This is a genomic window from Synechococcus sp. CBW1006, assembly GCF_015840525.1.
Lineage (GTDB): Bacteria > Cyanobacteriota > Cyanobacteriia > PCC-6307 > Cyanobiaceae > CBW1002.
Genome location: NZ_CP060396.1, coordinates 1,574,710 through 1,688,436, shown reverse-complemented (window position 1 = coordinate 1,688,436; position 113,727 = coordinate 1,574,710). Strand labels below are relative to the sequence as shown.

At 65.4% G+C, this 113,727-nt stretch carries 109 protein-coding genes, 3 tRNA genes, 3 rRNA genes and 2 pseudogenes (2 of these 117 cut by a window edge); 62 read left to right on the top strand and 55 right to left on the bottom strand.

Annotation, left to right across the window (positions count from 1 at the left end; translation table 11 throughout):
- From H8F26_RS08080 to H8F26_RS08060, 5 genes are all read right to left on the bottom strand, one after another.
- A protein-coding gene (locus H8F26_RS08080; RefSeq protein WP_197158684.1) for a SufS family cysteine desulfurase crosses the window boundary here: on the bottom strand, positions 1–199 show its 5' end (the start). The gene continues 1,169 nt to the left of window position 1, outside the view; the window shows 199 of its 1,368 coding nt (coding positions 1–199); it begins with the start codon at positions 197–199; the stop codon falls past the left edge of the window.
- 4 nt (positions 200–203) lie between these two features.
- Positions 204–1,466, bottom strand: a complete 1,263-nt coding sequence (gene sufD / locus H8F26_RS08075) for a Fe-S cluster assembly protein SufD (RefSeq protein ID WP_197158683.1) — start codon at positions 1,464–1,466, stop codon at positions 204–206.
- Positions 1,466–2,284 carry a Fe-S cluster assembly ATPase SufC gene (sufC, locus tag H8F26_RS08070; protein ID WP_197158682.1) on the bottom strand — a complete coding sequence of 273 codons (819 nt, stop codon included), beginning with the start codon at positions 2,282–2,284 and terminating at the stop codon, positions 1,466–1,468. The genes sufD and sufC overlap by 1 nt, the downstream gene beginning before the upstream one ends.
- Positions 2,285–2,355: 71 nt before the next feature.
- Positions 2,356–3,798 (bottom strand): Fe-S cluster assembly protein SufB, encoded by a 1,443-nt coding sequence (gene sufB, locus H8F26_RS08065; protein ID WP_197158681.1) that lies wholly within the window; start codon positions 3,796–3,798, stop codon positions 2,356–2,358.
- 33 nt (positions 3,799–3,831) lie between these two features.
- On the bottom strand, positions 3,832–4,185 hold the full coding sequence (locus H8F26_RS08060; protein ID WP_197158680.1) for a ferredoxin-thioredoxin reductase catalytic domain-containing protein: 354 nt from the start codon (positions 4,183–4,185) through the stop codon (positions 3,832–3,834).
- A 192-nt stretch (positions 4,186–4,377) separates the two neighbouring features.
- On the opposite strand from H8F26_RS08060, the gene sufR reads away from it, so the two are divergent.
- The 10 genes from sufR (at position 4,378) to H8F26_RS08010 (ending at position 12,116) form a co-directional block, all read left to right on the top strand.
- The gene (gene sufR, locus H8F26_RS08055; RefSeq protein WP_197158679.1) at positions 4,378–5,058 is read left to right on the top strand and encodes an iron-sulfur cluster biosynthesis transcriptional regulator SufR; all 681 of its coding nucleotides are present in this window, start codon (positions 4,378–4,380) and stop codon (positions 5,056–5,058) included.
- A 3-nt stretch (positions 5,059–5,061) separates the two neighbouring features.
- On the top strand, positions 5,062–5,487 hold the full coding sequence (locus H8F26_RS08050; RefSeq protein ID WP_231598203.1) for a hypothetical protein: 426 nt from the start codon (positions 5,062–5,064) through the stop codon (positions 5,485–5,487).
- Between the two features lie 37 nt (positions 5,488–5,524).
- A complete protein-coding gene (locus H8F26_RS08045) occupies positions 5,525–6,124 on the top strand; it encodes a phycobiliprotein lyase (RefSeq protein ID WP_197159071.1) in 600 nt (199 codons plus the stop codon).
- Between the two features lie 130 nt (positions 6,125–6,254).
- Positions 6,255–7,016 (top strand): phycobilisome rod-core linker polypeptide, encoded by a 762-nt coding sequence (locus H8F26_RS08040; RefSeq protein WP_197158678.1) that lies wholly within the window; start codon positions 6,255–6,257, stop codon positions 7,014–7,016.
- Between the two features lie 167 nt (positions 7,017–7,183).
- Positions 7,184–8,251, top strand: coding sequence for a DUF4912 domain-containing protein (locus tag H8F26_RS08035; protein WP_197158677.1), 1,068 nt, complete (start codon positions 7,184–7,186; stop codon positions 8,249–8,251).
- Positions 8,252–8,270: 19 nt separating this feature from the next.
- On the top strand, positions 8,271–8,468 hold the full coding sequence (locus tag H8F26_RS08030) for a hypothetical protein (protein ID WP_197158676.1): 198 nt from the start codon (positions 8,271–8,273) through the stop codon (positions 8,466–8,468).
- A gap of 130 nt (positions 8,469–8,598) precedes the next feature.
- Positions 8,599–9,984, top strand: coding sequence for a phosphatidylserine/phosphatidylglycerophosphate/cardiolipin synthase family protein (locus H8F26_RS08025; protein ID WP_370594680.1), 1,386 nt, complete (start codon positions 8,599–8,601; stop codon positions 9,982–9,984).
- On the top strand, positions 9,984–10,244 hold the full coding sequence (locus tag H8F26_RS08020) for a hypothetical protein (RefSeq protein WP_322758286.1): 261 nt from the start codon (positions 9,984–9,986) through the stop codon (positions 10,242–10,244). The genes H8F26_RS08025 and H8F26_RS08020 overlap by 1 nt, the downstream gene beginning before the upstream one ends.
- A gap of 34 nt (positions 10,245–10,278) precedes the next feature.
- Positions 10,279–11,556 (top strand): FAD-dependent monooxygenase, encoded by a 1,278-nt coding sequence (locus H8F26_RS08015; protein WP_197158674.1) that lies wholly within the window; start codon positions 10,279–10,281, stop codon positions 11,554–11,556.
- A gap of 185 nt (positions 11,557–11,741) precedes the next feature.
- Positions 11,742–12,116, top strand: coding sequence for a hypothetical protein (locus H8F26_RS08010; RefSeq protein WP_197158673.1), 375 nt, complete (start codon positions 11,742–11,744; stop codon positions 12,114–12,116).
- 34 nt (positions 12,117–12,150) lie between these two features.
- On the opposite strand, the gene H8F26_RS08005 is transcribed toward H8F26_RS08010, so the two are convergent.
- On the bottom strand, positions 12,151–12,525 hold the full coding sequence (locus H8F26_RS08005; protein WP_197158672.1) for a hypothetical protein: 375 nt from the start codon (positions 12,523–12,525) through the stop codon (positions 12,151–12,153).
- A gap of 125 nt (positions 12,526–12,650) precedes the next feature.
- Between H8F26_RS08005 and H8F26_RS08000 the strand changes: the two genes are divergently transcribed.
- The 3 genes from H8F26_RS08000 (at position 12,651) to H8F26_RS07990 (ending at position 16,526) form a co-directional block, all read left to right on the top strand.
- Entirely contained in the window at positions 12,651–14,291 is a 1,641-nt protein-coding gene (locus H8F26_RS08000) for an alpha-D-glucose phosphate-specific phosphoglucomutase (RefSeq protein WP_197158671.1), read from the top strand.
- A 212-nt stretch (positions 14,292–14,503) separates the two neighbouring features.
- The gene (locus tag H8F26_RS07995; RefSeq protein WP_197158670.1) at positions 14,504–14,755 is read left to right on the top strand and encodes a hypothetical protein; all 252 of its coding nucleotides are present in this window, start codon (positions 14,504–14,506) and stop codon (positions 14,753–14,755) included.
- Positions 14,756–14,795: 40 nt separating this feature from the next.
- Positions 14,796–16,526: a SulP family inorganic anion transporter gene (locus H8F26_RS07990; RefSeq protein ID WP_231605548.1), complete on the top strand. Its 1,731-nt coding sequence runs from the start codon at positions 14,796–14,798 to the stop codon at positions 16,524–16,526.
- A gap of 82 nt (positions 16,527–16,608) precedes the next feature.
- On the opposite strand, the gene H8F26_RS07985 is transcribed toward H8F26_RS07990, so the two are convergent.
- The 6 genes from H8F26_RS07985 to H8F26_RS07960 are packed head-to-tail and all read right to left on the bottom strand — an operon-like array spanning position 16,609 to position 26,284.
- On the bottom strand, positions 16,609–16,890 hold the full coding sequence (locus H8F26_RS07985) for a hypothetical protein (RefSeq protein ID WP_197158668.1): 282 nt from the start codon (positions 16,888–16,890) through the stop codon (positions 16,609–16,611).
- Between the two features lie 33 nt (positions 16,891–16,923).
- Entirely contained in the window at positions 16,924–20,262 is a 3,339-nt protein-coding gene (locus H8F26_RS07980; protein WP_197158667.1) for an efflux RND transporter permease subunit, read from the bottom strand.
- Positions 20,259–21,365, bottom strand: a complete 1,107-nt coding sequence (locus tag H8F26_RS07975; RefSeq protein WP_197158666.1) for an efflux RND transporter periplasmic adaptor subunit — start codon at positions 21,363–21,365, stop codon at positions 20,259–20,261. Before H8F26_RS07975 ends, H8F26_RS07980 begins: the two co-directional genes overlap by 4 nt.
- A 44-nt stretch (positions 21,366–21,409) precedes the next feature.
- Entirely contained in the window at positions 21,410–21,730 is a 321-nt protein-coding gene (locus H8F26_RS07970; RefSeq protein WP_197158665.1) for a hypothetical protein, read from the bottom strand.
- A 10-nt stretch (positions 21,731–21,740) separates the two neighbouring features.
- A complete protein-coding gene (locus tag H8F26_RS07965; protein ID WP_197158664.1) occupies positions 21,741–25,166 on the bottom strand; it encodes an efflux RND transporter permease subunit in 3,426 nt (1,141 codons plus the stop codon).
- Positions 25,167–25,219: 53 nt separating this feature from the next.
- Positions 25,220–26,284, bottom strand: coding sequence for an efflux RND transporter periplasmic adaptor subunit (locus tag H8F26_RS07960; protein WP_197158663.1), 1,065 nt, complete (start codon positions 26,282–26,284; stop codon positions 25,220–25,222).
- Positions 26,285–26,475: 191 nt separating this feature from the next.
- Here H8F26_RS07960 and H8F26_RS07955 point away from each other — a divergent pair, with 191 nt between their 5' ends.
- On the top strand, positions 26,476–28,716 hold the full coding sequence (locus H8F26_RS07955; protein ID WP_197158662.1) for an AAA family ATPase: 2,241 nt from the start codon (positions 26,476–26,478) through the stop codon (positions 28,714–28,716).
- Positions 28,717–28,799: 83 nt separating this feature from the next.
- Here H8F26_RS07955 and H8F26_RS07950 read toward each other — a convergent pair whose 3' ends face one another.
- Complete coding sequence (locus H8F26_RS07950; protein ID WP_197158661.1) at positions 28,800–29,465, bottom strand: alpha/beta hydrolase; 666 nt, start codon at positions 29,463–29,465, stop codon at positions 28,800–28,802.
- A gap of 435 nt (positions 29,466–29,900) precedes the next feature.
- On the bottom strand, positions 29,901–30,521 hold the full coding sequence (locus H8F26_RS07945) for a 4'-phosphopantetheinyl transferase superfamily protein (RefSeq protein WP_197158660.1): 621 nt from the start codon (positions 30,519–30,521) through the stop codon (positions 29,901–29,903).
- A 61-nt stretch (positions 30,522–30,582) separates the two neighbouring features.
- Here H8F26_RS07945 and bcp point away from each other — a divergent pair, with 61 nt between their 5' ends.
- The gene (gene bcp, locus H8F26_RS07940; RefSeq protein ID WP_197158659.1) at positions 30,583–31,050 is read left to right on the top strand and encodes a thioredoxin-dependent thiol peroxidase; all 468 of its coding nucleotides are present in this window, start codon (positions 30,583–30,585) and stop codon (positions 31,048–31,050) included.
- On the opposite strand, the gene H8F26_RS07935 is transcribed toward bcp, so the two are convergent.
- Positions 31,020–31,790: a type III pantothenate kinase gene (locus tag H8F26_RS07935; protein WP_197158658.1), complete on the bottom strand. Its 771-nt coding sequence runs from the start codon at positions 31,788–31,790 to the stop codon at positions 31,020–31,022. The genes bcp and H8F26_RS07935 overlap by 31 nt on opposite strands.
- Positions 31,777–32,538: a phosphoadenylyl-sulfate reductase gene (locus tag H8F26_RS07930; protein ID WP_197158657.1), complete on the bottom strand. Its 762-nt coding sequence runs from the start codon at positions 32,536–32,538 to the stop codon at positions 31,777–31,779. The genes H8F26_RS07935 and H8F26_RS07930 overlap by 14 nt, the downstream gene beginning before the upstream one ends.
- A gap of 178 nt (positions 32,539–32,716) precedes the next feature.
- Between H8F26_RS07930 and H8F26_RS07925 the strand changes: the two genes are divergently transcribed.
- From H8F26_RS07925 to H8F26_RS07890, 8 genes are all read left to right on the top strand, one after another.
- The gene (locus H8F26_RS07925; protein ID WP_231598200.1) at positions 32,717–33,937 is read left to right on the top strand and encodes an NAD(P)/FAD-dependent oxidoreductase; all 1,221 of its coding nucleotides are present in this window, start codon (positions 32,717–32,719) and stop codon (positions 33,935–33,937) included.
- A gap of 5 nt (positions 33,938–33,942) precedes the next feature.
- Positions 33,943–34,605, top strand: coding sequence for an HAD-IA family hydrolase (locus H8F26_RS07920; RefSeq protein WP_197158655.1), 663 nt, complete (start codon positions 33,943–33,945; stop codon positions 34,603–34,605).
- The gene (gene hflX, locus H8F26_RS07915) at positions 34,602–36,284 is read left to right on the top strand and encodes a GTPase HflX (RefSeq protein WP_197158654.1); all 1,683 of its coding nucleotides are present in this window, start codon (positions 34,602–34,604) and stop codon (positions 36,282–36,284) included. The genes H8F26_RS07920 and hflX overlap by 4 nt, the downstream gene beginning before the upstream one ends.
- Positions 36,281–38,092, top strand: coding sequence for an SLC13 family permease (locus H8F26_RS07910; protein WP_197158653.1), 1,812 nt, complete (start codon positions 36,281–36,283; stop codon positions 38,090–38,092). The genes hflX and H8F26_RS07910 overlap by 4 nt, the downstream gene beginning before the upstream one ends.
- Positions 38,093–38,160: 68 nt before the next feature.
- Positions 38,161–38,796 (top strand): peroxiredoxin, encoded by a 636-nt coding sequence (locus H8F26_RS07905; RefSeq protein WP_197158652.1) that lies wholly within the window; start codon positions 38,161–38,163, stop codon positions 38,794–38,796.
- A 34-nt stretch (positions 38,797–38,830) separates the two neighbouring features.
- Positions 38,831–40,240 carry a TrkH family potassium uptake protein gene (locus H8F26_RS07900; protein ID WP_197158651.1) on the top strand — a complete coding sequence of 470 codons (1,410 nt, stop codon included), beginning with the start codon at positions 38,831–38,833 and terminating at the stop codon, positions 40,238–40,240.
- 248 nt (positions 40,241–40,488) lie between these two features.
- The gene (locus tag H8F26_RS07895) at positions 40,489–41,193 is read left to right on the top strand and encodes a TrkA family potassium uptake protein (protein ID WP_197158650.1); all 705 of its coding nucleotides are present in this window, start codon (positions 40,489–40,491) and stop codon (positions 41,191–41,193) included.
- Positions 41,194–41,198: 5 nt separating this feature from the next.
- Positions 41,199–42,374, top strand: coding sequence for an anhydro-N-acetylmuramic acid kinase (locus H8F26_RS07890; RefSeq protein ID WP_197158649.1), 1,176 nt, complete (start codon positions 41,199–41,201; stop codon positions 42,372–42,374).
- A gap of 7 nt (positions 42,375–42,381) precedes the next feature.
- On the opposite strand, the gene H8F26_RS07885 is transcribed toward H8F26_RS07890, so the two are convergent.
- Positions 42,382–42,699: a hypothetical protein gene (locus tag H8F26_RS07885; protein WP_197158648.1), complete on the bottom strand. Its 318-nt coding sequence runs from the start codon at positions 42,697–42,699 to the stop codon at positions 42,382–42,384.
- Positions 42,700–42,839: 140 nt separating this feature from the next.
- Between H8F26_RS07885 and H8F26_RS07880 the strand changes: the two genes are divergently transcribed.
- Positions 42,840–43,085, top strand: coding sequence for a hypothetical protein (locus tag H8F26_RS07880; protein ID WP_231598199.1), 246 nt, complete (start codon positions 42,840–42,842; stop codon positions 43,083–43,085).
- Between the two features lie 92 nt (positions 43,086–43,177).
- On the top strand, positions 43,178–43,405 hold the full coding sequence (locus H8F26_RS07875; RefSeq protein ID WP_197158647.1) for a hypothetical protein: 228 nt from the start codon (positions 43,178–43,180) through the stop codon (positions 43,403–43,405).
- Here the strand turns inward: H8F26_RS07875 and H8F26_RS07870 are convergent.
- Complete coding sequence (locus H8F26_RS07870; RefSeq protein WP_197158646.1) at positions 43,383–43,607, bottom strand: hypothetical protein; 225 nt, start codon at positions 43,605–43,607, stop codon at positions 43,383–43,385. The genes H8F26_RS07875 and H8F26_RS07870 overlap by 23 nt on opposite strands.
- A 159-nt stretch (positions 43,608–43,766) precedes the next feature.
- Here H8F26_RS07870 and H8F26_RS07865 point away from each other — a divergent pair, with 159 nt between their 5' ends.
- From H8F26_RS07865 to H8F26_RS07855, 3 genes are all read left to right on the top strand, one after another.
- The gene (locus tag H8F26_RS07865; RefSeq protein WP_197158645.1) at positions 43,767–45,524 is read left to right on the top strand and encodes an ATP-binding cassette domain-containing protein; all 1,758 of its coding nucleotides are present in this window, start codon (positions 43,767–43,769) and stop codon (positions 45,522–45,524) included.
- 173 nt (positions 45,525–45,697) lie between these two features.
- Positions 45,698–45,919 carry a hypothetical protein gene (locus H8F26_RS07860; RefSeq protein WP_197159387.1) on the top strand — a complete coding sequence of 74 codons (222 nt, stop codon included), beginning with the start codon at positions 45,698–45,700 and terminating at the stop codon, positions 45,917–45,919.
- Positions 45,920–46,120: 201 nt separating this feature from the next.
- The gene (locus tag H8F26_RS07855; RefSeq protein ID WP_197158644.1) at positions 46,121–46,369 is read left to right on the top strand and encodes a hypothetical protein; all 249 of its coding nucleotides are present in this window, start codon (positions 46,121–46,123) and stop codon (positions 46,367–46,369) included.
- A 150-nt stretch (positions 46,370–46,519) separates the two neighbouring features.
- Here H8F26_RS07855 and H8F26_RS07850 read toward each other — a convergent pair whose 3' ends face one another.
- Positions 46,520–47,653, bottom strand: coding sequence for a trypsin-like peptidase domain-containing protein (locus H8F26_RS07850; protein ID WP_197158643.1), 1,134 nt, complete (start codon positions 47,651–47,653; stop codon positions 46,520–46,522).
- Between the two features lie 275 nt (positions 47,654–47,928).
- Between H8F26_RS07850 and H8F26_RS07845 the strand changes: the two genes are divergently transcribed.
- From H8F26_RS07845 to hrpB, 3 genes are read left to right on the top strand one after another with little or no spacing between them, the layout of a single operon-like run.
- Positions 47,929–48,201: a DUF2973 domain-containing protein gene (locus H8F26_RS07845; RefSeq protein WP_197158642.1), complete on the top strand. Its 273-nt coding sequence runs from the start codon at positions 47,929–47,931 to the stop codon at positions 48,199–48,201.
- A 43-nt stretch (positions 48,202–48,244) separates the two neighbouring features.
- Complete coding sequence (locus H8F26_RS07840; protein WP_197158641.1) at positions 48,245–48,628, top strand: hypothetical protein; 384 nt, start codon at positions 48,245–48,247, stop codon at positions 48,626–48,628.
- 4 nt (positions 48,629–48,632) lie between these two features.
- Entirely contained in the window at positions 48,633–51,212 is a 2,580-nt protein-coding gene (hrpB, locus tag H8F26_RS07835; RefSeq protein WP_197158640.1) for an ATP-dependent helicase HrpB, read from the top strand.
- A 64-nt stretch (positions 51,213–51,276) separates the two neighbouring features.
- On the opposite strand, the pseudogene H8F26_RS07830 reads toward hrpB, so the two are convergent.
- A pseudogene (locus tag H8F26_RS07830) lies at positions 51,277–51,969 on the bottom strand (HAD family hydrolase); the annotation flags it as partial.
- 277 nt (positions 51,970–52,246) lie between these two features.
- Positions 52,247–53,383 carry an IS5 family transposase gene (locus tag H8F26_RS07825; protein WP_197158639.1) on the bottom strand — a complete coding sequence of 379 codons (1,137 nt, stop codon included), beginning with the start codon at positions 53,381–53,383 and terminating at the stop codon, positions 52,247–52,249.
- 172 nt (positions 53,384–53,555) lie between these two features.
- Here H8F26_RS07825 and H8F26_RS07820 point away from each other — a divergent pair, with 172 nt between their 5' ends.
- The 5 genes from H8F26_RS07820 to H8F26_RS07800 all read left to right on the top strand — a co-directional run bounded on the left by H8F26_RS07820 (position 53,556) and on the right by H8F26_RS07800 (position 56,445).
- Positions 53,556–53,702, top strand: a complete 147-nt coding sequence (locus tag H8F26_RS07820) for a chlorophyll a/b-binding protein (RefSeq protein ID WP_197158638.1) — start codon at positions 53,556–53,558, stop codon at positions 53,700–53,702.
- Between the two features lie 128 nt (positions 53,703–53,830).
- On the top strand, positions 53,831–54,010 hold the full coding sequence (locus tag H8F26_RS07815) for a hypothetical protein (RefSeq protein WP_197158637.1): 180 nt from the start codon (positions 53,831–53,833) through the stop codon (positions 54,008–54,010).
- Between the two features lie 195 nt (positions 54,011–54,205).
- Positions 54,206–55,399 carry an exodeoxyribonuclease VII large subunit gene (gene xseA / locus H8F26_RS07810; protein WP_231605546.1) on the top strand — a complete coding sequence of 398 codons (1,194 nt, stop codon included), beginning with the start codon at positions 54,206–54,208 and terminating at the stop codon, positions 55,397–55,399.
- Positions 55,400–55,437: 38 nt separating this feature from the next.
- Positions 55,438–55,860: an exodeoxyribonuclease VII small subunit gene (gene xseB / locus H8F26_RS07805; protein WP_197158636.1), complete on the top strand. Its 423-nt coding sequence runs from the start codon at positions 55,438–55,440 to the stop codon at positions 55,858–55,860.
- Between the two features lie 210 nt (positions 55,861–56,070).
- The gene (locus H8F26_RS07800) at positions 56,071–56,445 is read left to right on the top strand and encodes a DUF2834 domain-containing protein (RefSeq protein WP_197158635.1); all 375 of its coding nucleotides are present in this window, start codon (positions 56,071–56,073) and stop codon (positions 56,443–56,445) included.
- Between the two features lie 18 nt (positions 56,446–56,463).
- Here the strand turns inward: H8F26_RS07800 and H8F26_RS07795 are convergent, their stop codons facing one another.
- The 12 genes from H8F26_RS07795 to H8F26_RS07740 form a co-directional block, all read right to left on the bottom strand.
- Positions 56,464–56,841 (bottom strand): hypothetical protein, encoded by a 378-nt coding sequence (locus H8F26_RS07795; protein ID WP_197158634.1) that lies wholly within the window; start codon positions 56,839–56,841, stop codon positions 56,464–56,466.
- Between the two features lie 68 nt (positions 56,842–56,909).
- Complete coding sequence (locus H8F26_RS07790) at positions 56,910–57,830, bottom strand: YihY/virulence factor BrkB family protein (protein ID WP_231598195.1); 921 nt, start codon at positions 57,828–57,830, stop codon at positions 56,910–56,912.
- A gap of 355 nt (positions 57,831–58,185) precedes the next feature.
- Positions 58,186–58,302: ribosomal RNA gene (gene rrf / locus H8F26_RS07785) — 5S ribosomal RNA — on the bottom strand.
- Positions 58,303–58,455: 153 nt separating this feature from the next.
- Positions 58,456–61,337: ribosomal RNA gene (locus H8F26_RS07780) — 23S ribosomal RNA — on the bottom strand.
- 467 nt (positions 61,338–61,804) lie between these two features.
- Positions 61,805–61,877, bottom strand: a tRNA-Ala gene (locus H8F26_RS07775).
- Positions 61,878–61,886: 9 nt separating this feature from the next.
- Positions 61,887–61,960 (bottom strand) — tRNA-Ile (locus H8F26_RS07770).
- 262 nt (positions 61,961–62,222) lie between these two features.
- Positions 62,223–63,708, bottom strand: a 16S ribosomal RNA gene (locus tag H8F26_RS07765).
- Together the 16S, 23S and 5S rRNA genes with 2 tRNA genes alongside form the textbook arrangement of a ribosomal RNA operon.
- Positions 63,709–64,578: 870 nt before the next feature.
- On the bottom strand, positions 64,579–65,382 hold the full coding sequence (locus tag H8F26_RS07760) for an inositol monophosphatase family protein (protein WP_197158633.1): 804 nt from the start codon (positions 65,380–65,382) through the stop codon (positions 64,579–64,581).
- Positions 65,379–66,773: a BCD family MFS transporter gene (locus H8F26_RS07755; RefSeq protein ID WP_197158632.1), complete on the bottom strand. Its 1,395-nt coding sequence runs from the start codon at positions 66,771–66,773 to the stop codon at positions 65,379–65,381. The genes H8F26_RS07760 and H8F26_RS07755 overlap by 4 nt, the downstream gene beginning before the upstream one ends.
- A 17-nt stretch (positions 66,774–66,790) precedes the next feature.
- Positions 66,791–68,365, bottom strand: coding sequence for a TolC family protein (locus tag H8F26_RS07750; RefSeq protein ID WP_231605544.1), 1,575 nt, complete (start codon positions 68,363–68,365; stop codon positions 66,791–66,793).
- A gap of 255 nt (positions 68,366–68,620) precedes the next feature.
- Positions 68,621–70,048 (bottom strand): TIGR03279 family radical SAM protein, encoded by a 1,428-nt coding sequence (locus H8F26_RS07745; RefSeq protein WP_370594679.1) that lies wholly within the window; start codon positions 70,046–70,048, stop codon positions 68,621–68,623.
- A 68-nt stretch (positions 70,049–70,116) separates the two neighbouring features.
- On the bottom strand, positions 70,117–70,995 hold the full coding sequence (locus H8F26_RS07740) for an undecaprenyl-diphosphate phosphatase (protein WP_197159065.1): 879 nt from the start codon (positions 70,993–70,995) through the stop codon (positions 70,117–70,119).
- 252 nt (positions 70,996–71,247) lie between these two features.
- On the opposite strand from H8F26_RS07740, the gene H8F26_RS07735 reads away from it, so the two are divergent.
- From H8F26_RS07735 to nadB, 3 genes are all read left to right on the top strand, one after another.
- The gene (locus H8F26_RS07735; protein ID WP_197159064.1) at positions 71,248–71,892 is read left to right on the top strand and encodes a DUF3120 domain-containing protein; all 645 of its coding nucleotides are present in this window, start codon (positions 71,248–71,250) and stop codon (positions 71,890–71,892) included.
- Positions 71,893–72,057: 165 nt separating this feature from the next.
- A complete protein-coding gene (psbU, locus tag H8F26_RS07730) occupies positions 72,058–72,435 on the top strand; it encodes a photosystem II complex extrinsic protein PsbU (RefSeq protein WP_197158631.1) in 378 nt (125 codons plus the stop codon).
- Positions 72,436–72,489: 54 nt separating this feature from the next.
- Positions 72,490–74,232: an L-aspartate oxidase gene (nadB, locus tag H8F26_RS07725; protein ID WP_197158630.1), complete on the top strand. Its 1,743-nt coding sequence runs from the start codon at positions 72,490–72,492 to the stop codon at positions 74,230–74,232.
- Positions 74,233–74,344: 112 nt separating this feature from the next.
- Here nadB and H8F26_RS07720 read toward each other — a convergent pair whose 3' ends face one another.
- Positions 74,345–75,259, bottom strand: a complete 915-nt coding sequence (locus H8F26_RS07720) for a vitamin K epoxide reductase family protein (protein WP_231605542.1) — start codon at positions 75,257–75,259, stop codon at positions 74,345–74,347.
- Positions 75,260–75,397: 138 nt separating this feature from the next.
- On the opposite strand from H8F26_RS07720, the gene rimO reads away from it, so the two are divergent.
- Together rimO and H8F26_RS07710 are read left to right on the top strand one after the other, a co-directional pair.
- Positions 75,398–76,792: a 30S ribosomal protein S12 methylthiotransferase RimO gene (rimO, locus tag H8F26_RS07715; protein ID WP_197158628.1), complete on the top strand. Its 1,395-nt coding sequence runs from the start codon at positions 75,398–75,400 to the stop codon at positions 76,790–76,792.
- Between the two features lie 101 nt (positions 76,793–76,893).
- On the top strand, positions 76,894–78,114 hold the full coding sequence (locus tag H8F26_RS07710; protein WP_197159063.1) for an MFS transporter: 1,221 nt from the start codon (positions 76,894–76,896) through the stop codon (positions 78,112–78,114).
- A gap of 37 nt (positions 78,115–78,151) precedes the next feature.
- Here H8F26_RS07710 and H8F26_RS07705 read toward each other — a convergent pair whose 3' ends face one another.
- A complete protein-coding gene (locus tag H8F26_RS07705; protein WP_197158627.1) occupies positions 78,152–78,244 on the bottom strand; it encodes a cytochrome B6 in 93 nt (30 codons plus the stop codon).
- 152 nt (positions 78,245–78,396) lie between these two features.
- Here H8F26_RS07705 and H8F26_RS07700 point away from each other — a divergent pair, with 152 nt between their 5' ends.
- Positions 78,397–80,004, top strand: a complete 1,608-nt coding sequence (locus H8F26_RS07700; protein WP_197158626.1) for a B12-binding domain-containing radical SAM protein — start codon at positions 78,397–78,399, stop codon at positions 80,002–80,004.
- A gap of 55 nt (positions 80,005–80,059) precedes the next feature.
- On the opposite strand, the gene H8F26_RS07695 is transcribed toward H8F26_RS07700, so the two are convergent.
- Complete coding sequence (locus H8F26_RS07695) at positions 80,060–80,458, bottom strand: DUF4346 domain-containing protein (protein ID WP_197158625.1); 399 nt, start codon at positions 80,456–80,458, stop codon at positions 80,060–80,062.
- 9 nt (positions 80,459–80,467) lie between these two features.
- Complete coding sequence (locus H8F26_RS07690) at positions 80,468–81,649, bottom strand: GNAT family N-acetyltransferase (protein WP_197158624.1); 1,182 nt, start codon at positions 81,647–81,649, stop codon at positions 80,468–80,470.
- A gap of 69 nt (positions 81,650–81,718) precedes the next feature.
- On the opposite strand from H8F26_RS07690, the gene H8F26_RS07685 reads away from it, so the two are divergent.
- Entirely contained in the window at positions 81,719–82,195 is a 477-nt protein-coding gene (locus H8F26_RS07685) for a hypothetical protein (RefSeq protein ID WP_231605540.1), read from the top strand.
- Positions 82,196–82,205: 10 nt separating this feature from the next.
- On the opposite strand, the gene H8F26_RS07680 is transcribed toward H8F26_RS07685, so the two are convergent.
- A complete protein-coding gene (locus H8F26_RS07680; protein ID WP_231605539.1) occupies positions 82,206–82,940 on the bottom strand; it encodes a dihydrofolate reductase family protein in 735 nt (244 codons plus the stop codon).
- Between the two features lie 11 nt (positions 82,941–82,951).
- Positions 82,952–83,824 (bottom strand): 6-carboxytetrahydropterin synthase, encoded by an 873-nt coding sequence (locus tag H8F26_RS07675; RefSeq protein ID WP_231605596.1) that lies wholly within the window; start codon positions 83,822–83,824, stop codon positions 82,952–82,954.
- A 196-nt stretch (positions 83,825–84,020) separates the two neighbouring features.
- On the opposite strand from H8F26_RS07675, the gene H8F26_RS07670 reads away from it, so the two are divergent.
- A complete protein-coding gene (locus tag H8F26_RS07670) occupies positions 84,021–84,725 on the top strand; it encodes a shikimate kinase (RefSeq protein ID WP_197158622.1) in 705 nt (234 codons plus the stop codon).
- A 22-nt stretch (positions 84,726–84,747) separates the two neighbouring features.
- Here the strand turns inward: H8F26_RS07670 and H8F26_RS07665 are convergent, their stop codons facing one another.
- On the bottom strand, positions 84,748–85,014 hold the full coding sequence (locus H8F26_RS07665) for a chlororespiratory reduction protein 7 (RefSeq protein ID WP_197158621.1): 267 nt from the start codon (positions 85,012–85,014) through the stop codon (positions 84,748–84,750).
- On the opposite strand from H8F26_RS07665, the gene H8F26_RS07660 reads away from it, so the two are divergent.
- Positions 85,013–85,714 carry a DUF6816 family protein gene (locus tag H8F26_RS07660; RefSeq protein ID WP_197158620.1) on the top strand — a complete coding sequence of 234 codons (702 nt, stop codon included), beginning with the start codon at positions 85,013–85,015 and terminating at the stop codon, positions 85,712–85,714. The two genes, H8F26_RS07665 and H8F26_RS07660, sit on opposite strands and share 2 nt — an antisense overlap.
- On the opposite strand, the gene H8F26_RS07655 is transcribed toward H8F26_RS07660, so the two are convergent.
- Positions 85,671–86,390, bottom strand: coding sequence for a glutathione S-transferase family protein (locus tag H8F26_RS07655; RefSeq protein ID WP_197159060.1), 720 nt, complete (start codon positions 86,388–86,390; stop codon positions 85,671–85,673). The two genes, H8F26_RS07660 and H8F26_RS07655, sit on opposite strands and share 44 nt — an antisense overlap.
- 127 nt (positions 86,391–86,517) lie before the next feature.
- Here H8F26_RS07655 and H8F26_RS07650 point away from each other — a divergent pair, with 127 nt between their 5' ends.
- From H8F26_RS07650 to H8F26_RS19320, 5 genes and pseudogenes are all read left to right on the top strand, one after another.
- Positions 86,518–86,724, top strand: coding sequence for a DUF751 family protein (locus tag H8F26_RS07650; RefSeq protein WP_197158619.1), 207 nt, complete (start codon positions 86,518–86,520; stop codon positions 86,722–86,724).
- A gap of 2 nt (positions 86,725–86,726) precedes the next feature.
- Positions 86,727–87,146, top strand: coding sequence for a 30S ribosome-binding factor RbfA (gene rbfA, locus H8F26_RS07645; protein ID WP_197158618.1), 420 nt, complete (start codon positions 86,727–86,729; stop codon positions 87,144–87,146).
- The gene (locus H8F26_RS07640; protein ID WP_197158617.1) at positions 87,143–88,819 is read left to right on the top strand and encodes a glycoside hydrolase family 3 N-terminal domain-containing protein; all 1,677 of its coding nucleotides are present in this window, start codon (positions 87,143–87,145) and stop codon (positions 88,817–88,819) included. Before rbfA ends, H8F26_RS07640 begins: the two co-directional genes overlap by 4 nt.
- A 61-nt stretch (positions 88,820–88,880) precedes the next feature.
- Positions 88,881–89,255, top strand: a pseudogene (locus H8F26_RS20115) (glycosyltransferase family 2 protein); the annotation flags it as partial.
- An 885-nt stretch (positions 89,256–90,140) separates the two neighbouring features.
- Complete coding sequence (locus H8F26_RS19320; RefSeq protein ID WP_370594695.1) at positions 90,141–90,911, top strand: uroporphyrinogen-III synthase; 771 nt, start codon at positions 90,141–90,143, stop codon at positions 90,909–90,911.
- 9 nt (positions 90,912–90,920) lie between these two features.
- On the opposite strand, the gene H8F26_RS07630 is transcribed toward H8F26_RS19320, so the two are convergent.
- The 3 genes from H8F26_RS07630 to zds are packed head-to-tail and all read right to left on the bottom strand — an operon-like array spanning position 90,921 to position 93,408.
- A complete protein-coding gene (locus tag H8F26_RS07630) occupies positions 90,921–91,487 on the bottom strand; it encodes a hypothetical protein (RefSeq protein ID WP_197158616.1) in 567 nt (188 codons plus the stop codon).
- Complete coding sequence (locus H8F26_RS07625) at positions 91,408–91,887, bottom strand: SRPBCC family protein (RefSeq protein WP_197158615.1); 480 nt, start codon at positions 91,885–91,887, stop codon at positions 91,408–91,410. Before H8F26_RS07625 ends, H8F26_RS07630 begins: the two co-directional genes overlap by 80 nt.
- 18 nt (positions 91,888–91,905) lie before the next feature.
- A complete protein-coding gene (gene zds, locus H8F26_RS07620; protein ID WP_197158614.1) occupies positions 91,906–93,408 on the bottom strand; it encodes a 9,9'-di-cis-zeta-carotene desaturase in 1,503 nt (500 codons plus the stop codon).
- Positions 93,409–93,771: 363 nt separating this feature from the next.
- On the opposite strand from zds, the gene H8F26_RS07615 reads away from it, so the two are divergent.
- From H8F26_RS07615 to H8F26_RS07600, 4 genes are read left to right on the top strand one after another with little or no spacing between them, the layout of a single operon-like run.
- Positions 93,772–94,182: a HesB/IscA family protein gene (locus H8F26_RS07615; RefSeq protein ID WP_370594694.1), complete on the top strand. Its 411-nt coding sequence runs from the start codon at positions 93,772–93,774 to the stop codon at positions 94,180–94,182.
- Between the two features lie 58 nt (positions 94,183–94,240).
- Positions 94,241–94,660, top strand: coding sequence for a tetratricopeptide repeat protein (locus H8F26_RS07610; protein ID WP_197158612.1), 420 nt, complete (start codon positions 94,241–94,243; stop codon positions 94,658–94,660).
- On the top strand, positions 94,657–95,961 hold the full coding sequence (locus H8F26_RS07605) for a lipid-A-disaccharide synthase-related protein (protein ID WP_197158611.1): 1,305 nt from the start codon (positions 94,657–94,659) through the stop codon (positions 95,959–95,961). Before H8F26_RS07610 ends, H8F26_RS07605 begins: the two co-directional genes overlap by 4 nt.
- On the top strand, positions 95,954–96,211 hold the full coding sequence (locus H8F26_RS07600; protein WP_197158610.1) for a hypothetical protein: 258 nt from the start codon (positions 95,954–95,956) through the stop codon (positions 96,209–96,211). The genes H8F26_RS07605 and H8F26_RS07600 overlap by 8 nt, the downstream gene beginning before the upstream one ends.
- On the opposite strand, the gene H8F26_RS07595 is transcribed toward H8F26_RS07600, so the two are convergent.
- The gene (locus tag H8F26_RS07595) at positions 96,168–97,103 is read right to left on the bottom strand and encodes a TIGR01777 family oxidoreductase (protein ID WP_197158609.1); all 936 of its coding nucleotides are present in this window, start codon (positions 97,101–97,103) and stop codon (positions 96,168–96,170) included. The two genes, H8F26_RS07600 and H8F26_RS07595, sit on opposite strands and share 44 nt — an antisense overlap.
- Before the next feature lie 33 nt (positions 97,104–97,136).
- Entirely contained in the window at positions 97,137–98,390 is a 1,254-nt protein-coding gene (locus H8F26_RS07590; RefSeq protein WP_197158608.1) for a cation:proton antiporter, read from the bottom strand.
- Between the two features lie 53 nt (positions 98,391–98,443).
- Between H8F26_RS07590 and H8F26_RS07585 the strand changes: the two genes are divergently transcribed.
- Positions 98,444–98,695, top strand: a complete 252-nt coding sequence (locus H8F26_RS07585; protein WP_197158607.1) for an NAD(P)H-quinone oxidoreductase subunit O — start codon at positions 98,444–98,446, stop codon at positions 98,693–98,695.
- A 46-nt stretch (positions 98,696–98,741) separates the two neighbouring features.
- Here H8F26_RS07585 and H8F26_RS07580 read toward each other — a convergent pair whose 3' ends face one another.
- The 3 genes from H8F26_RS07580 to H8F26_RS07570 form a co-directional block, all read right to left on the bottom strand.
- Positions 98,742–99,425, bottom strand: a complete 684-nt coding sequence (locus tag H8F26_RS07580) for a J domain-containing protein (protein WP_231605537.1) — start codon at positions 99,423–99,425, stop codon at positions 98,742–98,744.
- A 127-nt stretch (positions 99,426–99,552) separates the two neighbouring features.
- Complete coding sequence (locus H8F26_RS07575) at positions 99,553–101,139, bottom strand: iron uptake porin (RefSeq protein WP_197158605.1); 1,587 nt, start codon at positions 101,137–101,139, stop codon at positions 99,553–99,555.
- Between the two features lie 390 nt (positions 101,140–101,529).
- A complete protein-coding gene (locus H8F26_RS07570; protein WP_197158604.1) occupies positions 101,530–103,119 on the bottom strand; it encodes an iron uptake porin in 1,590 nt (529 codons plus the stop codon).
- 146 nt (positions 103,120–103,265) lie between these two features.
- On the opposite strand from H8F26_RS07570, the gene H8F26_RS07565 reads away from it, so the two are divergent.
- Genes H8F26_RS07565 through H8F26_RS07555 form a run of 3 tightly spaced genes read left to right on the top strand, consistent with a single transcriptional unit; the run spans position 103,266 to position 107,072 of the window.
- Positions 103,266–104,813 carry a glycosyltransferase family 39 protein gene (locus tag H8F26_RS07565; protein ID WP_231605535.1) on the top strand — a complete coding sequence of 516 codons (1,548 nt, stop codon included), beginning with the start codon at positions 103,266–103,268 and terminating at the stop codon, positions 104,811–104,813.
- 16 nt (positions 104,814–104,829) lie between these two features.
- The gene (locus tag H8F26_RS07560) at positions 104,830–106,473 is read left to right on the top strand and encodes a DUF2079 domain-containing protein (RefSeq protein WP_231605534.1); all 1,644 of its coding nucleotides are present in this window, start codon (positions 104,830–104,832) and stop codon (positions 106,471–106,473) included.
- A 35-nt stretch (positions 106,474–106,508) separates the two neighbouring features.
- Positions 106,509–107,072, top strand: a complete 564-nt coding sequence (locus tag H8F26_RS07555; RefSeq protein ID WP_197158603.1) for a hypothetical protein — start codon at positions 106,509–106,511, stop codon at positions 107,070–107,072.
- On the opposite strand, the gene H8F26_RS19865 is transcribed toward H8F26_RS07555, so the two are convergent.
- From H8F26_RS19865 to psbD, 4 genes are all read right to left on the bottom strand, one after another.
- The gene (locus tag H8F26_RS19865; RefSeq protein WP_255518229.1) at positions 107,044–107,553 is read right to left on the bottom strand and encodes an ISAs1 family transposase; all 510 of its coding nucleotides are present in this window, start codon (positions 107,551–107,553) and stop codon (positions 107,044–107,046) included. The two genes, H8F26_RS07555 and H8F26_RS19865, sit on opposite strands and share 29 nt — an antisense overlap.
- The gene (locus tag H8F26_RS19860; RefSeq protein WP_197158602.1) at positions 107,553–108,170 is read right to left on the bottom strand and encodes an ISAs1 family transposase; all 618 of its coding nucleotides are present in this window, start codon (positions 108,168–108,170) and stop codon (positions 107,553–107,555) included. Before H8F26_RS19860 ends, H8F26_RS19865 begins: the two co-directional genes overlap by 1 nt.
- Positions 108,125–108,679: a hypothetical protein gene (locus H8F26_RS07540; RefSeq protein WP_197158601.1), complete on the bottom strand. Its 555-nt coding sequence runs from the start codon at positions 108,677–108,679 to the stop codon at positions 108,125–108,127. Before H8F26_RS07540 ends, H8F26_RS19860 begins: the two co-directional genes overlap by 46 nt.
- 432 nt (positions 108,680–109,111) lie before the next feature.
- Entirely contained in the window at positions 109,112–110,167 is a 1,056-nt protein-coding gene (gene psbD / locus H8F26_RS07535; RefSeq protein ID WP_197158600.1) for a photosystem II D2 protein (photosystem q(a) protein), read from the bottom strand.
- Positions 110,168–110,321: 154 nt separating this feature from the next.
- On the opposite strand from psbD, the gene H8F26_RS07530 reads away from it, so the two are divergent.
- The 4 genes from H8F26_RS07530 (at position 110,322) to H8F26_RS07515 (ending at position 112,527) form a co-directional block, all read left to right on the top strand.
- Positions 110,322–110,585 (top strand): hypothetical protein, encoded by a 264-nt coding sequence (locus H8F26_RS07530; RefSeq protein WP_197158599.1) that lies wholly within the window; start codon positions 110,322–110,324, stop codon positions 110,583–110,585.
- Between the two features lie 32 nt (positions 110,586–110,617).
- Positions 110,618–111,331, top strand: coding sequence for an ABC transporter ATP-binding protein (locus H8F26_RS07525; protein ID WP_197158598.1), 714 nt, complete (start codon positions 110,618–110,620; stop codon positions 111,329–111,331).
- Positions 111,332–111,347: 16 nt separating this feature from the next.
- Positions 111,348–111,419 (top strand) — tRNA-Asn (locus H8F26_RS07520).
- 328 nt (positions 111,420–111,747) lie between these two features.
- The gene (locus H8F26_RS07515) at positions 111,748–112,527 is read left to right on the top strand and encodes a response regulator transcription factor (RefSeq protein WP_197158597.1); all 780 of its coding nucleotides are present in this window, start codon (positions 111,748–111,750) and stop codon (positions 112,525–112,527) included.
- On the opposite strand, the gene H8F26_RS07510 is transcribed toward H8F26_RS07515, so the two are convergent.
- Positions 112,481–113,518, bottom strand: coding sequence for a DNA polymerase III subunit delta' (locus tag H8F26_RS07510; RefSeq protein WP_197158596.1), 1,038 nt, complete (start codon positions 113,516–113,518; stop codon positions 112,481–112,483). The genes H8F26_RS07515 and H8F26_RS07510 overlap by 47 nt on opposite strands.
- Positions 113,511–113,727, bottom strand: the 3' portion of a protein-coding gene (gene tmk, locus H8F26_RS07505) for a dTMP kinase (RefSeq protein ID WP_197158595.1). It continues 425 nt past the right edge of the window; only the last 217 of its 642 coding nucleotides appear in the window; its start codon lies beyond the right edge, outside the window — the gene reads right to left on this strand; its stop codon occupies positions 113,511–113,513. The genes H8F26_RS07510 and tmk overlap by 8 nt, the downstream gene beginning before the upstream one ends.

Here is a 113,727-nt window from a genome sequence, read left to right as displayed (position 1 = left end):
TCAGGGGCTCGCCGAGGCAGGCCGTCTGGGCGAGCAGCGGGAAATCAGGACGGGTGAGGCTGGCCAGGTCTTCATAGGACTGTGGCGCCGCGGCGGAATCCTGAGGCTCCGGCGGTGTGGAGATGGATGGGGCGGTGTCACGCGCCGCCGGCGAGACGGCAGCGTCGGGCGTCAGCAGAGCATCAGCAGCTGGGGTCATCAGCTCAGGCCTCCCCCAGCAGACGATCGATCGGGCGCCAGGCGGCGGCGATGGCCGGCAGCTCCCGCAGCACCTCCTCACAGAAGGCCCGTTGCAGCAGACGGGCCGCCTGGTCGGCCGCGATGCCACGGCTCTGCAGATAGAACAGTTCGTCCTGCTGCAGGCGACTCACGGTGGCGCCATGGGCACAGCGCACGTCGTCCGCCACGATCTCGAGCTCGGGCTTGGTGTCGATGCGCGCCCGATCGGACAGCAGCAGATTGCGGCTGATCTGGGAGGCATTGGTGCGCTGCGCCTGGCGAGGCACCCGCACGGCTCCGTTGAACACGCTACGGGCCTGGCCATCGGCCACGGCTTTGTGGACCTGCTCAAGCTGGCCGTCGGGTCCTGAAAAGGTCACCTGGCTGTGGGTGTCTGCGATCTGGCGATCGATCACCCGTTGCAGGCCCCGCAGGCTGGTGTGGGCCGCACCATCGCGCTGGTTCACCCGCGGCTCGAGGCGCAGCAGGCCCCAACCGGCACAGCCGCTCACGACGCTGAGGTCACTGCCACTCTCCTGCACGTAGGCGCACTGAGCCACCAGCGACGCCTGGGCATGTCCCTGAGCCAGCAGCCCATGACGCAGACGGGCGCCACGACCCAGATGGGCTTCCAGCACCAGGCTGGTGGCGCTGGCACCACTGGCGGTATGCACCTGCAGCAGTTCCAGTTCGGCCCCGTCCTCCAGCAGCAGCAACACCCTCAGGGGCAGCAGCCCATCGCTGGCCCCAGCGGGAAGCAGCAGCTCCAGTGGCGATGCCACGACCCCGGAAACGCGGAGAGCCAGCACCTGCTGGGCTGCCGCCTGGTTGAGCTGGGTCAGCCAGTGGTGGGCGCAACCGGTCGCCTCAAGCACCGCGCCGAGGCGCTGATGCAGTTCTGCCCCGGCGATCGGTTCGAGCCCCGCGGGCAGCGCCACCCCATCCAGAGGGTCGGCGCTGCCATCCAAACGGAGGCACAGATGAGCCGACGCCGTGCCAGCAGCCTGCTCAGGCCGCAGCAATCGCGGTGAGGTGGCCGCCAACAGGGCCGGATCGGTGAAGCGCCAGTTTTCCTGGCGGCGATGGGGGGCAGGAAGCTCCGACAGGGCCGCACGGGCCTGCTCCTGCAACGGTGCCAGCGGACCGGTCGCAGGGGGCAGAGAGGCGATGAGATCACCCGTCCAGGCCTCGAGGGTCGAGGAGGAGCGCACGGCCGTGGATGGCATGGAAACAGGCAACGTCACCATCAGCCCACCTCCACCGGTGTACGCCCATGGGCTGCGGCCTCAAGGACCGCCAGCTCCTGATCGACCCAGTCGTATCCCCTCTCCTCAAGTTCAAGGGCAAGCTCCTTGCCACCGGTACGAAGGATGCGGCCCGCGGCCATGACGTGCACATAATCGGGAGTGATCACATCCAGCAAGCGCTGGTAATGGGTGATCAGCAGGGTGGCGTTCTCGGCCGTGGCGAGATGGTTCACACCACCAGCCACAATCCGCAGGGCGTCGATGTCGAGGCCGGAATCGGTTTCATCGAGGATCGCCACCAGTGGATCGAGCAGGGCCATCTGCAGGATCTCGTTGCGCTTCTTCTCGCCACCGCTGAAGCCCTCATTCACGGAACGCTCCAGAAAGGCTGGATCCATCTGGACCACGGCCAGCTTGTCGCGCACGACATCCTCAAAGGCGAAGGTATCCAGTTCCTCGTCGCCCATCTCAAGCCGGCGGGCATTGGTGGCCACCCGCAGGAACTCGAGGTTGCTCACTCCGGGAATCTCAATCGGGTACTGAAACCCGAGAAACAGACCGATTCTGGCCCGCTGCTCCGGAGGCAGATCCAGCAGATTCTCGCCCCTATAACGCACCGTGCCAGCGGTGACCTGATAGGCGGGATGGCCAGCCAGCACCTTGGACAGGGTGCTCTTGCCACTGCCATTGCGACCCATCACCGCATGGATCTCGCCGGCACGGATGGTGAGGTTCACGCCCTTGAGGATCGCCTTGTCCTCGACGCAGGCATGGAGATCACAGATCTCAAGCAGAATGGGGGCGTCGGAACGGATCACAGCAACAGGGAAGGCAGAGGAAAGACTGAAAGGAGAAAATGTTGTCTAGGGATGGCAGCAGCTGAAGGAGATCAACCCACCGATCCCTCGAGTTTCAGGGCGAGGAGTTTGTCGGCTTCCGCCGCGAACTCCATCGGCAGCTGGTTGAACACATCACGACAGAAGCCGCTCACCATCATCGACACCGCCTCTTCAAAACCGATCCCACGGCTCTGGAGGTAGAAAAGCTGGTCTTCCGAGATGCGGCAGGTGCTGGCCTCATGCTCAATCGCAGCGTCAGGTTGCTGCGATCGGATGTAGGGATAGGTGTTGGCGGCGGCCTGGTCGCCGATCAGCATCGAGTCGCACTGGCTGTAATTCTTGGCTCCCACAGCCTTGGGACCCACCTGCACAAGACCGCGATAACTGTTGGAGGAGCGCCCGGCACTGATGCCTTTGCTGACAATCGTGGAGCGGGTGCGGGGCCCAACATGAATCATCTTGGTGCCAGTGTCGGCCTGCTGACAGTTGTTGGTCAGGGCGACGGAATAAAACTCGCCCACTGAATCAGCACCCTGAAGCACACAACTGGGGTATTTCCAGGTGATCGCTGAGCCTGTTTCCACCTGGGTCCAGCTGATCTTGCTGCGCGCACCACGGCACTGGCCGCGCTTGGTGACGAAGTTATAGATCCCACCTTTGCCATTCTCATCACCGGCATACCAGTTCTGCACGGTGGAATACTTGATCGCAGCATCCTCCAATGTGACCAGCTCCACAACCGCGGCGTGCAGCTGATTGGTGTCAAACATCGGCGCCGTGCAGCCCTCGAGATAGCTCACCGAAGCCCCCTCTTCAGCCACGATCAAGGTGCGCTCGAACTGGCCGGTGTCGCCGGAATTGATGCGGAAATAGGTGGAGAGCTCCATTGGGCACTCCACCCCCTTGGGTATGAACACGAACGAGCCATCGCTGAACACTGCTGAGTTCAGGGCCGCGAAGTAGTTGTCGTTGCTGGGCACCACCGTGCCGAGGTACTGCTCGATCAGTTCGGGGAATTCCTTCACCGCCTCGCTGATCGAGCAGAAGATCACACCATGCTCGGCCAGCTTCTCGCGGTAGGTGGTGGCGATCGAGACACTGTCGAACACCGCATCGACGGCCACATTCGAAAGCCGTTTCTGCTCGATCAAGGGGATGCCAAGCTTGTCGAAGGTTTCGAGAAGCTTGGGATCCACCTCCTCCAGGCTGGCCTTTTTCTCCTGCTGCCGTGGTGCCGCGTAATAGATGATGTCCTGGTAGTCGATCGGCGAGAAACCCAGGGCTGCCCAGTCGGGAGAAGCCATCTCCAGCCACTGCCGGTAGGCGCGCAGACGAAACTGCAGCAGAAAGTCTGGCTCCTGTTTTTTGGCCGAAATCAGGCGCACCACATCTTCACTGAGCCCCTTGGGGATCTTGTCGGTCTCGATATCGGTGACGAAGCCGTACTTGTACGGCTGCGAAACCAGATCCCCAACGGTGGCGGTGCTGCTCATGGATGGATGCGGCGGACGGGAGTTCAGTAGTGATCAGCCGGTGGTATGACTGCGAATCTCTTCCATGCTGATCGTCTGGCTGTCGCCGCGGAAGGGGTTGTCCTCGGTGAGGAACAGCATGCAGTGGCACTCCTTGCGCTCGCGCATCGGCACGCAGGGGCAGTTCCAGAAAGCCTGGGAGACCTCCGCCTGCTTGTCCTCGTAGTGACGGCAAGGGCAGAGCGCACCGCCCAGATCATCCTTGTGGCGGGCCAGACCCTCCAGCACCACGGCCGTCACCCCCGGATCGCTGCAGAAATAGGTCCCCGTGCGCTGGGCATAGGTTTCCGCGAACTTGCGGATCACCTCAAGGCTCTCAGCGGAGGGGGCGGCAGCGGCGTCGGACATGAAGCAGGAGGTAGAGGGCACCCAGCCCAGGACGGATCACTCGGATACGAAACCATCTGGTTTCGTATCTGCCCGAGCCTAGGGCAGGGGTCCGAGCCTTGGGGTGAAGGTTCATTGTGACCCCACGACTGCCGCGGCGCGCCCCCCATCCACCTGTCGTGCGTGGCATGGTGTGATGATCAGTGGCGAGCCATGACCGCCCCAGCCCCGGTATCCAACCAGGCCAGCACCCGCGAGGCGGCGCTCACGCTGTTGCTGCGCCATGGCCATGCCACTGCCGCGACCCTGGCCCAGAAGCTGGCGGTCTCCGTTCAGGTGATGCGCCGCCATCTGCGCAGCCTGGAGGAGGAAGGCCTGGTCGTTTCCAGTCCCTCGCAGGATGGCCCTGGCCGTCCCTGCAATCACTGGAGCCTCACCGCCAGCGGCCATAACCAGTTCCCGAACGGCAGTGAGCAGTTCACCCTCAGCCTGCTGAGCTCGATGGCCAGCAGCCTGCCGCCCGACACCATCAAAGATCTGCTCAACCGCCAGGCGATCGACAAGGCCGGCGATTACCAGCTCCAGATCGGTGTTGGCAGCCTGCCGCAGCGCCTGGATCGCCTGGTGGAACTGAGGCGGCGTGAGGGCTACGTGGCCGAGTGCGTGGCGGACGACGACAGCTGGGTCTTCAGCGAATACCACTGTTCGGTGATGCGGATCGCCGAACAGTTCCCCTGCGTCTGTGATCAGGAGTTGCAGATGATCCGTCACACCTTTCCCGATTGCAGCGTCGAGCGGGTGCACTGGCGCCTGGCGGAGGGTCATTCCTGTGGCTTTCGCCTCACCCCCAGGCCTGATCCGATCGATGTGGCGGCCGCCTCAGCCAATCCCTGAGCCGTGAGCCCAACGGATCCCGCGCCCCGCGGCCCGCTCCTGATCGAGGAGCTCGAGGCGATCGAAACCACCCTGCTGCCGGCGCTCGACCGCCATCACCTCCGCCTGCTGGCCCACGGCCTGCGGACGTTCCAGTCCATTGCCGGCGCGCAGCACGGTCCCCTGCCGAGACCCGAACAGGTGCAGCTCTGGGTCTGGAGTCAGCCGCTGCTTGCCGCCGATGCTGACTTCGCCGAAGCGTTCCTGGACCAGTTGGGGCAACTGGGGCAGCAATTGGAGGACCTGGCCCGCCAGAGAGCCTGCACGCCGCTGGCGCTGACCCTGGAGGATCTGATCCGCTGGAGCTGCGAGCAGGCCACGGCTCGCCTGTCGACAGATGCGCCGCAGACTGACCCGCCGCAGACAGATGCGCGACCGCCTGCGGGCTGAGCGCCTTGCCATCATCGCTGCAGCAACCCGAGGTCCCGTGAGCGGATCGATCAGCGACGCCATCAGCTTCTTCCGCCTCAGCTGCGGCCGCTGGCGGTCACAGCGCAGCAGCCACCACCTGCTCCATCGCCGCGCCGAAGCGGGCGGCTCCTACATCGAGGTGGTGGAACTCTCCGCCACTGACCCCCTGCTGGTGGCGGTGGCGACCCTGCACGGCCAGGATCCGAACGGGCTGGCGGGCGGCTGTCGGGTGCGCTGGAGCGGGTCGATGGCCTGGGACAAGGCCGGGGAAGCCCATGAGGGCGAGAGTGTCTTCGGGCTGATTCCGACCGACGAGAAGGGCAGGACCGGCCTGCTGCTGCGCGATCGTGGCTATGCCGAAACGGCCCCGGTGGCCGGGCATTTCCAGATGGACGATCGCGACGGACTGCTGCTCAGCACGGACTACGAAACCATGAGCAGCCTGGAGCGGTTCAGCTTCGCGGGGCCCGATGTGCGGCTGCGCACCAGCACCGTCGAGGGACTCTCCAACACCGCGTCCTTCTGCGTGGAGACCCGGGTGCTTGAGGCGACCGCCGGGCCCACCCCAGCTGAAGCGCCGGAGGACGGACGCCTGCTCTCTCCACTGGGCTGGTGAAGTCTGGGCTGGTGAAGTCTGGGCTGGTGAACCCGGTGTCGAACGTTACGGACTGTGAGCCCTGCCAGGGGGCGATGAGTCGTGACGGGGCCGCACTTCTACGATCCCCGAGACGGATGCCTGAGCACGAGTGGCCCTTCCTCTCCTGAAGTACGCACCCACGACGCAGAACTCCCGCGTGGATGCCCTCCGGGTGGGTTCAGACGAGGATCCCAAGGCCGTGTCCATGGACAAGGCCATGGATCGCGAAGACCAGAACTTCGTGATTGAGGCCGCCTATCGGCAGATCTTCTTCCACGCTTTCAAGGTGGACCGCGACCGCACCCTTGAGTGCCAGTTGCGCGAAGGCCAGATCACGGTGCGTGATTTCATCCGCTCCCTGTGCCTGTCGGACACCTTCACCCGCAGCTTTTACAACCTCAACAGCAACTACCGCGTGGCTCGCCACCTGGTGGAAAAGCTGCTGGGTCGCCAGACCTACGGCAAATCCGAGGAAATCGCCTGGTCGGCCGTGCTGATGACCCGTGGGGTCCGGGGGATGGTGGATGACATCCTCGACAGCCAGGAATACCTGGACAACTTCGGCTACGACACGGTTCCTTACCACCGCAACCGCGTGGTTGGTTCGCGCAGCGTCGGCGAAACCCCCTTCAACATCACCTCACCCCGCTACGAGGCCTACCACCGCGGCATTCTGGGCTTCCCCCAGATCGTCTACACCGGTACCGTCAAGGCCTACCCCGAGCGTGCCCGCCAACGCCGTGGCGGTTTCCCCGAGGATTACCTCCCCTGGGTGCGGACGCTGCCTGCCATGCGCACCCGTGGCGCCGCCGCCGGCAACACCGGCATGGATTATCTCTCCAAGGTCCCCTATCGCAGCATCGGTCGCTGAGGTTTCACAGCTTCAGCGCCACTGGGTCATCCGGATCAGAAGGCGGTGCTTCGGCACCGCTTTTTTGTTGGTCCTGCCCCTGGTCAGTGGATCCTGACCCCTCAGGGCCAGTCCGGCAAATCGCGGAGAAAGTGCTTCAAACTGTTTCTCAAACGTACCCGGATGCTGTGAGCCAGTCTCTGACCACTTTGGCGCGACTGACCCTGAGACAGCTCCGTCAGGTGGCCAGCGATCTGGGGGTCAGCCTCTACAGCCGTAAATCAAAGGAGGAGCTGCTCAACGCGATCAGCTCGCGCCATGAAGAGGGCAGCCTGTCCTTGCAGGCGATTGAAGCCGAGATGAAACCGGCTCCACAGCCGGATGCAGAGACCCGCGTGGTCTTCCTGCCGCGTGATCCCCAATGGGCCTACGTGTTCTGGGAGATCTCGGAAGCCGACCTGGCTCACGCCCTTCAGGCCGGTGCCAGCCAGCTCTGTCTGCGGGTCGCGGATGTGACCGGCCTGGCTGGAGGCTCAGCCCATTCCCACACCCTGCAGGAAGTGGTGGTCGACAGCCATGCCACCGAGTGGTACCTACCGGTGCCGCTCAGTGATCGTGATTACCGGGTGGAGCTCGGGTACCGCAAAGGCAGCTCCGGCGGATGGATCTCTCTGGCCTTCTCCTCGGTGGCCCGGGTTCCCGCCTTGCATCCGAGCGAGCAGATCCTCGATCAGTTCGTTCCCTTCACCCTCGAAGCAGCTCCCACTTCGCTGCCGACACCCGTGGAGAGCAGCGATTCCGGCCTGCACGAGAGGCTTTATCAGACGGCTACAGCTCGTTGGCGCAAACTGGGCCGTGGCTCCGAAGCCTTCCATGAGCTCCAGGAGAGCGGCAGCGAACACCAGGGACAGCACGCCTCAGGCGCGGGCATCTGGGCCAGCGGACGCCAGTCCTCCGGCGCAGGCGGGGTAGCCCCCCGGCAGCGTTCGTTCTGGCTGGTCGCAGATGCTGAGCTGATCGTCTATGGCGCCACCGATCCAGCCGCCCGCCTCACCATCGGCGGCGAGGAAGTACCCCTCTCCGCCGATGGCACCTTCCGGGTGCAGGTGCCCTTCCGCGACGGCCAGCAGGTCTATCCGATCGAGGCCGTGGCCGCAGATGGGGAGCAGAAACGCAACATCACCCTCGACTTCCGCCGGTTGACCCCGGAAGACAACAGCAATCCGTCCCATCAGGCCGCCCCCGAGTGGTTCTGACACCCGCCGTGTCCCCCCGATGACCTCCTCTTCGTCCCGCCGCGGCCTGCGCATTTTCGTGGCCATCACGCCCGTGCTGGGTGCGGTCAGCTTCGCCTTGCTGATTCCCCTGCTGATCGTGCACGTGAGCCTTCAGGCAGCGGTTGGAGCCGCTGTGGCCATTGGCTGCCTCTGGTTCGCTCTGATGCTGCGCACCTCCGAAATGCCCGGGCACTGAGTCCCAAGCAGCACAGCAACCCTGCTGTTGACCGACCCGGGGAACGCTGAAGCCAGCGTCTTCCCTGTGCATGGCCCACCTGGTCCCACCGCCCTCCGTCCACCCTCAACCCAGGTGCGCCGGCCATCAGGTGAGGTCCCTTCTGTTGGTTGGGGGCCTGGGCCTGCTGCTGGCAAGCTGCAGCTCCAACGCCCGCCTGCAGGGCCAGCCTCCGCCCCGCCTGCCCCTGCCAGCTGGCATCGATGTGGGCTTCAACCACCGCACCGCCGGCCATTACCGCAGCCCCATCGACGGTCGCTGGCGACAGGGCGACGACCTCGAAGCGATGTTGCTGAGCACCATCGAGGAGGCCCACAGCGAGATCGCCGTGGCCGTCCAGGAGCTGTCCCTGCCGAAGGTGGCCGCGGCCCTGGCCCGCCAACACCAGAGGGGCGTGCGGGTCAGGCTGGTGCTGGAGAACACCTACAGCACCCCCTGGAGCGAGCAGCATCCTGTCGATCTGGTCCACCATCTGCGCCATCGGCAGGCCCAGCTGAAGGCGCTGGGATGGGGCGATGCCCTGCTGATCCTGCGGCGTGCCGGAGTCCCGATGCTGGACGACACCGCCGACGGCAGCGCCGGCAGCGGCCTGATGCACCACAAATTCCTGGTGGTCGATGGCCGGGTGGTGATGACCGGCTCGGCCAACTTCACCCCATCCGGCATCCACGGCGACCCGGACGATCGACGCACCCGCGGCAACGTCAACCATCTGCTGCGCTTCGAGAGCAGGGAGCTGGCGGCCGTGTTCCTGGCGGAATTCGAACGTCTGTGGGGGGACGGCCCCGGCGGCCAGGCCGACAGCCGATTCGGGATCGGCAAGGGGGGCGGTGCCCCACAGCGGGTGATCGTGCAGGGCACACCGGTGCAGGTGCTGTTTGCGCCCCATCGCCGCAGCGATCCCGACAACGGCCTGATCTGGCTGGGCCAGCTTCTCGCCCAGGCCCAGCGGCGCATCGATCTGGCCCTGTTCGTGTTTTCGGCCCAGAACCTCACGAACGTGCTGGCGCAGCAGCATCAGAACGGTGTGGCCATGCGGGTGCTGGCCGACCCCGGCTTCGCCAATCGCTCCTTCAGCGAGGTGCTCGATCTGCTGGGGGTGGCCCTGCCGGATCGGCGCTGCAAGATCGAGGCTGGCAATCGTCAGTGGGCGGAACCGCTGGCAGGCGTAGGCATCCCCCAGCTGGCCGGGGGCGACAAACTGCACCACAAGATCGCCGTGATCGATGGGAAACGGGTGATCAGCGGCAGCTTCAACTGGAGTCCATCCGCCGCTCACCAGAACGACGAAACCCTGCTGGTGATCGACTCGCCTGTCCTGGCCCGCCACTTCACCCAGGAGATCGATCGCCTCTGGAGCGGCGCCGAGCTGGGAATCACGGCCGGGCTGGAGCGACGGATCGAGCGGCTGCGGCGCACGTGCGGTCAAGGGCACGCGACTACGATCCCAGCAGACCGCGAAGAGCCGGAGCCGTAGTGGAGCAGCCAGCGACCTCCAACAGAAGCGCCACTGATCCCAACCCGTCAGCCACCATTGATGCGATCAATCTGATGCTGCGGGATCTCCACACCCGGCATGATGAGATCCGCCATAGAGCCGCCTTCCGCGGGTGTACCAAGGAACTGCTGGCCCTGCAGCAGGAGTTGGTCGACTATCTGCTGGCGCGAAAGACCGGTCTTAGCGGCGGCACCACGCACAAACCCCACGACGGTCTCAATTACAACTCCTTCACCTGAACCGCCCCCGTCCCCGTCCCCAGCCATCGACGGGGTGAGACGCGAGCCGGCGCGGGTTCTGATCGTGGGGGGCGGGCCCACCGGTGCCGCCCTCGCCCTTCTGCTGAGCCAGCAGGGCATCCCGCTCACCCTGATCGAAACCAGCCGGAATCTGGATCGGGTCTTCCGCGGCGAAGCCCTGATGCCCAGCGGTCTGGCCGCCCTTGAACAGATCGGCGGTGCCGACCTGCTGGACGGACTGCCCCAGCGGCCCCTGGCCGGCTGGCGTTTCGTGCTGGACGGCCGGGAGTTGTTTCGGGCCGCGGAACCCCTGGCCCCTGGCCCTGCCTGCACCCTGGTGAGCCAACCGGCCCTGCTGGAGCGCCTGTTGGAGCGGGCGGCGGGCTATCCAGGCTGTCAGGTTCTGCGAGGCACCGCTGCCACTGGGCTGGTGGAGCAGAACGGCCGTATCGCGGGGATCCGGCTGGCGGACGGCCAGGAGCTGCGGGCCGATCTGGTCCTGGCCTGCGATGGGCGCAGCTCATTGCTGCGACGCCTGGCCGGCCTGGAGCTGCAGGAGCAGAGCAGCCCCCTCGATCTGCTCTGGTTCCGGCTGCCAGTGGCCTCCACGACCTCTGCCGCTCCGCCACTGCCCCAGGGAGACTGGTTCACCACCGTGGTAGGCCCCGCCGGGATCTTCAGCCTGTTCAACGGGGCCACCGGCGTGGCGCAACTGGCCTGGGTTCGTCCCCGTCGCGCCGTGGCGACAGGCCCGGTTCAGACGACGCCAACGCCAGCGGAGAGCCCCTGGCCGGAGTGCTGGGCCCGCCAGAGCCCGCCGGAGCTGGCGGCCTGGATGCGCAACGGCAGTGTGCACGCGACGGCACCGGTGCCCCTGGCCGTCCGCGTGGGCCTGGCTCCCCGCTGGCATCGGCCTGGCCTGCTGATGCTGGGCGATGCCGCCCATCCGATGAGTCCGGTGCGGGCTCAGGGGATCAACATGGCCTTGCGCGATGCTCTGGCTGCCGCGAACCATCTGATTCCGCTTCTGGCGGAGGGTGCCCAGCCAGCGGCTTCCCAGCTTGATGCCGCCCTGGCCGCGATCGCAGCCGAACGTCTGCCGGAGATCCGGACCCTGCAGACCCTGCAACGCCAGGAGGCCGAACGGGGGATGCTGCTGCAGGGCCAGCCCTGGCTGAGGGCGTTGCTGCTGGCGGGGGCTCCGTGGCTGGCTCCGGCTCTGCGCCATCACTGGATCGACCAGCAACGACCACTGCGGCAGGGAGTGACCACCCTGAACCTGCTGGAGAGCCCGCGCCTGCTGGAATCGTGAGGGCCCGTCATGATGCAACAGCCTGTCCGAGCGGAGTGATGGCTGACAGCCCTGCCCCCAACTCTGGCCCTTCCAGTGCCAGGCCAGTGGAGCCGCAGCTGGATCTGCCCTGGGAAGCAACCACCCGCACCAGAGCACCACAGCCTGGGCAGTCTGCGATCCAGCGATCAGGGATTGGGCTGAGGTTGCTGCAGCTGAGTCCCTTGCTGCTCTGCCTGCCGTTGCCTGCGGCCCTGGGGAAAGATCTGCCCCCTTACCCCAGCAACGCCGAGTTCCGTCAACTGCAGCTGGCCGCCCAGGACTGTGGCCGTGAGAACAACGATGCCACCTGCACCCCGGCGCGGGACCAGGCCGACCGCCTGATCGATCACCCGCGCCTTTCGGCCTCCTGCAAAGACGTGCTCTGGGAGATTCGGGAGGGCTCCGAGGTCACGGCGCTCAACAGCTACGTCAGACGAGAAGCGCTCAACAGGGCGGCAGGCGACCTGATGGTGATCTGCCGCGCCCAGGCCAAACCGACTCCGACCAGCGGCAAACCTTCGTCACCGTTTCAGCAGTGAACCGTTCGTGAACCGAGTTCAGCGCCGAAACGGTTCAAGGGGCAGAGGGCACTGGAGCCTCTGCCGCATCCAGCAGAGCGCGGGATGTGCTCTCCATGAAGGGCACCGACCAGGGCGTCACCACGATGGCCCGGTCAGCCAGCTCGCAGGCTCCGCCCTGACGACCAGCGGCCGAGCAGCTGGCGCTGAGTTTGAGCAGGGCGTTGGTGAGCTTGCCCCGCAGGCAGCTTTCAGCGCCGGCATGGCTGAGCACAGCTTCTGCTGCCTTGCGGGTCTGCTGGATCGCAGCGGGATAGGAATCGACCGGGCCGAGCCCCATGGGTGCCGCCTGGCCAGGACGGGCCAGGGGCACGAGAATGGCCGCCAGCACCAGGGCCAGACCAGCAGGGCGGGACGAGGGAAGCAGCACGGGCGAGCTGGGGCAAAAGGAGCGGAGGCAGAGTGCGACCCGGCCATGAAAAAACGCTAGCGACGGTTGCGGGAGCCAGCCCGTTCTGGGGCCAGGCGTAGCTTGGGTCTGTTGCGGCTTACGTGATGACCAGCGGCGTGCGTCAAGTGGTGCTCGAGCGGCCCTTCGACGACCAGAAGCCCGGCACCTCCGGCCTGCGCAAGAGCAGCCGCCAGTTCGAGACACCGCACTACCTCGAAAGTTTCCTCGAGGCGATCCTGCGGGTGCTGCCGGGCGTCGATGGCGGCACCCTGGTGGTGGGCGGCGACGGCCGCTACGGCAACCGCCAGGCCATCCAGGTGATCGTCCGCATGGCAGCGGCCCACGGCGTGGGGCGGCTGATCACCACAACCGGCGGCATCCTCTCCACGCCAGCCGCCTCCCATCTAATCCGCCGCCATCAGGCCATCGGCGGCATCATCCTCTCGGCCAGCCACAACCCCGGCGGTCCGGAGGGGGATTTCGGGGTGAAGGTGAACGGCGCCAACGGCGGGCCGGCGCCGGAGTCGGTCACCGATGCGATCTATGCCTGCACCCTCGGGCTCGATGGCTACCGGATCCAGGACGCCGATCCGATCCCCCTCGACCAGCCGGGTCGCCACAGGGTCGGCAGCCTCGAGGTGGAGGTGATCGACGGGGTCGAAGACTACGTGGCGCTGATGCAGGGCCTGTTCGACTTCGATCGAATCGGAGCCCTGCTGCGCGGCAATTTCCCGATGGCGTTCGATGCCATGCACGCCGTGACCGGCCCTTACGCCAGCCGTCTGTTCGAGGGGCTGCTGGGGGCCCCGGCCGGAACGGTGCGGAACGGCATCCCGCTTGAGGATTTCGGCGGCGGCCACCCCGATCCGAACCTCACCTATGCCCACGAGCTGGCCGCCCTGCTCCTGGACGGCGATGCCTACCGCTTCGGGGCCGCCTGCGACGGCGACGGCGACCGCAACATGATCCTGGGGGCCGGTTGCTTCGTGAACCCGAGCGACAGCCTGGCCGTGCTCACCGCCAACGCCACACTGGCGCCGGGCTACGCCGACGGGCTCAGCGGCGTGGCCCGCTCCATGCCCACCAGTGCCGCGGCGGATGTGGTGGCCAGGGAGCTGGGTATCGCCTGCTTCGAAACGCCCACGGGATGGAAGTTCTTCGGCAACCTGCTGGATGCCGGCCGCATCACCCTCTGCGGGGAGGAGAGCTTCGGCACCGGCAGCAACCACATCCGCGAGAAGGATGGCCTCTGGGCGGTGCTGTTCTGGCTGCAGATCCTGGCCTGCCGCCAGTGTTCCGTGGCCGAAGTGATGACGGAGCACTGGGCCCGCTTCGGGCGCCATTACTACTCCCGCCACGACTATGAAGCGATCGCCTCCAGCGCCGCCGCAGAGCTCTACAGCCGGGTGAAAACCATGCTGCCCAGCCTGAAGGGTGAGCGCTTCGCGGGTCGGGCGATCGCCACCTGCGACGACTTCTCCTACACCGATCCTGTCGATGGTTCCACCAGTGCGGGGCAGGGTCTGCGCATCCTGCTGGACGACGGCAGCCGCGTGGTGCTGCGCCTCTCCGGCACAGGAACCCAGGGCGCCACGCTGCGGGTGTACCTGGAGAGCTACGTGCATCCCGGCGGTGCCCTCACCCTGGATCCCCAGAAGGCGCTGGGCGATCTGATCCAGGCCACCGACCAGCTGGCCGAGATCCGCCGGCGCACCGGCATGGCACGGCCCACCGTGATCACCTGATCATGGTCATCTGATCGGTGCTCACCTGATCCGTGATCTCCCGCTCACTCTGACCAGGCTCGTCCCTGCTCCTAGCCTCAGTAGTAATGGTCCAATTGCTCGGCATGACCTCACCCACTGTTCCCCCGTCTGCCGCGGCAGTTCGCCCGTCTGCCGCCACAAGCCGCCTGTCTCCCTCAGGCGAACGCTCCCGATGGCCACGCGTCCGAGTGATGGGGCTGGCCGTGCTGCTGATGGGGATCGGCCAGGCCGCACCTGCCGGAGCTGTTGATGGTAATCAGGTGAAGGCACTCTGCATGGCGGGCTTCAACGCCGCCATGGCCGCCGCCGGCAAGACACCACCCGCTGGCATGGGGGAGTTCACCTGCACCTGCTTCCTGGAGCAGGTTGAAGCCGGCAGCAACATCGACCAGGCCCGCACCACCTGCAGGGACAAGGCCGCGACAAGGTATCCGGTGAAATGAACGGCGCCAGCCCATGAGGCCCTCCTGGCCTCCGCCAGGGATGCAGCCGCTCCACCAGGGGAGGCCGGAGTGGTGGAAGGCCGATCTGGTGGCAGGCATCACCGTGGCGGCCTACCTGATTCCTCAGTGCATGGCCTACGCCGAGCTGGCGGGACTGCCCCCGATCAGCGGGCTTTGGGCCATCCTGCCGCCGCTGCTGCTCTATGCACTCCTGGGCTCCTCGCCCCAGCTGTCGGTGGGGCCGGAATCCACCACGGCCGTGATGACCGCCGCCGCCATCGGTCCGCTCGCTGCTGGCGATCCAGGCCACTACGCCGAGCTGGCCTCTCTGCTGGCCCTGGTGGTGGGTGGGCTCTGCTGCCTGGGAGCCTGGGGCCGGCTCGGATTCCTGGCCGATCTGCTCTCCAAGCCGATCCTGGTGGGCTACATGGCCGGGGTGGCGGTGATCATGATCACCAGTCAGCTGGGCAGGATCTGCGGGCTCACCCTGGCGGCCGATTCGATCGGTGGGCAGATCCAGGAGCTTGTGCAACGGCACGTGGAGGTGCACGGGCCCACCCTGGCGCTGGCGGCGGCGGTGCTGACCTTCCTGGTGGTGCTGCAACGGCGCTGGCCCAGCCTGCCGGCTCCCCTGTTGGCGGTGCTTCTGGCCACGGCGGTGGTGGCGGCTCTCCAGTTGGACCGTCAGGGCGTGGCGGTGATCGGCCCGATTCCGGCGGGGCTGCCCCAGTTGAGCCTGCCCCTGGGGGAGACGCTCCCCACACTCAGGTCCCTGCTGCCCACCGCGGCAGGCATCGCCCTGGTGGGCTACTCCGACAACGTGCTCACTGCTCGGGCCTTCGCAGCTCGCAACGGCTACCGGATCGATGCCAACCGGGAACTGTTGGCCCTGGGGGCTGTGAACCTGGGCAACGGGCTGCTGCAGGGCTTCCCGGTGAGCAGCAGCGGCAGCCGCACCGCCATCGGCGACACCGCCGGCAGCCGCAGCCAGGTGTTTTCCCTGGTGGCCTTCCTGGTGGTGATCCTGGTGCTGCTGGCCCTGCGGCCGGTGCTGGCGCTGTTCCCCAAGGCGGCCCTGGGGTCCATCGTGATCTACGCGGCGCTGCGGCTGATTGATCTGGGCGAATTTCGGCGGCTGCGCAGCTTTCGCAGCAGCGAATGGCAGCTGGCTCTGGCCACCCTGGCGGGGGTGCTGCTCACCGACCTGCTCACAGGTGTGGCCGTGGCGGTGGCGCTGTCGGTGATCGATCTGTTCAGCCGGCTGGTGCGGCCCAACGATGCGGTGCTGGGGGAGGTGCCCCAGCTGGCGGGTCTGCACGACATCCACGACTGGGCGGGAGCACGGACACTGCCCGGACTGGTGATCTACCGCTACGACGCGCCCCTCTGCTTCGCCAATGCCGACCATTTCCGCCGCAGAGCCCTGGCCGCGATCGAGGCCGAAACCACACCGGTGGCCTGGTTCGTGGTCAATGCCGAAGCGATCGTGGAGATCGACATCTCAGCGGCAGACATGCTGATCGAGCTGATCCAGGAACTCCGCCATCGGCAGATCGTGCTGGGCCTGGCGCGGGTGAAACAGGATCTTTACGGCCAGTTGGTGCGGGCGGGCTTGCTGGACGCGATCGGTGCCGATCACATCTTCCCCACCCTGAGCAGCGCCCAGCAGGAATTTCTGCGCTCCAGACCGCCCGCCTGCGCCTCGGTCGGAGTCAGAGATGACGTCCAGACATCCGGCACTGAACCAGCCGGTAGCAGCCGTCATGAGTGACCAACGAGCGAGCCACCAGCTGGCCGGAGAGTGAGCCCCGTGCCACCAGCACCTGGCTTCAGCCGCCAGGGCCATCGCCCACTCACCCCCCGAGATCTGAGTCCGGATCGTCCTTGGCCACCAGAGCCAGCTGTCGCATCGTTTCACCCCAGCTGCCGCAGGCGCCGGCCACGCTGACCACCACCGCCAACTTCACCAACGGGATCGGGGTGAGCAGGCTGCCAGGGGTGCGCATGGCGCGGTGGGCCAGCAGCGCCAGAACAGTGGCCGCCGAGGCCATCAGAGTGCCGGCCAGGGCGATGCGGCGGCGATCAACGCGCCGCTGACGGCCGCGGCGGTAGCCAGGAGGAGGGGGGAGAGGCATGGCACAGAGGCAGCGAACCTGGGAAAGAGCCGCTCAGGGCGACGGTTGAGGCGGAACCGGGGGCTGCACGGCGGGTACGGGATCGTCGGCCAGAGGATCGGAGGTGTCGGCGCTGGCGGGAAACCAGTCGCGCTCGAGGTTCTTCATCAGGACATAGAACGAGGGCACCACGAACAGGCTGAGCACAGTGGCCACCAGCAGGCCACCAAAGATCACCGATCCCAGGGAGCGTTGACTCAGAGCACCGGCTCCATCGGCGATCACCAGGGGGAAAAAGCCCGCCAGAGCCGCCATGGCCGTCATCAGGATCGGGCGAAGGCGGGATCGAGCCGCGCCGCTGGCCGCCGCCGGGATCGATTCGCCCCGCTCGAGGCGCTGGTTGGCCAGATCAACGATCAGGATGCCGTTCTTGGCAGCGAGGCCGATCAGGGTGACCAGCCCAACCTGGGCATAGACGTTGTTCACCTGCCCGCGCATCACCAGGAAGGCCAGGGCCCCCAGCATCGCCAGTGGCACGGTCATCAGGATGATCAGCGGATCGATGTAGCTGCCGTACTGGGCGGAGAGCACCAGATAGACCACCACAATGCCAAGGGCGAAGACCAGGATCGCCAGAGAACCGGCCTGCACCTCGGAGCGGGACAAGGCTGACCAATCCATACCGATGTTGCTGAAATCAAGCTGGCTGAATGCCTGCGACAGGCTGTCGATCGCCTGACCACTGCTCTTGCCGATCGCCTCGGCCCCTTGGATCAGCACGGTTCGATACAGGTTGAAGTGACTGACAATCGGCGGAGCGCTGTCCAGCCGGGCCTGAATCACATTGGAGAGAGGGATCTGCTGACCCTTGCCGTTGGTCACATAGAGATTGGCCAGATCCTCCACCACACTCCTGCTCTCTCCTTCGGCCTGCACATACACCTGCCGGTATTGGCCATCTTCATAGGTGGGATTGACGAAGCGGCCTCCCGCCAGGGCCCCCAGAGTGGCCATGGCATCGCCATAGTTGATATCGAGCGAGGCCATCCGATCGCGATCCACATCCAACCGCCAGACCGGTGCATCACTGACGAACTGAGTATAGATATTGAAGAAATCCCCCGTGGCCCGCGCCTTGACGATCAGCTGATCAGACAGCTTGGAGAGATCGGTGGGCGTATAGCCACCATTACTGAGGTCGTTGAACTGAAACGAGAATCCCCCCTGGGCGCTGAACCCAGGCACCGCGGCGGGAGACTGGGAGAGAACCACGGCGCCGGGAATCTCACGGAACTTCTGGTTGAAGCGACGGATGATCGCCTGCGCCGACTGCTGCGGAGAGGTGCGTTCCTCAATCGGCTTGAGACCGAAGAAGAAGATGGCCTGGTTAAAGGCTCCACCATTGAATCCGGTTCCACCAATCAACTCACCAGAGACAACTTCCGGTTCTTCGGCGATGATTTTTCTGGCCTTATCAGCAACTTCCATGGTGGCTTCGATCGAAGCCTGCGGCGGAAGCTGGATGATGCCGAGCCCGTAGCCCTGGTCTTCCGTCGGCACAAAACCGGTGGGAACGGCCGTGAAGGCAATGCCCGTGAGCACCACGCCACCGAGCAGAACAGCAACCACCAGACGCCGCAGGCGGATCACCTGGTCAAGCAACCGGGCATAGCCGGCAGCCAGGCGCTCAAAGAAGGCGTTGAAAGCCTTGAAGATCGGCTGCAGGAAGGTGCCGATCAAGGCACCCAGCAATCCGAAGAGCAGCATTGTGACCCAGCCATTCACCATGTAGCCGTAAAGGCCACCGATGGCGGCTCCAATCAGGGTCCACTTCAATCCTGTGGGATTGGTCTTGCCGCCTCCCAGCAGCAACGCCGACTGCAATGGCTTGCCAGTGATCGCATTGAAGGTGGACACCAGGATCGAAAACACGATCGTGAGGGCAAACTGGCGGTAGATCACGCCAGTCGCCCCAGGAAAGAAGGTGACCGGAATGAACACAGCCAGCAGCACCAGGGCGGTGGCCAGGATGGCTCCGGTGAGTTCCGTCATCGCATTCGATGCCGCCTTGAACGGCGGGTCGCCCGCCTCGATACGGGCCGAGACTGCTTCCACCACCACGATGGCGTCGTCCACCACCAGGCCGGTGGCGAGAATGATCCCCAGCAGGGTGAGTTCGTTGATCGAGAATCCGAACGCCTTGACGAAGACAAGGGCGCCGAGCAGGGCGATCGGCAGGGCCAGGGCAGGCACGGCCGTGGCCTTCCAGTCCTGAAGGAAAAGGAAGATGATCAACAGCACCAGCACAACGGCGTCGCGCAGGGCATCCAGCGCCGCTTCGATGGAGCCATTGATGAAGTCAGTCTGATCAAAGACCTTTTCAAGCCGCACACCTGGAGGCAGGGTACTTTCAAACTGCTTCAGAACAGTATCCACCGATTTGGCGGTTGAGATCGCATTGCTACCGGGCAGCTGAATCACGCCAAACCCAACACAGGGATAACCGGTCTTGGCGTTGATCGCTGACTGATAGAAGTTCTGAAACGCATATTCGGCACGGCCCACATCAGACAGGCGAATCAGGCCGCCATCCGATCCCTCAGCTGTCTGGCTCCCGCCCGGGCCTTTGGCCAGGATGAGATTCTCAAACTCCTGGACCGTTTCCAGGTTGCCGTTGACCAGCAACGGGTAGGTGAGGCGATTGGCCGGAACCGAAGGGGGGCCGCCGATGCTGCCGGCGATCACCACCTGGTTCTGTGAGCTGAGGGCATCAATCACATCATTGATGCTGAGATTGAAGCGAGCCAGCTTGAGGGGATCGACCCAGAGGCGAAAGGCAGGATCGCTGGCTCCAAAGACATTGACCTGGCCCACCCCGTCGGCACGGCTGAGGGGGTAGAGGAGGTTGAGCTGAAACAGACCGTTGAGATAGTTGCGGTCGAACTGGCCTTTGGTGGAGGTGAGGTTATAGACCAGCAGGTAACTGGACGCCGTCTGCTGCACCGTGATGCCCTGGGCATTGACCTGCTCAGGCAGCTGGGCCGTGGCCGTCTGCACCCGGTTGAGCACATTGACCTGATCAATATCGGCGTTTGTGTTCGGCTTGAAATAGACATTGATCTGGCTCACCCCCTGGCCGGTGCTGTTGGAGGTGATGTAATCCATCCCCGGCGCCCCGTTGATCTGCTCCTCCAGAGGTCCGGTCACGGCACTTTCCACCGTGAGGGCATCGGCACCCGGCAGGTTGGCTGTCACCGCAATGGTGGGCGGCGCGATGTTGGGCAGGTTCTCAATCGGCAGCAGCGGCAGGCTGATGATGCCAGCCATCAGAATCAGGATGCTGCACACGGTGCTGAGCACCGGGCGGCGGATAAAGGTGTCCGAGAGGCTCATGGACGTGCGGACCCCGCTGTAGTCGTGCGCACCACCGAGCCGGAACGCAGCTGGGCCAGGTTGCCGAGGATGAAACGATCACTGCTCTGCAATCCCTCCAGCAACGCAAAGCGTCCCTGCTGCAGAGTGCCCACCCGCACCGGCACCTGCACAGCCACCAGAGCGCCCGATGGGGGCTGGCTCGCCAGGGGACGGCCAAGTCGACGGCTGGCCTCGGCCGCCGGCAGTGCCAGGAACACAAACGTCTTGCCTGCCTGCAGCAGAACCGCACGTTCTGGAATCGAGAGCAGGGGCTCCTGGGCAAACACCAGCGTGGCGCTCACCCGCTGCCCGTTGCGCAGCAGGCCATCGCGGTTGTCGAACGTGGCCTTGGTCAGCAGGGTCTGGCTGGTCTTGTCCACCGAGGGGGCCACGAAGGTGAGAGAGCCCCGGGCCAGCTGCCCCTGTTGATCCGGTAGTTGCAGGATCACAGGCAGTCCTCGGCGCACCCGCCAGGCCTGGGAGGCCGGCACATCAAGACGCACCCAGAGAACGGAGTTATCGATCACCGTGGTCACCACGGTGCCGGCCCGCACGAAGTCACCCAGCTTGAAGGCGATGCTGCCGACCTGGCCGGCGATCGGTGCGACGACATCCTTGTAGGCCAGGGTGGCCTGCTGGCCGATCAGCTTGTCCCGGCTTGTGAGGGCCTGGGTGACGTAATAGTCACGCTGCAGGGTGGAGACAGCTCCCTGCTCGTTCAGGAAGATGAAGCGCTGGGCGTTCACCAGGTCCCTGCGGGCCTCCGAGGCCGCCGCATCCACCTCGGCTCGCTGCTGCACCTGATCCAGGCGGAAGAGGGGCTGGCCCTGGCTGACGCTCTGCCCCTCCCGCATCGGCATCGCCACGATCCGCCCATCAATCTCAGCCGCCAGCTTCAGATCCCGGATCGCCTCAAGGGTGCTCTGATAAGTGGCCTGATCGTTGAACGTGCGTGGTGTGGGCTGCTCGATCTGAACAAGGGGCGCCTGCGGTGGCGGTGGCTTCGGTGGGCTGCACGCCTGCAGGGGCAACGCCAGGACCACCAGCCCGGCTCCGAACCTGAGGGCAACGAGCGACTTCACAGAATCCGGGAGGCTGGGCGGAGGATAGGTGGGATCAGGTCCGATCACCATCTGCGCCGCAGACCCTGGCGATTCTGATGGTAAATCGGATCGGGATTGGCGGCCTGCAACTGCCGCATCGCTTCGATCGCCAGCCCGCTCAGGGCTCCGGCTGCCGCCAGCAGGCGCCGCAGCCAGACCAGATCGCCTGGGTCGATCGAGGTGGGGGAATGCTGCACGATCGATTCCATGAACAACCCCACGGCCCAGCCGATCACCATGCCGATCAGCAGGGCCACCACCACCCGCTTGCCCTGAAAGGAAGGGCGCTTGGCCGGCGCTGCGGCAGGCCTGCGATCGTTGTCAGGAGGAGAAGAGGACGCCATGGCCTGGGGATCAAGCGCCATCGGAACCGGGAAGGGTGGGCGCGGGTTGCGATGGGGTGGAGCCACCAGCCAGCAGCGTCTTCACCACCACATAAAATACGGGAACCACGAGCAGCGACAGCACCGTGGCCACCAGCAATCCACCGAACACCACCGTGCCGAGAGACGCCTGACTGCGGGCCCCGGCGCCACTGGCGAGCACCAGGGGCAGGAAGCCGAACAGCGATGAAATGGCGGTCATGATGATCGGCCGCAGACGCGACTGGGCCGCGTCGCGGGCGGCATCGAGGGCCGTGGCCCCCTCGGCCATGCGCTGATTGGCGAGATCGACGATCAGGATGCCGTTCTTGGCCGCCAGGCCGATCAACATCACCAGGCCGACCTGGGCATAGATGTTGAGCACTTCGCCGCGCAGGGCGAGGAAGGTGAGGGCACCCAGCATGGCGGTGGGCACCGTCATCAGGATGATCAGGGGATCGGTATAGCTCTCGTATTGGGCAGCAAGAACCATGTAGACCACCAGGATTCCCAGGGCAAAGATCACAACCGCCAGGGATCCGGCCTTCACCTCCTCACGGGAGATGCCGGTCCAGTCGAAATTCAGGCCCTGCAACGACTGCGCCTCGAACAACTGACGCATACCATTGATCGCCTGGCCTGAACTCTTGCCGGCAGCCGGGCTGCCCTCAATTTTGATCGAACGGTAGAGATTGAAGTGGGGAATCACACTGGGTCCCTGGGTGGACCTCACCGTGAAAAACTCCGACAGGGGAATCTGGTCGCCTGAAGCATTGCGCACATAGAGAGCCTTGAGCTTCTCCGGCGTGGCACGGTTATCTTCGTCGGCCTGCACGAAGACGCGCCGCACCTTGCCCTCCTGGAAGGTGTCGTTGACGTAGCTGCCACCGAAGTTGACACTGAACGATCGCATCGCATCGCCGAAGTCGACTCCCAGGGATGCCAGGCGATCCCGGTCCACATCAATGGCCAGCTGGGGAGCTTCCGGGGAGAACAGGGTGAAGACCCGCTGAAAGAGATCGCTGCCATTGGCCTCGCGGATCAAGGTGCCCGCCGCCTGGAAGAAGCTCTGGAGGTTAAGGGCGCCGCCGCTGCGGTCCAGAAGCTGGAATTCAAAGCCTCCAGAGGTGCCATACCCCGGAATCGCCGGTGGTTCGACCACAAACACCCGTGCCTCCTGAATCTGGGAGGCCATCTTCTGGTTGAGCCGTCCCACAATCGCACCCATCTCCTGCTCGCGGGTCTGGCGGTCATCCCAGTTCCGCGTGCCGAAGAAAAACAGACCCTTGTTCGGGGCATTGCCATCCAGACTGGCGCCACTGAACACAGAGGCGGCCGTGATGTCCTTCTCGGTTCGCAGGATCTCGGCCACCTTCCGGTTGATCCGATCCGTGACCTGCAGGGAGCCCCCATCGGGGGCCTGCACAAAGCCGATGGCATAGCCCTGGTCCTCGATCGGAACAAACCCTCCCGGGATGGCGCTGAAGGCCACACCGGTGAGGGTGATGCCCCCTGCCAGCACAGCCATCACCAGAATGCGCCGATTCAGAGCCCAGCCCAGCAGGCCCTTGTAGCGGTCTTCGAAGCCGGCATAAAGACCGTTGAAACGGCGAAAGATCACCGGGGTGAACCAACCGGTGGCCAGGCCCGCCGCCGCGAAGATCAACACCGTCAACGGGGTCTCCACCCCGCCGAAGACCAGGCCCACCGCCGCGGCCCCCACCGTGAAGGGCAACCGCAGGGGCAGACCTGTGAGAAGTTTGGCCACATAGCCAACGAACAGTCCCACCACCACAGCCGAGAGCACGGGCAAGACACCACTGCCTCCAGCCATCAGGCCATAGATGAATCCGATCGAGCCGCCGGCGATCGCATAGGTGCGCCGTCCCGGAGGCTCAGAATCCTGAGCGAGCAGGAGCGCCGAGAGCATCGGCGAAAAGGTGAGGGCATTGAAGGTGGAGATCGCCACCGAAAAGATGATCGTGGCGGCAAATTGCTTATAGATCGTACCGGTGGCTCCTGGGAAGAACAGCACCGGCAGAAACACCGCAAACAACACCAGAGAGGTGGCGATCACCGCGCTGAACAACTCATCCATCGTGGCCATGGCCGCCCTGGCCGCCGTCAGGCCCGAAGCCTTTTTGGTGGAGGTGTCTTCAATCACGGTGATGGCGTCATCCACCACCAGACCCGTGGCGAGCACCAGACCGAAGAGAGTGAGCTGATTCAGCGAGAAGCCGAAGGCATTCACCAGGGCAAACGTACCGATCAAGGCCACAGGGATGGCGATACCCGGCACCAGGGTGGCTTTCCAGTCCTGCAGGAACAGAAACAGGATCAGCACCACCAGAACCACGGCATCGCGGAGGGAATCAACAACCCCCTGAATCGAGGCATTGATGAACTCAGTGTTGTCGTAGATCTGCTCCATCTTCAGGCCCACAGGCATCACGGCCTGAAACTCGTCCAGTACAGCCTTCACACCCTCGGATGTCTTGAGGGCGTTGCTGCCACTCAGCTGGTAGACAGCCAGGCCCACGGAAGGAACGCCGCGGATATCGGTGGCCTGCAGGGCATAGTTCTCGCCGCCCAGACTGGCGCGACCCACGTCGCGCAGCCGCACGATTCCACCCTCAGGGGTGGTCTTGACGATCAGGGCCGAAAAATCTTCAACGCTGAGTAAGCGGCCCTGCAGCTGCACAGTGAACGTGAACTCCTGTCCCTTGGGCGCCGGTTCGCCGCCCACACTTCCGGAGGGCACCAGGCGGTTCTGACTGCTGAGGGCCGCGACCACGTCATTGGAGGTGAGGCTAAACGCGGTGAGCTTGGCGGGATCGAGCCAGAGGCGGAAGGCGAGTTTACGTTCGCCGAAATAGGTGAGATCTCCGACCCCAGGCACCCGCTTGATTGAATCGGTGAGATTCTGATCCAGCAGCCCGCTGATTGTCTCGACACTGTAGGTGATTTTGGCAGGATCTTCACTGACGAAGTTATAGACCAACAAAATGGAGTTGGAAGCCTTGTTTACCACCACTCCCGCCTGGCGCACCTCCTCGGGCAAGGAGGGATTGGCGAGAGAAACCCGGTTTTGAACGTTGACCTGATTGATATCGCCATCGGTGCCACTGGCAAACGACACCGTGATCTGGCTGCGACCATCGGCAGAGCTGTTGGAACTGATAAAGTCCATGTTCTCCACACCATTGATCTGCTGCTCCAGCACCGTGGTGACGCCCTGCTCCACCGTGATCGCATCGGCACCCGTATAACTCGCGTTCACGTTCACCGTGGGTGGTGCAATGTCAGGCAGGTTTTCGACCGGCAGCAACGGGATCGAGATCAATCCCGCAATCACGATCAGCAGGCTGCAGACCGTGGTGAGCACGGGGCGAACGATAAAACCGTTGGAAGGCGACACGGTGAACTCGAATCCGAAGACGACACTGATGCGTGGAGGCGAACGCGACCGCCTTAGTTGACCTTGATCGGCATGCCGTGGCGCAGGTTGAGCAGGTTGCTGGTGATCACCTGACGGCCGGAATCCAGGCCTTGAAGCACGGGATATCGATTGTTCTGCAGACCACCGAGCTGCACAGGCGTCTGCAGGGCGAAGCGGGCACTGGGCGGCAGAGCCTCCAACTGCTCGATCGGCACCTTGCCCGGCTGCAGTTTCAGTTCAGCCAGGGTGCCGACCCTGAAGACGAAGCTCTGACCAGACGACTGGGTGACAGCCGCGAAGGGCACGGAGGGCAGCTGACGCCGATCCAGCTCGACGGTGGCCCGCAGCCGCTGACCGTTGCGCAGGCCGCCGCCCGGATTGGCGAACGCCGCCTTGACCAGCAGGGCCTGGGAACCCGCCAGCACGTTGGGGTCGACCGAGTCGATCCGGCCCTCCACCAGCACCCGATCCGAGCCGGCCTGCTTGAGGGTCACCGGCAGACCGGGGCGGATTCGATCGGAAAAGATCGCCGGGACATCGATGCGGGCGAAGAGACGATCATTGCGAATCAGGCGGGTGAAGGGATCTCCGGCACTGATCACATCGCCCACCTTCACCTGAACGTCTGCCACCGTGCCGTCGATCGGCGAGCGCAGATCTCGGAACGCCAGATCGGCCCGCTTGGCCAGCACGGCCTCGCGAGACTCGATGTACTGAGCACGGAACTGATCGCGCTGGATTGCACTGGCAGCACCCTGACGTACCAGGTATTCGTAACGCTGGTAATTGAGTTTGTCCTTTTCCTCCCTCGCCAGCAGGGTGGCCAAGTCAGCCTGGAGCTGAACCTGATCGAGCACCAACAACAGCTGGCCGGCCTTGACCTTGTCGCCCTGGCCAATGCCGAGCTGCTGGATCCTGCCGCCGGCCTGGGCGGCCAGCTGTACCTCATCAATGGCCTCAAGGGTGCTGACCGTCTCCACCCGCTCGCTGAAGGGAGCGATCTGAACCGGAGCGGTGCTCACCACCAGGGGCTTGGCCGCTGGAGGCGCGGGCTTGTCACAGGCCGCCAGGAGCAGTGTGCTCAGGGCAACGGCCATGGAGGCGGTCTTCGAGGCCGTGGCGTTGAACCGGCCTGACGCCCTCAAAGTCCAACAAGGGGATCCCGTCGCGCGTCTCAAGCCCAACAAGGTCCATCCCTGATCTGTAGCCCATTCTGAAGGCTGTGGAAGCTCTCCGCCAGAGGGGGTGGCTGGCGCCAGGATCGTCCACAGCAGCAGGACCAGCCGGTGTGAGTGACCTCTTCAGCCATCACAGCGAGCAGCGGCGCGCGGCGGTTGCTCCCCTCGCCGATCGGCTGCGGCCGCGGCGCCTCGAGGAGTTCGTGGGCCAGCAGTCGATTCTGGGGCCCGGCCGGCTGCTGCACCGGGCCATCAGCGCCGACCGGGTGGGCAACCTGATCCTGCATGGCCCGCCGGGTACGGGCAAAACCACCCTGGCCCGGATCATCGCGGCCACCACCCGCGCCCACTTCACCAGCCTCAACGCCGTGCTGGCGGGGGTGAAGGACCTGCGGCTGGCGGTGGAGGAGGCCCGCGCCCGGCTGGAGCGGCACGGCCTGCGCACCCTCCTGTTCATCGATGAAGTGCACCGCTTCAACAGTGCCCAGCAGGACGCGTTGCTGCCCTGGGTGGAGAACGGCACCGTCACCCTGATCGGTGCCACAACCGAGAACCCCTACTTCGAGGTCAACAAGGCACTGGTGAGCCGCTCGCGGCTGTTCCGGCTGCAACCGCTGGAGAGCGGCGATCTGGAGGCGCTGCTGCAGCGGGCCCTCACGGACGTGGAGCGGGGCTATGGCGGCCGGGCGATCCGGCTGCTGCCCGAGGCCGCAGCGCACCTGGTCGACGTGGCCGGAGGGGATGCCCGCAGCCTGCTCAATGCCCTGGAGCTGGCGGTGGAGACGACGGAACCGGATCGGCACGGCACCGTCACCATCGATCTGGCGATCGCGGAGGAGTCGATCCAGCAACGGGCCGTGCTTTACGACAAGCAGGGTGATGCCCACTTCGACACGATCAGCGCCTTCATCAAATCCCTGCGCGGATCCGATCCCGATGCCGCCCTGTTCTGGCTGGCTCGGATGGTGGAGGCCGGGGAGAACCCCCGCTTCCTGTTCCGCCGCATGCTGATCTCGGCCGGAGAAGACGTGGGCCTGGCCGATCCGATGGCCATCGTGGTGGTGGAGGCCTGCGCCGCGGCCTTCGAACGGATCGGCCTGCCCGAGGGTCTCTACCCGCTGGCCCAGGCGGCCCTGTATCTGGCCGGCACCGAGAAAAGCAACAGCACCCTGGGCGTGTTCGATGCGATCAAGGTGGTGCGCACCGCCAACAGGCAACAGGTACCGGCCCATCTGCGCGATGCCAACCGCGATGGGCAGGCCTTTGGTGATGGGGTCGGCTACCGCTACCCGCATGCCTACGCCGAGCACTGGGTGGCCCAGCAGTACCTGCCAGTCGCCCTGCAGGGCGAGGTGTTCTGGCAGCCAGGGGCGGTGGGCTGGGAGGGGCAGCGGCGCCAGCGGCTGCAGGAGCGGCGGGCGGCCCAGCTGGGAGCGGCGGCGGAACTCACCGAGGAGGCCGGGGAGCTGCTCACCAGCAGCCCGGAGGATCCCCGCCTCGAGCGATGGCTGCAGCGCCAGGCCAGTGCCGAAGGCGCCAGGCTCGATCAACTGCGGCAACGATTCTGGAAAGACGCTTGCCTGAAGCGCACCGACCGGGTGCTTGTCCTGGAGGCGCGATCGCTGCTCTGGGCGCTGGATCCCCTGCAGCGGGTCCCGGAAGGTGGTGTGGTGATCGGCCCAGCCACAGACGACGATAGAGAAAGGATTCAAAGCCACCTGGCCCTGCTTGACAGCCTGCAGCGGCCGCGTCTGCTCGGGGCCGGCCCTGCAGGGCTCGGGGCCGCCAGTGGCCTTCTGCACAAGGAGGAGCGTTTCGAATGGATCGTGGCGCGCCAACCACTGCGGCACATCGGGGCCTCCGGCTGGAGCACCTGGCTGCAGCAGCTGGACCAGCTGGCGGCCCCAGCGGCCGAGATCCGCCTGTTGTTCAGCGCACCGATGATCGGGCCGGCCAGCGCCCTGCGCTGCCTGCGCACTTCCATGGCGAAACCCAAGCCATCTGCAGCCCGAGGTGGTGTCGGGTCTGAAGTTCTGGCACGCCTGGAGACACGGGAGCAGGAGTGGTTACGGCAGGAGCTGGCCGCTGAGGGCTGGGCCTTGGCAGGTCTGGGTCAGCGGGGTTGGGAATGCAACAGCGAAGCCTGGGAGGAGTCACTGCCGCTGCCGCTCACGCCATCCCTGCTGGAGCGCTGGTTTGCTCCCGGCAGCGCCTATTGCCGCTGGCTGCAAGAGCAGGGCGAGGGCGAGGCCCTGGCCCTCCTGCTGCAGGACCTGAAAGGCCTGCCGAATGCCGTTCTGCCCCAGCGCCTCGAACATCGGCTGCTGCTAGCCCGCCGCACTGGAGCGTGAACAGCCACGCCACAGGAGGGGCGGATGGGCACAAAAAAGCCCCGGCTGAAGCCGAGGCGGAAAGGACCAAACACGGCCCAGGATCACCAGAGGCCGCGGATGGGCTCAACGGGCATCGGGGCGGGGGCGGCTTGACGGGGAGCAGCCACAGCATCGGCCATCTGGTTGGCCTGGATGCAGGCGGGCAGGAAGACGTACCAGGACAGCAGGGAGGTGCATTGCGCTTCACCCTGGCAACGACCCTCTGCACAGATGTTCTGCTTTCCGTCGTAGGTGTTGCAGGTATCAGCCAGGCGGAAGTCAGTAGGCAGGGCCGCCATGATCCCGGCCGAGGAGATCGAACCATCCACGGAATCGGCAATGATCGCCGAACGCAGCGCCTGGACGGCGTAGGTGTTCATCGTCCAGTAGGGGAAGTAGCTGCGGGTGGCGTTCTTGAGGAACTTGACTCCGTTATCGGAATAGAGGAAACGGGAGACGCCGACCAGGTCGACGCTGTACGTCTTGGACAGACCGGTGCGAACCTCTTCGGAGGTCCAGCCGGAGCGGGCCAGACCGCTGGCAAGACCGCGATCGGTCACATCACCGGAATCAATAAAGGTCGAGAAGGCATCAAGGTTGGTGGACCAGACGGCACCGCCGCTGTTCCAACGAACGGGAAGATCGTTGTCAACTGCGGCAGAGGCCGGCAGAGCAACGGTGGTGAGGGCCGTTCCCACGGCGAGACCGGCAAGCAGGCGCTTCAGCACGGGACATAAAAGGGGACTTCGTTCCAAAACTAGCCTTCAACCGCAAAGACGCCCACGCTGCAAGCCCCTGCTCCTCAACCCGTCACCGAACGATGGACACCAGCAATGCGGTCGTTACACCATCAGCGTCGCAGCCCAGTCGCAACCGAATATCTCCGGACTTGCTGACAGGTCAGATACCAGAAGGAATTCCAACGAGACCAGAGCAACGACAATCTCTTCAGTCCCAGCTCCACACGGTGCAAGGCCGCCCGGGAAGCAAGCCGGGGCCGACGCTGCATTGTCACCAAATGATCACATCGATAGACTGGGTCGCAAATTGCGGCGCATGAGTGCCCGGAGACGCGTGATCCTCATGTTGTCGATTCGCCTTCAACGCCGCCTGGCCAGCGAGTCATATCAGCACAGGCACGAAAAAAATGCACGTGCTTTGCATCACGGCATCCGCCCCAGTAGGTGGGCCCGCGTCACACCCTCCCCTACCGCCGCCCACAGCCACTCCCCCCGCTGACCGCTGCAGCTGGGGGGAGTGGCCCCATCAACCAACTGGCGAAGCTCGCAGCGGGCGTGGTCAAAGCACCAATGATGCAATTCTGCAGCCAGGCTGGAGCGGCGCCACTTGATCGCCGCCTCCTTGTGCACCCAGCTGGTCAGCACGGCCTGCTGCAGGCTTACGGGATCTTGGCTCCAGGGGCCGTCCAGAAGCTGTCGACGCTCCGCTGCAGGGAAGTGACGCTGGATCAACGGGACTGCCGCCAGACGACGGGTCAGGGATTCAATGTCGACACCGATCGGCCGGGGGGACCAGGCCGTCAGCAGGGCGGCACCGCTGTGACTGATGCCGGTCCAGCCGTGCCCGGCCTCCAGACGCGGTGCCTCCCCAGGGGGGCTGTGCAGGGGCACCGCGGCTGGATCACAGCGCAGGGGCTCCGCCAGTTGGGCGCGCAACAGGGCACGACTGGCCGCATAGCAGCTCCGGCGGGGTTCCGCCAGACTCGCGCACCAGCTCCGTTCCTGGTGACTCAGCCGCTCCAGCACATCCGACGGCGTCACCATGGAGACCAGCCACAGCTGGGGGTCCGCTTCTAGGCTCACCCCCTCCGAACTCCGCCCTGCCATGGCCCTCCAGATCGGTGATCCCGCACCAGATTTCACGCTGCCCGACCAGGAGGGCAAGTCCGTGAGCCTGGCGGACTTCCGCGGACAACGCGTGGTGATCTACTTCTATCCCAAGGACGACACGCCGGGCTGCACCAAGGAGGCCTGCAATTTCCGCGACCAGTGGAGCAGCTTCAGCGCCAATGGCATCACGGTGCTGGGCATCAGCAAAGACGGCGCCGCCAGCCATGCCAAGTTCATCGACAAGTACACCCTTCCCTTCACCCTGCTCAGCGATGCGGAGCCCTGCCCGGTGGCCGAGGCCTACGGCAGCTACGGCCTCAAGAAGTTCATGGGCAAGGAGTACATGGGCATGATGCGCCACACCTTCGTGGTTGACCCAGAGGGGAAGATCGAGCTGGTCTACCTCAAGGTCAAGGCGGAGGAAATGGCCGATCAGATCCTTGGAGATCTCGGTCTGGCCTGAGGGTCCTCCAGCTGCACCAGAGCCTCCAGGCAGAGATTCGGGGCATGGATGAGCTGGAGCGGTGCTGCCGCTGGCATGGCCGGCTCGATCAGGGGCAACAGCTGGGCCCCGTCGCCACCGGTGAGCCAGAGGCGGCATCCAGGACAGACAGCCACAGCTTCCGCAGCGGCCGCCACCACCGCCGCCGCCAGACCCCGCACCACGCCTTCGGCCATGGCGGCGGCGGTCTCCTGGGGCCAGGCTGCAGCAGCGCCAACTGGGGAGCTGTCGCTAGGGATCGGAGGCCATGCCTCCATCCGTGGCAACCGCGCTGTTCCTGCCGCCAGCGCCCGCAGCTGCAGGGCGACACCGGCCTGAAGGCGGCCGCCTCGAAAGCGGCCGGTGCCATCCACCAACGTGAGGCTCAGGGCCGTGCCTGCATCCGCCACCAGCACGGGCCTGTGATCCTGCCGCCAGGCCCCCCACCCCGCCAGCGCCCGATCCACACCCAGCCAGGCAGGCATCTCCCGCAGCGGAACCTGGCTCAGATCCAGCCGCGGGGCACCGGCCAGTCCGGCCATTGCAGTGGCCGGAACGGGCCCGACCGCCGCCCAGGCCCTCAGGCCGCCCGCCGGAAACCCAGCCTCAGGCGTGGTGTGGCAGAAGCGCAGGGCGGCACCTGGTTCGGGCGGTCGCTGGGCCCAGTGCCAGCGGCTGTTGCCGATCAACAACCAGCTTGCCAGCGGCTCAGATGCCCTCACCCATCAATCCGGGCAGATGGATGCCACATTCCTGCTTGAGCCCCCCAAAACGCGTGGCCCGGCCAATGGTGCTGCCATCGTCGGGGGCACTGGAATGCCAGTCGCCCACGGTCGTGTAGCCCTGTTCGAACAGCGGATGCTGGGGGAGACCGTGCTCCTCCATGTAGTAGTAAACGTCGCGATTGCTCCAGACCAGCAGGGGCCGCAACGACCAGCGCTGGCGGATCGGATCGAGCACCTGCATGTTGCGGCGGTGATCGGTCTGGCCACCCCGCACACCGCTGGCCCAGCAGCGCACCTGCAGCTCAGCGAAGGCACGGTCCAGCGGTTCCACCTTGCGGATGCGGTGATAGAGCTCCAGATCTTCGACACGGCCGGTTTCCCAGAGCCGGCCATGCAAGGCCTCCATCCGGGCCGGCGACAGCCCCGACTGCGCCACGTGCAGGTTGAGGCCCAGACGGGCCGTGAGCTGATCGGCGTAGCGATAGGTCTCGGGCGGCAGGTAGCCGGTGTCCACCCAGATCACTGGGATGGAGGCACCGCCATCCAGACGGCTCAGCATGTGCAGCAGCACCGCCGACTGGATCCCGAAGCTGGTGGTCAGCGCAAAACCGTCCTGAAACCGATCGAAGGCCCATTGGAGACGCTCCTGGGCCTTGAGCGGATCCAGGTCGGCACGGGCCGCGGCCAGATCGATCGACCGCCCCGCCATGTCAACGGGGAGGGTTGCGGCGGGGGCAGTCACCATGACTCCATCATCGCCCCCGATGGAACGGCTGGTTAGGGTGCCGATAGGGCACGTCTGGATCAGGACACAGGTTTTCCAATCCTGCACCCATCTCCCTCTCCGCCCGCATCAACAGCTCCCAACCTCGCCAGCGGTCCACCGTCCGAGCCCTCCCCATACCCGACCCAGCGTGTCCGACGTGAGCTCCGATCCCATCGCACCTGACACGTCGTCGGCCACAGGATCCATCGATCGCAGCATCGTGATCGTGGGTGGCGGCTTCGGTGGCCTTTACACCGCCCTGGCCCTGGCCCAGCACCGCGATCACCCGCCGATCCTGCTGATCGAGCCCAACGAGCGCTTCGTCTTCCAGCCCCTGCTGTACGAATTGCTCAGTGAGGAGATGCGCAGCTGGGAGATCGCCCCCCGCTACGACAGCCTGCTGGCCAGCCGCGGTATCGCCTGGCTGCAGGACCGGGTGGACCAGGTCGACACCGAACAGCACACGCTCAAAACCCGCAGCGGTCATGAACTCCGCTATGGCCGCCTGGTGATCGCCAGCGGCGGCCAACCCGCCACCTTCAACGTGCCAGGCGCCCTCGAGCACGCCCTCTTCTTCCGCACGCTTCATGACGTGGAACGGCTCCAGGGGCTGGTGCGGCAATTGCGGCAGCAGGCGCTGCCGTTGCAACGCCTGGCGATCGTGGGGGCTGGCCCCAGCGGTGTGGAGCTGGCCTGCAAGCTGGCTGATCTGCTCGGCGGCAGCACGCTGATCGAGCTGATCGAACAGGGGGAGGATCTCCTGCCCCAGGCCCGCTCCTTCAACCGCGAACAGGCGCGGCTGGCCCTGCAACGCCGCGATGTGCGCCTGCGCTGCCGCAACCGGGTGCGGGCCATACATCCCGGCGGCCTGGATCTCCTCCTGCCGGAGCCGGGCAACGAGGCCGGTCGGCAGGAACGTCTGCCGGCGGAAGCGGTGATCTGGACCGCCGGCTTCCAGGCCCGCCCACCGGCCCTCAACCCGCCCGTGCCAGGCGACCGCCTGGGTCGCCTGCCCGGCCAGCCTGACCTGCGGCTGCAGGGGCATCACGACGTCTTTGTGATCGGCGATGGCGCCCATGTGGCCGACGAGGACGGCGAGCCGTTCCCCGCCAATGCCCAGGTGGCTTTTCAGCAGGCCCCCTGCCTTGCCGCCAACCTCCTGCACTCCCTGGCCGGCGAACCGCTGGACTCCTTCCACTGGAACGACCTGGGCGAGATGATCAGCCTCGGGCTCGGCGAAGCCAGCCTCACCGGTGGTGGTTTCACCTTGGCGGGCGCCGCGGCCTTCCAGTTGCGGCGCCTGGCCTACCTGACCCGACTGCCCGGCCTGCCCCTGCAACTCAAGGTGGCGGCCGGCTGGCTCACCGATGGACGCTGAGCGCGATGCAGGCTGACCTGAAGACGGCCGCAGCCTGGCCCCGGCCGCGGGCCCTGCTGCTCGATGCGATGGGCACCCTGATCACCCTGCGCCAGTCGGTGGGGCACACCTACGCCGCCGTGGCCGCTGAGCACGGGCTCACGGTGGAGGCGACCGCCATCGACCGGGTTTTCGGCGCGATCTACCGGCAGGCTCCACCCCTGGCCTTTCCGGGGCTGGAGGGCGCCGAGCTGCTGGCCGCTGAACGGCAGTGGTGGGGGGAGCGCATCTCAACGGCCCTGCACCAGGCGGGCGGCGTGGTGGCACCACCAGAACTGCCATGCGCCCTGTTCGAGCGTTTCGCCGATCCAGCCCTCTGGATGGTCTACGCCGAGGTGCCGGACTGTCTGGCCCGCTGGCAGACCCTGGGGATCCGCCTGGCCGTGGTCAGCAATTTCGACCAGCGTCTCCAGGGCCTGCTGGAGGGGCTGGGCCTGACCAGCTGGCTGGAAGTGGTTGTGGTGTCCAGCAGTGCCGGGGCCGCCAAACCCTCGCCGCTGCCATTCCGGCAGGCGCTCCATCAGCTGCAGCTGGAGCCCGGGCAGGCCTGGCACGTGGGGGACAGCCCGGAGGATGAGCTGGGAGCCGCCGCTGCCGGAGTGCGCTGCCTGCGCCTGGATCGGTCTTGAAACAGGGTGTTCTGGTCGGACGCACCGAAGGGTTGCGCCCCGCCCAGCGGCGGCAGCTGGAGCGCCTCTGTCATCGCCGCCATCGCCCGGACGAAACGGCCGACACGCTGGGGCTGCAGCGCCTGGCGGGGCTCAGCCACGAGCTGGAAACCCCGCTGACCCTGCTGGTGGACGGCCGCGGCCTTGGCCGGCTGCTGTGGGTGGGCCCCCTGGAAACCTCAGGCCGGCTGCTGGAGCGGCTGCCGGGATCGAGCCGACGCCTGGGGGAAGACTGGCGTCTGCTCACCTGCTGCGGCCGCAGCCGCAAGCTCGAACCCGGTACCCAGGAAGGCATCGTGGGGCTGGATCTGGCGCCGCGGCTATGGCTGCGCTTCCCGGATCAACCCGCTGCCGGAGGGCACTGGCCAGCCGGCCTGTTCGTGCCCAGCGGAGCCGGGCAGCCCTGGCAGGGCCTGGAGGAGGGGGATCTGGGCGATCTGTGCGGCCGTGATCCCGCCAGCCTGCCCTGCGCCTCCACCGCCCCTGCCGCCATGGCGCCGGGCGATCGGCCTTCAGCCAGGGGAGCGCCAGCCGCTGGGCAGGAGCGGGTTCTACTGCTGGTCCTCACCCCGAATGACCAGCAGCAGGCCAGCCGGGAGATCGCCGAGCTGGAGGGGCTGGTCCGCAGCGCCGGGGCCGAACCGGTGGGACTGGTGACCCAGCGCCGCCGGCAGGAGTCCCCCCAGAGCCTCTGGGGCGAGGGCAAGCTCAGCGAGGCCGCCCTGGAAGCGCGGCGGCTCGGCGCCAGCCTGGTGGTGACCGATCGGGAACTCAGCCCGGTGCAGGGCCGCAACCTGGAGCGGTTGCTGGATCTGCCGGTGAGCGACCGGAGCGAGCTGATCCTCGACATCTTTGCCCAGCGGGCGGCCAGCGCCGCCGGTCGTTTGCAGGTCGAGCTGGCCCAGCTGCGCTACCGCCTGCCACGGCTCACCGGCCGGGGCCAGAGCCTCTCGCGCCAGGGGGGCGGCATCGGCACACGAGGACCGGGCGAAACCCAGCTCGAGAAAGACCGGCGCGCCATCGCCCGCCGCATCGACCACCTCCAGGCCAAGCTGAAACAGCTGAGCGCCCACCGGGCCCGCCTGCGGCAGCAGCGCCACGGCCTCCGCCGGCTGGCCCTTGTGGGCTACACCAACGCCGGCAAAAGCTCCCTGCTCAATGCACTCACCCGCCGCCAGGGCGATCAGGCAGTCGTGGCAGAGAACAAGCTGTTCGCCACGCTCGATCCCACCACCCGCCGCATCGACCTGATTCCCGCCAGCGGCCCACCTCTGGCGCTGCTGGTCACCGACACGGTGGGCTTCATCCGCGATCTGCCGCCGCCCCTGATCGAAGCCTTCCGCTCCACCCTCGAGGAGACCCTCGATGCCGATGGCCTGCTGCTGGTGGTGGACCTCAGCGATCCAGGCTGGCCGGAACAGATCGCCACGGTGAACGCCATTCTCGATTCGCTCGGCAGCTGCGTTCCACGGCGACTTGTGGCCAACCAGATCGATCGCTGCCCGGCAGGGGAGCTGGAGAGGGCTCTGGCCCTGGAGCCGCAGGCCCTGTTCGTCTCAGCCACGGCAGGGCTGGGCCTCCAGGGGCTGCGGACGGCATTGCAGGATTGGCCGGATTCTTCGATCGAACGCCTGTCATGAGTGCCCTGCTTCAGACGGCACTGCACCCCCAGGCGCTGATCACCCTGGTCGTGTTTGCCCTGGCGATCGTTCTGTTCATCACAGGCTGGCTGGCACCGGAGGTGACCGGACTGCTGGCTGCCGGCCTCTTGATCGCCACGGGAGTCCTGAAGCCCGCAGAGGCGGTGGCCGGGTTCGGAAGCACCGCTCTGATCACTCTGATCGGTCTGTTCGCCCTCTCGGCTGCCCTGTTTCGCTCCGGCGCCCTGGATCGCCTGCGGGGTCTGATCGGCTCGGATGCGGTGCGCAGCCCCAAGCGGATGATCACCCTGATGGTGGCGGTGGTGGGACCGGTGTCGGCCTTCATCCCCAACACCCCGATCGTGGCCACCCTGCTGCCGGTGATCGAAGGCTGGTGCCATCGCCACCGGATCGCCCCCTCCAAGGTGCTGCTGCCCCTCTCCTTCGCCACGGTGCTGGGGGGAACCCTCAGCCTGCTGGGCAGCTCCGTGAACCTGCTGGCCAGCGATGTGAGTGAGAAGCTCGGTTACGGAGCCTTCGATCTGTTCACATTCACAGGCATCGGCCTGGGGGTCTGGCTGGTGGGCGGAACCATGATGGTGCTGCTGGCCGATCGCTTCCTCCCGAACCGAGGTATTGATGACGACGATCTGGTGGGCAGCTTTGCCAGGAGCGGATACCTCACCGAGGTTCTGATTCCAGAGGGCTCCGAGCTGGTGAACCAATCGCTGCACCTGAGCCGCCTGCAGCGCCGCTTTGACGTGGACGTGCTCGAACTGCACCGCGGCAACGAGCGCTTCCTGCCCCCCCTGGCGGATCGCAGCCTTGCGGCGGGTGATCGCCTGCTGCTGCGTTGCAGCCGCGACGATCTGCTGCGGCTGCAACAGGACCACACGATCAGCCTGGCCCCGGCCAGTCAGGATGAGGAAGAAGGTGCTCGGATTGATCCGGGCAGCCAGCGCACTGTCGAAGTGTTGCTGCCCTCGGGATCGACCCTGACAGGAGACTGCCTACGGGATCTTCGGTTTCGCCAGCGCTACAACGCCACCGTCCTGGCCCTGCGCCGCGGCAATGCGGTGCTGCGCGAACAGCTCGGCCAGGCGGTGCTGAGAGAAGGCGACGTGCTGCTGCTGCAGGCGCCCCGGGATGCCATCCGCGGCCTGCAGGCCACCAACGACCTGGTGGTCCTGGAGCAGCTGGAAAAGGATCTCCCCACCGTGAGCCGCAAGCGCTACGCCATTGTGATCGCGGCGCTGGTGATCCTTCTGCCCAGCTTTGAGCTGATGCCGCTGGTGGCTTCGGTGCTGCTCGGCACAGTGGCGATGGTGGCGACGGGCTGCCTCCGGCCCGGCGATCTGCAGCGCTCGATCCGTCTGGACGTGATCCTGCTGCTGGGCTCCCTGGCCAGTTTCAGCGTGGCTCTCGAGAAAACGGGGCTGGCTGAAGCGATCGCCACGGCCCTGCTGAGTGGCTTACACACCTGGTCGGTGTTCTGGGCTCTTGTGGTGGTGTTCCTGTTCACCACCCTGCTGACTGAAGTGATGAGCAATGCGGCCACCGTGGCCCTGCTGATCCCGATCGGAGCCCAGCTGGCCAACGGGCTCGGCCAGCCACCGATGGCCTTTATTTTCACCGTGTTGTTCGGGGCCAGCCAGAGCTTCCTCAGCCCTGTGGGCTACCAGACCAATCTGATGGTGTTCGGACCGGGCCGCTATCGGTTCCTCGACGTGGCTCGCTACGGCGTTCCCCTGACACTGACCATGACCTTCCTGGTTCCCTGGCTGGTGTGCCGTCAGTTCAGTCTGTAGCGGTCGCGAAGAAGCCGCTGCTGTGCCACGATCGGCAACTGGCCTTCCCTTGCCACACTTCTCTGATCATGGCTCTGCAGCTCGGCGACACCGTTCCCGATTTCACCCAGGATTCCCAGCTGGGTACGATCAATCTCTACGACTTTGCCGGCAACAGCTGGGTCGTCCTGTTCTCCCACCCCGCCGACTACACCCCGGTCTGCACCACGGAGCTGGGCGAAGTAGCCCGCCTTCGCCCGGAATGGGAGAAGCGCAATGTCAAGACGATTGCCCTGAGTGTCGACTCAGCCGAGAGCCACAAGGGCTGGATCGGTGATATCAATGAGACCCAGAACACCACCGTCGACTATCCGATTCTGGCGGATGCCGACAAGTCGGTGAGCGACCTGTACGGGATGATCCACCCGAACTCCCTCAACAATCTCACGGTGCGGTCGGTGTTCATCATCGATCCCAGCAAGAAGTTGCGCCTGCAAATCACCTATCCCGCCAGCACGGGTCGCAATTTTGACGAAATCCTGCGCGTGATTGATTCACTTCAACTCACCGATTCCCACCAGGTGGCCACACCGGTGAACTGGAATGATGGCGACGACTGCGTGGTGGTGCCCTCCATTCCCACCGAAGAAGCCCGCACCAAGTTCCCCAAGGGTGTCACGGAAGTGAAGCCCTATCTGCGCATGACCCCGCAGCCCAACAAGTGATCGGATCCTGATCCGAGAGCCAACCCCTCCTGCCATGGCGCCACGCCCAAAGCGTCCCCCAGGGCATCGCTACCGCTGGCATCAGCGTCTCAGCGTTCCCCAGTTCACGGCGATCACCGGACTTCTGGTGATCGCTTTCGGAACGTTCATCCTGGCCTCACCGCTCTGCTCCACCAAAACGGTGGGGCTCTGGGAAGCCCTGTTCACCGTGACCTCCGCGATCACGGTGACCGGCCTTTCGGTCATTGATGTCGGAACCGAGTTGACCCCTATCGGGCAGGTGGCTTTAGCGGGTCTGATCATCACCGGTGGGCTCGGGCTGATGGCGATCACCACCTTTCTGCAGGGGTTCGTACAGGGGCACTCCGGCCTGAGGCACCGGCTTGACAAGGGCCGGGCCCTTGATGAATTCGGGGTCGGCGGCATCGGGCCGACCTTCCGGTCAATCCTGATCACAGCCGGCTGCGTGATGGGGATCGGCACCCTGATCCTGTTCAGCTTCGGCTTCAATGACATCCCCAATCTGGGGGAACGGCTCTGGGCCTCGATGTTCCACTGCATCAGCGCTTACAACAACGCTGGTTTCGGATTATGGAGCGACAGCCTGGTGCGCTACCGCAGCAATCCGGTGGTGAATCTGGTGATCGCCAGCATGATCGTGATGGGCGGTCTTGGATGGAGAGTCACCAATGATCTCTGGGTCAATCGCTTCCGCCTGCGGCGCCTGAATCGCCTGAGCATGCACACCCGTCTCGTGATTCGCAGCACGATCGGTCTGATTCTGGTCGGGACTATCGGCCTTCTCCTGACTGAGCATCTCGATACCGAGGGGCTTCTGATGCAGAAGCTCGATACCCTGGACAAACTTCAGGTGAGTTTGTTCCAGTCAATCACCACACGCACCGCTGGCTTCAACACGATTCCCCTCACCACCAGCACGCTCTCCGATGCAGGCCTGTTGCTGATGATGGGGCTGATGTTCATTGGCGCCAGTCCCGGTGGCACCGGTGGCGGCATCAAAACCACCACCTTTGCGGCCCTGATGGCAGCCACCCGCTCCACCCTGCGAGCTGAAGACGGCGTGGTGGTGCGCAATCGCGAGATTCCAGCCAAGGTCGTACTGCGGGCCGTCGGGGTCACCCTGGCCTCGCTGCTGTTCGTTCTCGGGATGGCCCTGCTGCTGGCCCTCGACAACATCGGCGGTGGCGGCAGCGCCGAGACCGAGGCCTTCACCTTCCTTGAAAAACTGTTCACCTGCGTCTCCGCCTTCAGCACCGTGGGGCTGGATGTGGATGTCACAGTCCACCTGGATCGCTGGGGCCAGGCGGTCTTGATGGTGGGCATGTACGTCGGCCGACTGGGAATCCTGCTGCTGCTCTCTGCGTTCTATGGCAGTCGCCCTCAGACTCGGGTCAAGTATCCCAAGGAAGAGCTCTACATCTGAACCGTCGAACCAGCACCGACCAGCCAGGCCCCATCCAAACTTCTCCAGCGACCAGTGCAGGCAGACAGGCGACACAGACGGCCTAAACAGAAGCCCAGACCACGCAGCCAAGTCAGAAGCCCCAGGCAGACAGCCAATCCAGACGGCCAATCCAGACAGCCCATGCGGACAGCGAAACCTGACGGAGCTTCCGCACGCACCACCCCCACCGACCACACCAACCACACCGACCAGAGGATGCAGCGGGAATGAACCAGTGGTGGCAATGGCAGGGAAGCGAGGATCGCTTCGAAGACAGCTTCGCCGTGATCGGGGTGGGACGCTTCGGTGGTGCCGTCTGTAAGTCGCTCGCCAGCGCTGGTGCCGACGTGCTGGCGATTGACAGCAGTCAGCGAGCCATTGACGAGTTGCGTCAGGCCGATCCGGGCATTGAGGGTCGGGTGGTGGACTGCACTGATGAAGAGGCCCTGCGGGCCTCGGGAGTGCTGGATCTCGGCACGGTGGTGGTGGCGATCAGCGAGCCCCTCGAGGCCAGCATCACCGCCACCCTGATCGCCAAGGACAGCAGCGACAGCCGCGTCAAACACGTGATCGCGCGGGCCACCAGCGATCTGCACGAGAAGATGCTGCGCCGGGTCGGCGCCGACCGGGTGGTGTTTCCCTCGAAGATGCAGGGAGAACGCCTGGGGCTGGAGCTGGTGCGTCCGAACCTGCTGGAACGCCTGCGGCTGGACGACCGCAACAGCATCGAGGAGATCAAAGTGCCCCGCGCCTTTGTCGGGCACTCCCTGCGGGACATCAACCTGCGCAAGAACTACAACGTCAGCGTGCTGGCGGCCGGCCCCCAGAACCAGCTGACCGTCAACCCACCGGCCTCCCATGTGCTCAATGAAGGCGAACTGCTGGTGGTGATGGGCACCAGCACGGCGCTGGAAGCGCTTCCCTCCACCTGATCGCCATGCGCGTGGTCGGCCTGATGAGCGGCACCAGCGCCGATGGCGTGGACGCGGTGCTGGCCGCCTTCTCAGGCCCGCCCCAACGTCCCCGCTGGCAGTTGCTTGGGCGGGCCTCCGTTCCCTATCCCGACGACCTCCGCCAGCGGCTGCTGGCGTTGGGCCAGGGAGCCTCGTGCACCTCGGCGGAGCTCCTTGACCTGAGCGAGGCCGTGACCGAGGTGCAGGCCGAGGCGGCCCGCCATGCCGATCCCGGTGCCACAGCCGCTCTGGTGGGCTGCCACGGTCAGACGCTCTGGCACCGCCCCCCTACGGGCGATCGCCGTGGCGCCAGCCTGCAGCTGCTGCAGGGCACGTTGCTGGCTTCCCTGCTGCAGCGACCGGTGGTTCACGACTTCCGGGCTGCCGATCTGGCCCTGGGGGGGCAGGGGGCGCCGCTGGTTCCCCCCTGTGATGCGGCACTGCTGGGCAGCACCGGTGGCTGGCGCGCCCTGCTCAACCTGGGAGGCATCGCCAACCTCACCCTGCTGCCGCCCCGCCACGGTCCCGATCGCCACGCGTCGGTACGCGGCTGGGATTGCGGCCCGGCCAACACCCTGCTGGACCTGGCCGTGGAGCAATTCAGCCAGGGACAGCTGAGCTTCGATGACGGGGGCGCCTGGGCAGCACGCGGCAGGGTGCAGACAACGGTGCTGGAGCGCTGGCTGCAGGAGCCCTATCTGCTCCAGCACCCACCCAAGTCGACCGGCCGGGAATTGTTCGGCCAGGCCGACCTGCAACGCCGCCTGGCGGACCTGGCCCAGACCAGCGCGGCTACCCGCGACAGCACCGACTTCGCCGCCGACAGTCTCGCCACCCTGACGGCCTTCAGCGCCGCGACCGTGGCCCAGGATCTCCAGCGCGGTCCACGGCCAATCGAACTGCTTGTCGCCGGAGGAGGCGGCCGCAACCAGACCCTGATGCGGGAGCTGCGGCGCCGCTGCCGGGGCATGAGCGTGCGACCCCTGCAGGAGCTGGGCATCGGCGATCTGGAGAGGGAAGCCCTGGCCTTCGCGTTGCTGGCCTGGTGGCACCAGCAGGGCCACCCCGGCTCCCTGCCAGCGGTGACCGGCGCCCGTCAGGAGGCCGTGCTGGGGACTTGCGCCAGGCCTGCAGGGCTGTCACCTGATCGCTGCGGCTGATCCCGCGTCAAGCGCGAGGGCGGAACAGCCGTAAGCGGCGGGTTCTCTGAAGCCGTTGGCCTCGATTCTGCTCCTGACGCACGAGGGCCGCACGAAAGCGATCGGCCTGGACCTCGCTCGGCAGCAGACCGGAGTCGCCGGCCAGAAGCTGCTGCCGCTCCATCCGCTCCACACCCTGCTGGATCAGCACCCGCGCCATGTTGCTGACGGTGCGGGAATCCCGCTCCGCCAGAGCCGTGAGCCGGTCGCATAGATCCTCCGGCAAGACCACCTGAATCCGCGGCGACTTTGAGCGGCCACTGGAGGATGTCTGTCGGGTAGGCACGGCGCAGTGGAGGGTGGATGGCTCACGGGCGGAGACGCCCGGACAAAGGCCGCACTGGACAGCACCAATGACCACCAGTGTACAAACACACCCTTGGGTAGTATCCAAGCCTATGCTGTAGCCAGACCCGGCCCTCGGCCATGGCGCCTCGCTCCAACGGCCCCACCACCACCTCCGCCCAAAGCAGTGGTGATGTGCTGGTATCAGCCGTGATCAGCCCCTACCTGCTCACCCACCTGCACCACGTGCTGCAACGGGCGGAATTCGGAGCCCGTCAGGACGGGCAGAGCAGCCTGGCAGCCAACTACGCCCAGCTCCGCCAGGTGCTCTGCCAGGAAGCCCGCAGCCTCAAGGGCGAAACCGCTGACAACGAGGCCAAGTCCTGAGTGCCCTTCCCTACGGAACGCGAACAACCGCGTCCCAGGGCACACTGTGGGGCACCTCCACTGCATAGGGTCAAGCCATCCGTGGCCGAGCGATGAGCAACGCACCCCAGCTCTACGCGCGCATCAGCGCCGATGCGGCACTCACCCAGGACCTGTTCCGCCAGGCCCTGCAGGACCCCAGCGGCGCCCTGCAGAGGATCGTGGCGCTCGGTGAGGCCGAAGGTCTGCCGGTGAGCCCTGAGGAGGTGAAGGCCCACATCGCCAGCCTGGAGGACGGCGACACCAAGCAGTGGCTGGTCAAGGCGCGGGGCGGACTGTGATTCCGGCCAGGGGAACGGAGCCCCTCGGCACCCCGGGATCGCGGGATCGGGACTGGCTCGAACCTGGCGGACTGACAGGGATCTCTCCGGGGCGGCGCTGGGCCCCACCACCCTGGGCCCAGCTGAAGAAGAGCCAGTAACTCACGATCGCCAGACCTGCCGCCACCACCAGAGCGGCCACCTGCTCGAGGCGCTTGATCATCCCAACGAGCAGCCGAGGTTCTGAAAACCACTTTGCCGGACGCTGATCCGGTGGGCGGATCTCAGGGGTTCCGGTCGGGAGGATGGCCAGGGATGATGCAGGCAACGCACCGGAACCGGCAGGATTCCGTGGCTCCTGCTTACCCATACCCACGCCGCCGTGCTTCGTCTCGAACGGATCAGCAAGATCTATCCCACCGGTGAAGTGCTGCGGGATGTCACCTGGGAGGTGAAGGCCGGTGAACGCATCGGCCTGGTGGGCGTGAACGGTGCCGGCAAATCCACCCAGATGCGGATCATTGCCGGCCTGGAGGAGGCCAGCGGCGGCCAGGTGGTGAAACAGGGGGAGCCGCGCATCGCCTACCTCCAGCAGGAATTCGATGTCGATCCCGAGCGCACCGTGCGCGAAGAGCTGTTTCAGGCCTTCGGCGAAGCGGCCGAGGTGCTGATCCGCCAGCATCAGGTTGAGCACGCCATGGCCAGCGAGCAGGCCGCCTGCGATCCCGATCACCTCGATGAGCTGATCCACGAGCTCGGCCGGCTGCACAGCCGCTTCGAGGCCCTGCACGGCTACGAACTCGACGCCCGCATCGACAAATTGCTGCCCACGATCGGCTTCACCCCCGAAGGCGCCGAGCTGCTGGTGGGCGACTACTCCGGCGGCTGGCAGATGCGCATCGCCCTGGGCAAGATCCTGTTGCAGGAACCGGATCTGCTGCTGCTGGATGAGCCGACCAACCACCTGGATGTGGAGACGATCCAGTGGCTGGAGAGCTACCTAATCGAGCAGAGCGCCGCCCTGGTGGTGATCAGCCATGACCGCACCTTTCTCGATCGGGTCTGCACCCAGATCGTGGAGACCGAACGTGGCGTCTCACGGACCTACCTGGGCAACTACAGCCAGCATCTGGAGCAGAAGGCGCTGGAGCGCGAGGCCAGTCAGGCCGCCTTCGATCGGCAGCAGAAGGAACTGGCCAGCCAGCAGGCCTATGTCGACCGCTTCCGGGCCAGCGCCACCCGCTCCACCCAGGCCAAGAGCCGGGAAAAGCTGCTTGAGAAGGTCGAACGGATCGAAGCCCCGATCGAGAGTGTCTCCGGTCCACGCTTCCGCTTTCCCGAAGCCCCCCGCTCCGGGCGACTGGTGGCCGAGTTCCGCGATCTCACCCACAGCTATGGCGACAAGATCCTGTTCCTCGGCGCCGAACTGGAGGTGGAGCGGGGCGATCGGATCGCCTTCGTGGGGCCGAACGGAGCCGGCAAGTCGACCCTGCTTCGGCTGGTGATGGGCCTGGAGGCGCCGGATGAGGGCCGGGCCGGGCTGGGTGAGCACAACGTGATCGCCGGCTATTTCGAGCAGAACCAGGCCGAAGCCCTCGACCTGGACAAGACCGTGATCGACACCGTGTTCGAAGCGGTACCGGACTGGACCCAGACCCAGGTGCGCTCCCTGCTGGGCAGCTTCTGCCTCAGCAATGAGGCGGTGTTCAAGGAAGCCGGCAAGCTCAGCGGCGGAGAGAAGGCACGCCTGGCCCTGGCGCTGATGCTGCTGAAGCCCTGCAACCTGCTGGTGCTGGACGAGCCCACCAACCACCTCGACATCCCCGCCAAGCAGATGCTGGAGAACGCGCTGCAGGAGTACGAGGGCGCGGCCCTGCTGGTCTCCCACGACCGCTACTTCATCTCCCGGGTCGCCAACCGGATCGTCGAACTGCGCGAGGGGGAGCTGGTGGTCTACCGGGGCGACTACGCCTACTACCTGCAGAAGAAACAGGAGGAAGCCGAAGCGGCCCGCCAGGCCCTGGAGACGGAAGCCAGAACCCGCAAACAGGCTGCCAACCGCGAGAAGCAGCGCGAGCGCCTGCGCAACAAGCAGGCCAGCAAGAACGATGGCGGCAAGCAACGACAGCCGGCCTGCTGATTGCCGGCTTTGCCGGCAGACGGGCTCTTGCCGGCCGGCCGGCCGGCCGACGGAGGAACCTCAGCGCGGAGCTGGAAAACACAACTTCATAGACGAGTAAGCAACTCGACCCATTTCGCTGGTGTCCAGCGCGATGTGTGCATAGCCTGACCTTACGTCGTTGAGAGCAGCCCATGAGCGTCGAGCTCTGGTCCACGGGACTTGGTTCCCGCACCGGGATTCCTTCCTCCCATGCCGGGACAGCCGAGGCTGGTGCTGCGGCGACGCCGTCGCCGCAGCACCACGAGGAGACCTGGGATGCCATGGAGGTCTATTTCGAGTGCATCACCACCTGCTCCCTCGACGATGGTGAATGCGTCACCCGCTGCGTTGAGGAACTGCGGGAACACCACTGAGCCAGAAGACGAGGCGTACCACAAGACCGGTCGCCCACCACTGGCCCGAACACCGGCAGCCAAGGCCCAGAACTGCCGTCAAGGGGGATGGCACAAGGGTTTGCTGACGCGTTTTGCCTATCCGTGTCGCAACGGCTACGGGGAGCCCTGAAACACTTTGTAGCGTTGCGCCAGTTTCACGAGCCCCCTGGGGCTTCAGCCATGTCGGAACCCCTCACCCTCAGCCTTGGGCAGAAGTTCGAGCTTGAGCGCATGACCCGAGCCATCGACGCCACGGGTGACCCCCAGGCCCTGCGTGGTCTGGCCAAGCAGCTGCTCCAGGCCTGGCAAAGCCAGAAGGCGGCCACCCAGTGGGTGATGCGCCAACAACTCGGCGCGCCCTCCGCCTTCCTCGGCGGCATGAGCACCATGCCCGAGACCAGCGAGCCTCAGGGATTCGATGTGCTCTGAGCGCGGCGAAGGTCGTGGGCGTCATCCTTTCAGGACCTGACGCCCCGTCCACGACGCCTCCTCCACAAACCACGACATTCCTGACCCCAACCACAACCTGCCCACAGCGCAAGAGAGGCTCAGAAGGCAAACGTCGAGAACGCTGCCCTGTCAGCGCGCCGAGAGACTCCCCAGTTCAACAGGGGTCAGGTCAAGTTCGAGCCGCCTCCCCTGGCGATCAATCCTCAGGTTCAGAGGCCGACCTACGCCGATCCGCTCGACCACACTCACCAACTGACTGGGCTCTGTGACCGGCTGACCATCGGCCACCACGATCACGTCACCCTGCCGAATCCCCACCCGAGCGGCTGGACCTCCCGGCATCACGGAGACCACACGCACACCCCCAGCCGCCGATCCACCCTGGCCCGGCCGTGAAGCTTCCAGGCCCACACCGATCATCGGGTGGCTCACCCGACCACTCTGCACCAGCTGGCTGGCAATCTCCCGGGCCCGATTGATCGGGATGGCGAATCCCAGACCGGCACCAGGGCCCGAACGCACCAGGGTGTTGATGCCGATCACTTCTCCATCGGCGTTGAGGAGAGGCCCGCCGGAGTTGCCGGGATTGATCGCCGCATCGGTCTGAATCAGATCCAGCCGCTTATCCGTGATGCCGAGCTTGCTGGCATTGCGGTTGAGATTGCTGATGATCCCCAGGGTCACGGTGTTATCCAGCCCGAAGGGATTACCCACGGCAATGGCCCAGTCGCCCACCTGAAGGGCATCGGAATTGCCCAGCGCCACCGCAGGCCAGGGCCCTCCTCCGATCAACTGCACCACGGCCAGATCCGTCACCCTGTCCAGACCAACGACCTTGCCCTCGACCCGACGGCCGTCCTGCAGACCCACCAGCACCCGATCGCTCTTGTCAACAACGTGGGCATTGGTGAGGATCAGGCCGTCGGCCCGATAGATCACGCCACTGCCCTGGCCTCTCTCCGTTCGCTGGGACGGGGGCGCGGCCTGGGGAACCCCGAAGAACTGCCGGAAGAAGGGGTCGGCCAGCAGCCCACGGGGCAGCCCACCACCGCCACCCGGTACCAGAACGGTGCGCTCCGTGTCGATCGTCACGACGCCAGGGCCGGCGCGACGCACGGCGCTCGCCACGAACGACTGGCGCGTCAGGGCTGCAGCGGCGGCCCCCTGCGCCAAGGCCGCCGTTGGCAGCAGCGGCAGGGTCACCATCACCGCTGCAAGGGTGACTCCGGGCCAGGCCAGCGAATGCAAGGGAAAGCGGCGCATCACTCGAACTCCGCGAACGGCGCAGATCAACGCAAACCGTAGGAAACGTGGCCGACTCAGACGAGCCGTGCAAACCGCCAGGCGATCCGGCTACGATCAGTGAAGTTTTCTATCGATCCATGGACACGTCGCGCCTGCTGCTGGCATTCCTTGCTTTCGGAGCGGCCTGCACCACCCTCTGGGCCTGGATGCTGGCCAACGCCACGCCTGACACCTCCACAAGCAAGCGATGATGGATCCGCGATCGGATCCGGCGATTCGTCGCATCCGATCGAATGGACGTCTTCACCAAGCTGTTTCCCTACCTCTACGGAGCCTGCTTCCTGCTGCTGCTCTGGCAGGCCTTCCAGGTGATGGCCCGTGGTTTTCGTGCCGTACCCCGCCCTGGCGACCGCAGCGCTGCCGGCACCACCAGTGGCGATCGCACCGGCCGGCTCACCATTCATCCGGAACTGCTGGATGCCGAAGGCCAGCTCACCCGTGAGGATCTGCTCACGGTGCGCTTCAACGGCGACAACGAGCGCCCAGGGACCGAGGTCGACAACTGAATAGGCTCGCAGGTGTGATCGTGCATGCCGGCGGAGGCAGACCGTGGACCAGAGAACTCGAATCGTTGGTGCCGTGCTCCGGGGTCTGAAGCTCCCACCCCGCTTCCGCCTCAAGCTGGTCAAGGAAGATCCCGTGCGGCTGGAGCTCACCATGACCCCGGCCTATGGGCAGGATCCGGTCCGGGTGGGCGTGATCGAATCCCAGGATCTGGTGGCCCGGCGCGACCGCGAAGGCCGTGTGCCTCGCGATCTGCAAGGCACCTGGGACTGGACCGTGTGGCACGGGAAGGTGTCGACAGGTGGCTGGAATCCCTATCTCAAGGAAGCCCTGCAGACCATGTTTGAAACCGGCCTGCCTGCGATCGTCTACGAAGAGAAGACCGGCGAGGGCTATCACCCCGTGGATGGAGTGCGGCACGTGCGCTGAGCCCATGCCGCGGGCCCGCTCTTCCCCTGCAGCACCTGCAGCCCCCCTGCCGATCGACGGGCTGCTCGGCGCGATCGAAACGGCGCTGAGCCCTCCAGGGTCCACCCTGCTGCTGCAGGCACCGCCCGGTGCCGGCAAAACCACGCGGGTGCCTCTGGCCCTGATGCACGCCCTGCCCGCGCAGGGAATCGTGATGCTGGAGCCCCGCCGCCTCGCGACCCGCGCCGCCGCCGAACGTCTCGCCAGCTCCCTGGGGGAAGCGGTTGGGGAACAGGTCGGCTACCGGGTTCGCCTTGAAAGCCATTGCTCCAGCCGGACCCGACTGGAGGTCGTGACCAGCGGCCTGTTCCTGCGGCGCCTGCAGAGCGATCCGGCCCTGGAGGGCGTGGGGTTGGTGATCTTCGATGAATTCCACGAGCGCCAGGCCGACGCCGACCTGGCCCTGGCCCTGTTGCGACAGGCCCGCGCCCTGCTGCGCCCGGACCTGCGAGTGCTGGTGATGTCGGCCACCCTGGATCTCGAGCCGCTCGCCGCCGAGCTCGATCAGGCTCAGGTGCTCACCAGCGAAGGCCGCAGCCATCCGGTGAGCGTGGAGCACCAGCGACCCCGTGAATCCGAAGCGATCGAACGGCAGGTGCTGCGGGCCCTGGAGCAGCAGTGGCTGCCACAACGTCACGCTGGTGAAACCGCGCTCATCTTTCTACCCGGACTGCGGGAGATCCAGCGCACCCGGCGGCTGCTCGAGAGCTGCCCCTGGAGCCAGCAGGTCGCCATCTGCCCCCTGCACGGATCCCTGCCGCTCGAGGCCCAGCGCCAGGCCATCGCCCCCGCCGATCCCGACGGCGCCAAGCTGGTGCTGGCCACCAGCATTGCCGAGAGTTCCCTCACGATCGAAGGGGTACGGCTGGTGATCGATGCGGGCTGGTCGCGCCGCAGTCGCTTTGATCCTGCCACGGGCATGGATGGACTGGTCACCGTGCCGGCCAGCCAGGCCAGCGCCGAGCAGCGGCGGGGCCGCGCCGGCCGACTCGGGCCAGGCCATTGCCTGAGGCTGTGGTCGCCAGCCGAGCAGCAGCGCCGGCCCGCCTTCGATCCGCCGGAACTGCTGGAGGTCGATCCCCTGCCGATCGCCCTGCAGCTGGCCCAATGGGGAGCGGGGCTGGGGGAAGACCTGGCCTGGCTCACACCACCACCGCTGGCTGGCCTGCAGGAGGCGCGAAGGCTGCTGGAGCAGCTCGGAGCCCTCGATCAAAGCGGCGCCCTCTCCGATCACGGCCGTGCCCTCAGCGCCGTAGGACTGCACCCGCGCCTGGCCCATCTGCTGCTGAAGGCCAGCGGCGCGGGGGATCTGGATCTGGCCTGTGATCTGGCGGTGCTGCTGAGCGAACGGGATCCGCTCGATCGCCAGGAGCATGGCAGCGACCTGCTGCGCCGCCTGGCCTGGATGCGGCCCCAGGGCCAGGGACGGAGAGGGTCAGGCCCTCAGCAGCGGCTGCACCAGCTCGCCGCCGAACTGCGACGACAGGTGAGAGCTGCAGCGGCTCCCCCTAGCGGCGCGGACCCAGGGCCAGCAGATCTGGAGTGGCGAGCGGCGCGCCTGATCACCTGGGCCTATCCGGAGCGGATCGCCCTGCGCCGCCCTGGAAGCCCGCATCGCTACCAGCTCCGCAGCGGTCGCGGCGCCACCCTCCATCCCAGCGACCCTTTGGTCCTGGCCGAAGCCCTGGCGGTGGCCGTCCTGGACGGCCAGGGACAGGACGCGGCGATCCGACTGGCCGTGCCTCTGCCTGCGGCATTGCTGGAGGAACTGGCTGTGGACCAGGGTGTCAGCATCGAAGAGGTGCGCTGGGACAACACCGCCCAGCGGGTGCGCTGCGAACGCAGCCTGCGCCTCGGAGCCCTGGTGCTGGAGCGCAGCCCCTGGCCCGAGGCCGATGAGGACCGGATCCGACAGGCGTTGCTCGAAGGCCTGCGGCAACGGGGACTGGAGGCCCTGCCCTGGGGGGCGAGGAGCCGGCAGTTGCAGCAGCGGCTGCTGCTGGCCCACCAGCACCTGGGCTCCCCCTGGCCTGACTGCAGCGACCAGGCCCTGAGCCAGACGCTCGATGACTGGCTCGGCAGGCACCTGCAAGGGGTCCGCAGCCTGGAGGATCTGCAGCGGCTGGATCTGTGCGAGGTGCTCTGGGCAGACCTGGACTGGACGCAGCGGCGTCTGCTCGACGACTGGCTACCGCAGCAGCTGACGGTGCCCTCCGGTCGGCGGATCCATCTCACCTACCAAAACGGGGAGGCAGTGCTGGCGGTGAAACTGCAGGAGATGTTCGGCTGCCGGCAGACTCCGGCCCTGCTTCAGGGACGGCTACCCGTGACCGTGCACCTGCTCTCGCCAGCCGGGAGACCAGCCGCGATCACCCGCGATCTGAGTGGGTTCTGGGACCAGGGCTATGCCGAGGTGCGGCGCGATCTGCGGGGCCGCTATCCGCGCCATCCCTGGCCGGAAGATCCGCGCCAGGCCCAGGCCACGGCCCATACCAAGGCCCGCCTGGCACGGGAGCAGGCTGCCCGACCAGCGCCGCAGGGCTGAGCGTCTCCCAGGCTTCACAAGGGGAAGCCTGGGAGACGCTCAGCAAATGGCCGAAACCGAAGTGGCGCAATCCCTCCACGATGCCGGCGCAACCTTCCGCGCGGGCCCGGTAGGTCCGCGGCAGGCAGGAGACCTTCTCCCGCAGAGCCTGCTCAGCGTTGCCCACCATCACCCCAGCCAACCCCGTCTCGAACATCGCCAGGTCGTTGAGCGTGTCGCCGGCCGTCACCACCCGTTCGGGATCGATCTCGAGCCATTGCAACAAGGTCAGCAGGGTGGAGCCATTGTTGACACCGGCCGGCAAGACATCGAGATAGCGGTTGTCCGACACGAGGCAGTCGACCCCATGGGCTTCGAGTGCGACCAGCCGCTGCCAGTCGATCGCTTCGCCATCCAGGGTGTAGGCAAGCCGGCGCTCGGTGCTGATCGGTTGCGAAGCCACTCCGGGCAGAGCCTCGAGCAAGGGCAGCAGCCGCTCCGGCAACCCTTTCCAGCGGGCATCAATCGGATCCACCATCCCAGGCACGGTCTTCAGGCTGATCCCACAGGCGACGGTGCAGCCCACATCACCGATCACCAGATGGGGGTGGGCCAGCCCGAAGGCGGCATCGTCGATCAGCAGGGAGGCGATCGAACTGAGCTGGCGGCCCGTGCAGAAGATGTGCAGCACCCGCTCACGCCGTTCCACCAGCCAGCGGTAAAAAACACGGCGCCAGAGTGGATCGCCCCCCAGCAGGGTGCCATCGAGGTCGGTCACCAGCACCAGATCCGGCTGGGCTGGCAGGGCAGCGGCAATCTGCTGCTGCAGAGCGGCACGGGAGGGCTGAATGGATTCGGAAACAACTGAGTGCAGCCCTAGGAGTTTGCGGAAAAACCGCCTGAGAATCCGCGTTTTTCCTCCTGAGAGCTGGTGCAGCTCATTTCGGTCTGGTTTTCAGAGTTTCAGCGGCTCAGAGCTCCCCTTTTGGTGTGTTTTGCCCCTTTGGGGCTCCCTGATCACTGCCGTCTGGGCACACTTCTGGGCAACCACCTGTTCACGCCGCCGCCATCGCCGGTTTGAGCAGGTTGCCCAGGCGGATCAGGTTGTAGGCGATCACATTCAGGCCGAACACCGCACTCACCTTCTCGGTGCCGCGCAGCTTGAACTGGCGCAGACCTCCCCACTGTTTGATCCAGCCAAACACCTTCTCGATGCCGCGGCGGGCATGGATCGACTTGGCGTAGCCCACGTGGCGGGTGGTGCGGCCATCGATGGCGGAACCACCAGGGCGGCTGGTGTTCTGAGCGACATGCGGTGTCACGGCGATGCGGCGCATCTCGGCGACAAAGCCCTTGGTGTCGTAGTGCTTGTCGGCGCCGATGGTCTTCTGGTGGGCACCGGGGACGGCAGCCGCCATCGCTTTGGCGGCATCCCTCTCCCCGGTGCCCGTCGCTTGTGTGACGCGGCATTCGACGATCAGGGCATGGCGGTTGTCCATGAGCACGTGCCCCCGGTAGCTGGGGAGTGCGGGGTGGGCCTTGGACTTCCGGCACAGCAGCGCGTCTGGATCGACGCTGGAGCGATGGGTCTTGTTGCTGAGCTTGATGCCGCGGAAATCCCCTTTCGCTCGCTTCTTGCCGAGCTTTGGAGCGCCAAAACCCTCGCCAGGGCCTGACGGCGGTGGCGGCGGATCGTCCTGCCCATCGATCCGCTCCAGCGAGGCATGGGAGGCCCAGGCCTGCAGCAAGGTGCCATCCACCGAGAAGTGCTCGTCACTGAGCAGCGGCTTGACCTCCGGAGCACCCATCAGCTTCTCCAGGAACTTCCCCATCACCTGCTCGTTCAGCAGCCGCTCCCGGTTTTTTGTGAATGTGGTGGGATGCCAGATCGGATCATCCGGGCTCAGGCCCACAAACCAGCGGAACAGCAGGTTGTAGCGGAGCTGCTCCAGCAACAGGCGCTCGGAGCGGATGCCGTAGAACGCCTGCAGCAACGAGGCCAGCAGCAGCTGCTCCGGTGGCAATGATGGCCGGCCTTCTGCGGCGTAGAGCTTGCAGAAGGTGGGATTGAGGCGATCGAGGGCCTGTTCAGCGAGTTTGCGGATCCGCCGCAGCGGATGGCCGGCCGGGATCCGATCCTCAATCGACACGTAGGAGAACAGGGAGCCGCTGCGCTCCCGTTGACCTCGCATCTGGGCTGGGCAGCTGGCCCATTCTCGCGGAGATGGCCGGGTTTTTCAGCAAACTCCTAGGCGAAAGCCACAGGCTTGTCAAATCGGAAAACCGCACAGCACCTGTAGCAAGCAGCACTGTCAAGACCACTCCATCTTTCGTTACAGTTGAGGAGTCCTGGAGATTGCTTCCATGTCTGACGCTTCCCAGCCCCGCTTCGGCTTCGTCAACTTCGCCGAGACCTGGAATGGCCGCCTCGCCATGATGGGTTTTGTGATTGGCCTGGCTACCGAGCTCCTCACCGGCCAAGGCATCCTGGCCCAGGTCGGCCTCGGTTGAGGCTTTCTCAAGCCGATTCCAGCCCCGCCGGATCGCCCAACCCAGGGTGAAACGGCGGGATTTTCATGTCGCCTCAGTTCGGTCTCAGTGCCTGGTTCTTAGGCTGCCTCCGCTGTGCCGCCGACTCGATGCCACCCAGCTTCTATGTCAACAACCGCCGGGACGGCTCCAGGTTGCTGAGTAGCGCCTTGGTGATCACAGGGGCGGGCTTTGTACGGATCGATCATCCCGTTGGACGCGTCGTGGCCGTGATCGGTTCTGTCGTCAGCCTCTACTGGTGGTTTCAGTACCGCAAGCTGGAACACTGATGGCGGGCTTCATATCAGAGTCGCGATTATCAGTCTCCTGCTCAGCCTGCAGCCATCGATCCGGCCTGGAGGCTTGGCCAGCCTCAATCTCAACCAGAGCACACAACGACCTTCACCGGCAGGTGGACCAGCCCCAGTGGCGCGAGACCCAATGGTGTACGAACCAGTGGCACGACCAACGGATCTCCCACTGACGTGATCCCATCTCCGCTGGAGCCCCGATCCCAGAACGCCTACGCCACATCCACTGGCCTGCCTTCATTTGGCGTGGCCGAGCTCAATCGGGCCATCGGAACCCTGCTGGAACGGGGGTTTGCGCCGCGCTTTCTGCTGGAGGCGACCGTGAGCCGTCCGCAGCTCAAGAAGGGACACATCTGGCTGACCCTCACCGATGGCGACGCCACCATCTCAGGGGTGATCTGGTCTTCCCTGCGCCAGAAACTCTCGTACCTCCCCGCCGAAGGTGACGGTGTCACCATCATCGGCCGTCTCAATTTCTGGGACTCCCGAGCCAGCCTCTGCGTCCAGGTGCTGGACATTCGCCCAGGGCGCCAGGCTGCCTTGCGCCAGTTCGAGCGGGTGCGGGAACTGTTGGCACCGGAAGGCTGGTTCGACCCAGAGCGAAAGCGCCCTCTGCCCGAACATCCCGGGTGCATCGCCCTGCTCACCAGCGTGCCCAGCTCCGCCCTGGCGGACATGCTGCGCACTGCCCACGAACGATGGCCGGCCACACGGATTCTGGTGGTGCCGATCCCCGTGCAGGGTCCCGTGGAAGGGGAAATCTGCACGGCGCTGGAGGCCGTAAGCCGCCAGGCCGAACGACTCGGTGTCGAGGCGTTGGTGCTGGCCCGAGGGGGAGGGAATCGAGAGGATCTGGCGGTGTTCGACGGCGAACGGCTGGCCCGTTGCCTGGGCAGTGCCGCAATCCCGGTGGTCTGCGGTCTGGGCCATGAAGACGACACCACCATTGCTGATCTGGTGGCGGACTATCGGGCCGCCACGCCCACGGCCGCTCTGGTGGCCCTGCTGCCTGACCAGCAGGGGGCACTTCTGGATCTGCGCCAGCAACGTCTTCATCTGCAGCGATCCTTGCGCTGGCGCCTCGATCTGGAAACACAACGGCTGGCGCAGCAACGCCAGAGGCTCGAGGCTCTTCACCCCCAAGGGCTGCTGGTGCAGAGCCGCCAGCGTCTGCAGCAGCAACGTCAGTTGCTTCAGGCCCTCTCGCCGCAGCACATCCTGGAGCGTGGCTTCTCGCTGGTGCGGGGGCAGGATGGCCATCTGCTGCGCACCTGGAAGGAGGTGAATGCCGGTGACGCGATCACTGTGCAGCTCCGTGAGGGGGGGCTGGAAGCCGTGGTGAGACGCAGTGCCGCAACCTCGATCTGAAACACCTGGTCCAGTGACGACCCTGACCACCAACCCCCATGCTCAAGAAGACCGAAGCAACTCCATCCGAAGATTTCCCAAGCGACGGAACAGCCGCCACCGATCCACTGCCCACGACACCGGTCAAGGGCAGCTCCAATCTCAGCAAGAGCCCAAAAAGATCGGGTCGCAAGGCAGCCGAACCCAAGGCAGCTGATCGCCGAGCATCGGCCCCCAAAACAGATCCCTCACCCAGCGGGGCAGAGGATCTCAGCTTTCTCCAGTCTCGAACGGCCCTTGAGCTTGTGTTGGCGGAGCTGCAGACCAGCGACCTCGACGTCGAGCACATGGCGGCGCTGTACCGACGTGGCCTGAGCTACATCGATCGATGCGAAGCCATACTCGAACATGTGGAACAAGAGGTGTTGCAGTGGTCCCAGCAAGACGAACAGAGTGAGCCATGGCCTTTCGAACCCTCATGAACGAGACACACCTCACGCCGATCCAGTCCTTGACAACACGGAGACCACTCACCCGCCGATCAAATCACTCAGCCTCCATTATCCACCCCATAATCCGCACATCTCAATTCGACCAAGCAATCTTCCGCCGATGATTCTTGGCACCAACTACCACCCCACTGATCCACCACAATTCTTGAGGAACGATGTATGACCTCAAAGTCCTTCGCCATGCACTGGCTTCCGCAGAGTCCCTTACAGGCGATCTACCTCATCCTTGCCATTGCTGGAGCCGTGCTGCCCTGGATGGCTAATCTTGACTTTATCGAACTCAATCATCAGGCGTTCGATCTGCCATCATTCATCGCTTTAGCGACCGCCAATCCTGCCGCCACCTCTCTGTCCAGAGATCTGATGATCGGCGCCACTGCTGTGGTGATCTGGATAGTGCAGGAAAGCCGACGCCTGCAGATGCGCGGGCTGATCTGGGTGCTACTGAGCTGCGTCCTGATCGCCTTCGCCTGCGGGGCTCCTCTGTTTCTCTATTTGCGGGAACGTCGCCTGGCAGAACAATTGAGTGAAGGGGTGCAGGCCACGGGCAGCTGAAGCACCCGACGCACGCCGTCAACGATCGTCCACCTCCTGGGCCACCACATCGATGGTGACGGTGCTCGCCTCCTTCTCCATGCCGCGAGACTGAGGCTGCAAGGGATCATCGGTGAGATTCACCACCATCCCCTCCGATTCTGCCTGCATGGATGCACCGCAGAGAGGACAGGACTCCTGGGAAAAGCTGGCACTGCCGCAACGAGGACAGGTTTGCAGGCGTCGCCGCAGAACCTGCCAGGCAATCCAGACACCCCCAGCAGCGATCAGCGGCAGCAGCAGCAGGCCAAGGGTCAGACCTCCAAGCACATCCAGCAGGACACGGCCTGCTGGGCTGGGGGCCAGCAGGAGAAGACCCAGCAAGACCAGCCAGATCCAGGGGAAAGAGCGCTGCATCAGATCTGCGAAGCGATGAGGTTGCGATGCATGATCAAGTCATGGCAGGGGTTCGGGCGACAATCCGCTCAAAACACAAGTTTGGGCTTTCTATTTTTACGTGCGTGCCACAACACCACATTGAGACACTGACTGTAATAGAGAACAACACCAATAAACCAGATCCACAGGGTCAGCACAAGGACACCACCCACTACACCATATGCCTGGAACCTGACACCCAACAGCAGCAGGATTGGCCCAATCGAGAGATTCATCGTAATCAGCACAACCGCAGCCAACACGGCTCCTGGCAGCACAACCCCAAAAGGGACAAGCCGTGAGGGCAAGATCCACAGACCGACCCAGGAGCACAGCAGGCCAATCAGGATCGAAGCACCAAGGTCGGCCCAAAGTGAAACATGGAGCAGGTTTTGCAACCAAGGTGGCAACCAGGCAAAGGCAACGTCACCATCGAAAAATAAGCCAAGGTTACTGATCAACTGATCAAAAACAAGCAACACTGCCAAGACTGAGATCAGCAAGAATGCCTTCAGCCTGAGCACAACGAATCTCCTGACAACCTGGTCCCATGGCAGTCCCTCCAGCCCCGCATGTCGCCAACCCCATACACGATCCATGCCCCGCTGAAGAGTCAGATAAATATTGCCAGCACTGAGCACAAGGAACAGAATGCCCAATAGGCCCGCCCCAAACCCTTGACGCGTAAATTTCTGCAATAGAATCTCAAAAAAAGGCAAGCCAGAAGCCGGCAAAATACCATCTGCCACACCAAGCAATCGCTCCACCAAGCCGCGATCTCTGCCAAGGATCCGCGAGGCAATCGAAAGTGCAATCAACACTGCTGGCAAAAAAGACTGCAGACAGTGATAGGCAAATGCTGCGCTGAGATCCGTGCAATCGTTCTGCAACCATAACCTGTATGCTCCCCAGAAAGGCTTCCACGAACGTTGTAAACGCAGAAGTGATCGAGCCTGCGGCATTGTCATCGAACCCAGTGCCACATCAAATCAGCCTATGCACGGCATCGTATCCAGGCCAAACCAAGTCCACCGATCAATCGTAGCCTTGGCACAGCTGTGCTCCCCATCCTGACGTCTTGGCACATACGTCCCTATTGGCCCCAACGTCCCTACCAGCTCCTGACTTGACGCATCACGCAAGGACCCAAGCATCGAAACCAATCCCCAGCATCGGCAACTCAATATCATCCCCCCTTGGGGACTGGTGATCGAGGTCGGACAGCTATCTCGTGGCCACCAACCCACAACCCAGGCACACGAAAACGCCCCCGATCGCAGCCATCAGGCTGCCATCGGAGGCGTCGTCGTGGAGCAAAGTTTGACCTGGCATCGAGCTATTTTCGCAGGAGGCTACCCTCCAACTATCGTTGCCGCTGCTGCGTTTCACAACCGAGTTCGAGATGGATCGGAGTGGGTCCACAGCGCCATGAACACCAGGAAAGCAAACGGCCTCTTGAGGCCCCTTGCCGGTCTTTGCCCCCAGGTTGAACCCTGAGAACTGCATAGGAGCGGTTGACCAGCAACCGGTCTGGATCCAAAAGCTTTGAGCGCGTGATCCCTGTGTCATCCGGTCAGGATGGCAAGGGATGGAATGGTCAAGCCCTCGGTCTATTAGTACTCCTCCGCTTCACCGGTTACCCGGCTTCCACGTAGAGCCTATCAACGGGTGTTCTTCCCGTGACCTTACTGGCTTATGCCATGGGAACACTCATCTTGAGGTGGGCTTCCCACTTAGATGCTTTCAGCGGTTATCCACTCCGCACATGGCTACCCAGCGTTTACCGTTGGCACGATAACTGGCACACCAGAGGTGCGTTCCTCCCGGTCCTCTCGTACTAGGGAGAAATCCTCTCAATGTTCCTGCGCGTGCACCGGATATGGACCGAACTGTCTCACGACGTTCTGAACCCAGCTCGCGTACCGCTTTAATGGGCGAACAGCCCAACCCTTGGGACCGACTTCAGCCCCAGGTTGCGATGAGCCGACATCGAGGTGCCAAACCTCCCCGTCGATGTGAACTCTTGGGGGAGATCAGCCTGTTATCCCTAGAGTAACTTTTATCCGTTGAGCGACGGCCCTTCCACTCAGAACCGTCGGATCACTAAAGCCGACTTTCGTCCCTGTTCGACTTGTAGGTCTCACAGTCAAGCTTGCTTCTGCTTTTGCACTCGTCGGCTGATTTCCAACCAGCCTGAGCAAACCTTTGCGCGCCTCCGTTACCTTTTAGGAGGCGACCGCCCCAGTCAAACTGCCCACCTGATACTGTCCGGTCCCCGGATGACGGGTGACCGTTAGAACCCTAGCTCTGAAAGAGTGGTATCTCACCGTTGGCTCACCATGACCCGCAAGCCATGGATCAAAGCCTCCCACCTATCCTGCGCATTCAGAGCCCGGGCACAATACCAAGCTACAGTAAAGCTTCATAGGGTCTTTCTGTCCGGGTGCACGTAGTCCGCATCTTCACAGACAATTCTATTTCGCCGAGCCTCTCTCCGAGACAGCGCCCAGATCGTTACGCCTTTCGTGCGGGTCGGAACTTACCCGACAAGGAATTTCGCTACCTTAGGACCGTTATAGTTACGGCCGCCGTTCACCGGGGCTTCAGTCGCCAGCTTCGCTTGCGCTGACCAGCTTCCTTAACCTTCCGGCACTGGGCAGGCGTCAGCCCCCATACATCGTCTTGCGACTTAGCGGAGACCTGTGTTTTTGGTAAACAGTCGCCTGGGCCTCTTCACTGCGACCACCTTGCGGTGGCACCCCTTCTCCCGAAGTTACGGGGCCATTTTGCCGAGTTCCTTAGAGAGAGTTACCTCGCGCCCCTCGGTATTCTCTACCACCCCACCTGTGTCGGTTTCGGGTACAGGCCATCATGCCTTAACGGGTATAGGGCTTTTCTTGGAAGCTTGACATCACCCACTTCGCGGCCGTAGCCGCTCGCACTCACGCCTCAGCTCAAGCTGTTTTCGCCAGCTCTCAACGCCTCGAACGCTTGGACCAGTAACCAACATCTGGCTGGGCTAGCCTTCTCCGTCCCCCTTCCCAAAACATGACAGGTACAGGAATGTTGACCTGTTGTCCATCGACTACGCCTTTCGGCCTCGCCTTAGGTCCTGACTAACCCTCCGCGGACGAGCCTGCCGGAGGAACCCTTAGGGTTTCGGGGCATGGGATTCTCACCCATGTTTTCGCTACTCAAGCCGACATTCTCACTTCCATGCAGTCCACGCCCGCTTACGCTAACGCTTCACCCCACATGGAACGCTCCCCTACCATCGGAATCTTACGATTCAAATCCGCAGCTTCGGTACAATGCTTAGCCCCGTTCATTTTCGGCGCAGGATCGCTCGACCAGTGAGCTATTACGCACTCCTTTGAGGATGGCTGCTTCTAGGCAAACCTCCTGGTTGTCTGGGCAATCCCACCTCCTTTATCACTCAGCATTGATTTGGGGACCTTAGCTGGCGGTCTGGGCTGTTTCCCTTTCGACCATGGAGCTTATCCCCCACAGTCTGACTGCCTAGTTACACACAGGGTATTCAGAGTTCGTCTCGATTTGGTACCGCTCTCGCAGCCCGCACCGAAACGGTGGCTTTACCCCCCTGCTGGAGCACTAGACGCTACGCCTCAACGTATTTCGGGGAGAACCAGCTAGCTCCGGGTTCGATTGGCATTTCACCCCTAACCACAGCTCATCCGCTGATTTTTCAACATCAGTCGGTTCGGACCTCCACTTGGTATCACCCAAGCTTCATCCTGGCCATGGTTAGATCACCCGGGTTCGGGTCTATAAACACTGACGATCGCCCTATTCAGACTCGCTTTCGCTATGGCTCCACCATTCCCGGTTTAACCTGCCAGTGCCTATAAGTCGCCGGCTCATTCTTCAACAGGCACACGGTCATCCTATGAGTAGGACTCCCATTGCTTGTAAGCTCACGGTTTCATGTTCTATTTCACTCCCCTCCCGGGGTTCTTTTCACCTTTCCCTCGCGGTACTGTTGCGCTATCGGTCACACAGGAGTACTTAGCCTTACGAGGTGGTCCTCGCGGATTCACACGGAATTTCACGTGCTCCGTGCTACTCGGGATACAGCTAGGCCAGTTTCGCTTTCGAGTACGGGGCTTTCACCCTCTCTGGCGCGCCATTCAAACGCTTCCTCTAACGTCCCTGGTCCACGTTGCTGTCCCACAACCCCGATGGGCGAACCCATCGGTTTAGGCTCTTCCCCGTTCGCTCGCCGCTACTGAGGGAGTCGTTTTTACTTTCCTTTCCTCCAGCTACTAAGATGTTTCAGTTCGCTGGGTTGGCTCGCGCCGCCCTATGGATTCAGGCGGCCGTTCTAGGGGTTGCCCCATTCGGAAATTCCCGGATCAAAGCGTGTTTCCAGCTCCCCGAGACTTATCGCAGGTAACCACGTCCTTCATCGCCTCTGTGTGCCAAGGTATCCACCGTGAGCCCTTTGTAGCTTGACCATAATCACAACTCGCGTTTAGCTTGTTGAAGGCTATTCTTCCGGTGTCTAAGCTCTCAATCAAGAGATTTCAGACAGCCAGAATCAAACTCCTGCTTGGTGGCTTGTGGCCATGCCAGACAGAAGACACGAGCTGTACTCGGCTCTAACTCAAGAATCACTGGCTTTCCTGTTTCTCTCAGATTGAGGCTTGCACCTCAATCTTCCCTTCGCTTTCGCTGGGATGCCGCAGCCGAGGTCGCGACCAGAGAGAACCGGAAAGTCAGCGTCTATGAGATGCTTTCTTTTCCAGACTTTTCCTATGCAGTTGTCAAGGTTCTTGCTGAATGCCCATCCTTGCGGACAGGGAATCCAGCATGCTTTCAACCACTCAGGGAATGAAAGCAGGCTGGAATCGTCACCAAGACGTCAGGATCACACCAAAGAAATCTCTCCTTTGCTTCCGTGAGGGCGCTCGTCAGTGTGGAATGGAGGTTAGCGGACTCGAACCGCTGACATCCTGCTTGCAAAGCAGGCGCTCTACCAACTGAGCTAAACCCCCAAACACGAATGGGCCATCCTGGACTTGAACCAGGGACCTCACCCTTATCAGGGGTGCGCTCTAACCACCTGAGCTAATGGCCCAGGAGTTCGACCTCGCGATCGTGTCAAAGTTGCGTCTGACCTGATTGATGATTCAGTATCGCTACCATTTCATCTCTCAAGTTTCAACACCGCCTCAACAAAAATCGTTGGGGTGTGACCTAGACAAAGTTTAGGAACTGAACCTGCTTGGACGGACATGTTGCCATTCCGCTTCCACAGTTGAGGTACCGATCGACCTAGAGTGACAGGATCATGGCCTGAAAATAAAGTATTCAGACATCACAATCAGTTTGTCTCCCTGTTAGGAGGTGATCCAGCCGCACCTTCCGGTACGGCTACCTTGTTACGACTTCACCCCAGTCATCAGCCCCACCTTCGGCATCCTCCTCCCTTACGGGTTGGAGTAACGACTTCGGGCGTGGCCAACTTCCATGGTGTGACGGGCGGTGTGTACAAGGCCCGGGAACGTATTCACCGCAGTATGCTGACCTGCGATTACTAGCGATTCCTCCTTCACGTAGGCGAGTTGCAGCCTACGATCTGAACTGAGCCACGGTTTATGGGATTTGCTAGCTCTCGCGAGTTTGCTGCCCTTTGTCCGTAGCATTGTAGTACGTGTGTAGCCCAGGATGTAAGGGGCATGATGACTTGACGTCATCCACACCTTCCTCCGGTTTATCACCGGCGGTCTCTCTAGAGTGCCCAACTCAATGCTGGCAACTAAAGACGTGGGTTGCGCTCGTTGCGGGACTTAACCCAACATCTCACGACACGAGCTGACGACAGCCATGCACCACCTGTCACTGCGCTCCCGAAGGCACTCCCTCGTTTCCAAGGGATTCGCAGGATGTCAAACCCTGGTAAGGTTCTTCGCGTTGCATCGAATTAAACCACATACTCCACCGCTTGTGCGGGCCCCCGTCAATTCCTTTGAGTTTCACACTTGCGTGCGTACTCCCCAGGCGGAACACTTAACGCGTTGGCTACGACACCGAGGGGGTCGATTCCCCCGACACCTAGTGTTCATCGTTTACGGCCAGGACTACAGGGGTATCTAATCCCTTTCGCTCCCCTGGCTTTCGTCCATGAGCGTCAGTTATGGCCCAGCAGAGCGCCTTCGCCACTGGTGTTCTTCCCGATATCTACGCATTTCACCGCTACACCGGGAATTCCCTCTGCCCCTACCACACTCTAGCCTTGTAGTTTCCACTGCTGAAATGGAGTTAAGCTCCACGCTTTAACAGCAGACTTTCAAGGCCGCCTGCGGACGCTTTACGCCCAATAATTCCGGATAACGCTTGCCACTCCCGTATTACCGCGGCTGCTGGCACGGAATTAGCCGTGGCTTATTCCTCAAGTACCGTCAGATCTTCTTCCTTGAGAAAAGAGGTTTACAGCCCAGAGGCCTTCATCCCTCACGCGGCGTTGCTCCGTCAGGCTTTCGCCCATTGCGGAAAATTCCCCACTGCTGCCTCCCGTAGGAGTCTGGGCCGTGTCTCAGTCCCAGTGTGGCTGATCATCCTCTCAGACCAGCTACTGATCGAAGCCTTGGTAGGCTCTTACCCCACCAACTAGCTAATCAGACGCGAGCTCATCCTCAGGCGAAATTCATTTCACCTCTCGGCATATGGGGTATTAGCGGCCGTTTCCAGCCGTTATCCCCCTCCTGAGGGCAGATTCTCACGCGTTACTCACCCGTCCGCCACTAACCCGAAGGTTCGTTCGACTTGCATGTGTTAAGCACGCCGCCAGCGTTCATCCTGAGCCAGGATCAAACTCTCCGTAGTAGTCTTCCCCCTTTAAACGTCAGCTCTAAACTTTCGCTTGAGCTTTCATCGCAGAGAAGTTTGTCGCTCACCCAAATCCTGCACTGGCGCACAGTCTTCAGTTGGGACCACCTTTCGACTGACCGAAAGGGTTCGAGAGTGCACACAATTATTTAGCCTTCCTTCTGGACTTCTCCATTTGGATCTCTCCTCATGGTTCTTTCCTTTCGGTTCGCTTCACAATCCCGTGACTTTCCCAGATCTCAGATCCGGTTCGCTTCAGTCACCCACAGCTGGTTTTCACCCAGTTCTGACCCAAGGCGTGAGACCTCAAGGCAGCACCACATCACTGCAGGTTCCCGTCGCTTAAAATGTTTGACGGGACCTCACACCTCTACCGCTCGTTTCGTCATCCTCGACACCGCATCAACCTGGCTTTGACTCCACACTGGCTCCAGCGCAAGGCTGGTCCACTGCAAACTCAGAACCGTTCGATCCGATCAGAATGACGCGGTAGAAGCGTCAGTTCCTAAACTTTTCAATTGTCCAGGTGCTGCCTCCACTCCCTTGGCCTTTCGGCTCCGGGTCGTTTCGGCGCGTCGCCTCTCAGCGACTCAGGAAACCTACAACACCGGTGGCTCGCGCCTCCTTCGTCGTAAGCACGCACCCTTCACCCTTGCAGGCAAACGGCACTTGCCCTCAGTGCCTCGCAGCACCGAAGACTCTGCGTTTCCACCGGTGCTCTCGCTCCCGGTGTGCTGCGCAGTCCAAAACCATACCCCATACACCTTCGATCGCGCAAGCTCCCACTGATGGGGCCGCGGGCAGCTTCAGCCCGCCAGGCTCAGCACCACCAGCACCGGGGCCAGGCAGAGGGTCTGCAAGAGAAGATCAATCCAGCAGGGCTTCAGCCCACGGGAGGAATCTCTCCAGACTCTCTTCGCTGTCCGCGGCCAGCACCGGATAGTCCTGGGTGGCCTGGTCGCTGCCGATCTTGAGCAACTGGGGCTCCGCATCGAGCCAGCGGAGCGGGCAGGCCAATTCATCCAGCACCAGCCAGGCCGCGGCAAGGTCCCAGAGCTTCGGGGTGGCTTCCAGCGCCGCCACGGTCTGCCCCATGGCCACACTCACCAGGTTGAGGCTCGCGACCCCCAGCAGGCGGATCTTGCCGGGGAAGCGGAGATTCGGCAGCTTCTGCAGCACCCCGATCGATCGACTGCACAGAGACGCACAGCCCGCCGTGCGGGCCTGCAAGGAAGGCGGCTCCAGCCGCTTGCCATTGCGCCAGGCTCCCTCGCCCCGGATCGCCACGATGCGCTGACGCAACGGGGGGACATCCAGCACCGCCAGCACGGGGCGGCCCCGCTCGAATCGGGCCAGCGAAATCGCCCAGTACGGGATGCCGGCGGCAAAGTTTGTGGTGCCATCCAGCGGATCCACAACCCAGAAACTCGGGGTGTCAGGAACGATCTGACGGCCCTCCTCACTGAGGACTCCATCCTCGGGATAGATCCGCTGCAGGCCTTCCACCAAGGTGGCATCGCTCCAGCGATCACACGCCGTGATCAGGGTGCCGTCGGCCTTCAGATCAGACGCCATGTGCCCGAAATCCCGCCGCTGCCGGTCTGCCACCCGATCGACCAAGGCATCAAGGGCCGGATCCAGGTGAGAGGAGAGGACGGGGGATGCGGTCATCCGAGCTCCAGAGCGAGCACCCTGCTCAGGCTTCGTCCCGTATCTTCCCTGAACTGGCGCAGATTGACGCGACTCAGCAACAGGATGGCGGCAAAGGCCACCAGCGCTTCGATCCCGAAGACCAGCAGGTACGGCGCCAGGGCAGGAGCGCCAGGAAACAGCAACCGACCCAGATCGAGCAGACCACCACCCACCAGCTTGCCCAGGGCACGGGAGAGAGCCTGGGCCAGACCCCAGACCCCCACAAATGTGCCGGCGGCCTGGGGAAGGGTGAGATCGAGCATCAGACAGAGGGCGCTGTTGGTGGCGATGCCGGATGCCAGGCCGAAGATCAGCATCACAACCTTCAGAAAGGCCACCTGGCCCAGCACGCCACTGACCATCAGGAGAAGAAGGCTGAGCAGGATCAGCTGACAGCCAAGCCGGGCCGTGGGCAGCTTGCCCAATCTCGGCACCACCCAGAGTCCCGCCATCACAAGCCCCAGCAGGGTACCGACCCCCCAGAAGGTGGTGAGCAGGGCCGTGGCGGAGATCGGCATGGAGAACACCTCACCCCCGAAGCTCTCGAGGATGGGGTCCTGGATGAACAGAGCCAGGGTGAACAGCACGAGGAAGCCAAAGAACACGGCCACCTGACGGCTGGAGGTGATCAGGGCCCAGGACTGAGCCAGGGTGATGGCATCGTCGCGCGATGACGCCACGCTCTGGGGAAGCCGAGCAGGCTCCATGCCGGCGATGGCCAGCAGGGTGAGGGCCAGCACCACCAGCACCAGACGCTGCATGAATCCGGCCAGGACCGGCTCGAGCACCGAAGGATCGGTGACCCCATCAAGGGAGCGCAGGGAGAGGCGGATCGCGATCGAGGCCACGATGATCCCCACCGTGAGCATGCACCACAGCAGGCTCACCGCACGGGGCCGCTGGCTTTCGGTGGTGCGATCGATCACCAGGGCGAGATAGGGGGTGGTGGCCATGGAGACAGCCAGCCCGTACAGGGCGAACAGACCGGCGATGGCGGCGATCGAAAACCCTGCCGTCAGTCCGATGCCACCGTCGAGCAGGCGGGCGGTATGGAAGACCAGCGGTACTGAGAGCAGGGCGAGAAGGCTGAACAGAACCGCCCCCAGAAGGATGTAGGGCAGTCGGTGGCGACCGGCGATCGGGTGGTTGTCGGAGAGGTGGCCGAACAGCACACGACTGGGCGCCACAAACTGCTCACACGCCAGGGCGCCTCCCACCAGCAGGGCCGGCAAGGCCAGCTCGGTGATCATCACCCGATTCAGCATCCCCACAAACACCGCCGCCATGGCCCCAACGCAGCCCTGGAAGAGGCTCAGCCGGAGCACATCGATCCAACGGAGCGGCGAAAGGGGCGGAGCGGCCGAGGCCATGACTCAGGGGAAACGACTCAATTGACCGGATTGGCGTTGAAGGCACAGGCCGGCTCAAGCGGCTGTGGTTCCACAGGAACGACAATCTCGCCGGTGTTGCTTGGCTTCTCAGCGGGCAGAGCCTGGGGCTTGCAGAGTGCAATCTGATCGAGGCCGGTGCGGCGCCTCATCTCGGCCAGTCTGCGGTTGTAATCGCTGATGGCACTGGCGTAGCGAACTTCGGCGTTGGTGAGGTCGCGCTGGTTATCAACAACTTCCCGCTGGGTCGTCACACCGGCCTGGAAGCGGAGACGGGCCAGGCGAAGGGCCTCCCGAGCGGAGACAACCTCGCGGGTTGTGGTGAGGATATTGCGGTTATTCTTCTGCAGCTCGTAAAAGCTGACTTCCACTTCCTGACGAATCAAATCACGCTGCTGAGCGAACCGGAAGCGGCTCTCCTCCGCTACCTGCTTCTGTTGCCGGTAAAGAGCACGAGCGCGGCCCCCATCGAAGAGATTCCAGCTGAGGTTGAGGCCAATGCTGTTATCCACGTTCCAACCGATCTCGTTCGGGATCGGCTGTGTCACAAACTGGTAGCCGCTGGAGCGACCAGCCCGCAACGTATTGACAATGTTGAGGAAGGGCTGGACTTCGCCAAGCTGGGCGTTGGCACGGCTGTTGGCGATCGAGATGTCCAGCAGAGCCTGATCGAGTTCCTCGCGGAAGGCATAAGCCGCAATGATGCTCTCCTGAAGGGACGGTAGCCAGGTGCCGAGCACCCGAGCCGGATCCTTCGCCGTAGGGGTCACGGTCTGGGGAAGATCCAGCAGGGAGGCCAGGGTGCGGCGAGCGATCGACTGGGCGGACAGGGAAGTGGTGAGCAGCTGCTGGTCGCGGGCCAGCTGGGTCTCGGCCTCCAGCACCTCCAGCTTGGTGGCCACACCAGCCTGGAACCGGGCCCGGGCGTCTCTCAGACTCACCACAGAGGCCCGCACCGACTCCTGGCCGATGCGCACCTGTTCATCGGATTCCTGCAGATCGAAATAGGCCTGTGCCGCCTGCAATCTGAGGTCTCGCAGGCCGATCAGGTACTGGTTCTTGGCCTGCTCAAACTGGTCGCGTGCTGCGGCGATCTGGGGCACCCTGGTGGGGTTGATCAGGGACCAGGTGGCCTGGAGGCTGGCCTCCATGTTCCAGATGCTGGTAATTGTGTTGCCCCTCTCCTCGCCCGTGCCGGTGATGGCGGAGCTGTACTGCTGGCCGCCGGTGTAGGTGGGCAGGGCGCCGGCGTTGAGGTTGAGATTCGGGTACCACAGAGCGATCTGGGCGCGCAGATTCGACTGGGCCTGCTCCACCTGGCTGGCCAGGGCCTTGAGGTTGGGATTGTTGACCTCCGCCAGCTGCTCCACATCGCCGAGTCCGAGGGGCCGGAGCTCGTTGATGCGGACCTGATCGGTCTTGATCGGCAGGCCGAGGGATTCAGGGGCCGCCAGGGGCTGAAGGGCCGGATCAAGGGTGGTCGCGGCCGGAGGCAAGACAGAGGGATCGGACTTGGGCCGCGGACCCTTGACATCCGGTGCCAGCGGCAGGGGCTCGGGCTGGGCTTGAACCACCGGATCGCCTGTCTGTTCGGACGGAACGGTGTCAACGGCCGAAACAGGCTCCGCAGCCAGCGCAGCATCCGTCGCAGACCCCGGGGGACTCCCACCAGCAGCGATCGAGGTCGAGGGCGGTGCAGCCGCCGCAGACTGTGACTCCGCATGCGCCACCGAAGCCCCTGCAGGGAGGCCTACAGTGGCGATGAGAACTGCACGCAGGAGCAAGGAGCGCGTCACGGCGTCTGTCCAATCCAATCCGTCGGCCGCAGCTTAAGCAGCTCCCACCGGATTGCCGAGGCAGACGGACACCAGATCGTCCGCCCCTTCCAGCAGATGGACCGGCACCGGCAGCCGGGCCGACAGCTCATCAAGGGTCATGTCATCGAGGAAGACCGGCTCGCCCTGGCGCAGCATCACCCTCGGCAGCAGCAGCGCCTGGCCGAGGGGTCGATCCGCCACGCCGTCGAGCAGATCCGAGCCGGTGAGCAGCCCGGTGACCACCTGATCCTGGCCCCAGTAGGGGCTGGGGAGGCCGTGCAAGGTCAGAGTGAGCCCCGCGACGGCATTGAGCCGCTCCACCACCGGCTGCAGGGCCTCGGCCACGAGCTTGCCCACCACCCAGCTGTAGTGACGGGCGGGGGTCACCGCCGCCGGCAGGGCCGTGGTGGCGGCATCGAGCTGCTCAAGAAAAGCGCGGATACTGCCGACGCCGTTTTCCTGTTGGGGCAGATCTTCGTAGGTGGCCCTTGGCGGCAGGGGCAAGCCGGCGATCAGATACCACTCATCCGAGAGCCAGGCAAAGCGGCTGCCCAGCCGGCCGGCGAACTCGCGCTGCAGGGGCTCCAGCCGCTCGATCACAGCCCGGGCACAGGCCCGATCCACCGGCACGAGCGAATCCCCAGCCGGCCGAAAGCGGGTCAACCCCACCGGCACAACAGCGGCGGAGAGCACGGCAGGCCAGTCGCCGGCGGCGAAACCAGCCAGATCCCGCAGGGTGCGCTCCAGGGCATCGCCATCGTTGAGACCAGGGCAGACCACCACCTGGGCGTGGATCTGCAACTGCCGCTCGGCAAACCAGCTCAGCTGCTGCGGCAGCAGAGCGGCGCGAGGATTGATCAGCAGGCGACTGCGCAGCTCCGGATCGGTGGCATGCACCGAGACGTAGAGAGGCGAGAGGCGCTGCTGCTCGATCCGCTGCCAATCAGCGGCCGTGAGGTTGGTGAGCGTCAGATAGGAGCCGTAAAGAAAGCTGAGCCGGTAGTCGTCGTCCTTGAGATAGAGGCTGTCGCGCCGGCCTGGCGGCTGCTGATCGATGAAGCAGAAGGGGCAGTGGTTATTGCACTGGCGCAGGCCATCGAACAGCGCTTCGGTGAAGCCCAGGCCCAGCCCCTCGTCGGCGTCCTTCTCCAACTCCACGAGATGTCTGGTTCCATCGGGATCGAGCACCTCAAGGGCCAGGTCCTCGTCACCGCAGAGAAACTGCACATCGATCAGATCCCGCGGCCGAACCCCGTTGATGCTGACCAGGCGATCCCCCGGCTGGAAGCCAAGCTCCTCGGCAATCGAGCCGGGCTCGACGCTGGCCACCTCCGCAGGCATCGGCTGGCGGCCCGGAATCCCGCCGATCTCACCGGCGACAGCTGCAGGCTCTCGCTCCCTGGCCGCCGCAGTGGCCTCGGCACTCAGTTCAGTCCACACGACTCAATCCAGGGGGTAGGGGTCAGAAGGTTGGGGCAGCGGAGCAAACCTGCCCCAGAGAGCAGTGTTCAGAAACCGGAGCGAGACACCCACTGCAGCAGAAACAGACCGAACAGCAGCCGATACCCCACGAAAATCCAGGTGCTGTGGCGCTGCAGGAAACGCAGCAACCAGGCGATCGCCAACCAGGAGACCAGGGCCGCCGAGAGAATGCCCAGCAGCATCGGCACCAGACCGCCACCGGCCGGCGCCGACAGGGCGCCCTTGATCTCGGCCAGGCCAGCCAGGGTGATGGCCGGGATGCCGAGCAGGAAGGAAAAGCGCGCGGCGGCAGGCCTCTGCCAGCCATCGAACAGGGCGGCAGTGAGGGTGCTGCCGGAGCGGGAGACACCGGGAATCAACGCCAGGGCCTGGGCAAGTCCCACCACGAGACCATCGCGGGGGAAGGTGTCGTCGATGGTGCGGCGGCGGCGGCCGAGCAGCTCGGCCAGGGCGAGCAGCAGGGCCATCACGATCGAAACGATGGCGATCGAGGGAAGGCTGCGCAGCACGGATGTCTCGTAGCCCGGCCAGAAGCGCTTGATCGAGAGACCCGCCACAACGATCGGCACGGTGCCGACCAGAATCGCCACCCCCAGTCGGGCGGAAGGATCGCTCCAATCGCGGCGGCGGCTGGCCTCGACCATTCCAAGGACCACGATCCGGAGGTCATCGCGGAAGTAGGCGAGCACCGCCGCGATGCTGCCGAGCTGAATCACCGCCGTGACGGCGACACCGGGATCTCCCCAGCCCAGCAGGACAGGAACCACCTTGAGATGGGCGGTGCTGCTGATCGGCAGAAATTCCGTGAGTCCCTGCACCACCCCGAGCACCAGCGCATGCCAGCAGGCGGTCCAGAGGTCGAGGGCGCCGGCCCCGGCGGGGTCGACAGCGACGCCGAAGGGCATGCCGCCGAAAGCCATGCCGGAGAAGGCCATGCAGGAAGACGAGCACCAATGCCGACCCTATGGCGGCCAGCAGCCCCTCACCGGGGGCGGCTTCACCTTTAAGGTTGGCCAACTTTCTTCACATCCTTGGTGATCGGGGTTCCCTCCAGCCTGCAATCCCCCTCCGGCGTGGGTCCCCTCAGCCTGATCCCGTTGCTGCGGAGTCTGGAGCGCCCCGAGCCACGGAGGCCTGGTCTGGCTTCCATCCAGGCCATGTCTGCGCCCTGGCTGGCGGCCCTTCTGGTGAGTCTGCCGGTGTTTCTGCAGGCTCCCTGGGTGCGTGTCGCCCCGGCCAGCTCGGCCCTGTTCACCGGCGTCCTGCTCCTTGTGGGCCTGGTGCTGGAACGTCAGGCGCAGGAACGATCGAGCCAGGCCGGCGCCCTGCTGGTGGGGTTCAGCGGCAGCTGGCTGGCCGGCTCCCTTTTCTGGGGCTGGTGCCGCCTCCACCCGCTCTGGCATCTGCCGATTGAGGCCTTCGCCCTGCCGCTGGCCCTGACCGGCCTGGCCGGTCGCTGGCGGCTGGCCTGTGCCTTCTATCTCGGATCCCTGCTCGGCACCGCCGCCACCGATGCCGTGATGGCCCTGACGGGAGTCATGGCCCATTGGACGATCGTGCTGCAGGCCAGTCCGGAGCAGGCCCCGCTGCTGCTGCAGGACGCAGCACGCCAGGTGCTTCAGCCACTGCCCCTCTGCACTGTGCTGCTGGCGGCCGTTGCGATCGGGTTGCTTTGCCGTCAGATCTGGCAGCGGGGCACGGCCTGGCGAGTGGCCGCCTCAAGCCTGCTCACCACGCTGGTGGTTGATGGGCTGTTTCTGTTGGCGGCGCTGCTCGCCCCCCATGTCTCGGGTCTGGTCTGAGCCGGCTGGCCCCAGGCCTCCGGCGCCAGGCAAAGCTGAAGTTCTGCAAAAGCCACCGGCCCCATCGGGGTTGGCGGAAGGAGAGATCTGTAACGTTGTTGGCCTGGCGGCTTTCTGTCGCCTCAGGTCCCGGATTCAATGTCCCGTATTCAACGGAGAGTGGAGATGAAACGGCTGGTTGCCTGGCTGATGGGCGGGGTTGCCATGATCGGGCTGATGGCTTCGCTGGTGCTGCCCCCCGCAGCCTGGGCCGATGAGCTGCGCAATGTGGCCGACGACAAGATCGCCGAGTCTGCGGGCAAAGTTGATCTCAACAATGCTTCAGTGCGCCGCTTCCAGCAGTATCCCGGCATGTATCCGACCCTGGCTGGCAAAATCGTGTTGGGAGGTCCCTACGAGAGCGTCGACGACGTTCTTCAGCTGGATCTGACCGAACGCCAGAAGGAACTGTTCGACAAGTACAAGGACAACTTCACCGTGACCCCGCCCTCGATCGCCTTGAATGAAGGCTTCGATCGCATCAATGACGGCGTCTACCGCTGAGCCTTACCATCAGCCTCAGGTGAAAGCCGTCGGGCCCTCCCGGCGGCTTTTTTCATGGGCGATGCCGTGACGCAAGCAGACGATTCGAGCGAGCGGTCGCCCTTCCAACGCTCCTGGGACGTGGTCGTGGTCGGCAGCGGCGCCGCCGGCCTGATGGCCTGCCTGGAATTGCCGCCTGAGCTGAGGGTGCTGCTGCTCAGTAAAGACAGCGAGCCCCGCTCCGCCAGCCGCTGGGCCCAGGGTGGAATCGCCGCCGTGACCCGGCCGGATGACAGCTTCGCCAGTCACATCGCCGACACCCTGAAGGCCGGTGCCGGCCTCTGTGATCCCGCGGCGGTGGAGCTGCTGGTGCGCCAGGCCCCAGCCTGCGTCGAACGCCTGCTCAGCCTGGACATGGCCTTCGACCGCCATGGCGCCGAGCTCAGCACCACCCTGGAGGCCGCCCACAGCCATCGGCGCGTGCTGCATGCCCAGGACCGCACCGGTGGCGCCCTGGTGGAAGCCCTGGAGCGGAGGGCCCTGCAGCGACCGGGGCTCTGCTGCCTCAAAGGAGCCGTGGCGCTGCAGCTATGGGTTTCCGCCGGCCGATGCCGGGGGCTGCAGGTCCTGCACCAGCAGGAGCTGGGCTGGATCCGCAGCGGGGCTGTGGTGCTGGCCTGTGGCGGCGGTGGCCACCTGTTTGCCCACACCACCAACCCGTCGCAGTCGAGTGGCGATGGCGTCGCCATGGCATGGCGGGCCGGGGCGGAACTGCGGGACCTGGAGTTCGTGCAGTTCCACCCCACCGCCCTGATGCTGCCGGATGCTCCCCACTTCCTGATCTCGGAGGCCGTCCGTGGCGAAGGGGGCCGGCTGCTCGATGGCGCTGGGGCCAGTCCGGTGGCCGGGCTCAGTGGCGGCGATCTGGCCCCGCGCGACCAGGTGAGCCGCGCTCTGGCCAGGCGGATGCGGGAGCTGCGCACCGACCATCTCTGGCTGGATCTACGCCCAGTGGGCGGCGAACGGTTGGAACGACAGTTCCCCACGATTCTGCGGCGCTGCCGCGAACTGGGCCTGGAGCCGACCCGGAACCCGATCCCCGTGGCGCCGGCCGCCCACTACTGGATGGGAGGCGTGGCCACCGACCTGGAGGCCGCCACCAGCCTCCCCGGGCTCTATGCGGTGGGAGAGGTGGCCTGCACGGGTGTCCACGGCGCCAACCGCCTGGCCAGCAATTCCCTGATGGAATGCCTGGTGTTCGCGCGCCAGCTGAGGCGACTCCAGCCAGCGGATCCAGCCGGGGCCACGGCCCCGATCACTGGCCATGGGCGCCAGTTCAGCCTGGAGGACCTGGCACCAGGATTGACCCTGCCCGATCCGGACGTCTTACGGGCGCGCATCCAGGCACTGCGTCGGCTCTGCTGGCAGGAGGCCGGGGTTGAGCGGAGCGGCAGCGGCCTCCGGCGCGCCCTGGCCTGGGTTCAGGAGCGGGCCGGGCTCTGGCCCTCCGGATCCCTCGACGCGCGCTTGGCCCACCTGGAGCCAGGCGATCGGCTCAGCCTTGAACCGAGTGCCGCTGCCGCCCTGCAGCGTGGCCAGAACCTGCAGCAGCGGCTGGTGCTGGCCGAACGCCTGATCGAGGCGGCCCTGTTTCGCCAGGAAAGCCGCGGCGGCCACTTCCGCACCGATGCCCCTGCTCCCCAGCCCTTCTGGGAGCGCCACAGCTTCCAGAGGTTGGGGCATCCGGTGCAGACAGCTCCGGTGGGGCAGCTGGTGAATCCCGTCAACGTGGACAGCGGAGCTGCACAGGACCGATGAGCACGTGGATGCCCCACCAGGCAGGCCATCGCACTGAGCTGAAGCCTAGAAACGCAGCCCTGAACCTCAGACGACTGCAGGCGCTGTTCATCCAGACGGATTCAGCCCCTGATCAGTTCGAGAAACCGCTGATCAGTTTGAGCTGCTCCAGCGACTTGACACCGGAATCGAGCTTGCCCTTGATCTCCCAGGTGGGGAAGCCTTCGAGATTCTTGCTGTCGCACAGCTCTTTCTGGCTGTTCTTGCCATCGGCCGCACATTCGATCACCTTCAGCTTGGTGGTGGCCTCCTTGCCGAACAGCTCCTTCTGCTCATGGCAATGGGGGCACCAGTAGGCGGAGTACATCACGGCGCCCGTGGCGGTGAGATGTTCAGCCAGGGCAATGGACTCCGGCGTGCTGGCGGCAATGACGGCTGGCGGAGTGCCACGGGTGTCGACGGCGGCGGGCCGATCCACAGACGCCGCCCAGCCCAGGCCTACAAGGGCCACGACCAAGGCCACCAGCACCCCACGGAAGAGCAGCTGGCCCCGGTCTTCCCAGCCCCCCTGCAGCAGGCTGAAGACGCACAGAGCCAGGCTGAGGCTGGCCGACAGCAGACAGAAAAAGCAGAAAGCCTGGATCTTGAACACCATCAGCCCCAGCAGCAGCAGGCTGAACACCGCCATGCCCGTGGCGATCAGGAACAGTCCCCAGCGACCGACCGGCAATAACCGGCTCCGCAGATCGCCGCGCAGCACCAACGCCAGCACCGCCAGCACCAGCACGCTGGAATAGGCGAAGAAGCCCAGCAATGACAGGGGCTGACCCAGCACGGTGCCCCAGGCGCTGTTGAGCACCTTGTCGCAACCCTCGGCGCCCCCCGGGCAAACCAAAGGTCCGAGCAGCCCCCACCGCTTCAGGGTGATGGAGCCGGTATCGATCACGCCAACGGTGGCCAGCACGGCCATCACCACCCACACCCAGCGCCGGCTGGGCTCGCTGGGCCGCCGGCTGCTGAGGCGACTGCTGAGAAGACTCGACGTCACGGGGGCAGAAAGCGCTGACGGAATTGTGGCAGTCCTGCGGCGGCGCGCCGAAGGCCCCTGACACCCTCTCCCATTGCATAGGGTGGTGGATTGGCCCATCTCTCACCCATCCGGCCCACCCTGAACCCAGCGACCTCCATGTCCCCGCCAAGCCAGTCCAGTCGGAAGACCGTGGCCTTCGCCCACCTGGGCTGCGAGAAGAACCGGGTGGATACCGAGCACATGCTCGGCCTGCTGGCCCAGGCCGGCTACGGCGTGAGTGCCGATGAAAGCGAGGCCAGCGTGGTGGTGGTGAACACCTGCAGCTTCATCCAGGACGCCCGCGAGGAATCGGTGCGCACCCTGGTGGAACTGGCGGAACAGGGCAAGGAACTGATCATCGCCGGCTGCCTGGCCCAGCACTTCCAGGAGGAACTGCTCGAGAGCCTGCCGGAGGCCAAAGCGATCGTGGGCACCGGCGACTACCAGCACATCGTCAGCGTGCTGGAGCGGGTGGAAGCCGGCGAGCGGGTGAACCAGGTGAGCGCCGTCCCCACCTTCGTGGGTGATGAACATCTGCCCCGCTACCGCACCACCTCCGAGGCGGTGGCCTACCTCAAGGTGGCCGAGGGCTGCGACTACCGCTGCGCCTTCTGCATCATCCCGAAGCTGCGCGGCGACCAGCGGTCGCGGCCGATCGAATCGATCGTGGCCGAGGCCCGGCAGCTGGCCGCTCAGGGGGTGCAGGAGCTGGTGCTGATCAGCCAGATCACCACCAATTACGGCCTGGATCTCTACGGCAAACCCCAGCTGGCCGAGCTGCTGCGGGCCCTGGGCGAGGTGGAGATCCCCTGGATCCGGGTGCATTACGCCTATCCCACCGGCCTCACCCCCGAGGTGCTGGCGGCCTACCGGGAGGTTCCCAACGTGCTGCCCTACCTGGATCTGCCGCTGCAGCACAGCCACCCGGAGGTGCTGCGGGCGATGAATCGCCCCTGGCAGGCCGATGTGACCGCGGGCCTGCTGCAACGGATCCGCGAGCAGCTGCCCGAAGCCGTTCTGCGCACCACCTTCATCGTGGGCTTCCCCGGTGAAACCGAGGAACAGTTCCAGCACCTGCTCGACTTCGTGGCCGCGCAACGCTTTGACCACGTGGGCGTGTTCACCTTCTCCCCGGAGGAGGGCACCGCCGCCGCGTCCCTGCCCAACCCGGTGCCTCCCGAGCTTGCCCAGGAGCGCAAGGACCGGCTGATGGCCCTGCAGCAACCGATCTCTGCCGAGCGCAATGCCGCCTGGGTGGGCCGGATCGTGGACGTGCTGATCGAGCAGGAGAATCCATCCACCGGTGAGATGCTCGGCCGCTGCGCCCGCTACGCCCCCGAGGTGGACGGCGAGGTGCGGGTGAGGCCAGGCGTGGGGGGTCTGTGCGCCGCTCCGGGAACCATGGTGCCGGTCCGGATCACCGCGGCAGACATCTACGACCTGGAGGGCGAAGTTGTAGGAGCCAGGGCCATGGTGGGCGACGCCCTCGCCGCCCACCGGAGCGGCGCTTGAGCCTTAGGGAGAGCTCCAGCCAGGCCCCCCGGGCCGTTCTTCCGGCGGCGAGCCGGGCGTCCGGGCGGCCCCCTGAGCCCCCGGGACACGATCCAGCTGGCCTGCTGGAGACGCTGCACCGCCATCAGCGCACCACCTTCCTGATCGCCTCGGGCGTGAGCACCGCCGGATCCTTTGCCGGGATCACCGCCAAGGGCTGGATCCTGATGCACGGCACCGGCAACCCCATGGTGCTGGCCCTGCATTTCGCCGTGCTGGCCCTGCCCAGCCTGCTGGTGAGCGGGCCGGCCGGGGTGCTCACCGATCGGCTCGGCTGCGAAACGGTGCTGATCCGCGCCCAGTGGGGACTGTTTCTGGCCGGCACCCTCGGCGCCCTGGCGATTCCGCTGCAGACCGGCACGATGCAGGTGGTGCTGCTGATGCTCAGCACCATGCTGGCCGGAATCGCCAGTTCCTTCGAACTCACGGCCCGCAACAAGTACTGCGCCCTCGTGGTCGACCATCCCGGCCAGCTGGCCCGCTACATCACCAGTTTCTCGGTGGTGTTCAACGTGGGCAAGCTGGTGGGCCCGCCCGTGGGGGGCTGGCTGGTGGCGGCCACCGGCCCCCTGGCGGCCCTGACCATCGATGCCGCCACCTACCTGCTGCCGATTGCGACCGTTGTCTGGCTGCTGCGGCCCAACCGGGCGATGGAACAGCGCAGCCGACCGGGTCAGAAAGCCAGCCTGATCAGCGCGTGGAAGGACTGCGGCCGTCCCCTGCGGCACGTGCTCGGCTTCACCGCCCTGGCCTGCCTGGCGGGCTTCTTCCACCCTGGCCTGGCCCCCTTGATGGCAGCGGAGATCCTCGGCCCATCACCCCAGGCCCTGGGCCTGTTCACCAGCGTGCTGGCGGCCGGCAGCATCTGCGGAGGGGTGGTGCTGCAGCGGAACAGCAGCTGGCTCAGCCAACGCCCCGCCCTGCTGATGGGGGCGTGTGTGCTGGCCACCGGAGCGGCCCAGGTGGGCATGGGCGTCAGCACATCCACCGGCTTTGCACTGGCCATGGCGTGGGTGATCGGCGCCGGGACCGCATCGCTGCTGGCCGGGGTGAATCTGATCAGCCAGGTGGGCAGCCCGATGGTGCTGCGCGGCCGGATGGCCGGCCTGGGTCAGATCGCCTTCCTCGGTGGCGGCGGCCTCAGCGGGCTGATCGCCGCCGGATTGTCGATGACCATCGGGCTGGCCGCCACCTTTGCCTGGCTGGGTGGCATCGGCGTGCTGCTGGGGCTCTGGGAACTGACCCAGCGCGCCGGCCTGCGCATTCCACCACCCGTCGATTGACGCGCAGGGTTGGCGTGCTGGGTTCAGCTCAGGCGGATCAGATCAGCCGGATGCCGCGCAGCACCACGGCGGCGATGAACGCGGCAGCAAGGCCACCACCGACCAGACCCAGATAGATTGCCGCACCCATGGCCGTGATTGAAGCGTTTGGGTGCCATTACAGCAGAAGGCCCGAGATCGGCGCTCCCAGCTGGATGCACCTAGGGTGGCCAGCACCATTGACCAGGCGACCCGGACGCCGACTGCGCAAGCACCTTTTCCACACCTCCTTCCCCCCCGAGCATGCGCACCCTGTTCATCTACCCGGAATTTCCCAAAACCTTCTGGAGCTACGAGAAGATTCTCGAGCTGGTGAATCGCAAGGTGCTGCTGCCCCCCCTGGGCATGGTCACCGTGGCAGCCCTGCTCCCCCAGACGTGGGAGATGAAGCTGGTCGACCGCAATGTGCGCGAGGTGAGCGAGGCTGAATGGGCCTGGGCTGAACTGGTGATCATCTCCGGGATGATCGTCCAGAAGGCGGACATGGCCGCCCAGATCGCCAAGGCCAAGGCCCGGGGACTGCCCGTGGCGGTTGGCGGGCCCTTTGCGAGCTCCACTCCGGATGCACCCGAGCTGCAGCTGGCCGACTACAAGGTGCTGGATGAAGGTGAGATCACCCTGCCTCTGTTCATCGAAGCGATCGAGCGGGGTGAATCCAGAGGTCGCTTCAGCTCCGAGGGGGAAAAGCCGGATGTGACGGGCACGCCGATTCCCCGCTTCGACCTGCTCGAGCTCGATGCCTACGACTCGATGAGCGTTCAGTTCTCGCGGGGCTGTCCGTTCCAGTGCGAGTTCTGCGACATCATCGTGCTTTACGGCCGCAAGCCGCGCACCAAAACACCGCAGCAGCTGATCGCCGAGCTCCAATATCTCTACGACCTGGGTTGGCGCCGCTCCATCTTCCTGGTGGACGACAACTTCATCGGCAACAAGCGCAACGCCAAGCTGCTCTTGCCTGCTCTGAAGCAGTGGCAGATCGAGCATGGCTATCCCTTCAGCTTTGCCACTGAAGCGTCGGTCGACCTGGCCTCAGACGACGAAATGATGCTGATGATGGCCGAATCCCGCTTCGATTCGGTGTTCCTCGGCATCGAAACCCCCGATGAGGCCAGCCTCTCGATCGCCGGCAAGCACCAGAACACCCGCAGTTCCCTGGAGGAATCCGTCGACCGGATCACGTCCTACGGCATCCGGGTGATGGCAGGGTTCATCATCGGCTTCGACGGTGAGAAGAAGGGCGCAGGCGATCGGATCGTGACGTTCGTGAGCCGCACCGGCATCCCCGCCGCGATGATGGGCATGTTGCAGGCCCTGCCCAATACCGGGCTCTGGCATCGCCTTGAGAAGGAAAATCGGCTGATCCAGGAAAAGGCCGACGCCAAGGGCGTGAACCAGACCAATCTGCTCAACTTCGTGCCCACCCGGCCGATCCGCGACATCGCCAACGAATATGTGGATGCGTTCTGCCGTCTCTACGAGCCGAACGCCTACATCGATCGGGTGACGCATTACTACACCAAGGTGGGCAAACCACGCTGGCAGCAATATGTGAAGGCCGCAGCCTTCGGCAAGGCCTCCCTCCCCACCTGGACCGATGTGCGTGCCCTGCTGATCGTGATCTGGCGTCAGGGCTTTCAGCGGGACACCCGCTTCCGTTTCTGGCGCTCCATTGTCAAGATCGCCCGCTGCAACCCGGACAACCTCGAACAGTTCCTCGTCACCCTGGCCCACAACGAGCACTTCCAGGAATATCGCGAGGTGGTGACCCGGGAAATTCAGGACCAGCTCTCGGCCCTTCCCCCCGAACCGCCGCGCAGCCAGGTGGCCGATCGTCAGCTGCAGCCTGCTTGAAGACAGCAGTGTCTGGCTCATTCACTGCCTGACTGACGCACGGCCTGGCTGACGCTCAGTCCTGGATGTAGGGGATTCCCTGTAGCAGGCAGGCTTCCGCTTTCTGCAGTTCACGCCCGAGATACAGGGCATGATCCAGACGGCTGAGCGGATGGGGCCCAGGCCCCTCGGTGAGAGCCACACCCAGCTCCTTGGCCGTGCGGCCCCGGAACACCGCCAGGGGGGCATGGGGACCGGCGCCGCGGCAACTCAACACCTCCCCGCTTTCCGGATCGGTGGCCAGCCCCTGGTCATTGATGCCGTTGCCGTAGTGCTCGGCCACCAATTCACCGGCCTCGGCATCCAGCTTGATCAGGAAATAACCGGCCGGATCCAGTGCGATCTGGCGCTGCGAGAGCTGCTCATCCAGGCTGCGGCGCTGATCGGCGGCGCTGGCGGGGGAAAACAGAACCATGGCTCCAAGTTAAGCCGCCCGCTGGTCGAGAGGCAGCGGAGTCGCACTGAAGGGCAACTCCGCATTGATCGCTTCGATCTCCTCGCGCATCAACGCATTGGCCCGGGGCAGCCACTGGCGCAGCATCGAATCGAAGCGGGGATCACTCCAGCGGTGCAGGCTGGCCCGCGGCTCGGCCAGGAAACCGCGACGACGCTTGTGGCTGCCCCCCGCACCGGGATCGAAGCTGCGGATGCCCTGGGCGATCGCCCATTCAATCGGCGCGTAGTAACAGACCTCAAAGTGAAGATTGTCGAGGTCCACATCACTGCCCCAGTAGCGACCCCAGAGCTCCTGCTCGGAGCGCACGCACAGCGACATCGCCACCGGCTCCGAGGGATCACCGCGGTGTGCACTGAACAGCACCAGATGCTGCCGCAACTGCTCAGCCGCCGCCGTGAAGAACGCCTCGGTGAGGTACTTGCTGCCCCATGGCCCCCAGCGGCTGCAGTGCTGGGCATAGAAGTCGTGCATCCGCCCCACCATCCGGGGGGGAATCTCCGCCCCCACCAGAGGCGTGACCTGAAGACCCGCACTGGCGACAGCCTTGCGTTCCCGCTTGATGTTGCGGCGCTGGTTGGCGTTGAAGCTGGCCAGGTAATCAGCAAAGCTGCGATAGCCGGGGTTGTGCCAGAGGCTCTGCTGATTGATCCAGGTGGCGCAGCCGGCCGCCTCGGCCAGGGGCTGCCAGGCGGGATCGACATAGAGAAAGTTGCAGCTGAGCAGATGATTGCGGCGGCAGAACGCGTCGATCAGCTCCAGCATCAACCCGGTCAGTGTCGCGGCGTCCTCGTCGGGGGAGAACCAGAAGCGGTAGCCCTGCACCGGGCTCACCGGACTCATGCCCACGAGCTTGGGGTAGTAGCGCAGCCCCAGGTCGTCGGCGAGGCGTGCGAAGGCCTGGTCGAAGACGAATTCGCCATAGCTGTGACCCTTGAGATAGAGCGGTGCCACCGCCACCAGCAGGTCGCCGCGCCACAGACCCAGGTGACAGGGCTGCCAGCCCTGGCGCGGCACGATGCTGCCGCTGGCCTCGAGCTGATGCAGCCAGTCCCAGCCATAGAACGGCAGGTGCTGGCCCACCAGCGCCTGCCACTGTTCGGAAGGCAGCTCCGCCATCGACTGGTGCCAGCGGGCGTGCAACTCAGCCATGGAGCGGGCCGCGGTGGCGAGTGTTCGGGCGCAAAACTAACGGGACTGTTCCAGCCACGGCGGTCTGTCATGCACCAGCCCCAGCGACGATCGCACCGATCCCTGCTGCTGCCCCTGGCCGCCGCACTGCTGGGTGGCCTGGGCGGGCTGGGCGCAGCGCCACCGGCCCGGGCTGGCCTGGCCCGGCCGCTGCTGATGATGATGAAACCGCAGCTGGAGGAGCGGCTCGCCCGGGTCTGTGTGGAGACCGCCTCTGGAGGGCAGAGCGATCTGGCCCGCAGACTGAAGGATCCCTGCCGCCAGCTGGCCGGGCCCACCAGTGCCTGCCTGATCGAAGAGACTGACCGCAGTGGCCGCAGCCTCGGCGTGGTCAGCGAACTGGTGCAGGGCCGCTTCGGCGACGACAGCGAATGGGTGGTGAAACGCTGCCTGGCCCGTCTGCTGGGACTGAAACCCGAAAGCCTGCAGGAGGTGCCGCTGGAGGAGCTGGCCAAACGCTTCGGTCAGAGCGCGGGGACAGGCAAAGACCGAAGCCGTACGCCCTGAACGGCACGCCCTACGCGCGATCGCCACCAAGGCCGGGGCGGTCATAACGCAGCAGCAGCTCGCTGTCCTCAAGCAGGCGCTGCTCCTGCAGCCGCCAGCCGCGCTGCAGCGCATCCATCACCGGCGATGTCGCCGGCAACCAGCTGTGCGCCCCCCCCAGGAGCTGGGGGCACAGGGTGAGCTGCAGTTCATCGAGCCAGCCTTCGGCCACAAGGGAGGCCACCAGCCGTGCGCCGCCCAGCACCACCAGCCGCTCCAGGCCGGCCAACGCCAGCTGCTCCAACGCCTCCTGCCAGCCGCCACAACACAGCTGGCGCTCAAAACCAGCGGGCGCGGAGGCTCGATCCCCGGCGGGGGCACCAGGACCAGCCGCCAGGCCGGCCGGATCGCCACCAGGATCCAGCCGCCAACGCCGCAGGGGCTGGGCAAAAAAAGGCAGACCGACCTCCACAACACCACTGCGGCTCACCACCACCGCCAGGGGCTGGGGCTCACGGCCGGCGGCAGCGCGCTGGGCCAGCAGGTCGGCCTGGCGGATCAGGCAGGTGGTGCCGTGGCGCCGCAACGTCTCGGCGCCGATCAGGCAGCCGTCTGCCCAGGCCAGGGACTCTTCCAGCACCCGCCGATCGCCGCGGCCGCCGATCTGGGCCGCACCTCCCGTTGCCGGCGCCAGCCGTCCATCCAGGCTCACGGCCAGCACCAGCCTCAGCAGTGGTCGGCTCCGGCCAGGCGACAGGGCAACCACGGCGACAGGCCTCAGGCCGCCGCCAGCACCTCAAGCCCACGGGGCAGCATGCCCAGCTGGGCGGTTTCGGCAAACACCTCGGCGGCGTTGTTGGGGCTCTCCTGCAGGCGGACCTTGTGCAGGCAGGCGCCTGTGGCGGCGATCGGTGACGCCAGAAGATCGCAGATATGCAGCGCGATGTTCTCGGCGGTGGGCACGCAGGCGGCGAAGTGGGACACGTCCTTGTTGAGGAAGGTGTGATCGAAGGGCTCGACCACCAGGTCCTGGACCAGGGTCTGGAGCTCCGCCAGATCGCAGACCATGCCGGTGCGGGGGTCGATGCTGCCGCGCACGGTCACATCCAGCAGGTAGTTGTGGCCATGGCCATGGGGCCGGGCGCACTTGCCGTAGATCGCCTCGTTCTCCGCCTGGGAAAGCTCGGGGCGGGCCAGGCGATGGGCGGCGGCGAAATGGGTGCGGATCGAGAGGAAGGCTTCCATGGTGTCGCCGATCACGTCGGCCCAGAGGTTGGCGGTTTCGTAGAGGCGCAGCCCCATCAGGGGCAGATGGGGGGCCAGGCGGGTCCAGATCGCCCGCACCAGGGCTTCGGTGGTCGGCAGACAACCGGCTGGGGTGGAGAGATCGAACTCCGGCCAGACCTCGTTGAGGTAGCGGAAGTCGAGCTGTCCGGTCACCTCACGGCGGATGGCGTGCTTCACATCCGAGAGATTGAGCACCATGCCATCGGCGTCGAGATCGCCACCCATGGCCACCACCAACTCGTAGTTGTGGCCATGGCCGGGGGCGATGCTGCAGGGACCGAAGCGCTCCTGGTTGGTGGCCGCATCCAGTTCCGGCAACCAGTAGCGGTGGCTGGCACTGAAGGTGGCCCGCCGTGTGATCACACAGGGGCGGCCCCGGCCGTGGGGGCAGGCCGTTCCAGCGGGCACGGATGCCGCAGACGCCGGCCGCAGCGCAGCCGACTCCGGTGGGGCCAGGGTGGGCGCACGCAAGCCGGTAGCCATTTTCGCCCATGCCTGTGTAGAGCGTGCATCCTAGAAACCGGATCCCAAGCACTGCCGCGCTCGACGCCCGCCGCCCATGTCCCCCGCCGCTTCCTCCGGATCCGATGGCCGTGACGGATTCAGGGGCTCTGCCTCCGACATCAGCAGGGAAGCTGCCGATCGCACCACCCACCGCTCCCTCGCCCGCCGCCTGGAGGGGATCAACATCTATCTGGTGGGGATGATGGGCGCGGGCAAAAGTGCGGTGGGCAGGCCCCTGGCCGCGGCGCTCGGCTACCGCTTCCTCGATGCCGACACCACGATCGAACAGGTGGCAGGCCAGCCGATCCCGGCGATCTTTGAGCAGCAGGGAGAGGCGGGCTTTCGCACCCTGGAGACCGCCGTGCTCGATCAGATCGCCAGCTGGCATTCCCTGGTGGTGGCCACCGGCGGCGGCGCCGTGACACGGCCGGAGAACTGGGGCCACCTGCACCAGGGGGTGGTGGTGTGGCTGGATGTTGCCGATGCGGTGCTGTTGCAGAGACTCAACGCCGACCCCACCCCGCGCCCGCTGATGGCCGGCCCCGACCCGCACGGACGGCTGCGGGAGCTGCTGGAGCAGCGCCGCCCCCTCTATGCCCAGGCCGACCTGCACATCGTGCAGGGCAGCGGCCCCCCGGAGCAGGTGGCGCTCCAGGTGCTGGACGGGCTCCCCTCGATCCTCAAGGAACGCCAGGCCGGCCCCAGCGAACCACTGACGCTGATCAACGGCGACGGAGCTATCACTTCCTCGCTCAACTGACGATGACTCACCTCGCCACGGCTCACCGGTGGCCGCCGGGCTCCAGACGCACCGCGAACCACTGGATCGCCAGCCCCGGTGCCAGCTCCAACTCGCAGGCGGTGTCGAGCAGGCGTTCCGCCTGGGCCCGGGCATCGGCGAGGCCGGCCAGATCCTCTGGGACCGCAGGCAGACGCTCGAGGTGGGCCGCCAACCAACCCAACGCGGCGCCCACATCAAGGATCTCCTGAGGCCGCCCCGGCTCGAGCACCACGTAATGATCAAGCTCCCGCATCAGGGGATCAGACATGGCCGCAACGCTGCTGGGCACCATCCTGGCGATCCTGCTGGCTTTGCCGGTCGCAGCCGCCCCTGGAACGGTTGTGCAGGAGCGCCTGAGCAGCTGGCCGCAGTGGCGGCTGCCGGTCACCCTGCCGCGGCCGGGGCGAGGCGACCTGATCTATCCCCACTGGTTTGCGGGAGCCTGGGAGGTGACCAGCCACAGCCTTGAGGGCGACACCTCAGCGCCTGCGGGGCCAGCCCAGGAGCCACCGCTGCACTACCGCGTCGACTTCATCGCCGATCGCCGGGGCCGCATCGTGGGCGCCCGGGCCGCGAACGCCGCTGCGATCGGCCGGGCAGTGCTGGGCCATCGTCTGGTCAGCGTGGAAGACGACCCCGCGAACCCGAACCGCCAGCTGGCCCGCCAGCGCGACGGATCCCTGCTGGAAACCCGCGTGATCGGTCGGCAGGTGCTGACCTTGCCACCCGACCAGTTCCTGGCCGACGAACTCAGCCTGCAGGTGCTGCATGGTGAGGCGGCACCCAGGGTCAGCCGGGTGGAGGTGCTGAGCCACTACCAGCTTGAAGCGGATGGAACCATCAGGGGCGAGCAATGGCTGGCCACCTACCCCTCCCCGACCGAGGGCCTGATGGCCAGCCCCAGGAGCCTCGCCCAGTACGAGCTCAGGCTCGTCCCGCTGCGGCCACAATCCGGTCCCGCCAGCTGAACAGGGGCTCCAGCAGGGGGTTGTCGGCGATACCGGTGACGCCACGGCCCGCCAGGGGTGCTCCGGCGCTGGCGGGGAACTTCAGCAGCGACAGCTGGGCCGCCACGGCCAGATCCGCAATGGACAGAGCATCGCCCACCAGATAGGGAGTGGACTCCACCAGCAGGGCGAGCTGCTCGAGGTTGCGGCGCAATTGCTGCATCGCCTCACCGGCGATCGCCTCGCCAACAGCACCGGTGAGGGAGGAGAGGGCCTCGGACGGCAGGGCACCCACCAGGCTGCGCAGCGGGCCGGGCAACCGATCCGGCAGCAGGGCCGTGCGCAAGACCGGATCGGCGGCGGCGGCCTGCACCAGGGCGAGGCGACAGCCTGCGGACAGGGCGGTATCGGCCCAGTCTTCCAGAAGCCAGAGGCGGGCCCGCTCGACCGGATCGACGGGTTGCAGGGCCGGCGTGGGGTAGCGATCCTCCAGATGCAGGGCGATGGCAGTGGAATCGGCTATCACCTCACCGCCATCCACCAGCACCGGCACCTGCCGCTGACCCGAGAGGCGGAACACCTCCAGCTGGCCAAGGCCTGGCGTCACCTCCACAACGGTGTAATCGAGACCCTTGGCCGCCAGGATCAGGCGCACCTTCTCGCAGAAGGCCGAATGTCTGAACTGATGCAGTTCCATCGGCGGTGACTCCGGGGGCAAGGGGGACTGGCGGGATGCGGCGGGAGGGATCCGCGGCCGGAATGCGACAGAGCTAACCTCCGGGCGGCAGAGTAGCGAGCACCTGCGAGCGCGGTGCACGGCGGCCATGAAGGACTTTTTCGTGAACGTAACGCGGTACCCGCGTTATCTGATCGCCTTCAGCCTCGGGGTGATCAATTCGGTGGTGGAGCCGCTGGCACGGCGACGCAGCAATCCGGTCACGGCGGTGGCCCTGGTGGGGGCCCTGATCAGCGGCCTGCTCAGTCTGGGTCTGGTGCTGCGTGCGATGGTGACCACAGCACCTCTGGCATAGCCATGGCACAGGGCCGACGGGTGGAACGGGTGGCGGCCCTGATCCGCCGCGAAATCAGCGAGCTCCTGATCACGGGCATCAAGGACGAACGGGTCAGCCAGGGCATGGTGAGCGTCACCCATGTGGATGTGGCCGGCGATCTGCAGCACTGCAAGATCTTCGTGAGCGTGTTCGGCAGCGACGACGACCGCATCCAGGCGATGGCCGGCCTGCAGTCGGCCGCGGCCTACGTGAAAGGCGAACTGGGCCGCCGGCTGAAGATGCGCCGAACACCCGAGGTGGTGTTCCAACTGGATCGTGGCCTCGAACGCGGGACCACGGTGCTGAGTCTGCTGAACCGCCTTGGGGAAGAACGGCTGAGCAAAGACAGTGAGCCACCCTTGACTGACGCCCCCGAGGACCAGAACGGCACTGCGCCATGACGGCGGCCGGGGCTGGCGCTGGAACGGCCACGGAGCAGGACCTGCGGCGCCTGGTGGCCGAGCTGCTGGTGGTGCGCTGCAGCGGCCACCTCAGCGACGATCAGCGGCGCTATCCCCGCTGGGAGCTCGACAACGCCACCCTGCGGCGCCTTCTGGCTGAGGGGGTGGGGGGCGTGATCCTGCTGGGCGGCAGCGCCGCCGAGCTGGGTCTGCGCTGCCGCCAGCTCCAGGCCTGGTCAGGCCAGCCACTGCTGCTCTGCGCCGACGTGGAAGAGGGGGTGGGGCAGCGCTTCGAGGGGGCCAGCTGGTTGGCACCACCCCTCACCCTGGGTCGCCTCTACCAGCGGGAGCCAGGGCGAGCCGAGGAGCTTGCCGAGCGCTATGGCCGCTGCACGGGCGCCGAAGCCCGGGAGCTGGGCCTCAACTGGGTGCTGGCGCCGGTGTGCGATGTCAACAACAATCCCGCCAACCCGGTGATCAACCTGCGCGCCTGGGGGGAGGATCCCGCCACCGCGGCGGCCCTGGCCACGGCCTTCCTGCGCGGCGCCCAGGCCGAGGGGGTGCTCTGCTGCGCCAAGCACTTCCCGGGGCACGGCGACACGGCCGTGGATTCCCATCTGGAACTGCCCCGCCTCGACCACGAGCGCACCCGGCTGGAGCAGGTGGAGTTGCCGCCTTTCCGGGCCGCGATCGCCGCTGGAGTGGCCTCGGTGATGACCGCCCACCTGCTGCTGAGCGAGCTGGACAGGGAGCAGCCTGCCACCCTGTCGCCGGCCGTCCTGGACGGACTGCTGCGCCAGGAGCTGGGCTTCGAGGGCCTGATCGTGACCGACGCCCTGGTGATGGAGGCGATTGCGGCCCGCACCGGCGGGGCCGAGGCCGCCGTGCTGGCCCTGGTCGCCGGGGCGGATCTGGTGCTGATGCCGGAGAACGCCGACGCGGCCATCGACGCAATCCTGGAGGCCGTGCAGCAGGGCCGCCTGTCGCCAGAGCGGCTGGCAGCCAGCCAGCAACGGCGGCGGCGCGCCCTGGCCTCGGTCGCGGAACCCGCGGCTCAGCAGCCCTCCGGTGCAGACGTGGCCCTGCCACTCCGGCGCCTCAGCGAGGGCCCCCGGGCTGAGCACCGGGCACTGGCCAGGGAGCTGGTGCAGGGCGGTCTGCAGCATCGCGGCGGCCGCCTGACGGTCCGCCCGCAGGGCACACCGAGCGCGGCAGGCTGCAACCTGATTCGTATCGACAACGCCCTGCAATGCCCTGCCCTGCCGCTGGGGGCACCAGCCCTGAACCTGCCGGCAGCAGCGGGCTTCCGGAGCCGCCTGCTCGAACCTCGCAGCCCCTCCCCCTGGAGCCAGGATCCCCGCCATCCGCTCAACCTGGAGAGCCTGGGCAGTGGAGCGGTGCTGCTGCAGCTGTTCCTGCGCGGCAATCCCTTCACCGGCGGCGCCGGCGGTCAGGAGCCGTGGGAGCAGGCAATCCAGCAACTTCAGGAGATCGGCCGGCTGGCAGCCCTGGTGGTCTACGGCAGCCCCTATCGCTGGGACAGCCTGGTGGCGGAGCTCGACCCGCAGATTCCCGCCGCCTACTGCCCCGCCCAGACACCCTTGGCCCAGCGCTACGCCCTGGAGGCCATCGGCCTTGGAGAAGGAAGCCAGGCTGGGTCCTTCACCGACTGAGCGCCTTGGCGCCCCTCCGCCTCGCTCCAGACCAACCGTGACCAAGTCCCTACCCACCGCCATGGGCACCGAGCCTCAGCTCAGCCTCTCGATGATCGTGCGGGATGAGGCCGCGTGCCTGGAGCGCTGCCTGGCCTCGGTACGGGACTTCGTCGACGAGATGGTGGTGGTGGACACCGGCTCAACCGATGACACGGTGGCGATCGCCGAGCGGTGTGGCGCCGTGGTGCACCCGATCACCTGGCCCGGCGATTTCGCACCGGCACGCAACCGCGCCCTGGAGTGGGTCCGGGGCGCGTGGGTGTTGGTTCTCGATGCGGACGAGGTGCTGCTCCCCGAGGCCATTCCCGCTCTGCGGCAACTGATGGAGCAGCCCGACCTGCTGCTGATCAACCTGCTGCGACGGGAGCAGGGGGCCAGTCAGTCGCCCTATTCCAGTGTCAGCCGACTGTTCCGCCGCCATCCGGCGATCCACTGGAGCCAGGCCTACCACTCCCTGGTGGACGACAGCGTGATGGCGCTGATGGCGCAGGAGCCCCACTGGCGCATTGCCGACTGTCCGGAACCGGCCCTGCTGCACGACGGCTACCGACCGGAACTGCTGGCCGATGGACGCAAGGCCCAGCGCCTGCGCCAGGCGATGGAGCAGGAACTGCGCCGCAAGCCCGGCGACCCCTACGCCTGCGCCAAGCTGGGCGCCCTCGAGGTGAGTGACGGCAACACGGCACGGGGGCTGTCCCTGCTGAAGCAGGGATTGGCCCAGTGCCCCGCTGAAGCGGTGGCGGAGCGCTACGAGCTGCTGCTGCATCTCGCCATCGCCACGGCGCCATCCCAGCCGCAGCGGGCCACCACGCTGTATCGCGAAGCCCTCACCCAGCCCCTGCCGGCGCGGGTCCGACTGGCGGCCTTTCACAATCTGGCGGCGCTGCTGCTGCAACAAGCCGAGAACGCTGGACCCTCCGCCACGCCATCCCACCTGAGCGAAGCCCTCGAACTGGCCCGTGCCGCCACCGGCGCCGCTCCCGAACTGGCGCCGGGCTGGATCCAGCTCGGTCTGATCGAACGGCGCTGCGGTCACCTGGAGGCCGCCGCCGCGGCCTATCGCCGAGCGATCACCTGCGATAGCAGCCAGGCAGGGGCCCACCAGAACCTGGGCGTGGTTTCCCTGCTGATGGGCGACATCCCCGCAGCCCGCGAGGGCTTCCGTCAGGCGATCGCCCTGCTTACCAGCCAGGGCAAGACCTCGGCAGCGGAGGCCCTGCGCCAGCAGGCGTCCTCGCTGGTGAAGCTGGAGCCTGCCAGCCCGTTGACGGGCCGCACCGTGGCGGTGACCCGGGCGGAGCAACAGCTGGGGGAAGCTCGCGCTCTGTTTGAGGCGATGGGAGCGCGCGTCGTGGATCTGCCGGCCCTCGTGATCGGTCCCCCCGATGAATGGGGTCCGCTCGACGACGCCCTGGCGGAACTGGAGCACTTTCACTGGCTGATCCTGTCCAGCGCCAACGGGGTGGAGGCGGTGCAACAGCGGCTGCGCCGCCGCGGCGGCGACCTGGCGCACCTCCCCGGCAGCCTCAACATCGCCGCGGTGGGCCGCAAGACGGCCCGGCAGCTGGAGGATCTCGGCGCCCCTGCAGACTTCGTACCTCCTGCCTATGTCGCCGACAGCCTGATCGAGCACTTCCCTGTCTCAGCCTGGGGCCTGCGGTTGCTGCTGCCACGGGTGCAGAGCGGCGGCCGCACCGTGCTGGCGGAGGCCTTCGGCGAAGCCGGTGCCCGGGTGGTGGAAGTGGCCGCCTACGAAACGCGCTGCCCTGAGGCCCTGCCCTCGCAGACCCTGCTGGCTCTGGAGCGAGGCGACCTGGATGCGATCACCTTCAGCAGCGGCAAGACGGTGAGCCACACCTGCCAGCTGCTGCAGCGCCACTTCGGGAGCGACTGGCGCCAGCGGCTGGACAGCGTGGCCGTGATTTCGATCGGCCCCCAGACCACGGCCCGCTGCCGCCAGGAGCTGGGCAGGGTGGACGCCGAAGCGGACCCCCATGACCTCAACGGACTGGTGGCAGCCTGCTGCAGGGCCCTCAGCGAACAAGACTGAGGCAACCCCTCAAAGCTCAGCCGTGATCGTGCGGTCGGCCTGGCGCAGCACCAGACGCCCCTGCTGCACGTCCACCGCCTGCACTGACCAGCCAGGCGGCAGAAGATCGGTGGAGCGGCCCCCCTGATCCCCGGGAGCAAGACTGCCGCTCACAGATTCGAACTGGACAAGAGCCTTCGGCCGACCACTGGATGCCACCACACCATTGAAGCGGAAGGCTTCGGGCAACAGCAGTGGAGGTCGCACCTCCGTTCCAGGAGCTCCTGGAAGGCCAGAGATGAGCTGGCCGTTGGCACTGAGCAACGGCGAACTGAAGGGATCCAGGCGGCCGACCACCATGGAAGCCACCACGGCCTGGGGCTTGAGCAGGGGAGTCAGGCCGGCAGAGTCGAGCGGAGGTTCGGACAGAGGGTTCTCCCGGGCTGGCGGCTGGCGATCGGGAGCAGGCGCCTCAGATGCAGGGCCGCCGCCAAAGCCGGGGATCGAGAAGGGAAGCTCAATCCCCTGACAGCCCGTCAGCAGCAAGGTCAGCGCCAGGGCCGCTGGAGATTTCGACCAGGTCGCGAAAACGGTCAAGGTTGGCCTGCAGTTCCTTGGTGACGATGCCCCCCAGGATGGTGGGTTCCATCAGGGGTGCAAGCACCCCCGGCAGCTCATAGCTGACGCTGAGCCGGACCGTGGTGCATCCGGGACCCTGGGGATAGAAGCGCACCGCCCCCCGGGTCGGCAATCCCCCCACCGATTCCCAGTGCAGCTGCTGGGCCTCGACCCGCTGGGTGATGCGAGCCTTCCAATGAAAACGAAATCCCTGGGCCGCCAGGGTCCAGTCGGTGAGATCGGGGTCATCAAGGGTCTTGACCGACTCGATCCAGCGCATCCAGCGCGGCATCGCCTCGAGATCGCTCCACACCACCCAGACCCGATCCGCGGGGGCCTGGATCTCGGTGGTGACGCTGTGCTCAAGCCAACGGCCCATGGGGAAAGGTGCAAGGGGTCAGGCCACGGCCGCATTGCTGGCGAGCTGAACCGGGCGGTCCAGAATCGCGGCCGCAGCCAGACGCCCGCTCATGGTGGCGCCTTCCATCGAATCGATGTAGTCCTGGCGGGTGTAGCTGCCCGCCAGAAAGAAGTTGGACACCGGGGTGCGCTGATCCGGGCGAAACGGCTCCATCCCTGGCGCCTCGCGGTAGAGCGACTGGGCCAGCTTGACCACGTTGCTCCACACCAGCGTCAGGTTGCGGGCCGAGGGGAAGAGGCTGCGGACCTGGGCATCGGTGGCGGCCACGATCTCCTCGGTCTTTTTGGGAATCCAGGGATCGCCCGGGGTGAGCACGCATTGCAGCAGCGAGCCAAGGCCAGGCCTGCGGTAGTCCACCGGGCTGGCCAGGGCCAGATCCGCGAAGCAACTGAAATCGGCGTCTGCCGTGTAGAGGAGATTGTCGAGACCGGCCGGATGGGCGAGGTCGGCCCGGCGACCGGTCGCCTCGGCGGAATCGCCCAATTCGGTGACCCAGCCGTCGTAGCGGAGCTGCACGGTGGCCACCGGCACGGCCTCCAACCGGTAGATCGCATCAAAAGCCTCGTGGCAGCGCCAGGCCTGCGGCAGCAGGCGCTGGATGCCGGGCACATCACAGGCGGCGAGATAAGCATCGGCCTGCACGTTCAGATCCCCCGCCGGTGTTCCCATCGTGAGCCCCGTGACCCGGGTGAGCGGAGCAAGGGCCGAATCACCGGGCTCTGCGGGTGCCTCCTCAAAGTGCACCTCCTTGACGCGGTGGCGTAGGTGCAGGCGGCCGCCACGGGCTTCGATATAGGCCAGGATCGGGCCGGTGAGCCAGCGATGGGGCGACCCCTTGAGCAGGTTGAGCTTGGAGGCCTCGGTCTTGGCCGCGAACATCATGAAGATGGTGAGCATGCAGCGAGCCGAGATCGTGGCGCAATCGATGAAACCCAGCGCGTAGGCCACCGGATTCCACATGCGCTCGATGCTGCGCAGGCTGCCTCCATGGCCGAGGAACCACTCCTGGAAGCTGATCCGATCGAGATCGCGGATCACCTGCATCGCCCCCTCGTAATCCACCAGTCCGCGCACGATCGGGCTGGTGCCCAGGGCCAGGGCATTGCGCAGCTTGTCGATCCAGTCGAGCTGGGGGGTGGTGAAGAAGGCCTTGAGACCGTTGAAGGGGGCGCCGATCGGGAAACGGAAATCGAGTTCGCGCAGATCCCCACCCGCATTCACGAACAGGTGGGTGTGGTCCTTGGGCAGGAGGTTCTCGAACGCCCCCACCTTGCGCATCAGGGCGAAGAGGTTGGCGTAGTTGAAGAAGAACACATGCAACCCCATCTCGATGTGGTTGCCCTCGGGATCTTCCCAGCTGCCCACCTTGCCACCCATGAAGGGCCGGGCCTCGTAAAGATCCACCTGGTGACCGGCATCGACCAGATCCACTGCTGCGGAGAGTCCCGCCAGCCCCGCTCCCACGATGGCGACCCTCACCCTCTGAATTCCCAAACTGGGCCGACTCTATGGAGACGGCTGCGCCAGCGAGCGGATATCCGGTCCAGGCAGCCGCCAGCCTGTGGCGTCTGTCGGCGAGACGACAGCCCCAGCAGCACGGAAAGTCAGAGGGATGGCTGCAACAGCGCCGGATGGGCCTCGTGACCGGATGGCCCTCGTGACCACAAGGAAGCGAAAGCCGCGGACACCCACGAAAGCAACAATGGCAGCCAGTGCTCCATAGAGTTGTGGCATGACCCATCCGCGGCCCCAGCGATGAGCCCCGAGACCGTGCGCTCCGCAACCGCAACCGCAACCGCAACTACGACATCCGCAACCCTCGAAACCTTGAACACCGAAACGATCGCGGCCCCCACCGCGAGCCAACCCGCCTCCGCCCCCCCCCAGGCTTCCGCCGGCAAGGACGGCCGGGGCATCCTGATCACCGAGCCGGCCATGAAGCAGCTGGCCGCCCTGACGAGCCAGCAGGGGGACAGCAAAGTGCTGCGGGTGGGCGTGCGCTCCGGCGGTTGCAGCGGTATGAGCTACACGATGGATTTCATCGATGCCGACCAGATCCGCTCCGATGACGAGCAGTACACCTACGAACCCAACGGATCGGCTGCCTTCCAGGTGGTCTGCGACCCCAAGAGCCTGCTGTACATCTACGGCATGCAGCTCGACTTCTCCAGCGCCCTGATCGGTGGCGGCTTCAACTTCACCAACCCCAACGCCACCCAGACCTGCGGCTGCGGCAGTTCCTTTGCCGTCTGATCCCTGGGCTGCGACGGCCGACATGGGAATCTGAGATCCCGAGGCTTCGCTCCCGCCGATGACGGCCACCTTTGAATCCCGCTTCGATGCGGCCATCGCCCGCTATCAGCAGGGTGGGCCGTCCGCCGAGTTGATCGGGGAATTCCAGGCGATCACCCAGCAGGCCCCCCGCCAGTCGGCGGGCTGGACCTGCCTGGCCTGGCTGCAGTTGCTGGAAGGCCAGGCCGACGACGCCCTGCGCTCGGCCCGCACGGCCGTGAAGCTCAATCCCCAGGATCCCCAGGCCCGCATCAACCTCTGCCTGGCCCTGCTCGAGACCGATTCCAAGGGGGTGCGCGAACAGATCGAGATGGTGCAGCGGGTGATGCAGATGGCACCGGAACTGGCTGCTGAACTGAACGACTCGATGGCCGATGGCCTGCAGCGCAAGCCAGGTTGGCCGGCCATGCAGAAGGTGCAGCGGTGGCTGCAGGGTTGACACGCCTGCTGCTGCTGAGCAACGGCCACGGGGAAGACCTCAGTGGCGCCCTGCTCGGCCGGGCCCTGATCCAGCAGCCGGGGATCCAGGTGAGCGCCCTGCCCCTGGTGGGCCATGGCGAGCCCTACCGCCAGGCCGGCATCGCCGTGCTGGGCCGCACCCGCTCCTTCAGCACCGGTGGGCTCGGCTACACCAGTCTGCGCGGGCGCCTCACCGAACTGGCCCAGGGTCAGGTGGTGTACCTGTTCGGGCAGCTGCTGCGTCTGTGGCGGCGGCGCAAGCAGACCGATCTGGTGGTGATCGTGGGCGACGTGGTGCCGTTGCTGGCCTGGTGGCTGACCGGCTGCCGAGGCGTCGTGTATCTGGTGGCGTATTCCAGCCACTACGAAGGCCGCCTGCGGCTGCCCTGGCCCTGCGGCTGGATCCTGCGGCGGCGCCGCCTGCTGCAGGTGTGGAGCCGCGACGCCCTCACCGCCACTGACCTGAGCCAGCAGCTGGGGCGGCCGGTGCTGTTCCTGGGCAACCCCTTCTTTGATCTGGTGGCAGATGGCTCCGGGACCGGAGCGCCGGCAGGGCCTGGAGATGCCGAAGCGATCGACAGCGCCACGCCCACGGACGAAGCCAGGAACGCCAGTGCTGCACCACAGAGCCTGGTCCTGCTGCCCGGCAGTCGCCTGCCGGAAGCCGAGCAGAACCTGGAGCTGATGCTGCACCTGCTCATCCTGCTGCCGCAGGAGCTGAGGCAGCCGTCACGGCTGTGTCTGCGGGCGGCTCTGGTGCGGCACCTCGACAGCGAGCGCCTGGCAGCCCTGGCCCAGCGACTGGGCTGGCAACTGCAGGGCTCCGCCGATCAACCCCAGGGCCTCTGGATGCAGCGTGAGGAGCTGAGGCTTCACCTGGGCTGGGGTCGTTTCGCCTCCCTCCTGCGGCAGAGCGATCTGGTGGTGGCCATGGCCGGTACCGCCACCGAGCAGGCCGTCGGCCTGGGCAAACCGGTGCTGCAACTGGTCGGCCAGGGCCCCCAGTTCACGGAGGGCTTCGCCGAAGCCCAGCGGCGCCTGCTCGGCCCCGGGGTGGTGTGTGCTCCCGGTGAGGCGGGCAGGGTCGACACCCTGCGGGCCAGTGCGGCTCTGGCGGCGCGACTGCTTGAGGAACTGGCCGATGCCGAACGCGGGCCCCAATGGCGCCGGCAGCTGGATCAGCTGGGACTGGAGCGCATCGGAGAACCCGCCGGCACCCAGCGCATGGCCGCGGCAATCATGGCCCTGTTGCCCCAGCACTCCACTGCCACCCATGGCTGACCCCACCACCCCCCTGCAACGGCTCAAGGGTGCCCTCGACACCGTGCTGGTGATCGATGTGTTCGTGGTGCTGGCCGGCGCCGGCTGGTTCGCCCTGGCGGTCGCCCTGCACAGCCAGGAGATCGAGGCGCCGCTGCAGGTCTTTCAACGGCTCTGGGAGCCCCTGTTCACTCCGGCGATCGGCCTGCTGATGGCGGCGGCCCTGATCAGTGGGGCGCTGGGCTGGTGGCAGCGACGAGGGCAGCGTTGAGCTCCGGGTAGTGAAAGCTGAAACCCTGCGGCTGCAGCCGCTCCGACACGACTCGCTGGCCCTCGAGAACAACCTGGGCGCCATCGCCGAGCAACAGCTGCAGGATCGGACCGGGGACAGGCAGGAGACTGGGGCGGCCCAGAGCCTTGCCCAGGGCCGCCGCGAACGACGCCATGGTGGTGGGCTCCGGTGCAACCGCGTTGTAGACCCCGCTGAAGCCACCATCCTCGAGGGCCGCGCCGATCAGGCGGCAGAGGTCATGCCGGTGAATCCAGCTCATCCACTGCCGACCTGAGCCGATCGGACCGCCGAAACAGGCCCTGAACACCGGCAGCATCTTGGCCAGGGCACCACCATCGGGCCCCAGCACAATGCCGATGCGCAGCTTCACCACCCGGCAGCCCACTGGCGCCCGATCGGCCGCCGCCTCCCACTGCCGGCAGACATCGGCGAGGAAATCAGCCCCCGTGGGGCTCGACTCTGAAAACCGCTTCTCCAGGCTGGTGCCGTAGTAGCCCACCGCCGAGGCGTTGACCAGCACGGCCGGGGGCAGCCTCAGGCCAGCCATCGCCTGCACCAGAGCGTTGGTGGTGCTCAGGCGGCTGTCGAGCAGCAGCTGGCGCTGGGATGCACTCCAGCGCTTCTCGGCGATCGGCTCCCCGGCAAGATTCACCACCCCCTCGGCCTCAGCCAGGGCCTGCAGCAGCTCGGATCGCTGCCAGCTGGTGGCGTCCGTTGGGTCGAGCTGCATGGCTGCAAAGCGCTCCCCGAGCAGATGGGGGAACGGCTGGGCCTGGCGGCTCACCAGCACGATCGAATGCCCCAGTTCCAGCAGGAACGGAACCAACTCGCGCCCGACGAAACCCGAACAACCCAGCAACAGCAAACGCACGCCCGTCGATCAATGCGATGGAATGCCGCGAGGCTAGGTCTGCGGCGGCTCCGCGGCGGTGGCCAGTCCCAGCCGTTGCGCCAGTGGCACCAGCAGAAAGCCCTGTCCCAGCAAGCCCAGCAGCACCACCCCCAGGGCCAGGGGAGGCATCGCATCCCCCCAGGGGACGGAGCTGGCCGCGGCCTGGATCGCCAGGGCGATCGGCACCGCGCCGCGCAGACCAGAGAAAGAAATGAACAGCCGGGAATTGCGGGGGAAGCCGGAACGCGCCAGCACCAGTTCCACCATCAGCCAGCGGGCCAGCAGCATCGAGCCGAACAGCACCAGCACATGCAGGGACGACTCCACCACTGCATCGGCGCTCACCACCAGTCCCATGCAGAGGAACAGCAGCAGCTCCGCCATCTTGGCGAAGCCGGCGTGGGCCTCCTCCAGCACCAACCGCTCGGAATCGGCGCTGTTCCCCAGCACCAGACCAGCGATGTAGGCCGCCAGCAGGCCACTGCCGCCCAACAGCTGGGTCCCGCCCACCAGCAACATCAGCACCGCCAGACTCACCACAGCCAACAGCGCCGGGCTGGTGAGCGAACGCCGCGCCGCCAGCAGCTGACGGGCCAGGCTGCCGCCCAGAAAGCCCAACAGGATTCCCAGCAGAAACTGACGCATCACCTCAGTGACCAGGGAGGAGGGCGTCGCCAGCCCCGATGCCCCGCCGGCTCCTGCCATCGCCATCGCCACACCGGCCAGCACCACCGCCACGGGGTCGTTGAAGGCGGACTCGCACTCGATCAGATCGATCAGGCGCTTCGGCAACCGCCCCGACAGAGGGCGCAACAGGGCCAGAACGGCGGAAGCGTCGGTGCTGCAGACCATCGCACCAACGAACAGAGCCAAAGGGAAACTCATCGGCGATTCGTCGCTCGCCAGGGAGCCCAGGGCCATCACCACCCCCGTGATCAACAGGGCCGTCACCAATGACCCCAGGCTTGCCAGCCGGGCGGCCGGCTGAAGCACGGCCCGGAGCTCGCGCCAGTTGGTGGTGAGCCCGCCGAAGAACAGCACCAGCACAAGCGCGACCTGGGCGATCTGATCAGCACTGGCGAGGGTGAGCAGCGGCTGGGCCTCAAGGCCGGTGATGGCATCGAGATCGTTATCGGTGAGCAGACCAAGCACCAGAACCAGCAGTACGCCAGGGACCCGCAGACGGGCCGCCATGTCGTCGAGCAGCACGGCAACCAGCATCAGGGCGCCAAACACGGCCAGCAGCAAGGCCAGGGTGGGGGACATGGGCGTGGTTGAGCTGCAGGGGTCCTAGCGTGGACTGAGTCCAGCAGCCACCGATGGCTGAATCGATGACCGACACCACCAGCAGCCCACCTCCGTTGAAGAAGGGAAGCCTGGTGCGGGTGAACCGGGCCGCCTACTGCGGCAGCCTTGAGGCTACGGCGAGCGATCCGGCACCGCCTGACTACCTCTTTGCGGGGCCCGGCGAGATCCTGCTCGTGAAGGGCGAGTACGCCCAGCTGCGCTGGAACCGCCCCGTTCCTGATGTGTGGCTGCGGCTGGATCAACTCGAGGCCTACGCCGCCTGAGCCAGCGACGGCTGTATCTCTCAGCGTTCCAGCTCTGAGTTCCAGCTCAGAGTTCCAGGCGGCGCCGCTCCTGCTTCAACAGGCTGCGACGCTGTTTGGCCTCCCGCAGCATCTCGCGGCCATCGTGCAGATAGCCGTCCACATATCCCATGGTGTAGCGCTCCAGCTCCTGCAGGGCGTCTTTCACCTGGCTGAGGCAGTGATAGAGGCTGAGACCAAAGCCCTTGGCCGAGGGCGGGCAGGGCAGTGAGCCAAACAGCGCCTCAACCTTCTCGATCTTCGCCTGGCTCTGGGCCAGAAACCCACAGAACGCCTCCATCAGGCGATCGTCATAAGGATCAGCGGCCAGCTCCCGCAGCTGGGCAGGGAAGGGATTGATCACCTGCCCGAGTAACCGATCAATCGGTGCATAGACCTGCTGCAACCAGGCCAGCAGCAACCCATCGTCCTGGCCGCCGCGGCGTGGTGCCGCCCGTCGCGCGCCGCCACCGGTCCCGCTGGCTGCCGCGGCCCCCCGACCGCGATGGCCGTCGTAGCACCGGCGCCGCTCACCATCGCCCAGCACCTCCCAGGCCGCATTGAGGGCCAGGATCGTGTCGTCGCCGCCGCCGGCGTCGGGATGGTGTTGCTTCACCAGAGCGCGGTAAGCCGCCTTGATCTCGGCGGCACTAGCGGAGCTGGCCACCCCCAGGACTTGGTAGGGATCACGGGCGGGCTGGAACGCAGACAAGGGCAACGGCACGGGATCAGGCTCCATTTTCACCGCAGGCAGCACAGGGGCGCCCCATAAAAAAAGCCCCCCGCTGACGCGGGAGGCAAACGACTTGTGATGTGTGAGGAGTGAAGCAATCAGGCAATCAGAACTTGAAGCCCACTTGGACCACTCCGCCGAGGGAATCGAGACTCTTTCCTGAGGGCGTGTTCTGACCAAGAGGACGGCTCTGATACACCAGCGCGGGGGTCACACTGATGTTGTCGGTGACTTGGAACTTGTACCACCACTCCCAGACATAGTTGCCGTCTTGGGGGGTGGTATCGCTGAAGGCAGAGGTAGTGAAGGGAGCTTGACCAACGGCCATACCCGCGTTATTCCCCTTCACGAACACATCACTCCACTGCAGACCCACCATCCAGGACTGAGCAGCCTGGGTATCGGTGGCAACTTTATAGCTGTCGCTGAAGGTACTGATTCCCCAGCTACCGCTGATCGAAGGGACCCAGCCAGACTCAGAGGGCTGCCAGTAGGCGCTGACAGCAAAGTTGTTGGTGCTGCCACCACCATTGCCTAGATCATCGCAACCCACCCTGGACGCACGGTAGGTGTAGCCGGTACCAGAGCGAAGATTAGTACCACACTGGCCATAGCGGTAAGCGGCACTTAAGCCCCAGTTTTTACCAGCCCCGCCCAGCTGAGCCATGAAGGAAGCTGCGGAGTTGTCGGTCCCCACGCCACCTTCACCAGGGTTCCCATTGGCAGCATTCTTGGCGACGTAGTTCACCGCAGCCGCGAGGTAGGGATTCCCCTTCTTCACCTTCTGCTTCCAGATAGCACCAACTGCGGCGCCAGTCTCCTTATTATAGGTACCCGAAGCGCCAAAGGTGCCAGTAAAGAAGTCCAGGAGATCGGACTTATAAACAACAGGCTTAAGAGCCAAGAGCTCTGTATTACGAGCTCGAGCACCAAGAGTAAACTTGAGCTGGTCGCCCACCGGGAAGGTGTAGTACAAGCGGTCGATATCAACCACGTTAGGGCCAGCGTCAGACTCGAACGACTTATCGAACTTCAGGCTGCGGAAATCGGTAGGGCCATCGAAAGCGCTGGATGCCCAGTTGCCGGCACGCAGACGAGTTCTCAGCAGGTCCTTGCCCGTGAAGCTGGTATCGAAGTTCAGGCGAACGTCGTAAACAAAAACAGTGGCCCCATATTCTTCACGAGCCAGATCGCGCGCCTCTCCAGCGCTACCGCCAAAGGCGTAAGCACCCAGCAAGAAGGTGGCTTCGCCCGAGAGCTTGGTGGTGGTGGAAAACTGGGTGGCCTCCAGCTCTCCCACCTTGGCCTCCAAGCCATCGACGCGGCCACGGAGCACGGCGAGCTCCTTCTCGAACTCCTTCATCAGGCGCTTGAGCTCGTCGGTCACTTCAGTGATCCGGTCGAGGCAGGCGTTCAGCAGGGCCGCCGCTTCATAGCGGGTCATGGCCTGTCCACCTTTATAGGTGCCGTTCGGGTAGCCGGCGACGCAACCGTAGCGCTCGATCAGATTGCTGAGTGCCTGATAGGCCCAGTCGGTGGGCTGAACGTCGGAGAACTGGCTGATGCTAGTGACTTGCTCCTGGGAAGCGTACTGGTTGACGGCATCCAGGTTGAGTTCGTTGGCGTTGGCAGCCAGGGGCGATAGCAGACCCAAGGCCGCTGGCGCCAGAAAAAATTTCTGGAATGGTTTCATCGAGATCCTCACACCAAATTGAGGGGGCCGATCCAATGGATCAGCCACGACATCCTGACGGAAACAACAGCAGAGCGCCTGCAGTGCGAGCACAGACCGGAGTGCCCTGCGATACCAGACTCAGCGGCGCGCAAGATCAGATCAGCACAAAAAAAACCGGCGAGACAAGCTCACCGGGACAGGGAAAACGAAGAAAGGAAGAATGCTCGGGGTGCGTGGTACTTAAAGCACAGGTTGCAAAGCAAGAAAATCCTGGCGCATTAATTGCAGCAAGGCATGGTGTGTGAGGAGCCTGCGCTAGCGCCGATGGAATCGACGGAGAAAGTCAGTCAAACTGAACAAGGAGGGAGAAAAGCGTTAACAATTCTCCCTGCCAAGCTCATGCCCTGATCAGAACTTGAAGGTGGTCTTGACCAGACCGCCGAACTGATTGAAGGTATCGCCATTGACTTTCTGGAGCTGACCCAGAGGAGCGCTGAGGTAGTAGATGGCCGGGGTGACGGAGATGTTATCGGTCACCTGGAACTTGTACCACCACTCCCAGACGTAGTTGCCGTCGTTGGGGGTGTCACCAAGGGCATCCTTGATGTCGCTGTCATTACCAAAGCTGGTGATGAAGGTACCCTGGCCAACGGCCATACCGGCGGCATTACCCTTGATGAACACGTCTTCCCACTGCAGGCCGACGTACCAAGACTGGCTCTGAAGACCATCGAAACCGAAGGCATCATCTTCAGAGTTATAGCCCGTCAGCCCCCAGCCAGCGCTGATCGAGGGAACCCAGCCAGCCTGGGAAGGCTGCCAGTAGCCGCTGATGCCGATGGAGTTGCTGCTGTCAAAACCACCGAACTCGCTGACGCCCACGGCGAAGGGGGTACCGGAGGCGAACCCGATGCCGTTGGCATAGGTGTAGGCCACGGCCAAGCCCCAGTTCTCAGCGGCGTAACCAATCTGAGCGGTTCCGGTCTGGGCGGAACCATCGGTGCCAATACCACCGATGTTGGGATTGCCTTCGTTGCCGTTGGCGGCCACATAGTTCAGGCTGACGCTCCAGCCGTTCTTCTGCCACCAGATACCAGCACCGGAACCGAGGTTCAGGCTGTAGGCAGCGGGCGCACCGGCGTAGGTGAAGAAGTCGAGCACGGTGTCAGCGGGGTACACGCTGGGCCACATGGCCAGCATGTCGTCCTGACGGACGCGACCACCGATGGTGACGGTGAAGTCGCTGCCAACCGGGAACTGATAGAACAGGCGGTTGATCGCCACGATGTTATCCGAGGCCTCACTTTCCTGGAAGGCGATTTCCAGGGCGCTCAGGGGGTTGGGAGCGAACTCGTTGCCACCCAGGTAGGTGGTGTCGCGGAAGTTACCGGCGCGCAGACGGGTGCGCAGCAGATCCTTGCCGGTGAAGCTGGTATCGAAGTCCAGCTGAACGTCGTAGTTGAAGGTGGTGGCACCCAGTTCGGAGCGGTACTGGTTCCGCAGGAAGGTGGCGTCGCCGTTGAAGCTGTTGGCACCCAGAACGAAGGTGGCCTTACCTTTCAGCTTGGTGGTGGTGGAGAACTGGTTGGCTTCCAGTTCGCCCACTTTGGCCTCAAGACCGTCGACGCGGCCGCGGAGCACGGCGAGTTCCTTCTCGAACTCCTTCATCAGGCGCTTGAGCTCGTCGGTCACTTCCGTGATCCGGTCGAGGCAGGCGTTCAGCAGGGCCGCCGCTTCATAGCGGGTCATGGCCTGGCCGCCTTTGTAGGTGCCGTTCGGGTAGCCGGCGACGCAGCCGTAGCGCTCGATCAGGTTGCTGAGTGCCTGATACGCCCAGTCGGTGGGGCGAACGTCGGAGAACTGGCTGATGCTGGTGACTTGCTCCTGGGAGGCGTACTGATTGACGCCGTCCAGGTTGAGCTCGTTGGCGTTGGCGGCCATCGGGGCCAGCAAGCCAAGGGCCGCAGGAGCAACCAGCAGTTGCTTAAAGAGTTTCATGGGGTCCTCACACAAAGGGCGCAATGCGCCGTCCCGAAGGATGGCGGCTGGATCGGCAGCCCACAAGCACCGCTGTGCCACTCCGGGCAATGACCAGCGGCCTGGTGCTCTGGACATAGGGTGAGCGCCTGCTGCCAGCCCCGGGGATGCACCGATCCAGAGACCCGGGTCCCTGGCTGCCCCTGGGTCTGGGTGCCGCGCTGCGGCTGGTGCAGCTCTGGATGCCGATCGTGGGAGTCCACAGCTGGCGTCAGGCGGACACGGCGGCCATGGCACGCCACTTCGCCGGGAACGGCCTCGTGTTCTGGCTTCCTCAGATCGACTGGGCCGGGGCCTCTCCCGGATATGTGGAAAGCGAGTTCCCCCTGTCTCCATATTTGACTGCCCTGCTCTACCGCCTGTTCGGCGTGCACGAGTGGCTGGCCCGCGCTCTGGCGGTGGTATGCAGCCTGCTCACCCTCTGGCTGGTGATCCGGATCGGCACGCGGCTGCTCGGTGCCGGCGCCGGCTGGTGGGGCGGACTCTTCTATGCGGTGCTGCCGAGCAGCGTGTACTTCGGCCGCAGCGTGCAGGCCGAGGCGCTGCTGCTGCTGCTGGCGGCCCTGAGCTTCGAGCGCCTGCTGGCCTGGCAGGAGGGTCGGCGCTGGACGGATCTGCTGCTGTGCTGGCTCGGCTTCACGGGGGCCTGCCTGCTCAAGGTGTTCCCGCTGGTGTGGCTCGGGCTGCCGCTGCTGTGGCAGTGGTGGCGCGGCTGCGCCGAGCGCCCCAACCGCCCCCGGCCCTGGCTGGCGGCAGGCCTGTTCGCCCTCTCGGCCGTGGCCGTGTCGGCGCTCTGGTACTGGCATGCCCACCAGCTGGGCCAGGCCAGCGGCCTCAGCTTCGGCTTCTGGGGGGGGGATGCGGACCGGGTGAGCCCGCTTGCGCTGCTGGGCTGGCGCTACTGGAGTGAGCTGCTGCTGCGGATCAGCCTGCGCAACCTGGCGGTGCTGGGGCTGCCGCTGCTGCTGCTCGGCATCGCCGCGGCCCCCCGCCGGCGGGCCGGCAGCCTGGTGGTGGGCCTGGCCGGTGTGCTCGGGGCGGGGGCCGTGGTGGCCCGCTCCAGCGCCGTGCACGAGTACTACCAGCTGCCGCTGATGCTGTTCGCCTGCCCGCTGATGGGCCTGGGCTGGGAGCAGCTGGCCCTGCGCTGGCCCACGCCCGCGGGCCGCCGGATCCGCCTGGGCCTGCTCGGCCTGCTGATGGCCACGAGCCTGGTGATCCTCAGCCTCGACTACTGGCGCGTGGAGCGGGTGCAGCAGCGCCAGCTGGCCCCCCTGGCGGCGGCGATCCAGGCCAAGACCCCACCCGGGGCCAGGATCGTGGCCGTGAGCGGGCCCGATCCCACCCTGCTGAACCTGGCCCGCCGCCAGGGCTGGCTCACCAGCCCCGCCAAGGTGAGCCCCAAGGCGATCCGCCGCTGGCGGCGGCAGGGCGCCACGGCTTTGGTGGGGAGCCTCGAAACGATCGAGAGCTTCCGGCCCTTCCCCGACGGGGAAGAGAAACAGGAGCTGGTGGCCACCCTCTGCCGGCTGCAGGCCCAGGCCCCCCCCAGCCCGGCTGCCGCCTGCCCCTGGCCGCAGCAGAGCTGGTATGTGGTGCCACTGAGCGAACGGCCACCGGAGCCCGGTTCCCCTTCCCAACCCTCGCCCCCCTGAGTCCACGCAGATGGACATGCCGATCGACATGCCCCCCGACAAGCGAACACGCCAGGCCCAGCGACTGGTGTGGATCGCGGCCGGGGTTTTCCTGGTGGTGGGCCTGCTGCTGCAGTGGTGGCGCCTGAGCGTGCTCACCGCCTCCTACGACCAGGGGATCTTCCTGCAGGTGCTCCACAACGGCTGGAGGGGCCATCCCTTCGAGAGCACCCTTTCCTCGCAGCTCTCCACCAACGTGGTGCACGGCGACGAACTGCCGGCGGTGGGTTACCACCGGCTGGGCCAGCACTTCACGCCCGTGCTGGCCCTCTGGATTCCGCTGGTGGCGCTGCTGGGGCCGTGGGCACTGCCGCTGGTGCAGGTGAGCCTGGTCTGCGGCGCCGGTCTGCTGCTGCACCGGCTCGCCCTGCTGCGGCTCGAGCCGGCCCTGGCGGCCCTGATCACCTGCAGCTTCTACGGCGCCAACGCGGTGATCGGCCCCACCTGGGGCAACTTCACCGACCTCTGCCAGCTGCCGCTGCTGTTTTTCCTGCTGCTGCTGGGGCTGGAGCGGCGTTGCCGCTGGCAGATCCTGCTGGCCGCAGCGGCCCTGCCCCTGGTGCGGGAGGACACCGGGGTGCTGCTGGTGGGCGTGGGGATCTGGCTGGCGGTGCGGCAGCGGCAGCGCTGGCCCCTGGCCCTGGCCCTGGCGGCCTGGGGCGGGGGCTGGGTGGTGCTCGTGACCAATGTGCTGATGCCGCTGTTCAGCGAGGACACCTCCCGCCGCTTCATGGTGGAGAACTTCGGCCAGTACATCGGCGATCGCGACCAGGCCAGCAGCCTGCAGGTACTGCTGCTGGTGCTGCGCCAGCCCCTGATCCTGCTGCGGGAGCTGGTGAGCCCCCCTCTGGACACACTGCGCTATCTGCTGGTCCAGACCCTGCCGCTGGCCCTGGTGCCGCTGGTGTCGATCGACGCCTGGCTGTTGATGGGCCTGCCGCTGCTGGGGCTGCTGCTGGCCCATGGCACGAACAACCCCCTCTCGATCAACCTCCGCTACACGTTCCTGGTGGTGCCTGGCCTGTTCAGCGGCACCGTGTACTGGTGGCAGAACCACGGCGGGCTGTTCCACCGGCGGCGGTTCCGGGCCGTCTGGATCGGTGCGATCGGCCTGTCGCTGCTGCTCACGGTAGTGGCCAACCCCAACCGCAGCCTCTCCTTCCTGATCCCGGACAGCATCCAGCCCTGGGTGCATCAGGCGCCATGGGAGAAGTGGAGCCACGGCCAGGCGGCCCGCCGCGCCCTGGCCGTGATCCCCGCCGATGCCTCCGTGGCGGCGAACACCCCGCTCGTGCCCTTGCTGGCTCGCCGTGAAGCCTTGGTGCGCTTCCCCTATGCCCAGGCCTACCGCGACCGGCAGGGGAGGGAGCAGCCCGTGGAGTGGATCGCCGTGGATCTCGACTGGCTGCAGCGCTACGGAGCGGCCTTCGCGGGGGACCGGCAGCAATACCGCAAGGCCGTGAAACGGGTGCAGCAGATGCTCGAGAAGGGCACCTACGGCATCCGTGCCCTCGATGACGGCGTGGTGGTGTTGGAACGAGGAGCCCCCACCCGCAAAGGGGACAGTCAAGACATCAAGACGTTCCTCCGAACAGGGGAATCCGGAACAACGCCGGACTGAGGGCATCACCGACACGAGAGCCGAACTCCCCTTCGATGCGTCTGTTCCACCACGATGCACGCAGCCTCGGGCCCACCTCGCGCCACAGGACGCTGGAGGTGGCCTCGCAGGCCCTGGCCCTGACGGAGCAGGGGGATCGGATTCAGATGCCGAAGCAGCTCCAGGGGCTGTATCCGATGGTGACCCGCCATTTCAGGCGAGCAGGATTGGAGCCAACCCAGGACGTGATCTGGGGAATGGAACTGAGCCACACCGCCTGCCAGGGCACCCAGAGCCTCTCCTGCCACAGCTTCGGCCAGAAGGAGCACGAATTCTTTCCCGATCCGCAGCGCCTGGAGGCCACCAGGCTTCTGGCGAACAGAAGAAAGGTGATGCGGCTGGTCACGGAACTGGGCCTCTCCATGCCGGAAACCATCTGCCTGAATCCAGACGATGCCACGGCAGAAGCAAGGATCCGTGCCTTTCCGATGCCCTGCTGGTTCCAGCCCGAGCGAACCAGCACGGACGCAGGGGTGCACTACCAGGGCCTATTAGAAGTCATCCTGATGGCTGTTTCTTCGCGGCTTCCTGTCACCCCAGCAGCCTCAGCAGACCCTTGATGTCGTGCGCGAGGGCAGCGATGGCCTCGGTGATCGACCAGATCCCATCGAGCCGCAGGGCATTGATCGCCAGGCTGCGGAGGGTGGCCAGGATCTGGACGCCGTTGTCCTCCCGGTAGCGGTGGCCGTCTTCCCGTAGCGCCACATCGCGCACCCAGTGCCAGCTGTTCTCAATCGACCACCGGTCTCTGACGTGCCGCAACAGGGCCTTGGCTCCGGTTCGCAGACTCGAGACGTAGTAACGGGTCTCATCCGTCGGCTTGCCATCACGGATGCCGTGGCTGCGCACGGCGATGATCGTGGCGCTGCCCGGCCACTGCTCCACCACCCACTCCGGTGCGGGCATCGCCCGCAGGGTCCAGGTGATGTCACGGCCCCGTTTCACTTCCCGTCTGCTGGTGCGCCACGGGATTCGCCGGCCATAGGTGAGCCGGTCTCTGATCAGCCGAAACCCCTTGCGGCGGCTGTGTTTGACGGCGATCAGGAAGTCGGCGCCGCGCTGGGCGAGATAGAGGAAAAAGGGCGGTTCGCCTGTAGCGCGTCGGCCTGCACCAGCACACCCTCAAGCTCCACCGCCTCCAGCAGCTGGCGCAGCGCCTGGATTTCGCCACCGGTATCGGTGGCGTAGGTGGTCTGGGCGATCGCCACGCCCAGCGTCTGGGAGTACAGGCTCACCTGGGCAATGAACTTCGCTGCGCCAGAGGTGTTTTCAGCGATGGAGCCCCGCAGCGTCTTGCCATCACAGACCAGGGTGTCGAGCCCCTCGGCCACGCCCGGCTGGGCCGCCATCCAGTCACGCAGGAGGGTTTCAAAGCCCGCCACATCCAGCTGGGCCAGCAGCAGCCGAAAGGTGGAGTCAGACGGCGACTTGCCGAAGTCAGTGCCCAACAGCTCGTTGAGCGTCTGCCGGTGGCGCTTTGCAAAACGCTCCATGCCCACCAGCGATCCCTGGCCGCTGAGGATCGCCAGGATGGCCACCAGCAGCATCCACCACTGGGGGAAGCGGATGCCGCGGCGCATCCGGCAGTCCGGCAGCACCAGGAGAAAGCTGATCAGATCGCCTGCTGCAGCAGGGTTGGCGGCGGGCTCAGAGGCCAAGGGTCAAGAGCGGGTCCCGCGCAGGTCACCGTAGGCGGGGCGCCACCGCCAGACCTATTGGGACAGACTTCTAATAGACCCTGCCCCCTCACCAGATAGGCCTGGCGACCCAACAAGTTGGAGACCCTGTCGAGCCTTTCGAGATCGAGCTCAATCTCACTGCTGGTGGAGGTCCGGGCCCGATGACTGATCACATACCTTTCCAGCATCGCTTCAAAATACTGACTCCGCTGTTGGCTCAGCTCGTCGTCGGTGCTTCTGGTCACAAGGGCACGACTGATCAGCAGCACCAACGCAAAGGCTGTTGCAATTCCCAGAGCCTTCAGGTCTGATCTGTTGATACTCCCACCCTTGTCAATGATCTGCTTCTGCAAGGAGATCACAAAGGTGATGAACAGTGGTGGAACCAGTGAGCAAAGTCCGGAGTAGGTGACCTGCAGCGTAAGCCTCCAGGATCTCGGTCCACCGCTGCAGCTGTATAACCAGCGAACGTACCGAAACAGATTCATCACCGTTCGGCGCGGCCGCTCTTGAAGCAGGATAGGTCCTCAAGGGCGGTTCTTCATCAGCCTTACCGCGTTTCGGGGACAAGACGGGGGTGGCCATATCAGTGAATCAAAACGATGCCCCCGGCTGCCTTAGAGGCATCCGGGGGCTCTCGCCGGGTCAGCTCTTGGCGCGGAACCGTTTGATCAAGGGGGTGGCGCCGCGATCAGCCGGCGTTCTCCGCGATCAGCAGACCCTGGGTCGAACAACTGGGACTCATGGACACCTCCTCCTCGGGGATGGATGACAGCCGGCGATGCCTTCGGCGGCTACTCTCCCGGAGGAGGGAACCTGCCACACCACTGCTGCCAGAACAGGTGAATTCTAGCCAAGAAAAAAGGTGCCCCGCTGAGGGACACCTTGGATCGAGAAAATCGTGAAGCCTGGTGGAGGGATCAGAGAGCGTTGCCGCGAGGCAGAACCTCTTCAGGGAAGACGAAGTTTTCGTGCGGCTGGTCGGCCGGGGCCATCCAGGCCCGCAGACCTTCATTTAGAAGGATGTTCTTCGTGTAGAAGGTCTCGAATTCGGGATCCTCAGCGGCGCGGATCTCCTGCGACACGAAGTCGTAGGCACGCAGGTTGAGGGCCAGGCCGATGATGCCGATGCTGCTGGTCCACAGACCCATCACCGGCACGAACAGCATGAAGAAGTGCAGCCAGCGCTTGTTGGAGAAGGCGATCCCGAAGATCTGGCTCCAGAAGCGGTTGGCGGTGACCATCGAGTAGGTCTCCTCTTCCTGGGTGGGCTCGAACGCCTTGAAGGTGTTCGCCTGCTCGGAATCCTCAAACAGGGTGTTCTCCACCGTGGCGCCGTGGATGGCACAGAGCAGAGCACCGCCGAGGATGCCGGCCACTCCCATCATGTGGAAGGGATTCAGGGTCCAGTTGTGGAAGCCCTGCAGGAACAGCAGGAAGCGGAAGATCGCCGCCACCCCGAAGGAGGGGGCGAAGAACCAGCTGCTCTGGCCCAGCGGGTACATCAGGAAGACACTGACGAACACCGCGATCGGACCGGAGAAGGCGATGGCGTTGTAGGGACGGATGCCCACCAGGCGGGCGATCTCGAACTGACGCAGCATGAAGCCGATCAGGGCAAAGGCGCCGTGCAGGGCCACGAAAGGCCAGAGGCCGCCCAGCTGCACCCAGCGCACGAAGTCGCCCTGCGCCTCGGGGCCCCAGAGCAGCAGCAGGCTGTGGCCCATGGCGTCAGCGGGGGTGCTGACGGCGGCGGTGAGGAAGTTGCAGCCCTCCAGATAGGAGCTGGCGATGCCGTGGGTGTACCAGGAGGTGGCGAAGGTGGTGCCGGTGAGCCAGCCGCCCAGCGCCAGGTAGGCGGTGGGGAACAGCAGCAGACCGGACCACCCCACGAATACGAAGCGGTCGCGCTTGAGCCAGTCATCGAGGACGTCGAACCATCCCCGCTGCGGCAGACGCCCTGCAGCGATCGTCATAAAGGGCTTTACGAAGCTTTACAAGCCCATCGTACGGGCCTCGCTGGCGAATCGCGCCCACTTTCGCTTCCCTTAAGAACCGGATGAGTACAAGCACTCAGTCTTCGGTTGGTGCTGGCGATTCGCCAGAGTGGGCTTCCACCGATCCACGCGCGTGTACGTCGTCGAGCTGTCCCTGAAGCTGAGCCCCATGCCCGTCGCGGTGCAGCGCAAGGAGCTGGAGGCTGCCCAGGCTCTTTATGCCGAGGTGAAGCAGACCCTTGAAAGCGGCCAGCCACGGCTGCTTGAACTCCACTGCGAGAAGGAGGAGGACAAGCGCATCAGCCTGCTGAGCAGCGAACTGGTGGCCGTGCAGATGTACGAGAAGTCGGCCACGGGCGGCGGTTCCCGGCGGCCGGGCTTCAGCTTCGAGGGCTGAAGCCCTTCACGTCCCCCCTGACCGCTGCACCGTTGCGCACCGAAGCCGACCACCCCAGCGGAGCAGAGCCGCCTCTGACTGTCGAGCGGCTGTGCTTCACCTGGCCGAATGGCCGCGTGGCCCTGCAGCACTGCCAGCTCGTCATTCCCCGTGCGGGGCTCTGGATGTTGGTGGGCAGCAATGGCAGTGGCAAAAGCACGCTGCTGCGGCTGATTGCCGGCCTTCTGCAGCCCTCCGGCGGACAGATCCGGCGCCCCGACCGCACGGCACTGGTCTTCCAGAACCCTGACCACCAGCTATTGCTGCCCAGCTGTGGCAGTGATCTGCAGCTGGGGCTGCCCCAGGATCTCTCCTCGATCGAGCGCAGCGAGCGGGTGGAGCAAGCCCTGAAGCAGGTGGGACTGGCCGGCATGGCCTCCCGGCCGATCCATACCCTCAGCGGCGGCCAGAAGCAGCGGTTGGCGATCGCCGGCGCCCTGGCCAGCGGTGCTCAGCTGCTGTTGCTGGACGAACCAACGGCATTGCTGGATCCAGACAGCCAACGTGGTGTGCTGGAGCTGATCCACAGCCTGTGCACCGGATCCGAGCCAAAGCTGACGGCACTCTGGATCACCCACCGGCTGGAGGAACTGGCCGCCTGCAACGGCGCTGCCTTGGTGGAACAGGGCCATGCCGGCCCCTGGCAGAGCGGTGCAAGCCTGCGGCGCAGCCTTGCCCCCTTGCAAGGGGGCAAGGCTGCGGGGTAGTTTCTCGTGGTCCCAATCCTCGGTAGCTCAGCGGTAGAGCGGTCGGCTGTTAACCGATTGGTCGCAGGTTCGAATCCCGCCCGGGGAGTTGTTGTTCTGAAGCCGAAGCAAACGCTTCGGCTTTTTTTTGGTCAGTCCCGCCGTGTCAAGTCCTGCCCAGCAGGGGCCGTCGGCCATGAAGCACCCCCTACAGCGGTCAGAGGTTCCGGGCACTGGTTCTCTGGGAGGATGGCGCCGCTTTCATTCAGCCACAACCGAAACTGCGACCCGGTCCCTTCCTTGCCTGTCGCAGGCCCCCCGCCAGCGCCATCAACTCCGGGCAAGGATCCCTGACCGGATTCCAGTAGTGTCCAGTCCCTTTGGACAGGCTCCCGCTCCAGCGTTCTTCTGCAATCACCCACGCCTCCGCTCCATCCATGAAGCCCTGCATCCTGCTGATCGAAGACGACAGCGACATGCGTGAGCTGGTGGCCGGCCATCTGGAGCACAGCGGCTTTGACGTCCATCGCGCCGAGGACGGCATCAAGGGTCAGGCTCTGGCCGTCCAGGTCACCCCTGACGTGATCCTGCTGGATCTGATGCTGCCCAAGGTGGACGGCCTCACCCTCTGCCAGCGCCTGCGACGGGACGAGCGCACCGCCCGGATCCCGATCCTGATGCTCACAGCTCTGGGTGGCATCAAGGACAAGGTGAGCGGCTTCAACTCCGGCGCCGATGACTACCTCACCAAGCCCTTTGATCTTGAGGAGCTGATGGTGCGGGTCAAGGCGCTGCTCCGCCGCACCGACCGTGCCCCCCTCTCCACCAAGCAGACCGAAATCCTCAGCTACGGCAGCCTGACCCTGGTGCCGGAGCGGTTTGAGGCGATCTGGTTCGATCAGCCGGTAAGGCTCACCCACCTCGAGTTCGAACTGCTGCACTGCCTGCTGCAGCGCCATGGCCAGACCGTCTCCCCTTCACTCATTCTCAAGGAGGTGTGGGGCTACGAGCCCGACGACGACATCGAAACCATTCGGGTGCACGTGCGCCATCTGCGCACCAAGCTTGAGCCAGATCCACGCAAGCCTCGCTTCATCAAGACTGTCTATGGCGCCGGCTACTGCCTGGAGCTTCCCATCGGAGACCAGTTGCTGCAGGTCCAGGCACTGATCAATGAGACGCGGGAGCAGCGGCGCCAGGAACGGGCCTCGGCCTGATCCTCTCCTCGCTGCCCTGTCCGAGCAGGCCCCGTTGCTGCAGGCCCAGATCCAGCAGAGCCACCTCCCAGGCCAGCCGAGGTTGGACATAGGCCAGCAGCTGGCGACGCAACAGCTCAAGCCGCCCCAGGCTCTGGGGCTGGTGATGGCGATGCCACAGCTGCCATTGCCACCAGTCCAGCAGCCAGAGTTGCTGCTCGGCGTCCAGGGCCTCCGTCAGATCCCTGGCCAGAGCCAGGGCCTCAAGCGGATCGGGCCTGAGGTCGAGCAGCCGCTCGGCCACGCCAGCGGGCAGCGCCTGCCACTGGCGACGATGCTCCAGCAGGGCTCCAGGCGAGCCGGCCGCCAGGTCGAGCAGTCCGGGGGGATCGGCCATCGGTGGATCGTCGGGTGGCGTTGGTGGCAGGGAGGCCAGCACCTGGGCCAGGAGGGCCGGTGAGAGCCGCGCGAAGGGAACCTGCTGGCAACGGGAGCGGATTGTGCTGAGCAGTTGTTCCGGCGCCGCGCTGATCAGCACCAGCAGGCTGTCGCCGGGCTCCTCCAGGGTCTTGAGCAGAGCATTGGCGGCTCCTTCCGCCATCGCTTCGGCCGTGTCCACCACCACCAGGCAGCGGTCCGCCTCCAGCGGCCGGCGTGCCAGAAAGCGGGTCAGCTCGCGCACCTGCTCGAGCCGCAACTGCGGCAAGGCCCGGCGGCTGAGGCCCTGCTCGCGTGCCTGGGCCGCTGTGTAGAGCTGACCCTGGTGCTGATAGGTGGGTTCCACCCAGAGCAGGTCGGGATGGTTTCCCTGCGCCAGGCGACGCCGCACCGAGGCTGATCCCTCCGGCCCCGCCAGCACTCCCTCGAGAAAGCGCAGCACGGCCAGCCGCCGACCCACGCCCTCCGGCCCGGCGAACAGATAGGCCGGTGCCAGGCGGCGACGTTCCAGCGCCGCCTGCAACAGGACCACGGCCTGCGGCTGCCCGATCAGATCGGCGAACAGGTCAGCCATGCGGGCCGAACCTGCTTTCCAGCAGGGCCCGGCAGGCCGCCGTCACCTGGTCGGGGGAACCAGCGGCATCCAGCCTGCACCAGCCCCGTTCCAGCGCCAGTTGGCGGAAACCGGCCTGCACCCTCGCCAGAAACGCTTCGCCGCTGGCCTCGATCCGGTCTGCAGGGCGACCTCCACGGCGCTGCAGCGACGCCGCCAGGGGCAGATCC

Bases quoted from the DNA above. Each gene is read 5' to 3' on its own strand.
- sufD (WP_197158683.1), bottom strand. From the start codon at position 1,466: ATGGTGACGTTGCCTGTTTCCATGCCATCCACGGCCGTGCGCTCCTCC.
- sufB (WP_197158681.1), bottom strand. From the start codon at position 3,798: ATGAGCAGCACCGCCACCGTTGGGGATCTGGTTTCGCAGCCGTACAAG.
- H8F26_RS08060 (WP_197158680.1), bottom strand. From the start codon at position 4,185: ATGTCCGACGCCGCTGCCGCCCCCTCCGCTGAGAGCCTTGAGGTGATC.
- sufR (WP_197158679.1), top strand. From the start codon at position 4,378: ATGACCGCCCCAGCCCCGGTATCCAACCAGGCCAGCACCCGCGAGGCG.
- H8F26_RS08030 (WP_197158676.1), top strand. From the start codon at position 8,271: ATGACCTCCTCTTCGTCCCGCCGCGGCCTGCGCATTTTCGTGGCCATC.
- H8F26_RS08000 (WP_197158671.1), top strand. From the start codon at position 12,651: ATGACCAGCGGCGTGCGTCAAGTGGTGCTCGAGCGGCCCTTCGACGAC.
- H8F26_RS07995 (WP_197158670.1), top strand. From the start codon at position 14,504: ATGGGGCTGGCCGTGCTGCTGATGGGGATCGGCCAGGCCGCACCTGCC.
- H8F26_RS07990 (WP_231605548.1), top strand. From the start codon at position 14,796: ATGCAGCCGCTCCACCAGGGGAGGCCGGAGTGGTGGAAGGCCGATCTG.
- H8F26_RS07985 (WP_197158668.1), bottom strand. From the start codon at position 16,890: ATGCCTCTCCCCCCTCCTCCTGGCTACCGCCGCGGCCGTCAGCGGCGC.
- H8F26_RS07980 (WP_197158667.1), bottom strand. From the start codon at position 20,262: ATGAGCCTCTCGGACACCTTTATCCGCCGCCCGGTGCTCAGCACCGTG.
- H8F26_RS07970 (WP_197158665.1), bottom strand. From the start codon at position 21,730: ATGGCGTCCTCTTCTCCTCCTGACAACGATCGCAGGCCTGCCGCAGCG.
- H8F26_RS07960 (WP_197158663.1), bottom strand. From the start codon at position 26,284: ATGGCCGTTGCCCTGAGCACACTGCTCCTGGCGGCCTGTGACAAGCCC.
- H8F26_RS07945 (WP_197158660.1), bottom strand. From the start codon at position 30,521: ATGGTGACGCCGTCGGATGTGCTGGAGCGGCTGAGTCACCAGGAACGG.
- bcp (WP_197158659.1), top strand. From the start codon at position 30,583: ATGGCCCTCCAGATCGGTGATCCCGCACCAGATTTCACGCTGCCCGAC.
- H8F26_RS07930 (WP_197158657.1), bottom strand. From the start codon at position 32,538: ATGGTGACTGCCCCCGCCGCAACCCTCCCCGTTGACATGGCGGGGCGG.
- H8F26_RS07920 (WP_197158655.1), top strand. From the start codon at position 33,943: ATGCAGGCTGACCTGAAGACGGCCGCAGCCTGGCCCCGGCCGCGGGCC.
- H8F26_RS07910 (WP_197158653.1), top strand. From the start codon at position 36,281: ATGAGTGCCCTGCTTCAGACGGCACTGCACCCCCAGGCGCTGATCACC.
- H8F26_RS07905 (WP_197158652.1), top strand. From the start codon at position 38,161: ATGGCTCTGCAGCTCGGCGACACCGTTCCCGATTTCACCCAGGATTCC.
- H8F26_RS07900 (WP_197158651.1), top strand. From the start codon at position 38,831: ATGGCGCCACGCCCAAAGCGTCCCCCAGGGCATCGCTACCGCTGGCAT.
- H8F26_RS07895 (WP_197158650.1), top strand. From the start codon at position 40,489: ATGAACCAGTGGTGGCAATGGCAGGGAAGCGAGGATCGCTTCGAAGAC.
- H8F26_RS07890 (WP_197158649.1), top strand. From the start codon at position 41,199: ATGCGCGTGGTCGGCCTGATGAGCGGCACCAGCGCCGATGGCGTGGAC.
- H8F26_RS07880 (WP_231598199.1), top strand. From the start codon at position 42,840: ATGGCGCCTCGCTCCAACGGCCCCACCACCACCTCCGCCCAAAGCAGT.
- H8F26_RS07875 (WP_197158647.1), top strand. From the start codon at position 43,178: ATGAGCAACGCACCCCAGCTCTACGCGCGCATCAGCGCCGATGCGGCA.
- H8F26_RS07870 (WP_197158646.1), bottom strand. From the start codon at position 43,607: ATGATCAAGCGCCTCGAGCAGGTGGCCGCTCTGGTGGTGGCGGCAGGT.
- H8F26_RS07860 (WP_197159387.1), top strand. From the start codon at position 45,698: ATGAGCGTCGAGCTCTGGTCCACGGGACTTGGTTCCCGCACCGGGATT.
- H8F26_RS07855 (WP_197158644.1), top strand. From the start codon at position 46,121: ATGTCGGAACCCCTCACCCTCAGCCTTGGGCAGAAGTTCGAGCTTGAG.
- H8F26_RS07850 (WP_197158643.1), bottom strand. From the start codon at position 47,653: ATGCGCCGCTTTCCCTTGCATTCGCTGGCCTGGCCCGGAGTCACCCTT.
- H8F26_RS07845 (WP_197158642.1), top strand. From the start codon at position 47,929: ATGGACGTCTTCACCAAGCTGTTTCCCTACCTCTACGGAGCCTGCTTC.
- hrpB (WP_197158640.1), top strand. From the start codon at position 48,633: ATGCCGCGGGCCCGCTCTTCCCCTGCAGCACCTGCAGCCCCCCTGCCG.
- H8F26_RS07825 (WP_197158639.1), bottom strand. From the start codon at position 53,383: ATGCGAGGTCAACGGGAGCGCAGCGGCTCCCTGTTCTCCTACGTGTCG.
- H8F26_RS07820 (WP_197158638.1), top strand. From the start codon at position 53,556: ATGTCTGACGCTTCCCAGCCCCGCTTCGGCTTCGTCAACTTCGCCGAG.
- H8F26_RS07815 (WP_197158637.1), top strand. From the start codon at position 53,831: ATGCCACCCAGCTTCTATGTCAACAACCGCCGGGACGGCTCCAGGTTG.
- xseB (WP_197158636.1), top strand. From the start codon at position 55,438: ATGCTCAAGAAGACCGAAGCAACTCCATCCGAAGATTTCCCAAGCGAC.
- H8F26_RS07800 (WP_197158635.1), top strand. From the start codon at position 56,071: ATGCACTGGCTTCCGCAGAGTCCCTTACAGGCGATCTACCTCATCCTT.
- H8F26_RS07795 (WP_197158634.1), bottom strand. From the start codon at position 56,841: ATGCAGCGCTCTTTCCCCTGGATCTGGCTGGTCTTGCTGGGTCTTCTC.
- H8F26_RS07790 (WP_231598195.1), bottom strand. From the start codon at position 57,830: ATGACAATGCCGCAGGCTCGATCACTTCTGCGTTTACAACGTTCGTGG.
- H8F26_RS07760 (WP_197158633.1), bottom strand. From the start codon at position 65,382: ATGACCGCATCCCCCGTCCTCTCCTCTCACCTGGATCCGGCCCTTGAT.
- H8F26_RS07755 (WP_197158632.1), bottom strand. From the start codon at position 66,773: ATGGCCTCGGCCGCTCCGCCCCTTTCGCCGCTCCGTTGGATCGATGTG.
- H8F26_RS07740 (WP_197159065.1), bottom strand. From the start codon at position 70,995: ATGCCCTTCGGCGTCGCTGTCGACCCCGCCGGGGCCGGCGCCCTCGAC.
- H8F26_RS07735 (WP_197159064.1), top strand. From the start codon at position 71,248: ATGTCTGCGCCCTGGCTGGCGGCCCTTCTGGTGAGTCTGCCGGTGTTT.
- psbU (WP_197158631.1), top strand. From the start codon at position 72,058: ATGAAACGGCTGGTTGCCTGGCTGATGGGCGGGGTTGCCATGATCGGG.
- nadB (WP_197158630.1), top strand. From the start codon at position 72,490: ATGGGCGATGCCGTGACGCAAGCAGACGATTCGAGCGAGCGGTCGCCC.
- rimO (WP_197158628.1), top strand. From the start codon at position 75,398: ATGTCCCCGCCAAGCCAGTCCAGTCGGAAGACCGTGGCCTTCGCCCAC.
- H8F26_RS07705 (WP_197158627.1), bottom strand. From the start codon at position 78,244: ATGGGTGCGGCAATCTATCTGGGTCTGGTCGGTGGTGGCCTTGCTGCC.
- H8F26_RS07700 (WP_197158626.1), top strand. From the start codon at position 78,397: ATGCGCACCCTGTTCATCTACCCGGAATTTCCCAAAACCTTCTGGAGC.
- H8F26_RS07695 (WP_197158625.1), bottom strand. From the start codon at position 80,458: ATGGTTCTGTTTTCCCCCGCCAGCGCCGCCGATCAGCGCCGCAGCCTG.
- H8F26_RS07690 (WP_197158624.1), bottom strand. From the start codon at position 81,649: ATGGCTGAGTTGCACGCCCGCTGGCACCAGTCGATGGCGGAGCTGCCT.
- H8F26_RS07685 (WP_231605540.1), top strand. From the start codon at position 81,719: ATGCACCAGCCCCAGCGACGATCGCACCGATCCCTGCTGCTGCCCCTG.
- H8F26_RS07670 (WP_197158622.1), top strand. From the start codon at position 84,021: ATGTCCCCCGCCGCTTCCTCCGGATCCGATGGCCGTGACGGATTCAGG.
- H8F26_RS07660 (WP_197158620.1), top strand. From the start codon at position 85,013: ATGGCCGCAACGCTGCTGGGCACCATCCTGGCGATCCTGCTGGCTTTG.
- H8F26_RS07665 (WP_197158621.1), bottom strand. From the start codon at position 85,014: ATGTCTGATCCCCTGATGCGGGAGCTTGATCATTACGTGGTGCTCGAG.
- H8F26_RS07655 (WP_197159060.1), bottom strand. From the start codon at position 86,390: ATGGAACTGCATCAGTTCAGACATTCGGCCTTCTGCGAGAAGGTGCGC.
- H8F26_RS07650 (WP_197158619.1), top strand. From the start codon at position 86,518: ATGAAGGACTTTTTCGTGAACGTAACGCGGTACCCGCGTTATCTGATC.
- rbfA (WP_197158618.1), top strand. From the start codon at position 86,727: ATGGCACAGGGCCGACGGGTGGAACGGGTGGCGGCCCTGATCCGCCGC.
- H8F26_RS07640 (WP_197158617.1), top strand. From the start codon at position 87,143: ATGACGGCGGCCGGGGCTGGCGCTGGAACGGCCACGGAGCAGGACCTG.
- H8F26_RS07625 (WP_197158615.1), bottom strand. From the start codon at position 91,887: ATGGGCCGTTGGCTTGAGCACAGCGTCACCACCGAGATCCAGGCCCCC.
- H8F26_RS07610 (WP_197158612.1), top strand. From the start codon at position 94,241: ATGACGGCCACCTTTGAATCCCGCTTCGATGCGGCCATCGCCCGCTAT.
- H8F26_RS07600 (WP_197158610.1), top strand. From the start codon at position 95,954: ATGGCTGACCCCACCACCCCCCTGCAACGGCTCAAGGGTGCCCTCGAC.
- H8F26_RS07590 (WP_197158608.1), bottom strand. From the start codon at position 98,390: ATGTCCCCCACCCTGGCCTTGCTGCTGGCCGTGTTTGGCGCCCTGATG.
- H8F26_RS07585 (WP_197158607.1), top strand. From the start codon at position 98,444: ATGGCTGAATCGATGACCGACACCACCAGCAGCCCACCTCCGTTGAAG.
- H8F26_RS07575 (WP_197158605.1), bottom strand. From the start codon at position 101,139: ATGAAACCATTCCAGAAATTTTTTCTGGCGCCAGCGGCCTTGGGTCTG.
- H8F26_RS07570 (WP_197158604.1), bottom strand. From the start codon at position 103,119: ATGAAACTCTTTAAGCAACTGCTGGTTGCTCCTGCGGCCCTTGGCTTG.
- H8F26_RS07565 (WP_231605535.1), top strand. From the start codon at position 103,266: ATGCACCGATCCAGAGACCCGGGTCCCTGGCTGCCCCTGGGTCTGGGT.
- H8F26_RS07560 (WP_231605534.1), top strand. From the start codon at position 104,830: ATGCCGATCGACATGCCCCCCGACAAGCGAACACGCCAGGCCCAGCGA.
- H8F26_RS07555 (WP_197158603.1), top strand. From the start codon at position 106,509: ATGCGTCTGTTCCACCACGATGCACGCAGCCTCGGGCCCACCTCGCGC.
- H8F26_RS07540 (WP_197158601.1), bottom strand. From the start codon at position 108,679: ATGAATCTGTTTCGGTACGTTCGCTGGTTATACAGCTGCAGCGGTGGA.
- psbD (WP_197158600.1), bottom strand. From the start codon at position 110,167: ATGACGATCGCTGCAGGGCGTCTGCCGCAGCGGGGATGGTTCGACGTC.
- H8F26_RS07515 (WP_197158597.1), top strand. From the start codon at position 111,748: ATGAAGCCCTGCATCCTGCTGATCGAAGACGACAGCGACATGCGTGAG.
- H8F26_RS07510 (WP_197158596.1), bottom strand. From the start codon at position 113,518: ATGGCTGACCTGTTCGCCGATCTGATCGGGCAGCCGCAGGCCGTGGTC.